General features: G+C 55.4%; 82 protein-coding genes (1 of these 82 cut by a window edge). 45 read left to right on the top strand and 37 right to left on the bottom strand.

Translation table 11 applies throughout. The features are described from left to right. A protein-coding gene (locus tag KF752_18560) for a hypothetical protein (protein MBX3423563.1) crosses the window boundary here: on the bottom strand, nt 1–192 show its 5' portion. The gene continues 1,731 nt to the left of window position 1, outside the view; the window shows 192 of its 1,923 coding nt (coding positions 1–192); its start codon is at nt 190–192; its stop codon lies off the left edge, out of view. A 152-nt stretch (nt 193–344) separates the two neighbouring features. Here KF752_18560 and mnmG point away from each other — a divergent pair, with 152 nt between their 5' ends. After that, nucleotides 345–2,189, top strand: coding sequence for a tRNA uridine-5-carboxymethylaminomethyl(34) synthesis enzyme MnmG (gene mnmG / locus KF752_18555; GenBank protein MBX3423562.1), 1,845 nt, complete (start codon nt 345–347; stop codon nt 2,187–2,189). Nucleotides 2,190–2,323: 134 nt separating this feature from the next. On the opposite strand, the gene KF752_18550 is transcribed toward mnmG, so the two are convergent. Beyond that, nucleotides 2,324–2,476 (bottom strand): hypothetical protein, encoded by a 153-nt coding sequence (locus tag KF752_18550; protein ID MBX3423561.1) that lies wholly within the window; start codon nt 2,474–2,476, stop codon nt 2,324–2,326. A gap of 184 nt (nt 2,477–2,660) precedes the next feature. Here KF752_18550 and KF752_18545 point away from each other — a divergent pair, with 184 nt between their 5' ends. Beyond that, entirely contained in the window at nt 2,661–4,217 is a 1,557-nt protein-coding gene (locus KF752_18545; protein ID MBX3423560.1) for a YdiU family protein, read from the top strand. A gap of 57 nt (nt 4,218–4,274) precedes the next feature. Here the strand turns inward: KF752_18545 and KF752_18540 are convergent, their stop codons facing one another. Further along, the gene (locus KF752_18540; GenBank protein MBX3423559.1) at nt 4,275–5,360 is read right to left on the bottom strand and encodes an FAD:protein FMN transferase; all 1,086 of its coding nucleotides are present in this window, start codon (nt 5,358–5,360) and stop codon (nt 4,275–4,277) included. 287 nt (nt 5,361–5,647) lie between these two features. Here KF752_18540 and KF752_18535 point away from each other — a divergent pair, with 287 nt between their 5' ends. The 7 genes from KF752_18535 (at nt 5,648) to KF752_18505 (ending at nt 12,907) form a co-directional block, all read left to right on the top strand. Beyond that, a complete protein-coding gene (locus tag KF752_18535; GenBank protein MBX3423558.1) occupies nt 5,648–6,751 on the top strand; it encodes a formylglycine-generating enzyme family protein in 1,104 nt (367 codons plus the stop codon). A gap of 185 nt (nt 6,752–6,936) precedes the next feature. Then, entirely contained in the window at nt 6,937–8,340 is a 1,404-nt protein-coding gene (locus KF752_18530) for a Gfo/Idh/MocA family oxidoreductase (protein ID MBX3423557.1), read from the top strand. Between the two features lie 300 nt (nt 8,341–8,640). Then, the gene (locus tag KF752_18525) at nt 8,641–10,209 is read left to right on the top strand and encodes a carboxypeptidase M32 (GenBank protein ID MBX3423556.1); all 1,569 of its coding nucleotides are present in this window, start codon (nt 8,641–8,643) and stop codon (nt 10,207–10,209) included. Between the two features lie 20 nt (nt 10,210–10,229). Continuing rightward, nucleotides 10,230–10,652 carry a DUF423 domain-containing protein gene (locus KF752_18520; protein ID MBX3423555.1) on the top strand — a complete coding sequence of 141 codons (423 nt, stop codon included), beginning with the start codon at nt 10,230–10,232 and terminating at the stop codon, nt 10,650–10,652. Between the two features lie 56 nt (nt 10,653–10,708). After that, the gene (locus tag KF752_18515) at nt 10,709–11,386 is read left to right on the top strand and encodes a molybdenum cofactor guanylyltransferase (GenBank protein MBX3423554.1); all 678 of its coding nucleotides are present in this window, start codon (nt 10,709–10,711) and stop codon (nt 11,384–11,386) included. 328 nt (nt 11,387–11,714) lie between these two features. Further along, nucleotides 11,715–12,035, top strand: a complete 321-nt coding sequence (locus tag KF752_18510; GenBank protein MBX3423553.1) for a hypothetical protein — start codon at nt 11,715–11,717, stop codon at nt 12,033–12,035. Nucleotides 12,036–12,331: 296 nt separating this feature from the next. Beyond that, a complete protein-coding gene (locus KF752_18505) occupies nt 12,332–12,907 on the top strand; it encodes a sigma-70 family RNA polymerase sigma factor (GenBank protein ID MBX3423552.1) in 576 nt (191 codons plus the stop codon). A gap of 434 nt (nt 12,908–13,341) precedes the next feature. On the opposite strand, the gene KF752_18500 is transcribed toward KF752_18505, so the two are convergent. The 4 genes from KF752_18500 to KF752_18485 all read right to left on the bottom strand — a co-directional run bounded on the left by KF752_18500 (nt 13,342) and on the right by KF752_18485 (nt 18,678). Next, entirely contained in the window at nt 13,342–13,857 is a 516-nt protein-coding gene (locus KF752_18500) for a hypothetical protein (GenBank protein ID MBX3423551.1), read from the bottom strand. Nucleotides 13,858–14,165: 308 nt separating this feature from the next. Then, nucleotides 14,166–15,806 carry an ABC transporter permease subunit gene (locus KF752_18495; GenBank protein ID MBX3423550.1) on the bottom strand — a complete coding sequence of 547 codons (1,641 nt, stop codon included), beginning with the start codon at nt 15,804–15,806 and terminating at the stop codon, nt 14,166–14,168. A gap of 10 nt (nt 15,807–15,816) precedes the next feature. Next, nucleotides 15,817–17,649 carry an adenylate/guanylate cyclase domain-containing protein gene (locus KF752_18490; protein MBX3423549.1) on the bottom strand — a complete coding sequence of 611 codons (1,833 nt, stop codon included), beginning with the start codon at nt 17,647–17,649 and terminating at the stop codon, nt 15,817–15,819. A gap of 24 nt (nt 17,650–17,673) precedes the next feature. Next, the gene (locus tag KF752_18485) at nt 17,674–18,678 is read right to left on the bottom strand and encodes an oxidoreductase (GenBank protein ID MBX3423548.1); all 1,005 of its coding nucleotides are present in this window, start codon (nt 18,676–18,678) and stop codon (nt 17,674–17,676) included. Nucleotides 18,679–19,067: 389 nt separating this feature from the next. Here KF752_18485 and KF752_18480 point away from each other — a divergent pair, with 389 nt between their 5' ends. From KF752_18480 to KF752_18465, 4 genes are all read left to right on the top strand, one after another. After that, nucleotides 19,068–20,096 (top strand): aspartate-semialdehyde dehydrogenase, encoded by a 1,029-nt coding sequence (locus KF752_18480; GenBank protein ID MBX3423547.1) that lies wholly within the window; start codon nt 19,068–19,070, stop codon nt 20,094–20,096. A gap of 57 nt (nt 20,097–20,153) precedes the next feature. Next, on the top strand, nt 20,154–20,987 hold the full coding sequence (truA, locus tag KF752_18475; GenBank protein ID MBX3423546.1) for a tRNA pseudouridine(38-40) synthase TruA: 834 nt from the start codon (nt 20,154–20,156) through the stop codon (nt 20,985–20,987). 67 nt (nt 20,988–21,054) lie between these two features. Further along, nucleotides 21,055–22,035 carry a serine/threonine protein kinase gene (locus KF752_18470; GenBank protein MBX3423545.1) on the top strand — a complete coding sequence of 327 codons (981 nt, stop codon included), beginning with the start codon at nt 21,055–21,057 and terminating at the stop codon, nt 22,033–22,035. Beyond that, nucleotides 22,032–23,003, top strand: a complete 972-nt coding sequence (locus KF752_18465) for an acetyl-CoA carboxylase carboxyltransferase subunit alpha (GenBank protein ID MBX3423544.1) — start codon at nt 22,032–22,034, stop codon at nt 23,001–23,003. Before KF752_18470 ends, KF752_18465 begins: the two co-directional genes overlap by 4 nt. Before the next feature lie 107 nt (nt 23,004–23,110). Here the strand turns inward: KF752_18465 and KF752_18460 are convergent, their stop codons facing one another. Further along, entirely contained in the window at nt 23,111–23,806 is a 696-nt protein-coding gene (locus KF752_18460) for a CvpA family protein (protein ID MBX3423543.1), read from the bottom strand. Nucleotides 23,807–24,240: 434 nt separating this feature from the next. Between KF752_18460 and KF752_18455 the strand changes: the two genes are divergently transcribed. From KF752_18455 to KF752_18435, 5 genes are all read left to right on the top strand, one after another. Next, entirely contained in the window at nt 24,241–25,122 is an 882-nt protein-coding gene (locus KF752_18455) for a metal-dependent hydrolase (protein ID MBX3423542.1), read from the top strand. Between the two features lie 87 nt (nt 25,123–25,209). Then, nucleotides 25,210–26,250, top strand: coding sequence for a substrate-binding domain-containing protein (locus KF752_18450; protein ID MBX3423541.1), 1,041 nt, complete (start codon nt 25,210–25,212; stop codon nt 26,248–26,250). Beyond that, nucleotides 26,247–27,782, top strand: coding sequence for a sugar ABC transporter ATP-binding protein (locus KF752_18445; protein ID MBX3423540.1), 1,536 nt, complete (start codon nt 26,247–26,249; stop codon nt 27,780–27,782). The genes KF752_18450 and KF752_18445 overlap by 4 nt, the downstream gene beginning before the upstream one ends. 12 nt (nt 27,783–27,794) lie before the next feature. Next, nucleotides 27,795–28,787, top strand: a complete 993-nt coding sequence (locus tag KF752_18440) for an ABC transporter permease (GenBank protein ID MBX3423539.1) — start codon at nt 27,795–27,797, stop codon at nt 28,785–28,787. Between the two features lie 146 nt (nt 28,788–28,933). Then, nucleotides 28,934–30,583: a hypothetical protein gene (locus KF752_18435; GenBank protein MBX3423538.1), complete on the top strand. Its 1,650-nt coding sequence runs from the start codon at nt 28,934–28,936 to the stop codon at nt 30,581–30,583. Nucleotides 30,584–30,635: 52 nt separating this feature from the next. Here the strand turns inward: KF752_18435 and KF752_18430 are convergent, their stop codons facing one another. Genes KF752_18430 through dtd form a run of 3 tightly spaced genes read right to left on the bottom strand, consistent with a single transcriptional unit; the run spans nt 30,636 to nt 33,077 of the window. Then, on the bottom strand, nt 30,636–32,474 hold the full coding sequence (locus KF752_18430) for a PQQ-dependent sugar dehydrogenase (GenBank protein ID MBX3423537.1): 1,839 nt from the start codon (nt 32,472–32,474) through the stop codon (nt 30,636–30,638). A gap of 16 nt (nt 32,475–32,490) precedes the next feature. Continuing rightward, nucleotides 32,491–32,631, bottom strand: coding sequence for a hypothetical protein (locus KF752_18425; GenBank protein MBX3423536.1), 141 nt, complete (start codon nt 32,629–32,631; stop codon nt 32,491–32,493). After that, on the bottom strand, nt 32,628–33,077 hold the full coding sequence (dtd, locus tag KF752_18420; GenBank protein MBX3423535.1) for a D-tyrosyl-tRNA(Tyr) deacylase: 450 nt from the start codon (nt 33,075–33,077) through the stop codon (nt 32,628–32,630). The genes KF752_18425 and dtd overlap by 4 nt, the downstream gene beginning before the upstream one ends. Before the next feature lie 241 nt (nt 33,078–33,318). On the opposite strand from dtd, the gene KF752_18415 reads away from it, so the two are divergent. Then, the gene (locus KF752_18415; GenBank protein MBX3423534.1) at nt 33,319–34,107 is read left to right on the top strand and encodes a DUF1559 domain-containing protein; all 789 of its coding nucleotides are present in this window, start codon (nt 33,319–33,321) and stop codon (nt 34,105–34,107) included. A gap of 207 nt (nt 34,108–34,314) precedes the next feature. Here KF752_18415 and KF752_18410 read toward each other — a convergent pair whose 3' ends face one another. The 6 genes from KF752_18410 to KF752_18385 form a co-directional block, all read right to left on the bottom strand. Continuing rightward, nucleotides 34,315–34,914 (bottom strand): DUF3299 domain-containing protein, encoded by a 600-nt coding sequence (locus tag KF752_18410; protein ID MBX3423533.1) that lies wholly within the window; start codon nt 34,912–34,914, stop codon nt 34,315–34,317. 143 nt (nt 34,915–35,057) lie between these two features. After that, nucleotides 35,058–35,369, bottom strand: a complete 312-nt coding sequence (locus KF752_18405) for an RNA-binding protein (protein MBX3423532.1) — start codon at nt 35,367–35,369, stop codon at nt 35,058–35,060. A gap of 273 nt (nt 35,370–35,642) precedes the next feature. Then, on the bottom strand, nt 35,643–36,047 hold the full coding sequence (locus tag KF752_18400) for a BON domain-containing protein (GenBank protein MBX3423531.1): 405 nt from the start codon (nt 36,045–36,047) through the stop codon (nt 35,643–35,645). Nucleotides 36,048–36,058: 11 nt separating this feature from the next. Beyond that, nucleotides 36,059–37,366, bottom strand: a complete 1,308-nt coding sequence (locus KF752_18395; GenBank protein ID MBX3423530.1) for a M48 family metalloprotease — start codon at nt 37,364–37,366, stop codon at nt 36,059–36,061. A gap of 265 nt (nt 37,367–37,631) precedes the next feature. Then, a complete protein-coding gene (locus KF752_18390) occupies nt 37,632–38,975 on the bottom strand; it encodes a TCR/Tet family MFS transporter (protein ID MBX3423529.1) in 1,344 nt (447 codons plus the stop codon). Between the two features lie 4 nt (nt 38,976–38,979). After that, a complete protein-coding gene (locus KF752_18385) occupies nt 38,980–39,939 on the bottom strand; it encodes a phosphoribosylaminoimidazolesuccinocarboxamide synthase (protein ID MBX3423528.1) in 960 nt (319 codons plus the stop codon). Nucleotides 39,940–40,039: 100 nt separating this feature from the next. On the opposite strand from KF752_18385, the gene KF752_18380 reads away from it, so the two are divergent. Then, nucleotides 40,040–41,530 (top strand): hypothetical protein, encoded by a 1,491-nt coding sequence (locus KF752_18380; GenBank protein MBX3423527.1) that lies wholly within the window; start codon nt 40,040–40,042, stop codon nt 41,528–41,530. A gap of 55 nt (nt 41,531–41,585) precedes the next feature. On the opposite strand, the gene KF752_18375 is transcribed toward KF752_18380, so the two are convergent. Next, complete coding sequence (locus KF752_18375) at nt 41,586–42,269, bottom strand: DUF3299 domain-containing protein (GenBank protein ID MBX3423526.1); 684 nt, start codon at nt 42,267–42,269, stop codon at nt 41,586–41,588. 28 nt (nt 42,270–42,297) lie between these two features. Continuing rightward, a complete protein-coding gene (locus tag KF752_18370; protein ID MBX3423525.1) occupies nt 42,298–43,734 on the bottom strand; it encodes a hypothetical protein in 1,437 nt (478 codons plus the stop codon). A 509-nt stretch (nt 43,735–44,243) separates the two neighbouring features. On the opposite strand from KF752_18370, the gene rpmF reads away from it, so the two are divergent. From rpmF to acpP, 4 genes are all read left to right on the top strand, one after another. Next, a complete protein-coding gene (gene rpmF / locus KF752_18365) occupies nt 44,244–44,429 on the top strand; it encodes a 50S ribosomal protein L32 (protein ID MBX3423524.1) in 186 nt (61 codons plus the stop codon). Between the two features lie 209 nt (nt 44,430–44,638). After that, complete coding sequence (locus KF752_18360) at nt 44,639–45,508, top strand: acyltransferase domain-containing protein (GenBank protein MBX3423523.1); 870 nt, start codon at nt 44,639–44,641, stop codon at nt 45,506–45,508. A gap of 83 nt (nt 45,509–45,591) precedes the next feature. Continuing rightward, nucleotides 45,592–46,362 carry a 3-oxoacyl-[acyl-carrier-protein] reductase gene (fabG, locus tag KF752_18355; protein MBX3423522.1) on the top strand — a complete coding sequence of 257 codons (771 nt, stop codon included), beginning with the start codon at nt 45,592–45,594 and terminating at the stop codon, nt 46,360–46,362. A gap of 237 nt (nt 46,363–46,599) precedes the next feature. Further along, nucleotides 46,600–46,839, top strand: a complete 240-nt coding sequence (acpP, locus tag KF752_18350) for an acyl carrier protein (protein ID MBX3423521.1) — start codon at nt 46,600–46,602, stop codon at nt 46,837–46,839. 190 nt (nt 46,840–47,029) lie between these two features. Here the strand turns inward: acpP and KF752_18345 are convergent, their stop codons facing one another. From KF752_18345 to KF752_18325, 5 genes are all read right to left on the bottom strand, one after another. Beyond that, nucleotides 47,030–47,845 carry a prolyl oligopeptidase family serine peptidase gene (locus KF752_18345; GenBank protein ID MBX3423520.1) on the bottom strand — a complete coding sequence of 272 codons (816 nt, stop codon included), beginning with the start codon at nt 47,843–47,845 and terminating at the stop codon, nt 47,030–47,032. A gap of 172 nt (nt 47,846–48,017) precedes the next feature. Beyond that, the gene (gene lipA / locus KF752_18340) at nt 48,018–48,935 is read right to left on the bottom strand and encodes a lipoyl synthase (protein MBX3423519.1); all 918 of its coding nucleotides are present in this window, start codon (nt 48,933–48,935) and stop codon (nt 48,018–48,020) included. A gap of 43 nt (nt 48,936–48,978) precedes the next feature. After that, nucleotides 48,979–49,974: a DUF1573 domain-containing protein gene (locus KF752_18335; protein ID MBX3423518.1), complete on the bottom strand. Its 996-nt coding sequence runs from the start codon at nt 49,972–49,974 to the stop codon at nt 48,979–48,981. Nucleotides 49,975–50,239: 265 nt separating this feature from the next. Then, a complete protein-coding gene (locus tag KF752_18330) occupies nt 50,240–51,238 on the bottom strand; it encodes a bile acid:sodium symporter (protein MBX3423517.1) in 999 nt (332 codons plus the stop codon). 166 nt (nt 51,239–51,404) lie between these two features. Continuing rightward, nucleotides 51,405–52,400, bottom strand: coding sequence for an adenosine kinase (locus KF752_18325; GenBank protein MBX3423516.1), 996 nt, complete (start codon nt 52,398–52,400; stop codon nt 51,405–51,407). A 288-nt stretch (nt 52,401–52,688) separates the two neighbouring features. Here KF752_18325 and KF752_18320 point away from each other — a divergent pair, with 288 nt between their 5' ends. Together KF752_18320 and KF752_18315 are read left to right on the top strand one after the other, a co-directional pair. Further along, complete coding sequence (locus KF752_18320) at nt 52,689–53,744, top strand: alpha/beta fold hydrolase (GenBank protein ID MBX3423515.1); 1,056 nt, start codon at nt 52,689–52,691, stop codon at nt 53,742–53,744. A 12-nt stretch (nt 53,745–53,756) separates the two neighbouring features. Continuing rightward, nucleotides 53,757–54,407, top strand: a complete 651-nt coding sequence (locus KF752_18315; protein ID MBX3423514.1) for a DNA-3-methyladenine glycosylase 2 family protein — start codon at nt 53,757–53,759, stop codon at nt 54,405–54,407. Nucleotides 54,408–54,470: 63 nt separating this feature from the next. On the opposite strand, the gene KF752_18310 is transcribed toward KF752_18315, so the two are convergent. The 4 genes from KF752_18310 to KF752_18295 form a co-directional block, all read right to left on the bottom strand. Next, the gene (locus KF752_18310; GenBank protein ID MBX3423513.1) at nt 54,471–56,831 is read right to left on the bottom strand and encodes an alpha/beta fold hydrolase; all 2,361 of its coding nucleotides are present in this window, start codon (nt 56,829–56,831) and stop codon (nt 54,471–54,473) included. 133 nt (nt 56,832–56,964) lie between these two features. Next, a complete protein-coding gene (locus tag KF752_18305) occupies nt 56,965–58,419 on the bottom strand; it encodes a DUF1501 domain-containing protein (GenBank protein ID MBX3423512.1) in 1,455 nt (484 codons plus the stop codon). Between the two features lie 190 nt (nt 58,420–58,609). Then, nucleotides 58,610–62,173, bottom strand: coding sequence for a DUF1553 domain-containing protein (locus KF752_18300; protein MBX3423511.1), 3,564 nt, complete (start codon nt 62,171–62,173; stop codon nt 58,610–58,612). 24 nt (nt 62,174–62,197) lie between these two features. Continuing rightward, nucleotides 62,198–63,385, bottom strand: coding sequence for a class I SAM-dependent rRNA methyltransferase (locus KF752_18295; protein MBX3423510.1), 1,188 nt, complete (start codon nt 63,383–63,385; stop codon nt 62,198–62,200). A gap of 360 nt (nt 63,386–63,745) precedes the next feature. Between KF752_18295 and KF752_18290 the strand changes: the two genes are divergently transcribed. Beyond that, nucleotides 63,746–64,255, top strand: coding sequence for a 6-pyruvoyl tetrahydropterin synthase family protein (locus KF752_18290; protein MBX3423509.1), 510 nt, complete (start codon nt 63,746–63,748; stop codon nt 64,253–64,255). Nucleotides 64,256–64,441: 186 nt separating this feature from the next. Beyond that, on the top strand, nt 64,442–65,464 hold the full coding sequence (fliG, locus tag KF752_18285) for a flagellar motor switch protein FliG (GenBank protein MBX3423508.1): 1,023 nt from the start codon (nt 64,442–64,444) through the stop codon (nt 65,462–65,464). A gap of 67 nt (nt 65,465–65,531) precedes the next feature. Here the strand turns inward: fliG and KF752_18280 are convergent, their stop codons facing one another. Both KF752_18280 and KF752_18275 read right to left on the bottom strand, forming a co-directional pair. Beyond that, complete coding sequence (locus tag KF752_18280; GenBank protein MBX3423507.1) at nt 65,532–65,987, bottom strand: hypothetical protein; 456 nt, start codon at nt 65,985–65,987, stop codon at nt 65,532–65,534. A gap of 337 nt (nt 65,988–66,324) precedes the next feature. Next, the gene (locus KF752_18275; GenBank protein MBX3423506.1) at nt 66,325–67,473 is read right to left on the bottom strand and encodes an ATP-binding cassette domain-containing protein; all 1,149 of its coding nucleotides are present in this window, start codon (nt 67,471–67,473) and stop codon (nt 66,325–66,327) included. Nucleotides 67,474–67,821: 348 nt separating this feature from the next. Here KF752_18275 and KF752_18270 point away from each other — a divergent pair, with 348 nt between their 5' ends. The 3 genes from KF752_18270 (at nt 67,822) to KF752_18260 (ending at nt 71,607) form a co-directional block, all read left to right on the top strand. Next, complete coding sequence (locus tag KF752_18270; GenBank protein MBX3423505.1) at nt 67,822–68,973, top strand: HlyD family efflux transporter periplasmic adaptor subunit; 1,152 nt, start codon at nt 67,822–67,824, stop codon at nt 68,971–68,973. Between the two features lie 18 nt (nt 68,974–68,991). Beyond that, the gene (locus KF752_18265) at nt 68,992–70,206 is read left to right on the top strand and encodes an FtsX-like permease family protein (protein MBX3423504.1); all 1,215 of its coding nucleotides are present in this window, start codon (nt 68,992–68,994) and stop codon (nt 70,204–70,206) included. Between the two features lie 219 nt (nt 70,207–70,425). Continuing rightward, nucleotides 70,426–71,607 carry an FtsX-like permease family protein gene (locus KF752_18260; GenBank protein ID MBX3423503.1) on the top strand — a complete coding sequence of 394 codons (1,182 nt, stop codon included), beginning with the start codon at nt 70,426–70,428 and terminating at the stop codon, nt 71,605–71,607. A 71-nt stretch (nt 71,608–71,678) separates the two neighbouring features. On the opposite strand, the gene KF752_18255 is transcribed toward KF752_18260, so the two are convergent. After that, nucleotides 71,679–72,947 carry a hypothetical protein gene (locus tag KF752_18255; protein ID MBX3423502.1) on the bottom strand — a complete coding sequence of 423 codons (1,269 nt, stop codon included), beginning with the start codon at nt 72,945–72,947 and terminating at the stop codon, nt 71,679–71,681. Between the two features lie 881 nt (nt 72,948–73,828). Here KF752_18255 and KF752_18250 point away from each other — a divergent pair. The 3 genes from KF752_18250 (at nt 73,829) to KF752_18240 (ending at nt 80,343) form a co-directional block, all read left to right on the top strand. Next, the gene (locus KF752_18250; protein MBX3423501.1) at nt 73,829–75,343 is read left to right on the top strand and encodes a hypothetical protein; all 1,515 of its coding nucleotides are present in this window, start codon (nt 73,829–73,831) and stop codon (nt 75,341–75,343) included. A 235-nt stretch (nt 75,344–75,578) separates the two neighbouring features. Beyond that, the gene (locus KF752_18245) at nt 75,579–78,794 is read left to right on the top strand and encodes a c-type cytochrome (protein MBX3423500.1); all 3,216 of its coding nucleotides are present in this window, start codon (nt 75,579–75,581) and stop codon (nt 78,792–78,794) included. 223 nt (nt 78,795–79,017) lie between these two features. Next, nucleotides 79,018–80,343 (top strand): phosphatidylserine/phosphatidylglycerophosphate/cardiolipin synthase family protein, encoded by a 1,326-nt coding sequence (locus KF752_18240; protein MBX3423499.1) that lies wholly within the window; start codon nt 79,018–79,020, stop codon nt 80,341–80,343. A gap of 84 nt (nt 80,344–80,427) precedes the next feature. Here the strand turns inward: KF752_18240 and KF752_18235 are convergent, their stop codons facing one another. Continuing rightward, on the bottom strand, nt 80,428–80,916 hold the full coding sequence (locus tag KF752_18235) for a DUF1569 domain-containing protein (protein MBX3423498.1): 489 nt from the start codon (nt 80,914–80,916) through the stop codon (nt 80,428–80,430). 28 nt (nt 80,917–80,944) lie between these two features. Between KF752_18235 and KF752_18230 the strand changes: the two genes are divergently transcribed. Both KF752_18230 and KF752_18225 read left to right on the top strand, forming a co-directional pair. Next, nucleotides 80,945–81,151, top strand: a complete 207-nt coding sequence (locus KF752_18230) for a hypothetical protein (protein MBX3423497.1) — start codon at nt 80,945–80,947, stop codon at nt 81,149–81,151. A 12-nt stretch (nt 81,152–81,163) separates the two neighbouring features. Beyond that, a complete protein-coding gene (locus KF752_18225) occupies nt 81,164–84,433 on the top strand; it encodes a protein kinase (GenBank protein MBX3423496.1) in 3,270 nt (1,089 codons plus the stop codon). Between the two features lie 75 nt (nt 84,434–84,508). Here KF752_18225 and KF752_18220 read toward each other — a convergent pair whose 3' ends face one another. Together KF752_18220 and KF752_18215 are read right to left on the bottom strand one after the other, a co-directional pair. Then, nucleotides 84,509–85,288 carry a hypothetical protein gene (locus KF752_18220; protein MBX3423495.1) on the bottom strand — a complete coding sequence of 260 codons (780 nt, stop codon included), beginning with the start codon at nt 85,286–85,288 and terminating at the stop codon, nt 84,509–84,511. A gap of 239 nt (nt 85,289–85,527) precedes the next feature. Beyond that, nucleotides 85,528–86,259, bottom strand: coding sequence for an HTH domain-containing protein (locus tag KF752_18215; protein MBX3423494.1), 732 nt, complete (start codon nt 86,257–86,259; stop codon nt 85,528–85,530). Between the two features lie 694 nt (nt 86,260–86,953). Between KF752_18215 and KF752_18210 the strand changes: the two genes are divergently transcribed. From KF752_18210 to mscL, 6 genes are all read left to right on the top strand, one after another. Beyond that, on the top strand, nt 86,954–87,589 hold the full coding sequence (locus KF752_18210; GenBank protein ID MBX3423493.1) for a helix-turn-helix transcriptional regulator: 636 nt from the start codon (nt 86,954–86,956) through the stop codon (nt 87,587–87,589). 298 nt (nt 87,590–87,887) lie between these two features. Next, on the top strand, nt 87,888–103,883 hold the full coding sequence (locus KF752_18205; GenBank protein MBX3423492.1) for a VCBS domain-containing protein: 15,996 nt from the start codon (nt 87,888–87,890) through the stop codon (nt 103,881–103,883). A 121-nt stretch (nt 103,884–104,004) separates the two neighbouring features. After that, nucleotides 104,005–104,676, top strand: a complete 672-nt coding sequence (locus KF752_18200) for a PEP-CTERM sorting domain-containing protein (GenBank protein MBX3423491.1) — start codon at nt 104,005–104,007, stop codon at nt 104,674–104,676. A gap of 131 nt (nt 104,677–104,807) precedes the next feature. Then, the gene (locus KF752_18195; GenBank protein MBX3423490.1) at nt 104,808–106,613 is read left to right on the top strand and encodes an exosortase/archaeosortase family protein; all 1,806 of its coding nucleotides are present in this window, start codon (nt 104,808–104,810) and stop codon (nt 106,611–106,613) included. Nucleotides 106,614–106,642: 29 nt separating this feature from the next. Further along, nucleotides 106,643–108,286 carry a hypothetical protein gene (locus KF752_18190; GenBank protein ID MBX3423489.1) on the top strand — a complete coding sequence of 548 codons (1,644 nt, stop codon included), beginning with the start codon at nt 106,643–106,645 and terminating at the stop codon, nt 108,284–108,286. Nucleotides 108,287–108,397: 111 nt separating this feature from the next. Next, entirely contained in the window at nt 108,398–108,862 is a 465-nt protein-coding gene (gene mscL, locus KF752_18185; protein MBX3423488.1) for a large-conductance mechanosensitive channel protein MscL, read from the top strand. 170 nt (nt 108,863–109,032) lie between these two features. Here mscL and KF752_18180 read toward each other — a convergent pair whose 3' ends face one another. The 3 genes from KF752_18180 to KF752_18170 form a co-directional block, all read right to left on the bottom strand. Further along, on the bottom strand, nt 109,033–109,725 hold the full coding sequence (locus KF752_18180; protein MBX3423487.1) for an AAA family ATPase: 693 nt from the start codon (nt 109,723–109,725) through the stop codon (nt 109,033–109,035). A gap of 230 nt (nt 109,726–109,955) precedes the next feature. After that, a complete protein-coding gene (locus tag KF752_18175) occupies nt 109,956–111,482 on the bottom strand; it encodes a BBP7 family outer membrane beta-barrel protein (protein ID MBX3423486.1) in 1,527 nt (508 codons plus the stop codon). Between the two features lie 246 nt (nt 111,483–111,728). Beyond that, nucleotides 111,729–112,388, bottom strand: a complete 660-nt coding sequence (locus KF752_18170) for a serine/threonine protein phosphatase (protein MBX3423485.1) — start codon at nt 112,386–112,388, stop codon at nt 111,729–111,731. A 154-nt stretch (nt 112,389–112,542) separates the two neighbouring features. Here KF752_18170 and KF752_18165 point away from each other — a divergent pair, with 154 nt between their 5' ends. The 3 genes from KF752_18165 (at nt 112,543) to KF752_18155 (ending at nt 115,309) form a co-directional block, all read left to right on the top strand. Further along, nucleotides 112,543–114,036: a serine/threonine protein kinase gene (locus tag KF752_18165; protein MBX3423484.1), complete on the top strand. Its 1,494-nt coding sequence runs from the start codon at nt 112,543–112,545 to the stop codon at nt 114,034–114,036. Further along, complete coding sequence (locus tag KF752_18160; GenBank protein ID MBX3423483.1) at nt 114,033–114,497, top strand: hypothetical protein; 465 nt, start codon at nt 114,033–114,035, stop codon at nt 114,495–114,497. Before KF752_18165 ends, KF752_18160 begins: the two co-directional genes overlap by 4 nt. A 62-nt stretch (nt 114,498–114,559) precedes the next feature. Further along, nucleotides 114,560–115,309: a class I SAM-dependent methyltransferase gene (locus KF752_18155; GenBank protein ID MBX3423482.1), complete on the top strand. Its 750-nt coding sequence runs from the start codon at nt 114,560–114,562 to the stop codon at nt 115,307–115,309. The last annotated feature ends 34 nt before the right edge of the window (nt 115,310–115,343 follow it).

Genomic DNA, 115,343 nt, shown 5'->3' with positions numbered 1-115,343 from the left:
CTGGGCAAACGAAAGATAAACTGGACCAGCACCTTCCGATTTAGGTCCGGATGTTTCACTGCGGTTGGCAGGGGCTTGCGCAACCGATGGCGACTGGCCACACATGGCGACTAGCCCGCAGGACAGGACCGCTGACAGCGTCCAGCGACGCAGCTTGTGGCGGTTCCGTGGATTGGTGACCAGTCGGTTCATGCGCAATGTATCTATGGGCGGCGCTACAGCAGAATTGCTTATCTGCTTTATGTCGGTCGCGGAAAGCTGCCTTCATAATTAAAATGCACCGCTTCTATCGGATCGAACACTGACGCCCAATGCTAGCTCCCGGCCCCGCCTGCTGGAAAACCATGCCATCAAATCCATCTCCATCAATCACTTATGACTACGACATCGTCGTGGTCGGAGCCGGCCACGCCGGAACCGAAGCGGCGACTGCCGCCGCCCGCTTGGGTGCCAAGGTGGCGTTGCTCTCGGGCAGCTTGGATACCGTTGGACAGATGAGCTGTAATCCGGCTGTCGGGGGAGTTGCCAAAGGACAAATTGTGCGCGAGATCGACGCGTTGGGCGGACTGATGGGTCAAGCCATCGACGCCACTGGCATTCAATTCCGTTTGCTTAATCGCCGCAAGGGACCGGCCATGCACAGCCCTCGCGCACAGGCTGACAAGCGGGCTTACCAACAGTGGATCAAGGAAGCGGTGGAAGCTTACCCCAACATCTCGCTGATCCAAGAGACCGTCGAGGACTTGATCATCCAGTGCGCTGAGGGTCAGCTACCGATAATCTGTGGAGTTCGCGTGCGCGGCGATGCAGCCTACCGCGCTTCGGCAGTTGTTTTGACCACCGGCACATTCTTGCAAGCGGTGATGCATACGGGCGAAGCCAAAACTGAAGGCGGAAGGGCAGGGGAGGGCACCACGCGCGGCATCAGCGGTGCGCTGAGGCGCCTGGGCATTCGCCTGGATCGCTTCAAAACCGGCACGCCACCGAGATTGGATGCCAAGACTATCGACTTCTCGCAAACTGAATTGCAACCTGGTGACGACCACCCTCAAGCTTTTTCATTTTTAACCGCTGCATTGCCCACACCGCAGTTGCCCTGCTACATCACTTATACAAATTCTGCGGTACACGATCTGATCCGTGCAAACTTGCATCGCGCTCCCATGTACAGCGGTCAGATTCAGTCCACAGGTCCGCGCTACTGCCCATCGATCGAGGATAAGATAGTTCGTTTTGCCGATAAGGATCGCCATCAACTATTTTTGGAGCCAGAAGGCCGGCGTACTACCGAAATCTACGTCAATGGAATCTCGACCAGCTTGCCCCGCGACGTGCAGCATGGCGTCCTAAGACTGATTCCCGGACTGCAGCGGGCTCAGATCATGCGCTATGGTTATGCCGTTGAGTACGATTACTGCCCACCTGAACAATTGTGGCCCAGCTTGGAATCAAAACTGGTTTCGGGACTGTTTTTCGCCGGACAGATCAACGGCACGACTGGCTACGAAGAAGCGGGGGGACAGGGACTGTTGGCGGGTGCCAACGCCGCGCTTAAATTGAAAGGACGCCCACCGTTGATACTATCCCGCGATCAAGCTTACTTGGGTGTCTTGATCGACGACCTGGTAACGCGCGGTGTTGATGAACCTTATCGCATGTTCACAAGTCGCGCCGAATATCGACTGCTGCTGCGACACGATAATGCAGATCGACGGCTGACCCGGCTGGGATATGAATTGGGCATGGTCTCTCAAGCTCGCTGGCAACGGCTAAGCAGTAAAGAGGACGATATTGCTCGAGCGCTGCATCTACTGGCAGAACTGCGAGTCGATTCAATAGATGGTTTGAAGTACCTGCGGCGCAACGAAGTCACTTGGGACGAAATGTGCCAACGTCAACCGCAACTGGTAGCGTTCGATGAGCAAGTGGTCGATCAAGTGATATGGGACGTACGCTATGCCGGGTATATCGACCGACAGCAACAGCAAATTGATCGCCAACAGCGGATGGCGGCCAAGCGTATTCCACTAGAATTCGACTATCAGTCGATTCGCGGACTGCGCACTGAAGCACGTCAAAAACTCCAAAAAATTCGCCCGATCAATTTTGATCAGGCTGGGCGAATCAGTGGCATCACGCCTGCCGACTTGGCGCTGTTGTTAGCGCATGTCGAAAATAAGAAATCGTGAAACATTTCAGCCGCGAAGTGCGACTTGAAGGCTGGGACCAGTGGAACCGATGAAAACCCAATCTGTAATACCTAAGCACACCTATGCACAAATAATGTGGTACAACTGAAGAACCAACCACAGGTCTACAGGACTTACAGGATGATCGACGATCCGACTTGCAGGTTAGAGAAATCACTGAGAAAATCAGCGGTTGTCCGTTCGAAGTTATCAATGAGTTGGCAGCCAGCAATCCGAAACTCGAATACAAACGATTCACACAACACAGGTGATTCTATCAGCGACATGCAATCCTCCTGTCCATCAATATTCATTCATATTGTTTGACAACTTGTGGATGGGTGCATAGAACTCTACAAGAGCGACAATGGTCGTTCAGAAACAATCGGTTCAGCCCTGCGCCGGCCCACCACCTTCACTACGCGACCGCAAACACAAATTGCCTTAGGCGATGCAGGGAAGTGAATTGCCATGAACGAATGCGACCTAGGCGGACAGTCTGACAACCAACGGAATGACAACGCTCAAGCTGCAACCAGCCACGTTGTACCGACCGGCCCGCTGGCCAATGAAGATTCTACAGTTGGTTGGAATCTACAAAACAGTTACGCGCGCCTGCCTCCAGACTTTTTTCAGTTGGTTCAGCCCACGCCTGTCAGCAATCCGACTCTGGTCCTATTGAACGTGACAGTCGCCAGGACGCTGGGGCTGGACCCCGCGCGACTGACCGATACCTCGGCAGTTGACGTTTTTGCGGGCAATCGGTTGCCTCCTAACAGTATGCCTTTGGCACAAGCCTATGCGGGGCATCAGTTTGGCGGCTTTACCATGCTGGGCGACGGTCGCGCGATTCTGCTTGGCGAACAGCTAACGCCCACTGGTCGCCTGCTGGACATACAGCTTAAGGGCGGTGGATTGACCGCCTATTCACGGCAAGGCGACGGCCGGGCAGCACTCGGCCCAATGCTTCGTGAATACATCATCAGCCACGCCATGCAAGCCTTGGGCATCCCGACTACGCTCAGCTTGGCGGTAGTGCAAACCGGCCAAGCAGTCTACCGCCAACAAGTAGAACCGGGAGCCGTGCTGACTCGAGTTGCCGCCAGCCATCTACGCGTCGGGACCTTTCAGTATGCCGCAGCATTGCAACAGCCGCGCCTATTGCAGAACTTGGCTGACTACGCCATTGATCGCCACTATCCGGAATTGACCGGTTCCAAGGAAATTTATCGGCGGTTCTTGCGCAGTGTCGTCGCCAGCCAAGCCGCACTTATTGCGCGCTGGATGCAGGTCGGTTTTATTCACGGCGTGATGAATACCGACAACATGTCGATTGCCGGTGAAACGATCGACTATGGGCCGTGCGCGTTCATGAATGCTTATAGTCCACACACCGTGTTCAGTTCCATTGATCACCAAGGGCGTTACGCTTACGGCAATCAACCTCGGATAGCGCAGTGGAATCTGGCTCGGTTTGCAGAGTCGCTGCTCCCGCTACTGGACCAAGACCCAAACACCGCCATCGACAAGGCGACCGAGGAGCTTGAGCAATTTGCGATGATCTATCGGCAACATTGGCTGGAAGGGTTTGGCAATAAGCTCGGGCTCCCCAGTGCGGGTGAGGACGATGTGCAGCTCATAGAATCGCTACTGCAATGGATGGCAAGTCAACAGGTGGATTTTACTGTTACCTTCCGCGACTTGGCCGAGCTGCGTTGCCAAGGAGGTCCCTATGACTCACCTGAGTTCCAGCAGTGGCTGAGCCATTGGCGACAGCGAGTTGTGGTGACTGGTCAATCCTGGGCGAAAGTCCAAGAACGAATGCAGCAGCACAATCCCGTCGTCATTCCGCGCAACCATTGCGTGGAAGAAGCTCTCAGCGCCGCTGTACTGCGGCAAGACAAGGGACCGCTTGAGAATCTATTGGCCGCTCTCGCGCGGCCCTATGACAAACTTGACTCCAATGTTGCCTACCGTAGCCCGCCTCCCGGGGGCGACGCGGGGTACTGTACGTTTTGCGGGACATAACATTGAACCACCTGCCCTGCGGGCCGTACCAGCCGTTGCCCGCGCGGTGACAAGTGGTTACTGCGATCGCGGAAATGACTCAGTAGCGATGACTTCGAGTTCTGCATACTGGCTGGCGCGAAGAGCTGCGGTGCCTTCGTATTTTGAAAGCAACCGCTTAAAGTCTTGCCAGTCAGCAATACATCCGATCGTGGCCAGCGCGTCGGCTGCCAGTGCAGAGGGAGCTAACACCGTCACTGCCAGCGGTCCTGGCACGCCATAGCCCGTGCGCGGATCGAGAATGTGACTGCGGCGCTGGCCATCGACGGTGACGAACTGCCACAAGTCGCCACTGGTCGCGATGGCGATGTCGCGCACTTCAATACGCCGCAGAGGCTGGCCTTCTGGCGACAAGCCTGAGACGGCAATCCTCCAGCCGGCTCGACCCGACGGCGGCTCTCCACAACGCATGTTGCCGCTGATGTTAACCAGGCAACACGACAACTCGTGATGTTGTAGAAGGTCAAAGACTCGATCGACAATATAGCCCTTGCCAATGGCGCCAAAATCTAGTCGCATATCGGAGAATGCGATCGTGGCGGTACGTCTGTCCGCGTCTAAATCAATATATTTCCAGCCGCAGCGCTCAAGCGCTTGCTGGACTTCGTGCTCGGTCGGAACGCGGCCGGCGCGGCGATATCTGCGCCATAGTTGCGTTAGCCGGCCTAAACTACAGTCCAACGCCCCTTTGGAATTGCGATTCCATGAGTCAGCCGCTGCCAACATCTCCCACAAGGTGTCGGAGACATGGGCAGGCTGCCCGACAGCTAGCTCTGTCAGGCGGCGTGCCTCGCTGTTGGCATCGTAGTCGGTCAGCACAGCCGCCAGCTCCACAACCAACGTTTGTGCTTCGCGAAAAGCCGCCTCGACTCGTAGTCTGTCGCCATGATAGACCGTCAATTCGACGAGCGTTCCCATGGCTGGAAAGGTTGCTGTGTGGCCGTCACCAACATCGGACTTAGGAGCCGTAATGGTTAGTGAACTCTCAGGACCTACGGTGGGTGGGGCAGCTTGACCTGCTGGCTGAGCCGGCAAAAAATCTTGCGGGATCAGGCAATACAGGAGCAGCAGGAGGATGCGTTTCAAGTAGAATGTGAGGTTCATGAGTCCCGCCCGACTAGAGTGCTCGCGACCCAAGAATTCTCCAACCGCGACCAGCCAGTATTCTAGTCGAAATCGGATTTTCAGTCCTGCCCGCCCCCCGCCACACACTGTGTTGCACCTTGAGCAACATCCAATTACCCGCTACTTGTCCCAGTCCATCCCACCTCGATGTAATCTGCCGGACAATGACTTTGTTTTTGACTACTGGAATGAGAAACATTTACTGGCTCCCGACCGATCAACTGCACCTGTTGGCAACCAAGTTGGCGCTATGGTTGATGGTTCTGATGACCTGCCTAATGGGCCAACCGGCACTTTCCCAAGATTCCGCATCGTCGGACAGCGCAGCCAGCGATGCCCGGCAGCCAATTCCTCCGATCGCCGTTCCCGATGCCGACGCGACCAGTGAATCAGAGATGAAGCCTTACGACGAATTCTTGGAACATGCAGACGTCAAATTTCGCTTCGTGCCCATTCCCAGTGGCACATTTCTGATGGGCAGCCCTGATGACGAACCGGGACGGCGCGACGACGAAGGACCACAGCGAGAAGTGACCGTCTCGGCCTTTTGGATGTCCGCCATGGAAATCTCTTGGGACGTGTACGACGTCTGGGCGGCGGACACGGATATCTTTCGCATGAAAGCTCTGAACCTCAAGCCGACGCCGCGCGACGCATTGGCCGAAAAATACCAACTCTCACAACCCACCAAGCCCTACACCGATATGTCGTTCGGTATGGGAACGCGTGGCTATCCGGCCATCTGTATGACGCAACATTCCTGCCGCGTCTTCTGCAAGTGGCTGACTGAAAAGACCGGTCGCTACTACCGTCTGCCAACCGAAGCCGAATGGGAATACGCGTGCCGCGCCGGTACGACGACTGCCTATTCCTTTGGCGACGATCCAGATGACTTGGATGATTATGCTTGGACGTTTAATAACACTGAAGAAGGCTACGAGAAGGTCGGCAGGAAGAAGCCTAACGCGTGGGGCTTGCATGACATGCACGGCAACGTGGCTGAATGGGTCTTGGACCAGTATGATGAAGCCGGTTACACGTTGGTCACCGATCAACCCCTTGATCCACTGGCAGTTCCCAAGACCCTGGACCCACGTGTGGTGCGTGGTGGCGGGTGGAATCAGTTTGCCGAGGACTGCCGTAGTGCCGCCCGCCAGGGTTCAACCGAAGATTGGAAACGTCAAGACCCACAAATTCCCAAGAGCATTTGGTATCTGACCGATGCTCTGCATGTGGGCTTTCGAGTCGTCCGACCACTAGTCGAGCCCAGCCAACAAGAGAAAGATGACAAATGGGAAAAATCCGAACCGGTCCAGGTCGAGCGTACCGGCCCCAAAGCAAACATCGACACCAAGGACTTGAGTAAGTGATTCACGGGGGCGCTTGCAGACATGTAGGGTAGGACCAGCAGGCCGACGCAAGTGTGATAGTAGGCCCATTGCTTATGAAAAGCAGCAAAGAACGTTGAAAGTGATTGGTCGGCTTGCGACGGCCCACCCATTGCAATGACTCGCCAGACAATCCATTAACAATTCGATTCACAGGAGCATTCGACATGACTACGCATATTCAATCTGAACAAGCATCCTCAATTCAAGAGCCATCCAATCGACGCGGATTCCTGCGAGATTCGGCCACCGCCACTGCCGCCACGGCGCTAGTAGCAGGAGCCATGCGAACCGTTCACGCTGCCGACGATGAAACGATCCAAGTGGCGCTCGTCGGTTGCGGTGGTCGCGGATCGGGAGCTGCGACCAACGCTCTATCGGTGCCCAACGAACCGATGAAGCTGGTTGCCATGGCTGATGTATTCGACAATCGGCTGCAATCCAGTTTCCAAGGCTTGTCAGGCCAGCTTGGTGACAAAGTTGATGTGCCGGAAGATCGCCGATTTATTGGTTTCGACGCGTACAAGCTGGCTATGGATTGTTTGCGTCCAGGCGACGTGGTGATTCTGACAACGCCGCCGGCCTTTCGCTGGGTTCAATTCCGCTATGCCATCGAGCGTGGACTCAATGTGTTTATGGAAAAGCCAGTTACGGTCGATGCGCCTACCAGTAAACGCATGTTGGAGTTGTCGAAACTGGCTGACGCCAAAAACATCAAAGCCGCTGTGGGTTTGATGTGCCGCCACTGTGAAGCGCGCCACGAACTGGTCAAGCGCATTCGCGATGGCGAAATCGGCGATGTGTTGATGCTGCGCGCCTATCGCATGGCAGGCCCAACCGGCTCAGCTGCTACCGGCCCGAAGCCAGAAGGCATCAGTGAACTGGATTACCAGATCCAGCGTTTCCATTCCTTCCTGTGGCTCAGCGGTGGAGCGTTCAGCGACTTTCTGATCCATAATATCGACGAGTGTTGCTGGATCAAAGATGCCTGGCCGGTAGAAGCCATCGGTTCTGGAGGCCGACATTATCGCGGCGAAGACATTGACCAAAATTTTGATACTTACTCGGTTGAGTATACCTTTGAAGATGGTACCAAGCTGTTTCTAAACGGTCGTACCATTCCGGGCTGCCACAATGAGTTTGCCAGCTTTGTGCATGGATCAAAACGCTGTGCCACGATTTCTGCTCGCGGGCATTCACCGGCTCATTGCCGAATTTACAACGGCCAGCGCTTCAACCGCTCTGAAATCGCCTGGCGGTTCGATCGTGGCGAGCCCAACCCGTATCAACTGGAGTGGAACAACTTGATCGCGGCTATTCGCAATAACACTCCCTACAACGAAGTACCGCGCGGCGTAATGGCCAGTCTGGTGACCAGCATGGGGCGCATGGCTTGCCATACCGGCCAACGGATTACCCTCGAAGAGTTCATGGAGCATGACCACGAATTCGCTCCGGGGATCGACCAGCTGACTCCGACCAGCCCTTCGCCGCTGCCCGCCAGTGCCGATGGCAAGTACCCCGTCCCCATGCCCGGCATCGTCACGAACCGCGAGTATGCCAGCGCCTAACCGCGTGACAACGCCTCGCGATTGCTAGGACATTCGCGCGGACAATGGCAATTCGCAGTTCGCGCGGCCCGGTGCGCACGCCGGTTATACGAGAATGACCATGAAGCAATTCGTAGAGTGAGACCTGCCGGGCCAGCGCAAGCTGCTCGATAATTGCTCCTACGTAGTAAACGCGAGAAAGGTCATTCAACTCCGGTAGCATTGGCCTCGCACCGGTCCACCATCTGCGAGTAAAGCATTCGGCTTAAACGGTCAGTAACAATTCTAGCTGCAGTTCAACACAGGAAGGATCACTAGCCAATGGATGCGCTGACGGAACTGGAGGCACTTTTTCAGGATGCTCGCCAAACAGCAATGCTGGAGGCGACGCAAGCACTGCTGGAATGGGATGACCGAACAGGCTTACCCACTCAGGCCGGAGCGTACCGCGCCGAGCAGATCACGCAGCTCAGCGGTATGATCCATCAGCGCCAGGTGGCTCCTGAGTACGCCGAGCGTCTGCAAAAATTGAACGCGAAGGCTGATTCGCTTGACTTAACTCTTCAGCAAGCAAGTTCTCTGCGGCTCCTGTATCGCGAATATCACAAGAATGCTCGCTTGCCAACCGACTTGGTTCAGGCACTGGCTCGCGCTACCGTGCTGGGACAACAAGCTTGGGAAACGGCGCGTCATCAAGATGACTGGTCGCTGTTTCGTCCTCACCTGCAGCAGATCGTGCAGCTCAAGCGACAGCAGGCCCAACTGCTGCACGACGGCGGCTCGCTGTACGACTCGCTGCTAGATCAATACGAAATGGGGGCTCGCACGGGCGAAGTCAGTGAGCCTACGGTAGACGGTGCGCCATCCAATTTGGAAGAATCTGTCACTAACTTGCAGGCCGTTTTCGCAGCCCTGCGGGATGCACTGGCAGAACTTGTGCAGGTGCTGGGCGGTGCCCCTCGACGCCCTGCTGGACGAACATGGCAGCGTCCGATTGACGTCGCATGTCAACGAAAAACTAGTCGTTGGATATCCGAGCAGATTGGCTACAGCTTTCAGCGCGGTAGATTGGATGAGACCAGCCATCCGTTTTGCACCACGCTGGGACCTCACGATTGCAGAATACTGACGCGGTACCAGCCAGAGTATTTCCCCTGCGGATTCTACGGCACACTGCACGAGGCCGGCCACGGTCTGTATGAACAGGGACTGCTTACCGATTGGTACGGCCTGCCAGCCGGCAAGTATGTCAGCTTGGGCGTGCATGAATCGCAGTCGCGCTTGTGGGAGAATTTCGTTGGGCGCAGTCAGGCGTTTTGGCGATGGGCCTTTCCGCCGCTTTCAAAAATGGTCGGTGGAGCCTGGGATGGCCTGAGCGCTGATGACATTTATGGCGATGTGAATCTGGTCTGGCCGTCGTTGATTCGTGTCGAAGCGGATGAAGTCACCTACAACCTGCACATCCTGATTCGCTTCGAGCTGGAACAACAGCTTATTGGTGGTCAACTGACCGTCGACGATGCTCCAGAGGCTTGGAATCAGCGCTACCAGCACTACCTGGGCATCAATCCACCTTCGCCGCGTGATGGCATCTTGCAGGATGTACACTGGAGCGCCGGCCTGATCGGATATTTCCCTACCTACACACTGGGCAATCTGTATGCAGCTCAATTGATGCAGGCCGCCCAACGCGATGTGGGAGACCTGGAGCAACGGATAGGGCAGGGCGATTTTGAACCTCTGCTGGAGTGGCTTAGATCAAAGATTCATGCTCTGGGCGCTTGTTACGTACCCGCCGAATTGATTCACATGACGACGGGCCAACCACTCAGTCATCAGCCTCTGATTGACTATCTGCGATCTAAATTGTTTCCTCTGTACGGCCTGTGATCGATTTCGGCGAGCAACTTATGTCCAGAGTTATCATCATTGCGGCGGGAATCGTCGGTGGATTGTCGGTCATGCTCGGAGCCTACGCAGCCCACGGTTTGCCTGAGAACCTTCAGCGACAGGCGCTCGAGCCGGATGCAATCGTCAAGCGAGTGCAGCAATGCGAGGTAGGCGTACGGTATCAAATGGTGCATAGCGTCGCGTTGTTGGCGCTGGGACTATCGGCAGTCAGTCGCCGTCGGCCTGCGCAACTGGCAGCGGTCTTGTGGATGTTGGGAATTGCGCTGTTCTGTGGTGGACTGTACAGCATCTCTTTGCTGGGTGTGCTTGGCCATTGGGCCATCGTACCGAGCGGTGGATTGTGCTTGATGATCGGCTGGCTGTGCATCGTATGGTTGGGAATTGGTCGAAGCCATGGAAATCCTGCCGACGATCGGAAATAATTTCTCGCTCCACCGTCTAGCGACGGTGGCTACAGTTCTATAAGTAGCGCCCCACGATGGTCCCCTCAGTTGAAAAGTCGTCAGGCGACCTACCACCTGCGTATATTTTGGCCGGAGGCCGCAGTCGCAGATTCCCCGATGACAAGGCCCGAGCCATCGTTGCTGGACAGCCGCAGTTGCTGCGATTGCGCGATCAATTACGCAGCCAGGGCCACGACTGTTGGATCATTGCCGATAGGAGCGACCGCTATCACGATTTAGGCATCCAGTCGCTGGTAGACCTCGACCCCGGTACTGGCCCGCTGGGAGGGCTCGTCACCGCGCTGGACCATCGCCTTCAGCGATATGGACCAGGATGGATTCTACTGCTGGCCTGTGATCAATTCTTATGGCGCGCCGCGTGGCTACTGCCCATTCAAGACCTCTGGAATCCCTCGCATACCTCTGAGGAACCTACTGTTCCCTATCAGATCGTCATTTGGCAATTAGACGGCCCACGGTCGAGCGATCCCATCACCATGATTCCTGGACTGTATCACACGCGGTTGTTGTCGCAACTTCGACAGCGTTGGCAAGCCGGCGACCGCGCATTGAAATCGCTCGCTGCCGATGCTAGTGTTTCAATTCATTCACGATCCACCGCCACCCCTCCAAGCCATTTTGCGTTCAACACCCCGCAGCAACTTGAGCAGTTGCTGGATACCCATACGCCAGAGGGATCTCCAACCGAATAGGGCAGGATTTTGGGAGATTTCCGAAAAATCTCCAGAATTCATGTGAACCTGGCTGCTTGAGTGCCGTCTTACCTACTAGAACTTGGGCGGGTGGTAGCGCCGCCGGTGTTGTCCCGTGGGGATGAAATTGGCGGATTTTTCACTCCTAGCCGTTTTCCGTTTGTGAAAACGGTGGTCCTGAGTTAAGCTCTTTACTGCCTTCCCTGCGGGGAGGGCAACCCAAGGGCGGGGGCTTTACGGCCTGTTACCGATGCCATGTGTGTATCGGCCCGTGTTTAATTTTGTCTCTCTCAGTTCACGTCCCAGGATGGCGTGGCGGAGGAATATCATGCGTAGCACAAATATTAACAGCTCAATCACATCCACATTCAGTCGCATTGCCGGCTGCCTGGTGAATGCTACGAGCGTGCTGCGTCATATCCTCCAGCTCACCGCGATGCGTGAACTTGCTGGGTTTCGGCGATCAACGCGCCGGCCAGCCTATAAATGCTCGACAGCCTATGGGCGCAGTCAGCATTTTGGGCATCAATCGGGCTTTCATGCCGGATTGATATGGCCAACAAGCGCTGTGGTGGCCGTGTCTGTATGCCCGGTGGCCGTGGCGGTTCAGGCCGCCAGATTGGATGAGGTCAGACGACGTTTGGGATAAACTCCCGACAGGTCTGACAAGGAAAATGCGGCTTGGACCAAGAACTTCAAGCTTGCAGACAGGTGTGAGAAGCTCGTTAAAGATTGCCCGCTGAGGTTCGCTCGACGCGTCCCCAGGGCAACAATTGCCAAGCCTCTCATCCACGCAAACCCTAATCAGCGCTCCGCTACCTCAGTTTGTAGCTGACGATCGCTGAATCGGGATGCGACCAACCATCAAAGCCAGTCTACACCGGCCTCGTGTGATTCGGTCACCCACACCGACACTGGCCGGAAAATGAGAGAGAGTCAGTGATCATGATCGTAGAAGCAGAAGAGTCTATTACTTGCCAGTCGCTGGTGGACTTAGTCCTGGATGCCAAGCGGGGCGATCGTCAGGCCCAGTGCCAGTTGTACGAGCGATACTACCAGTCGACGCTGGCGTTGGCCTTTCGCAAGCTGGGGAATTGGGACGAGGCCGAAGAGTTGGTCCAGGATGTCTTCATCCAGGCGTTCCAGCGAATCGAGCAGTTGCGGATGCCTGAAGCCTTCGGCGGCTGGCTGCGTCAAATCGTGCGGCGCATGGCCATCAATCGGCTGACTCGCCGCAGCGCGGTTGGATGTGCAGATGTTGATGCGATGGAACACGAAGACTTGGGGGCGCGCAATCCTCTGGATATTCTGCTGCGTAACGAACGCTGTCAGCAGGTACACAGCAGCCTGGAACGGCTAGGGGAGACCGACCGTCAGACATTAGAAGCATTTTACATGGGCGGCCAGTCGTTGATTGAAATGGCGGCCTATTTTGAAGCTCCAATCGGAACGATCAAGCGGCGATTGCACATCGCGCGCAAGCGTTTGGCCGCAGAGATCGAGAGCGTTCAGGCCATCTAGCTTTTTTCGCGGAGTTGACGGTCAACTCACTAGTATGGCAACTGAGCACCGCAGGCCAGGTAACTGGCCTGTGGTGTTTTGGTTAAAGATGGGGAAGGGCAGGGTGTTTCTGCAGGCCGCTGCGTGAGCGAGGAACAAGTTGCGAAGAATAGCAGGCGATTAAAAGTATGCCATACCTCGCGCTGACGCTTTTGAGGTTGCGCAGTTCATGTTTAATCGCCCGGAAACGCCCCATGAACTGGTGGTTCGTACTCGTACTCAGCCCCTGGCGGTACTCGTATTTCTACTCGAACAGTGCATTTCGAGTACGATCATGAGTACCATTTCATTGAGTCAAGTACGATTCCCAGGCAAAAAATCGCACCTTCAAAACAGCCGCTGCGGGTAACGATTGAAAACCTGGGCGCTCGGAACGCTCTAATGTCAATTGGCAATTACTGTACGCCAAGCTGCCTATCCAGGAATCTTTCCAGCGTGCTACTGCCGCCGCCCACCACGATGATGTGGTCGCGAGCATGCAGGGCGTAGTTGGTTACTGGACTGGACGACTGACCTTTAGAGCTCAGCTGCAAATCAAGCCGCACTGGTGGCTGAGCGCCATTGGGGCGCATGATGTACACGTTGCAAGCGCCCAATTGATCGGACCACCTCATTCGCTGGGCGAGGTCTTCTACAGTCACCGCACGATCCGACGGTAGTGTAATGGCCGTCAGGTGCGGTTCTGGATTGCGGACTTCAACTACGATACTGTTGGCATCTACCGTCAGTGAATCGGGCAGCGGGCTGGGCATGCCGCCGGGAGGCACTGAAAAGCCTTGCGCTTTCAGCAGGCTGGTATCGTACAAAGATTCCTTCTTGGCCCCCAACAGTCCGGTTAGCGTTAGGCAGCCGCTTTGGGTCACCAACAATAGGGATCCCAGCGCGAGTGTTGATCGAAGTGCATAGCTCATCGGCATCCTTTCCGTTCATCGGCGGCAATCCGCCCTTGCTTTAATATCGGCAAAAGAACTTGAACAGATTGAATCTGCGCCGCAAAGTCCGCCAATCTGTTGTAGTCTTTGCTAGCAAGAGGGAAGGATTGAGAAGGGATAAATGAAAACTGATAATGGGGAAGGAGTGATGTGGAACTCGAGAGTCTGATTGGGGCCAACAGACTACTCTGTACTCAGTACTCGAAAACCCTGCGGCGTGGTCGGTACCCAGCAGCCGATTATCAATATGTCCATGATCAGTATTCCATTTTGAATCAATCAGCCCCCTATCGCCCTGTCATTCCCCAGCGGTTGCCCAGGACGGCGATCAGAATACCCCAGGCGGTGGCAATCAAGGTTCCAGTGACTGCCAAGTACGACAAGACCACCAGCCAATCACCGCCGTTGCCTGATGCACCTTCGGCACCAGGTATAACGTTAGAATCCAGGGGGACCCAGAAACAGGTCATCAACGGACTAGCGACTCCGATCCGGTTCAGGCCAGTCAACCCCTGCCACTGGCCGACCGTCTCGCTCAAATACCAAACAGCCACTGGCAAGAAATAGACCGCCAACAGTACGGAGTAGCTCGTCAGCATCGCCACCGATGTCTTTCGGCTGAGGGCAGAACACACTAGGGCGCTGACTGAATTGAATGCGGCCGCTAAGGTTACGATGGCAAACAAGGCTAGAATTGACAGCCAGTTGCTGCCGAAGACGGCCATGTTCAGCACCAAAGCCAGTACGATGGGCCACAGCAAAAACAGAGTCAGCACATAGGACACGCGAAAGCCTGCCAACAGCTTACCCCAGATAATCTGCCCCGGTCGAAGTTGAGTGGTCAGCAACAGTTCCAGCGTTTGCCGCTCGCGCTCGCTAGTCAAGCTGCCTGCGGAGAAAACTGGAGCAACCAGAATATTAAACACGATGACGTAACAGAAATACCAGGCGCAGTAGCGCGGAGCAATAAACAGCAGATAGCCCATCAACGGTATGGCCAGCAACATGCTGATTTGAATCACCAAGCGCAACATTAGCGTGCCTTGACTGAACAGCTCTGCGTGAATCTCCTTGTCGTACACCGGATTGGCGTCATCGCGCATCAGCGCCAGGCGGCGTGGCGGAGCAAACAAGCGATCGGGAAATTGGTCGCGCTGAATAATCATGCCCACTGCATGCTTGGTCTCTTCCTCCAGATCGACCACTTCCTTACCTTCGCTGCCGACATCGGGCGGATACAGAAGACGTCGGGCCGTCCAGTGGCATAAGACTCCGCTGACTCCCAAGTAGATGGGCGGCAAAACGAACACCGTTAGAAACAGTCGTACATCGCCGTTACTGGCCAGACCGCGCCAAAACAGAGCACCAGCGATTGCCAACGGAAAAATCAGCAAGTACGTCACGACCAGCGAAGCTGCCGTGCGACGAAATACGCAACTACATGCCAGACCAATCGAACCGAATAACACCACCGAGATCATCAACCACAAGTAAGCCGCCAGCAACTCCCAAATACTGACGCCGCCCAGCGGCAAAGCCAACATGATGATCGGCAGTGACGCGATGATTAGCACGACCAAGTGAGTTAACGATGCCACCAGTTTGCCGATTACAATCGCCCACGGCCTGAGCGGACTGGCCAACAGCATTTCGTAGGTCTTGCGTTCCTTCTCGCCGCTGATTGCACCAGCTGCAAATGTGGGAGCCATCAGTGATGCCAAGATGTACTGTCCCAAGAAGAATAGATCAACCAGTTGCAAAGCTATAGACGAATCGGTCGACAGATCGACTCGCTGTCCCGATGGGTAGACCATCAACAGCACGCTGGCCAGAGCCAACTGATAGACCAACATCAACACAAACCCCCGCGCCGCTCGCAGATTCGTCAACAACTCGCGTTGCAAAACAGGGTTTTCAATGACATACATTCAGCACGCCTTATTTACTGGGCAATCGAATGATCCCGTCCCAATTGACTGGTGCCGTACGATGGTGCTGCGCGATTTGGAAGGTAATAAAATCCTTGACTTGATCTTCTGCCGGCACCTCGTGCAGCAAGCGAAAAGCATCTTGCCACTGGCCTCTCAAAAAACAATCCAGCGCGCGTTCGTACCTGAGAAGGTGCTCGTCCGTCAGAATACAATCTGGCCCTGCGGGTGGCAATAATTCACTGACTACCAGGGGAGTCGTCATACCGTACGGCAAAATACGAGCGACGCGGCGTACCCGCAGTTCGGTGGACGATGCGTGACTTCGTACCCACTGAGCAGTAGCTTCGTCAATCAAGATGGAAGCACGCAGTTGCCGAGTCATACTCTCCAACCGCGATGCCAGATTGACGACTGGTCCAAACACCGTGACCTTCACTTGATCCGCCGTACCGATCCTGCCGGCGACCGCTGGTCCGGTGGCAATTCCTAGACCTGCCAAAAAATTAGCCAGCGGATGATCTGGTTCGGCGGCTGAGCGCAAGAATTCGCGTCGAATCTCGACGGCTGCTTGACATGTTTTTTGGATGTAAGACGAATCAGCCAGGGGCCAACCCCAAAAGCCCATGGCAGCATCGCCATGAAAATCGCCCACCACGCCCCCACCGGCCAGAATATGGTGCGTCATGACTCCCAACGCACCGCTAACGCGTTGCAGCAGTTCAAGTAACTCGTCGGCTGCCTCGCTGTGTTTGGAAAAGCCTTGCAGATCACAAAACAGTACGGAGACGTTGGTTTGGCGCGGAGCCAACACTTGGTCTGGGTCACGGCCCGACAGCGCACTCAAAACGACGGGGGCAAAGAAGTTGCTCAGACTATCTTGACGTCGCTGCAACATCCTTACTTGGCGCAAGGCACCCAGGGTGGTCGCGGCTAGCTCGGTAAACTTCAAGTCGTCTTGCAATTGATCGGCGGCCGGCATCTCGATGCTCAAAAGCCCGGCGGAGGGGAAGTCTCCGGCCACGTAGATCGCCCAACCGGGGCAAGAGTCCGACAATACGGGCGTACAAAATGCCCAATCTACGTTCTCACTTTGTGTAAAATCATTTGCATCGCTAATCGAGCGATTCCAAACATGCAGCACGCTTTGACCCGAGCGTTCAGCGGCTTTAACCAAGCTGACGCTGGGCGAAAACTCTCGACCGGCCAGCGATCGACAATCCCAGTGCAAAACCTCCAAGGCAAGGCGAGTATCCAACTGCTTAGATACTTTGCCGCTGTTGGTCTGTTGATCATCACTGGCTGCGCCTGCTGTTATCAGCCGCACGATGGCCACGAAGCTAGCTTGGGGTACGCCTTCCAGCAGCAGGTTAACAACTCGGCTGCACAATTCTGAGTCGTCTGAGGCACCGGCGATGATTTCGGGCAGTTTGCCGAGGGCTTCGATGCGCCGGCCAGCATCCTTGTATTTATTCTGACGCAGTGCCTGCGCAGAAAAAGTTTGCTCGGCCACAGCAGGCGAAAGCACCTGCGAGAAATTGACTTGTTGATCGATCAATGTGAAGGTTGTCTGGCCGATGACAAAGTGTTCTCCAATGTCCACTTCAAACTGGTCGCATTGACGTCCCTGAAAGAAGATGGCGTTGCGAGAGTCGGGCAGCCGAGTGACTTGCAGGCGAGTGCCGTTCCATACAAGCGTGGCGTGTTGCCGAGAGATACGATCATCCCAGCGCACCGCCCAGGGTTGACTGGTGCGTCCCAGGATGGATTCCACCGGCTGATCCGGCAACGCGCGCCGCCAGCGATCTTGAGGGCGGCGTCCTTGGGCAATCAGGTCCGGCATGGACGCAATCCAAACTGCTGCTAACTACTTTTGGCAATTGACTACGATACGTCCCGCAACTTGTCCGTTGGCCATCCGCGGAACATAGTCCAATAGTTCCTCCAGACCCACTTCGCGTACCAACACATCCAGCTTTCCGGGCTTCCAGTCGCTGGCCAGTCTTTTCCAGAGATCAACGCGAATGTCCGATGGACAATCCGCCGAAGCGGCACCACACAAATTGACACCACGCAGCAAGAAGGGATAGACCGACATCTCTAACTGCACACCGGCCACCAAGCCACACGCTGCCACGCAACCGCCGTAGCGGGTGGACTTGACGAGGCTACTCAAGATGGTTCCTCCAACGGTGTCGATCGCGCCTGCCCACTTGGCCGATTGCAGAGGTCGCGACGCGTCGCCAGCGGTCACCTCCTCGCGCGAAATTACCTGACTTGCTCCAATGGCTCGCAGTGCATCGGCCTGCTCCGGCTTGCCAGTAACCGCCACCGTTTGGTACCCGTTCTGGGCTAATAACCGTACCGCCAAACTTCCAACCGCACCTGTAGCGCCAGTGACGACCACCGGTCCGCTGCTCGGAACAGTGCCGTTGCGCTGCAGAGCCTGAAGACATTGTGCGGCGGTAAAGCCTGCTGTACCAATGAACATCGACTCGAATAGGCTGAGCGAATCCGGCAGCTTGATGACCCAACTGGCTGGTACCTGAGCGAACTCGGCCCAGCCCCCCCAATGACTTTGCCCCAGTTCATAACCGGTAACCAGCACCTGATCACCCTCTGCATATTCGGGGTCAGAGCTGGCGACGACAGTACCGGCCAAGTCGATTCCGGGCACATGCGGCAGGCTGCGGATAACGCCGCGATGTCCCTGGCAGGCGAGAACGTCTTTGTAATTCAGCGACGAATAGGCGATGCGGATCGTCACCTCGCCTTGGGGAAACCGCGAGGCAGCTATATTCTGCACCGACGGCTGCGGGACGTCATTAACCTTGTCCACAAAGATACAACGGATGCTGTCTGGAACCGCCATGCGACCTTCCTAATTGAGTTAGCTGTCAGAGCCGTAAATTCAGATTCTTGCACCCACGGTCGCCAGAAAGAAGCCCATTTCTGGTAGCAACGGTCGCCAGACCGTGGTTTTCGTGCCAGCATTGACTCTCTGGCCAGAGTAGCTGCGCCGAACCCATAATATAGTATCTTTGTCTCGAGAGCAGGAGGTAGATGTCGTAGCGTTGGGGGTGAATTGATGCAGTCTTCAAGGCTGCACCCAGGGGCTGGGCGGGGCAGGGGGGTCGACCCGTCCGTTGATTCAATAGACACTTTTCTTCACCCAGCCTGTCGGCCCTTTGCGACCGGCGGATCGTCAACTAAACTCTCAGTCCGCAGGCTGTAGATGCATCGAAAACGAGGAAACTGAACGTGATTAAGACTTTGGCAGTTGTGGGCGCAACCGGCGCCGTAGGACAGATCGTTTTACAGGAGATTCAAGAGCAGGGGCTCCAATACGGGCAGCTCAAGCTGTTGGCCTCAGCGCGTTCTGCCGGCAAGACAGTGAACGTTGGTGGCCAGACCATCGAGGTCGAATTGTTGCAACCCAGCGCTTTTGACGGTGTCGACGTGGTCATCGCCAGCACTCCGGATGAAGTGGCCGCCGAATTCGTACCCTGGGCGGTCGAGCGTGGGGCGATCGTGGTCGACGAAAGTGCGTACTATCGCATGGACCCCAAAGTGCCATTGGTTGTCCCCGAAGTCAACCCTGAAGCCATCCAGCAGCATCAAGGCATCATCGCCAGCCCAAATTGCAGCACGACGCAGATGGTCGTGGCCCTCAAGCCGCTGATGGATGCCGCCGGCCTGCGACGCGTGATTGTCAGTACCTATCAAGCTGTCAGCGGCGCTGGCTTGGCGGCTCAACAAGAACTGCTGCACAACACCAAGGCTCATCTCAACGGTCAGCCGGCGGCCATCCAGAATTTTCAGTATGACATCGCGCTCAATCTAATTCCCCAAATCGGCTCGCACAAGCAAGACGGATTCACGTCCGAAGAAATGAAAATGGTCTTCGAGACGCACAAGATTTTGGGCAACGATCAAATCAAGATCAACGCCACCTGCGTGCGTGTGCCGGTGCTGATTGGACACAGCGAGTCGATCTACTGCGAAACGCAGCAACCCCTGACGCTTGGACAAATCACGGAACTATTTCGTCAAGCTCCGGGGATCACGCTAATTGATGATCTGCCCGGCAAGAAGTATCCAATGCCGCGCGACTGCGCTCACAAGCCAGATGTCTTCATCGGCCGCGTTCGCAAGGATCGCGACGAGCCGTGTGGAATTAGCTTCTGGTGCGTAAGCGATAACCTGCGCAAAGGCGCGGCCACCAACGCAGTGCAAATCGGCAAGCTGCTGAGCCAGCCAGCCGCTGCCGTCGTTGGGGCAGGGCGATAAGCAGATGCCAAGAGCCGCGCAGCCTATCCTGGAGCGCTTCGCGCATTGGCGATGAGCATGACAGATGAACCTCAAGTGGAAAGCGGAGCAGGGGGGCGCAACTGGCCACAGCGGGCGTTCTTGCTAACGGTGGCCTACGACGGAGCACCCTACTGCGGTTGGCAATATCAGCCGGGACTGCCCTCTGTTCAGAAAACTTTGGAGACGGCCTTGGAAGCTGTGCTGGGACAGCCGGTGCGCGCCCTGGCCAGCAGTCGAACCGATACCGGCGTTCATGCGGTCGGGCAAGCGGTTATCGTGCGCACGACTGGCTGGCGGGCGGCCGCTGACCGACTACCTTTTGCCTTGAACATCCATTTGCCCGGCAGCATCGTGGTCCGCGCGGCTCGCGAAGTCTCTCTGAAGTTGCATCCGCTACGGGGCAACTCCGGCAAGCGTTACCGATACCAGGTGTACAATTCACGCTTTGGCGATCCCTTGGGCTCCAAATCACACTGGTGGGTTCGCCAGCGAGTCTCACTGGAGGCCATGCAGGAGGCGACCAAATTGCTCGTAGGCACCCACGATTTCTATAGCTTTCAATCATCCGGTAGCCCACGCTCCAGTACCGTGCGTACCATTCAGCACTTGACGATCGACGGTCAGGCTCACCTGGACGGGCGATTGCTGACGTTCCACGTTCAGGCCAACGGATTCCTGTACAATATGGTGCGAAATATTGTCGGAACCTTGATCCAAGTTGGCGTTGGTCACCAGTCACCACAATGGGTTGCCGAGGTATTGACTGCCAAGAACCGACAAGCGGCTGGGGCGGCAGCGCCGCCGCAAGGATTGACGTTGATGGAAGTCTACTTCGATTCCGATCTCGCGTCCTTGGACCGAACCGTTTAAGCTCGTCACTCTTCGCAGGTGCCACGCCACGCCGTTTCACACTAATCCAACGCCAGAAAGCTGACCGATGACCAAAGTTCGCGACTTTCTAGGACCATATCGGCTGACTCGCTTGATTCGGATGGGCAGTTCCTGTCAGGTCTGGGAAGCCATTGAAGCCAATACCAACCAGCGATTCGCACTGAAAGTCTTGCGAGAGGACTTTCGCAATAGCAAGGAAGAGGTTGGGTTCCTAAAAAACGAGTTCGAAATTGCCAGTACACTGACGCACCCCTGTATTATCAAGATTCACGATCTGGTGCTGGACAAGAATTTGCCGCCGTTCTTGGTGCTGGAATTGTTCAGTGAACTGAATATCAAACAAGCCATGCGCCGCGGACCCGAGTCGATCGCCTACATGTTGAACCGAATTATCGAACAGTCGATTGAAGGACTGTATTATATGCACAGTCAGGGGTGGGTGCATTGCGACATCAAACCCGACAACTTCTTGGTGTCTCGCGATGGCGACGTCAAACTGATCGACTTCACGATTTCGCAGAAAATTAAAACTGGCTTTGCCAAGTGGTTTAGCAGCAAGCCCAAGAACATTTCTGGCACACGCAGCTACATGTCACCCGAGCAGATTCGTGGCCAAGCGTTGGACCCACGCTCGGACATCTACAGTTTTGGCTGCGTGCTGTACGAGCTAGTGACTGGTAAGCCACCGTTTACCGGTTCGAGCCCCAGTGAATTATTAAACAAACATCTGTCAGCCCCGATACCGTCGCCGCTAGTGTTGAACGACAACGTCACCTCTGAGTATGCGGCTGTCATTCGAGCGACGATGGCCAAGAAGCCCGAAGACCGCCCCGCGTCGATGTGGGAGTTGCTCAAGACACTCAGAGCGACCAAGGTCTTCAAGAAGCCGCCTCGCATTCCTGAGATCAACGTGTTCGACGACATCCCTACGGCAGGTCGTGTGCACAACCAGGAGCAGGTATCGCAAATGGCAGCACGACCAGACGACCATGGAACATCGCCCCCCTCAGGAGCCAAGCCATCATGAGTTTAGCAGCCAACGACGATTTTGAAGCGCCATTACTGGAACTGGAATCGCGAATTCAGAAACTCTTGCAACATCCTCCGGGCAACGAAGAGGTGGAACAGCAAATCATTGCGCTGCGACGCGAGTGGAATCAACTGACTCAGCAGGTCTACGCGCAATTGACTCCCTGGCAGATTGTTCAAGTATCGCGACACAAGGATCGTCCGTACACCCGCGACTATTTGAATTTGGCCTTCGAAGAGTTTGTTGAACTACACGGCGATCGCAATTTCGGCGACGATCGAGCCATACTGACTGGCTTCGCCAAGATCGATCAGTTCAAAGTGATGATCGTTGGCCATCAAAAGGGGCGCACCTACAAAGATCGCGCCGCCTGCAACTTTGGCTGCGCGCACCCTGAAGGCTACCGTAAGGCCATGGCCAAAATGCGGTTGGCTGAGAAATTTCACATGCCGATCATCACCTTTATTGACACTCCAGGGGCTTATCCGGGCGTGGGTGCCGAAGAACGTGGACAGGCGCAGGTAATCGCTGAAAACATGTTTCAGATGAGCCAACTCAAGACGCCCATCATTTGTGTTGTGATTGGCGAAGGTGGTTCAGGCGGTGCCTTGGGAATAGGCGTTGGAGACCGCATAGCCGTGTTGCAATTCGCTTACTATTCGGTTATCAGCCCCGAAGGCTGTGCCGGCATTTTGTGGAAGAGCCACCAGCACGCGCCGCGAGCCGCTCAGGCGCTCCGCTGTACCTCCGGTCATTTGCTGGAGCTGGGCGTGATCGACGACGTGATCGAAGAACCGCTGGGCGGCGCGCATCGCGACCATCACAAGATGGCGGCGAGGCTGAAGAGCTATCTCGTTTCAGCGCTGCGCCAACTGACGACCGAGCGCCCCGAGGATTTGATCCAACAGCGCTACGAAAAGTTTCGGCGGATGGGTGTGTATCTGGAAGACACAGCATCAATCTGATCTGCCGAATACCAAACTCCGCTCGAATTACAGCGGGTTTATCGCCCCAACACCAACGTCCGATAATGTTTCTTATGTTCGGTTGGAACCCTGGATTTCCTTGGGTTTTAGCGCGGAAAGACACCCGCCGGTTGTTGCGCTTGTTGCTGCCCGCTCCAGGACCCGCCCAAGCCAGGACCGGGAAATCCATAGTCGTTGCCGCCACCAAGTCCACCAACATTGGCTGGCCGCAGACCGCCTGGCAATGTCCAATCCTCCGCAGTACTCGCCGGTTGACTAGGTGTACCACCTTGCTTGAGCTGATCGTCCAGTTTCGATAGATATGGCCCGACCACATCGCGGATCTCGCGCGGCAATACGCCCGCGCCTTTATCCAACGCCGTCGCAATGTAGTAGCCCGATCGCGATTGGCAAATCGCCGCTTGCTGCGTCTGACCCAAGAGCGACATGGCAAACATGGTAATCAGCAGGCAAAAAATCAGTCCCTTGCCAAAGCCGAACGCAGCCCCCAAATGACGGTCGAATTCTTTGAGGCGAATCTTGTCAATCACGCCGCTCATCAACCGAAATCCGACCCAGATTACGAATCCGGTCCCCACGTACAGAATCAGCATCGCCAGAAACATATTCCAGGGCGGTTGCGCGTCGATCATTTCGGCGACCTGTAGTCGATACCGATAAGCCACGACGTAGCTGACAATGATCGATGCCAACGAAGCAACTTGCCAAGCCAACCCCTTGATCGCACCAAAGATGGTCGACATTCCCAGAACTATCAACATGATCAGGTCGTAAGCCTGCATTGGGTTTTCCTCTCAACAGATGCGAAGGCGAGCTGCAGTTGAAAATTCACCATAGCCAGACGGTAGCTACATTTCTGCCGCTCTCCCAAAATCACTCCATAGCTCGGCGGACTGTAGCACATGTGGGCTTAGTGACGAATAGCGTTTGGATACGAAATTTGGGCGGCACCGACCTACTGCACGAGTGCAGCGACAAGAGTAGGGGTGCTAGCAAAACATTTTCTGCGAGTGCTCTCAACGTGGAGCTGTGATTTGTCTACATTCGCAACCCGCTGTGTTAATTTTAAGTTCCGCCCGTGGATCTGGTATCGTGCTCGTGCTCAATGACATGGTGCTGGCGCACGCAATCGAAGACCCCAGATCGAGCGCGAGCACGAGTACCGCCAAGGGCCGAGTACGAGCACGAACAATACGTTCATAAGAGTAGGTGACAAATGGCGGATTTTAAAACGCACATGCTCGTTAGCACCACGACCGGTGCGGTACTAGCAGGGGTTGGAATCCAAGCTGGCATTTCGCTGGACACTTGTCTGGTGGCCGGTGCGCTGTGCAGCGTCAGCGGCATGCTGCCGGACTTGGATAGTGACTCGGGGCGCCCACTGCGCGAGGCTACTGCGCTGAGCGCCGCAGTCGTACCGATGATGATGGTCGATCGTCTTCAACGTTTGCAGTTGGGGCACGACACGATGGTGCTGATCTCCATCGGTTCGTACATCTTGATTCGCTTTCTGATGGCCGAGATTTTTCGTCGCTACACGGTGCATCGCGGCATGTGGCACAGCCTACCAGCAGCCGCAATTTGTGGAATGATCGCCTTTTTACTGATCGCCAATGAAGATATTGGCATGCGTATCTACAAAACCGTGGCGGTCGTTTTGGGATTCCTCAGCCACCTGATTTTGGACGAAATTTGGTCGGTGGATTATCGCAGCGGTGGCTACAAATTTAAGCAGTCGTTCGGCACCGCACTCAAGCTTTGGGGCAACCGCCGCTCGGCGAATTTAGTGTCTTACGGCTTGCTCATGCTGTCAGGAATTGCGGTCTACTCGGATCAAGGTTTCATGGCGCGATATCATATCAATCCCAACGTGCCGCACACTGTCGGCGAGCTGTATGCGTCGGTAAAGCAGCGAATTGACAAACTCAAGGAACACCACGACGGCGATGCGTCAGCCGCGCAAGCCGCTTTAGCCGGGCCGAACCATCTTTCGCCCGACAGAAATACCGTTCCAACTCAAAACCAGGCCACCTCCGCCCCCGGCTTCCAGGGCTTGCCTGCCGGAAATTGGCCTGCACCGCCTAACGGCTGGAAGTAAGACGAGCGGCCACTAGAATGATGGTTCACGATCTGGCCCCCTGCCCCGCGTGCCAGCTCTTTCTCCGGCTTTTGTGGTTGAGCTCCCATGATGACGTATACCGAAAAAAGACGATTGCCCATTGTGTACTCAGTCGGCCTGCTGGTGTTGTCTGCCTGCACCGCCCTGCCCGGCTGCCGCCAGGACGAAGGTGTGGCCTCTACGGCTGTGGTCGGAAATGACAAATACACCATTCTCGACACGCGCACCGATGGATTTGATTTCAACAAAGCCAAATCACTGGCCCAGGACGCTATTACGGCCTATCCCCAAATGAGCTGCATGGTGGGATTATTTGCTTACAATCCGCCATTGATTTTGGAGGCTGTGCGCGATGCGAAACTAACAGGCAAGAAGAAAATCGTTGCCTTCGACGAAGATGCCGTCACGCTGCAGGGCATCATTGACGGCGAAATTTACGGCACCGTTGTGCAAAACCCGTACATGTATGGCTACGAGTCGGTGCGGGTCTTGGCAGGTCTTATTCGGGGCGACAATTCGGTAATGCCCGAAGGTGGATTTAAAGACATTGCCGCCCGTCAGATTCGGCAGGATCATGCTCAGGCGTTTCGCGACGAACTGCAACAGTTGCTGGCAGCTTCGCCGGTCAAACCCAGCGCCAACGCTCAGCGTCCCACTGTAGCGTTCGTGACCAACGGAATTGCATCGTTCTGGGACGTTGCTGAGAAGGGTGCCTTGGCCGCCGGACGCGATTTTGATGTGAACGTCGAAATTCGCATGCCCCCCAACGGCGTCGATGACCAGAATCGGATGGTGCAGACACTGTTGGCCAACAAGGTCGACGGCATCGCGATCAGCCCGATCGACCCCGACAATCAAACCGAACTACTCGAAGAAGCTTGCCGACGCACGCGACTGATAACACATGATTCCGACGCGCCCAACAGCCAGCGGCTGTGTTACATCGGCATGGACAACTATAAAGCCGGCCGAATGTGCGGACAGCTTATTAAAGAAGCCCTGCCAGAGGGCGGATCGATCATGCTGTTCGTCGGTCGTTTGGGTCAAGCCAACGCTCAGTTGCGCCGCCAAGGCATCATTGACGAATTGCTGGACAAGAGTCCATGAACTGGCTGCTGGAAGTCAAGCAGGTCAGCCAGCGCTATCCTGGCGTGCTGGCGTTGGACGCGATCGACCTTCAGCTTGCCACCGGCGAAGTCTTGGCCGTTGCCGGTGAGAACGGTGCCGGCAAAAGTTCGCTGATGAAAATCTTGGCTGGCGTCGAGCGGCCCAGTTCGGGTGAAATTCGCATCGCAGGCCAACCTGTAATCATTGACAGCGTTCACTCGGCGCTCAGGCACGGCATTGCCCTGATTCACCAAGAGCTAAGTCTGCTGGAGAATTTAGACGTCGGTGCCAATATCTACCTCGGCCGCGAACCACGCCGATTCGGATTGATTAACAAACGTCAGATTGCGATCCAGTCGCGGCAGTTGTTGGAGCGAGTCGGTCTGAATGTCGCCCCCCACACACTGGTCGGTGATTTGACAATCGGCCGGCAGCAGCTGGTTGAAATCGCCCGAGCGTTATCGGTCGGAGCGCGGATCATTATCATGGACGAACCCACGTCCAGCCTGTCTCCGCGCGAGGCAGATCGCCTGTTGCAAGTGGTGCGCGAACTGCGCAGCTCTGGCGTGAGCATCATTTATATTTCTCATCGTCTGGCTGAGATTGAACAACTGGCTGACCGCGCGATCGTCCTTCGTGACGGTCAGCTGGTCGGACAGTTGTCTCGCGGCCAAATCAAACATGATCGCTTGGTGCACATGATGGTCGGCCGTGATCTGGCGCGATTTTATTCGCGACACAAACACAAGCTGGGGTCAATCGCACTGGAAGCGGCCGGCATACGGACGCCGACTTGGCCGCAGCAATCGGTATCGTTTGCGATTCGCGCCGGCGAAATCGTTGGCATGGCTGGTTTGGTGGGCGCCGGTCGCAGTGAAATCTTACGCGCCCTGTTCGGCATCGATCGCAGTCTGGCCGGCAGCATTAGTATCGCTGGCCAACGCCGACACATACATTCACCTTCAGCGGCGATTGCGGCAGGAATGGCGCTTGTTCCGGAAGACCGTAAAGGTCAAGGCGTCGTGTTGCAAGCTTCAGTCGCTGAGAACATTGGCTTGGCAGGATTAAGCCGCTTTCGATGGGCAGGCGGACTGGTCAATCGTCGTACCATGGCCGAGCATTCGCGACAGATGATCGAAGAACTGAAAATCAAGACTCCGTCGCCACGACAAATTGTTCAGTATCTTTCTGGCGGGAATCAGCAAAAAGTAGTGCTTGGCAAATGGCTGTGCCTGCAACCCGCCATTGTGTTGATGGACGAGCCGACGCGCGGCATTGATATCGGTGCCAAGCACGAGATTTATGCCTTGATGGAGCGTCTAGCGAGCCAAGGAGTGGCAATCCTGTTTGTCAGCAGCGATATGGAAGAAATCCTGGGCATGTCCGACCGCGTGCTGGTGATGTGCGAAGGTGCGCTAACCGGCGAATTGACTGGGGCCGAGATTTCTGAGCAAGCCATCATGCGTTTGGCAACCGCTCGTCCCGGCGTGCACCAAGCGTCAGATTCAAATACTACCGTTCCGTCCGCTTGAGTAGCTCATCCCATGACCACAAAAAACCTAGGAATCTGCTTGCTGTTGGTTGTCGTATTCGTGTTGACCGCTGGGCTTAGCGACAATTTTCTAGATGCTTACAACCTGCGGAATCTCATCCAGCGCGCCAGCCTATATGGGTTGATTGGTGTCGGCGTTAGCTTTGTGATCATTACCGGCGGGATTGACTTGTCGATCGGCTCGGTAATCGGACTGGTGGCTAGCATCATGCCGCTGATGATGGTGACCCACCAAGTGCCTGCAGCGGTTGCGCTGTTGGTCGTACTGTTGCTATCGCTGGCGATCGGTGTCATTCATGCGTTTTTGATCGCCATCGTGCGCTTACAGCCGTTCGTGGTGACCTTGTGCGGACTGATGATCTATCGTGGCCTGGCGCGTTGGCTGACTGGAGACAATTCGCCGGGCATGGGACAGTTCAAAGCGTTACGTCAATTGTCCGTGTATCGCTTTCCCGTCGGGCAGATGACTGGACTGGGTGATTTTGAATTGCCTGTTACGCTATTGATACTGGTGGTCGTAGCGGGCTTGGCAGCTGGCTTTTTGAATCTTACTGTCTATGGTCGTTACCTGCTGGCGGTCGGTCGCAACGAGCAAGCGGCGCGCTTCACGGGCATCAATACGAAAGCGATGATTTTCGTGGCCTACATTGCTTGTTCGTTGATTACAGGGCTAGCCGGCGTATTGTTTGTGCTGGACACTCCCGCCGTTCAGCCGGACAGCTACGGGAATTTCTACGAACTGTATGCCATCGCGGCAGCTGTCCTGGGCGGCTGCAGTTTGCGCGGCGGCGAGGGTTCCATTCTCGGTGTATTGATCGGTGCGGCCATTTTGCAGCTTTTGTTCAACGCCATCGGCATACTAGGCATTCCGTCCACCATGGAATTCGCCATCGCCGGTATCGTCATTCTGGCGGGTGCCCTAGCCGACGAAGTGATGCGCAGCTGGCTAGCACGACGCCGTTTGGCCAAAGTGAAAAACTCATAGCGCTGGATGGCCCTTGACGGCCCTCTACGGACCACTTAACTACAAACAGGCATATTTTTATGGTACATCGAGCAATGAATTCACGCTGGATTGTTATTCTTGCTGTCTCCGGGGCTCTATATCTGGAATTTTGGAATTCCGTTTGTTTGAGCCAACAAAACATCGCTGAGAAGCCAGGCCAAACGGCGAATGCACCTGTACGGAATTCGGCAGCCGAACCACGCATCTACGCTGGTTTCCAAGGCTATTCTCGCCAGGTCACCACTGATTCGCCCGATGCCCAACGGTGGTTCAACCAAGGCATCCAGTTGCTGTATGGTTACAATCACGACGAAGCGATTCGCTCGTTCGAACGCGCTGCCGAGATCGACCCAAGTTGCGCGATGGCCTGGTGGGGCAGCGCTTACGCCCGTGGGTTACACATCAACAAACCAGAAATGTCTGAAGAGCAGAGTCTGTTGGCGCGGCAAGCTGCAGACAAAGCGTTAGCAGCTCTCGACAATGAATCACCCGTTGAGCGAGGCTTGGTTCACGCCGTGAGTACACGTTATGAATGGCCAGCACCCGCAGATCGAGTTCACTTGGATCAAGGTTATGCGGCCGCGATGGAACAGACCTGGCACCAGTTTCCCGATGATGCGGATGTGGCAGCTTTGTTCGCCGAGTCATTAATGAACCTCCAGCCATGGGACTTGTGGACGGGCGAGGGGAAACCTAAGGGCCGTACTCTGGAAATCGCGGCCGTCTTGGAGCGCACCATGGCGTTGCATCCCAACCACCCTGGAGCCAATCATTTTTACATTCACGCCATCGAGGCTTCTCCTTGGCCTGAATTGGGAATTCCAGCCGCCGAGCGACTGCAAGACTTAGTGCCCGGTTCCGGTCATTTGGTTCACATGCCATCCCACATCTTTATTCGCGTCGGTCGCTACGCCGATGCGGCGATGGCCAATGAACGTGCAATTCAAGCCGACGAGGCCTACCTTGCCGTCGCACCACCGCCCGATTTTTACAGTCTGTATTTCATTCACAATATCCACTTTTTGGCTTATGCCGCCATGATGGAGGGGCGGTTTGCAACGGCATTGGCGGCTGCCAGAAAAATTGAAAGCGATATTCCGCCTGAATTTCTAAAAAATTCCCTGGTCCTGGCTGACGGATTCATGACCACGCCTCTGCATGTTCTCATTCGATTTGGCAAGTGGAAAGATATCTTGAACGAGCCCGAACCAGTCGATTGGCGTTTGCTAAGTCGTGTTCAGCGGCATTACGCTCGCTGTATCGCCTTGGCCAACTTAGGACGTACCGCAGAAGCTCAAGTCGAGTTCGATTTGATGAATCAAGTTGCCGCCCAGATCGACGAAACCTGGTTTGTCGGTAACAACCAAGCGCTGGATGTTATAGCCATTGGCCGCGCGATGGCCAGCGGAGAAATGGCGTTTCACAACGGCCAGCAAGAGGCCGCATACATGTTCCTTCGCGAGGGTGTTGCATTGGAAGACCAACTGGCATACGACGAACCGCCTGGTTGGATGCAACCGGTACGTCATGCGTGGGGTGCTTTGCTGTTGGCTGGAGGTCACCCCGCAAATGCCGAGAGTGTCTATCGCGATGATCTTGAGCGACATCCCCAAAACGCGTGGGCGTTGCTCGGCTTGCAGCAGGCACTGGAGCAGCAGAACAAGACCGTCCAAGCGGCTGAGTTGTCAGACACGATTCGTCAAGCTTGGAGCCGGGCGGATGTATCACCCGTGGCAAGTTGCTATTGTCATCCTGCTGCATCAAAATCTCGATGAACTCAGCTGGTGGACTGTTACAACCAACATTTTAGCGTGGCGGATGTGCTTTTCAGGGCACAACTAGGTTCGTCAACTGCTGACCGACTGCTGAACGCATGGCCAATATATCAGCAAACGAGACGATGCCATTCTTGTCGATATCCAAGGCGCTTCCTGCGTCCACTTCGTTCCCTACCGAACCACGAATTTCGCTGATGTCTGCGAACGAAACGGTATACACGCCGTCCACGTGACCGGTAACCTCTCCACGTAGATGCCCAACGTAGAGCATTCGCGAGAAATTACCGAGTGTCAATTTCACGCTCAGCCAACGGTCGAGTATCGACTGCTCGGGCCACTGGATCAATATCCGATGCGAGCCGCCGACACCGGCACCAGCAAAGTGATTGATGGATGTGGGCGTGGGGGCGGTGGGCCAACTAGAAATGGGATTAGCTCCCAAATCATACGCACCCTGAGGACTCATCTTGAATTCCCACACTACATCATCGGGATCATTCAAGTTGGCAATATCCAAAGCGATTCCGTCGAGGCCATGCTGTGAGTTGCTCAGATTGTCCAGCCCCAGCGTCAGCGGCGTACTAATGAACTGCACCAAAGTCTTGGTGGAATCCAAGCCTGCCCAAGGCAGCTCCCCTGCCCCGCTCCACTGGCCATGGTAAATGTAACTGGCTTGAATGGATGGCGGAATAATGAACCCCGAGGTAAATCGATAAACGTTGCCTCCCAGACTAATCAGGTACAGATGGCCAGCAGCATCCTCAGCGAACGACGAGATATTTCCCATACTGCCAACATTTAATTGGACGCTGCTGTTCCAGTCGATCAGCGTGTTGTAATTTGTCCCATTAAACTCGGTTGGAAGTGATCCGTTGAATCGCAATGAAAACAGTCGCTGCGAAACATAGTCACCGAAGAAATAGTGCCCGTGCAATCCAACGATCGGTCCGCGATAGACGTAGCCCCCCGTGACACTAGCACCTTGAAACAGTCCCGTACCACGCGAATAGTTGTAGATGGGATCGACGTTGCCCGGCGGCCGAGCGCCCCCGACCAAACCAGGAGTTTGAATCGTACCTTCGCGCAAGCGCCAACCGTAGTTTTCTCCTCCCAGACTGTTGGAGTATTGGAAATTGAGTTCCTCGCGAGCCCCCTGGCCTACATCGGCGATATACAAATCACCTGTCGAGCGATCAAAGCTATTGCGCCATGGATTGCGAAGTCCGTAGGCCCAAATCTCTCCGCGTGTGTTGGCTTGGCCCACCAATGGATTGGTAACAGGAATGGTATACCCGCCGGAACTGGTAGTTCCAGGTGCGATACGCAGCATTTTCCCTAACAACGTGTTCTTGTTTTGGCCAGCGTTCTGCGGATCATTGCTGCCACCACCATCACCCGTAGCGACATACATGAAACCGTCCGGACCGAAGCAGATCCAACCACCGTTATGATTGGAGGCCGGCTGACTGATCTGTAATATCTCAGCGCGCGACGTAGAATCCGTGATCAACGGATTACCGCTGGAACGCTGGTAGCTGCGAATTCTAGTGTGCCCGCCGCTATCGGTGTAATTAACATAGTAACGGCCGTTGTTGACGTAGTCTGGATGAAAGGCCATTCCCAACAATCCGCGTTCATTACCCGACGTCAAACCATTTCCTTCGGACAATTGAGCTGCTGTCAAGAATGGTGTTGCTAGCACAACTGGAGGTTGCGACGACACATCCAAAATGCGAATGTTGCCACCGCGTTCGACAATGTAAAGATACTCCGATTGACCGGGGGCGCTGGTGCCATACAGCGGACTGGATAATCCAGTGGCAACGCGCGTGAGCGTCAGCGATTGAGCTGGCAATGGACGACTGGCATGGTTGCTTACAGTCAGCACCACAGCCAACATGCATCTACGGACAGTGCCCCAGCTGCATCGAACGATTTCTCGCTTCGGCCACCACGTTGATGCCCAGCAGTGCATCGGCTTGAACCATAACATCTTGGTGGCCTCCCAAATAGTAAGCTTGAATTTCGGAGATGGCAGAACTCAAAAAAGTTTCTTGCTGTCCAGCAGAATAGTAACTGGACCATTGTTAATCAGTTCAACCTGCATGTCGGCTTGGAACACTCCCTGCTGAACATTCAGATTTCGCTGTCGAACACAATCACAAAAATGCTGATACAGACGATTGGCGGATTGTGGTTCCATGGCACCGGTAAAGCTGGGCCTCTTGCCACGACGAACATCTCCCAGCAACGTGAACTGACTAACGGCTAAAACCGAGCCACCCACATCCTCCACACTGAGGTTCATCCTACCCTGTTGGTCATCAAAGATTCTAAGCCCAGCGACCTTTTCGGCCAAATATTTGGCATCGCCTGGCTGATCTGCCTGCTCGACTCCCAACAGGACTGCCAATCCAACCTCAATCTGACCGACGACTTGGTCGCCAACCGTTACTCTAGCTCGTGAAACTCTTTGAACGACGGCGCGCAACTCCTCGCCCTCCATTGATGCTGCTAAGATAGGAATTATGAGCTTTCAATTTACCTGCCCGTACTGCTTTAAGAAGACCCTAGTCGATGACCGGTATTGCGGACAGACCGGCCCATGCGCCGGATGTGGCAAGGTAGTTAAGCTGCCAGAGGTCATGCCAGCGTCGCTGCCCGGTGAAGATGGTCGTGAGCCACCCACAAGTGCATCCCCCCCCCTACCCCGCCCTACAAACAGACACTTGATGCCAAGCGTGCTCGGCAAGCTTGCACGCCGCAGGTGGCCAATCTACGCGCTGTCAGCCATGGGGCTTGTTCTTCTGGGCCTAGCGGCCTGGAGCAATCTTCAGTCCGTTGGCATGCTCCAGTGGATCGACGCAATCCAGCAACGTCGCGAGCGGACGCTGTGCATGAATAACCTCATGCGAATCGCCCAAGCACTAGACGTCTACGCGCAGCGGCACGGCCATTACCCGCCTGCCGTGACTTACAATGAGAATGGCAAGCCACTTCACAGTTGGCGCGTACTGATTCTGCCCGAGTTGGGTGAACAGGCGTTATACAATCGCTACAATCTCAACGAGCCTTGGGATTCTGAGCACAACGCAGAGCTGATTTCGGCTGGATGTCCAAAAGTTTTTCTCAGTCCAGCCCGATCCGACTATCCCAATTCTTCGCAGTGCAGCTACTTTCTGATTGTCGGTAGCGGAACGCTGTTTCCAGCAAACTCAGTACCGCTATCGCCTCGCGATATTGGCGATGGGGCGATGGATACACTGTTGTTAGTCGAGTCCAATAGCGTCGGTAATGAATGGACCCAACCCATCGATATACCCGTTGAAGCGCTGACCGGCGCATCAGGCAAACAGAAATTAGGGGGAACTCATTTAGGCGGAGCAACAGCAGTGTTTGCAGACGGCACTCCAGCATGGTTGCCAAATAGTACTCCGCCTGAGGTATTGCGTAGCCTGGTGACTCCCAACGCTGGTGAAAACATCGATAGTGCCGGGTTTACTCAGCCAGCATCCCAGTGACCATGTGCTTATTGAAGCGGCTTGCTCCGTGTCAGCCACGGCGGCGTTCGGATTGTATGAATGCAGGTGATTCACGCCCTGCTGCTTTGGCCACGCACATGACTACCCAATACGTCAAACGCTTCATTGGCCCAGCGTTCAACTGTCGGACATTCATCGAACACGGATTGCGACATTCCGTAGTCCATTGCTACTCGAGGGGAAAGCTTACTTTACTTCCGTAGCCACCAGATAATAGATAGCGTAGTGCGTTTCGCTTTCTGGGTATTTGAACTCCTTGATTTCGAATCGTCCGCGTACGCTGGCCGGCCGGGTCGAAAAATCTGCCGTCTTGCCTTTGGCCATGTGGACGATGATACAATCGTAAAGAGCGGCTCCCGGTCCGAAGCAACATTCCATGTTATCGCGAACCAGCACGAACTCCGTGATGCCGGTGAGCTTGAACACGCTGGCCGGCAATATGTAGCCGCGAATGCGAATGTCTTTTTTATGCAGCTTCTCGATCTCTTCAGTCAGCATGCTGCGCTGGAACTCGCCTCCCTTCTCCATCTCAAATTTCAAGTCGTCAAATGTTAGATCCCCTTTAGCGCGCGCCGTCGCGCGACTGCTGCGATCTTCTGCTTGAGAGCGACTGGATACTGGAGCATCGGCAGATTGAGTATCACGACTTCCCTCAGCGGGCGGCGATATGGCTTGAGCCGCCGGTGGCACATCTGCAGATAGTGTCTGGTCAATCCACCCGTGCGCTGCGAAACAGGCAAGCAGAACTATGGTCTGCCTGATCAGTAGTCGTGTATGCTCAGACATGACAGATCATTCGATGGTCGAATGCTTGCGAATGCTACTTGAATGATTCAGATTGAACGTGCTCATTACATAAAACAAAAACGGGAGCGACTTGCCGACGCAATCCGCTCCCGAATGTAAAGCCAATAAGAACTGGTTGGCCGTTAGTAGTCGTCGCGCGAGAAGCTGCGGCGTCCACGGTCGTCTCCCGATCGACCGCGTGGTCGGTCAGTTCGCGGCCGCGCTTCGTTCACAGTAACGCTTCGACCAGCGATCTCTTTTCCATTGACGCTTTCGACGGCTTGCTTGGCCTCTTCCGCGTTCTGCATTTCAACAAATGCAAATCCACGAGACCGCCCCGTATCGCGATCCATGATGATGTTCACCGACGTCACCGATCCATAGGCGCTAAACGCCGATCGGATATCGTCTTCGGTTGCGCGAAACGACAAATTGCCAACGTAAATATTCGTCACCTTCTCTACCCTCAAAACAAACAGTGGGACCTAAAACAGCGTCTTCCGTCACGATCGACCAAACGCTACCTGGCAAAGCTCGATATTCTCGGACTTTTGACAGGCTCTAAGAGTCGGATTATGGGACTCTACGACCGCAAAGTCAACGGAATTCTGGCACATCAGCCAGTTTTTCAATCAGCTCATCCGATAGGGGGGATTCAGCGTTAGTGCCCCCGGAGCCGAATCGACGGGCTCGATACGGGCGAACAGCCCGTATTCGCCACTCTCAGATTAGCAAGGTACGGTCGATTGCCAATCGACTTGCAGTTGATTGATCACCTTTTCGACACCCTCTAATTTCTTGAGCGATTCTTGGGCCATCTGCTTTTGAAAGAAGGTAGAAACACGCCCATGCAACACGACGACTCCTGATTCTTCTTGGCAAAAAACCTGGTGACCGTTTAGATGCGGGTTGCGTTTGATAGCTGAATCAACTCGCAACAATAGCTCCACGGTAGGACTCGCCAGATCAGCCGATGTGCATGGAATGGTAGCCACAGATATTAGACCCTCAGGTAGCAAATGGATGAAGCGGCGGTTGGAGCGGACGCGACCTACTGAAGAATCGACCACGTTTATGCTCGCATTGAGCGAGATTACCGCATTTTCTGCAAATTCTTGCCGGTGTGGCCCCATCTATACCGACTTTATGGGCTGCATCGCCATACCGATAGATTGGCTAGTCTGGCATTTAGGCTGGGATGCAACCAAGTCGATACTTGGCTGGCTGACTCGCCAAGCAATTGTCCGAGCGCCGACCCCAAAACTTCGGCTGGGGATTGTGAAGCGCTCCAGTCCACCGATTTACGAGCTAAATCGCAGGCCACGCGATCTGCATCCAGCTCGCAACGGCGGGCCATACTGCTGAGCCCAATTAACAGAATCAGGCTAGCAGACAGTCCGCAAGCAAGTTTCAGGCTCCAGTGCTGTACTAAATCCAGTTGATAACCAGCCAGCCAGATGATGGCCCCTGTTCCCATCGCCCAGATAACGGGTAGAGCGCGCCAAATGAAGTGCAGGCGACGAATATGAGCCAGTTCGTGCAGCACGACCATGTCCAATTGTCGAGAAGTCAATTGCTCCATCAGCGCATCGCCAATCCATAGCCGACGAAATCCAGGAAACCAACCGACGATTGCCGCACCAGCCCAGCGTCCCTGACTGGGGATCAGCACCGCTTGGAAACCGGATGTGCCTGTGCGTTTGGCTATACTTTCAATGCGCTGTTGCACCTGTTCAGGTAGCGGCTGACCGCCTGACCATGTGGTCAGTAAAGAAGGAAAAACCAAAAACAAGGTACATAGCAACAGTCCGCCTCCTAATGCTCTGGCCAAGCTCGAACTAATCCCCAGCGACCAGGCGACCAGATCGCTGAGCTCGGACATGCTGGACAACATCAGAACCGGCAGCAAACACGTTAGCAATCCGGCAATCTCTCCCAGTCGAATCCTGAGCCTCCAGTGTTTGATCCAGGGCTGGCCACCGTTGGGCTGACACATTTCGTCAACCTGTGCGTGAATTTGCTCGACGAATAACCACAACAAAAGTGTTGGTAGGTAGCAGGTCAGCAAACATAGAGACTGGGGAGATCCAAGCCGCTCAAACGACTTAGCCCATGCGCACCAGCTCGTGCCAACTAAAGTCAGTGGCAGAGCCGCACACCACCAGCGCTCGATACGCAGGCGTTGTTGGGAAAAAGCATAGCTCAACAGGGCTAGAGATTGTCCGCCCGAAGTTGGCTGGACACCGGTTATTTCCTTGTCAGCGTCGCCCCAACTCTGTTGCCTACCAACGAACGTGCGAAACGCGATCGTCTTGGTCATCACGGCAAACCCCAGAACCATCGCCATCACGGCCAGCACCGTTTGTCCCAAGTCTAATACCGGCGTCTCAAACGACAGCTCATAGCAACTCAACGTCAACAGTATCAGTACAAAATTGCGAAGTGAAACCATGGGTATGTGCCGAGTTACCTAAAGGTCAAGCTGCAGGACGAGACACTCGTCACCGAAAGCTTCTAGGCTAATTGGCCTATCCCCATTTCCATCCTGGCCAGCGGTCAGAAAGCGATCCTCAGAATTCTGCATTCACAGATATTCTGCATGTAGGGACTCTACCGGAAAATCGCTCAACGGTCGTAGCGATTGACGTGGGCATGCCGAGAACCGACTTGGCATGAGATGCTGCCATTCCTGGGAATCTGCAGGCCGGCGAACGAGATCACCCGGCCCGATGCCGTAGCCGCAGTACCAGCGCAATGGCAAAGAGGTGCAGTGCGGCAGCTACCAGAAAGGGTGTACCTGGAATTTGTAACCCAGACTGCTGAAGCCAGTATTGGACCTGCCGCACGGCAGCTTCCAGAATGGGTGCCCCGGGCATTTTGACTGGCACCGCAGGGTCAATTACTGCTGCAAAGATCGTGGAGAAAATGAATGGGCCAAAAATACCCGCAATGCCCATCAGCGAACTGTTGGCTCCCTGAAGCTGCCCTTGGCTGTGGGGGGGTACGCGGCGCGTCATCAGCCCTTGCAAGCCGGGCGAAAAGTAGCCGACCAATGAGAAGATGGGAATACCCGCCCAAAACAGCCACTGCGTACCAGCCAGGCCATAAATCGTGTAACCAGCGGCACCGGCCAGCAGCGCGATAGAGACCATTCGCCAATCACCCAGTCGGCTAGCTGTCTTACGCACCACATACGCCTGCATGACAACCGCCAACACTCCCACGGCTGTAAGCGTCAGCCCGACCACCTTGGAACTCCACTGGTAGCGATGTGTTGCATACAACACAAACACATTCTGGTAGACCTGATGCGCCAACTGGTACAACAGAAAGACCATGGCCAACCCAAATAGGCCCGGAATGGAACGCAGCAGTCGCAATGACCCCAGTGGATTGGCTTTGGACAATCGAAATTTACTGCGATGCTCCAGCGGCAACGATTCTGGCAAGACGAAGTAGCCGTACAGTGCATTGAGCAGAGTCAACCCTGCGGCGCACCACAGCGGCCAGCGCAGACCAAAATCACCAAGCACTCCGCCCACAGCCGGCCCGAGAACGAATCCGATGCCCCAGGCGCTGCCAACGTACAGCCCGTAACTTGCGGCGCGTTTTTCGGGCGGCGTGACATCTGCTACATAGGCGGCAGCGGTTGAAAAACTGGCCGCTGTAATCCCGGAAAGAATACGCCCAACCAGCAACCACCATAGGCTGGGCGCAAGTGCCATTAAAATGTAGTCCAGCCCCAGCCCAAAACAGGAAATCAGGATCACGCGGCGTCGACCAAACCGATCCGACAGCGCGCCCATGACCGGCGAAAACAAGAATTGCATCAGCGCCCACGTCGTACCAAACAGTCCGGTGTACTGAGCCGCGCGGACTGTATCGCCGCCTAAGAACTCCTGTTCGATCAAGGTCGGTAGGACCGGAATCAACAGCCCCAGTGACAGCACGTCCAACAAGACGGTAATGAAAATGAATCTGAGAGCTGCAGGCCGAGTTCCCGGCGATGCACCTCCTGCAGCGGATTGCTTGACTGAATGCGATTCTGTTGGCGAGTCCACCACGCTAGCTCCTGCAGGAAGGAAGTTGCTGGCCACTATCAGCCAACACGGGATTGGTGGCGGCATCCGACCATCCGGGCAACGTCTGTCCCGTCAACATTTGGTAGGCATGGACATACTTTTCTTGAGTCCGCTGGATGACTTCGGTAGGCAGCGTTGGTGGTGGACTGTTGCGGTCCCAGCCGGACTGGATCAACCATTGCCGCACAAACTGTTTGTCAAACGACGGCTGACTGCTGCCGGGTTGATACTGATCTGCGGGCCAAAATCGCGAACTGTCCGGAGTCAAGACCTCGTCGATCAAGATGACTTGTCCGTCGTACCAGCCGAACTCAAACTTGGTGTCGGCGATGATGATTCCTTGCTGCCGCGCCCATTGGCTGCCCTGCCGATAGACATCCAGACTCAAATGTCGCAGTCGCTCGGCCAGTTCGCTACCCAAATCGTTTTCCATACGCTGGAAACTGACGTTTTCGTCGTGTCCCTGAGCCGCTTTGGTGGCCGGCGTAAAAATGGGCTCTGGCAGTGGATCGCACTGTTGGAGTCCTGAGGGCAACTCGACCCCACAGACGCTGCCCTGTGCCTGGTATTCTTGCCATCCGGAACCCTCCAGGTAGCCACGTACCACACACTCAAAGGGAATTACCTGAGCCTTCTTGGTCACCATCGTCCGTCCGGCCAACATGCGTCGTGGAGCATCGCCCACCGGCAAAGACTGGGGGAGGTCGGTGCTGACCATGTGATGAGGCACTTGCAGGCGGTCGAACCAAAATCGGCTCAACTGATTCAACACGATGCCCTTACCCGGAATTCCTGCGGGTAATACCCAATCAAAAGCGCTGATGCGATCGGTGCTGACGATAATCAAATTCTGGCCTGCATCGTAAACGTCTCGAACTTTGCCACGATGGCACGGCAAAGGCAGCTCGGTTTCAATTACTGATTTTTTGAAGTCGAAACTCATCGAGTTGCACGGTCCTAAGATTGAAGGGTCGGGCCACTTGGGTTAGATTCGCTGCCAGCGTGAAGGGCAGCCAACATCGTCGTCGGAAGTTTTTTGGGTTATGGGCAATCTGCGGTTCGAAGTATCCAATCCCCAACGTCTGGATGGGCGGATTTGGCAGACGGCCTACATCACGGGCATGGAAGGCATCGCCTGGCAGTGTTACCACCAAACTCAGGGCGACCAGTTTATCATCGGCAGGCAGCTTGACGAGTCAGGCAAGCTGAATATCGTCTGGCCCACCCGCCCTCATGGCAATCTGTGCCTGTCAACGGGCAGCCTAAAAGTATCGGAAGTCCCCTACCCTTTAACCGTCGAAATTGCCCGTGGCACGGTTGGCCGACTGAAGAATCAAACTGCCGAATGGCAGCGTATGGGCTTGCGATTGCCCGATGGCTATTTTTCCTTGGCCGAGTCCGGACAACGCAACTTTCTGCGCAGTGTAACCACGATCGGCGACCCGGATAAACGCGACTCATTGGCCCAGTCGGCCATCGACTTCAGTATCCAAGCCAGCAGTATTCTGGCAAATTCATTTTCCGAACAGGCACTGCTTTCGCGCCACCAAACTGAAGGTACACTGACAACGCTGCTGGGAGCCACCCTGCCCAGATCAGCGGGCGTCGGTGCTCTGCCTGCTCAATTGCCACAATTCATCAATGCGGTCAACATTCGCGCCGATCTGGGAAGCGTGGAACAACATTCAGGTCAAATGAATTTTGAACCGCTGGATGTGCAGCTCAAGTGGGCTGTCGAGCAGCAGTTGGAACTTTGCGTTGGCCCACTGATCGACTTTCGTACAGATCGACTGCCGCCGTGGATGATTCTGCTGGACGAAGATTATTTTGGTATCATGCGTGCGGCTTGCCAACACGCCCAAAAGACGGTCGAGCGCTATCGTGGACAAGTACATATCTGGAATTGCGCTGCCGGCCTGAATAGCCCCAACCGCCTACGCTGGGGCGACGAACAGGCGCTGCGGATGGCCGTGGCCATCATCGAAACCGTGCGTAATGCTGACAAGCACACTCCGGTGTTGCTGACGATTGAACAGCCTTGGGGGGAATATCTGCGCGATCATGCCGACGGTATTTCCCCGTTTCACTTTGCGGACGCGTTGATTCGCGCCGACCTGGGCCTGAGCGGCCTGGCTTTGGAGCTGAATTTGGATCACTGGCCCGGAGGCTCGCTGCCGCGTGATCTGATCGACATCAACCGGCTGGTCGATCGTTGGTCGATGCTCGGGTTGCCGCTACTGATCTATCTGACTTCACCAACTCAGGCCGCCATCGGTAAGGACCATCGCGTCGCGGATTGGGCTACCGGCACCAGTGCAAGTTGGAGCGATTCCCCAGCCAACCTGGGTTTCGTGCTTCCTGAGAACATCGTGCAACTGCTGGTTTCCAAACCGTCCATCCATGCTATCGTGTGGGATCAACTGGTGGATCAACCCGACGGTGCCTTAGATTGCAAAGGGATGTTTTTCAACTCCGGCGCACCGAAGCCTCTAGCCAGCCACATGAGCAACCTGCGCAAACGATTCTTACGCTGAACAGCGCCGACATCTCCCCGAAGCTACCAATCGCCACTGGGAAGACTCCAGCATCCTAACGCAATACATCGGCCTGCAACTGATAATAGACCCCCGTCAGACCTTCAATGGGCTTAAGATACGGAGTAACCGAAAATGTCCCGGCTAGCCCCTTCTTGCGGAAATTACGGTGTGCGTACTGATCGCCGGTCAGGTTGACCTCTATCATGTGCGTCAGCGGTGGCTGGCCACCGAAGCAACACGTTCCCAAGTCGGGGACGAGGATGAACTTCTTAGCTGACGCGCTGGCCATCGAACTGGGATGCACATAGCCTTTTACAAACACACGCTGGCCGTTCCATTTGAGTGCCTCAGCAGTCGGCACATCGGGTTGTCCTTTCGTGGAAGCCAACTCGCCAAACTGAATCCGCGTATAACCTTCGGGGACTTCGGTAGCATAAACATAGGCATGGTAGCTGATGGCTCCGACCAATGTTGTCAGGGACAATCCGATTCCCAGTAGCGCAGCCGGACGGCCGGTTAGCTCCTCGGGGTAGCGCCGAATCGCCTTTAGCCCCAGAAGGCCACAAATTAGCCCCAGAATCGGTAGCAGCAACATCTGAACTGCGACAAATGCGGCTAGACCCAGCACGGCTAATGCAGCCGATGCCACAGCGGCGCGTGATAGACTGCGGTAAACTTCTGCTCCCGAACCTGAAAACGAACCGGAGCCAGCGGCTATGGACTGAGAAACATTCATCGCGCGGTGCGTTAACAGAAAAGACAATTCAATCGCGACGGACCAATACAGCTTCCAACCAGCCAGGATAATGACCTGCGCCGCTGATCGCCAACCACATTGCTAACCATACGGTACTACACAGCATGATCAATACGCTGGCAGAGACCAGCAAGTTCGTAGAATTGTCAGGCTGAAAATCCGAGAATTCCAGCAGCGGCCGCGGGGCGGACGGCAATCTAGCACCGCCGGTCAACACCAGTCCAGACTCAAGAGAATTTAAGCTCTCTGAATTTAAGCTCTCTGCCGACTCAGGCCGATCGCTGGCTAGGCCGTTCCAAGGTTGATGCAGGGGCAACGCCGAGCTTTCGGACTCGGCCGGCTGAGGAACTGGAAAGAATTGAGTTGCGCGCTTGAATGCTACCGGATCAAGCTCCTTCAACTCATCCAACAGCTTCTGGGCTTCGGGTAGCGGACAGGCACGCAAATAGTTGATGACTGGCACGCGGACCCAGCTGGATTTTTCATCAGCTTCCTTGAACAACTGGACCATTTTGTCCATCACCGCCCAATCCTCCCAACGCGCCAGGTCAGGAATCACCAAGTCGGCCAACTCAGGTCGATCCAAAATCAAACGCAGCGATTCAATCACCGGCTGGCGATCAATGACTTTACCGTCGGTTCCGTGAAACCTGAGCGCCATGATCGCTGAATACGTGTCCGCATAGGTGCATTGCTTATTGCTGAGAAACAATTCGCAGACCAACGGCAGTCCCTCGACGCCGCGCAAGCTGATGTAACAGGCGATCAGCGCGTCCAAGCCCAACCGTTGATCAGGGTCTTCGCTGCGCAACATCTTCTCCAAGACGTCCGCGTCTGCTCTTTGGCCACAGATGCCCAACATGACCAAATACAATCGCCGACGGTCTGGCGACACTTGTGTGTCCGCTATGCGCTCTAAGAGCTGCCGGCGATCATAGGAATCCTTCAACTCCAGCATGTCCGCAAAGGAAGCCGATGCAAATTCGTCATAGACATCGCGAGCCAGCACGGGATCGACATCGTCCAAATACTGGAGATAGAATTTCAATCGCGCATGAGGGTCATCTTCCGGAAGGGCCAGGACCTGCTGGATGTAATCGCTGGCCTTTTCTGAAATCGCCAGCGGGCTGGACCACAACAGCTCGGGCGGGTCAATTCCCATCACCAAGAATTTCTGGGCTGGATCGGCCTTGCCAAAGTAATTGATGCTCACTTGCTGGTTCGGCTGAATCAACTGATCACCTTTCAGGATCGTCAAGATCTCAAACGTGGCGATCGAATCGGACTGGCTGCCGGTACATCGAGCGATCCCAACCGCATCGGTCTGTTTCATCTCCTGCCGCAAAGTCTGCGAGACTGCGCTGCAGAACGGGCAAGCCATCAGCACCTGCACAGATGTGGTTAGCCCAAGCTGAACTGCCAACAGGCACCTAAGGAATAACATGAATTCTCTCATGACAGGCGATCGCTCGTAGAAAAATCCCGCCCGCTTTAGCCAGTGGGCAAGCTCCAACTATGTCTGCAGATAGTTTAGGAGAGAAGTTGCCTTGGAGACTACCGGTGTTCCCTAAATTGTCGGTGGTTTGGTGAGAAATTAGTGTAGCCGAGCATTGCCGGGGGCCACTGATGTACACCTGTAGTGGTTGGCCAGCCTATGCCGATAACCTGCGTTCCTAACCAGCGACTGCCGAATCCGGCACTTGACAGCCTGTTGGGCAGTGGTTGGCGTTTTTCGCCCTTATCAACCCACCACCTTTGGAGGGGTGTCGCTTCGTAGTGGCGCATTGCCATTACGCCATCAATGGCTACATTGAATAATCGCGCAAGCCTTGTGCGGTACCCATTTTGGGTTGACAGGTCGAGGGGCTAAGTTTATTTTGCTGTGCCTGTTTGACGGCCCGAGTGCCCCTCAGGTTATTGTCCTAAGCCCTTGAGAATTGTTGAGTTCGGAAGATGGCTGTACCAAAGAGAAAACATTCTAATTCGCGTTCTGGCAAGCGACGTTCGCACCACAACCTCACGCCAAAGCAAACCGCATATTGCTCCAACTGCAATACCAACATTCCATCGCATGTCGTGTGCCCGAAGTGCGGGCATTACATGGGACGGGCAGTTGTGGAGATGAGCGACGAGGCTTAGCGCGGCGGCAACTGCATTCGTCGTATCACGCGACCTGTTAATACAGCTTGGGACGATGCCGATTGGCACCGTCCCATTTTTTTGCCTGGCGAATCAGAACCAATTCATTGATCCACCGGATTCCCGTTGTGGAAATCCGAGTTTGCAGGGAGTGAACTAGTTTGGCTACTGCTATCTTGTTTCCAGGCCAAGGTGCTCAAGCGGTCGGCATGGGAGTCGAGCTGACCAAGCACAGCTCAAGTGCCCGCCAGCTATTTGATCAAGCCGCTGAAACTCTAGGAATGGATCTGCTTCGGCTATGCCAGGCCGGCCCTGCTGAAGAACTCAATCGTACCGAGTTCTGCCAGCCAGCACTTTACGTTCACAGCCTGGCCGCGCTTGCAGAATTGCAATCCCAGCGCGAGGGACTGTGGGATGATGTTGTTGCGGTTGCCGGATTGAGCCTAGGCGAGTACACCGCGATCGCTGCCGCTGGCGGAATGTCGTTTACAGATGGATTGAAGTTGGTACGAGCTCGCGGCCAGGCCATGCAGGCCGCTGCTGACGCAACCAGCAGTGGCATGAGCAGCATTCTGGGTCTGGATCTGGAAATTCTGCGAGAGGTCTGTCAACAAGCTTCCAGGAACGACCTGAGCTTTGTACAGCCTGCCAACCTTCTATGTCCGGGCAACATCGCCATTTCGGGACATTTAGACGCCATGCAGCGGGCGGAACAGTTGGCCGTCGAGCGCGGCGCGATGAAGGCCGTTCGCTTGCCTGTCGCCGGCGCATTTCACACCACGATTATGCAGCCTGCCGCCGAGCGACTCAGGGAAGCGCTCGGACAGGTTACGTTCAGTCCCACGCGTGTTCCCGTGTACTCGAACGTTGACTGTCAGCCGCATTTGCGACCGGAAGAATTCAGTAGCTTGTTACCTCAACAACTTGTTGCTCCAGTACGATGGGAGCAGTCGCTCGTCGAATTGATCGCTGCCGGCGTCGATAGCTTCATCGAAGTCGGAGCCGGTCGCGTACTGGCAGGCACTGTCAAGCGCGTTAACCGCAAGATTGCATGCGAATGCTTTGGCGAAAACTTGTAAGTTCGACAGGCCCATCACCACGCTGGCTGAATCGCCCCCCAAATTGGACTTACTGTTACGCAGAAATTTAGAAGGAGTCATTGATGAGCGACACAACACAAACTGGCCTGACGGCCGATCTGACTGGACAAGTCGCCTTGGTAACCGGGGCTTCGCAGGGCCTGGGCAAGTCTTGTGCAGTTCGTTTAGGTCAATGCGGCGCCACGGTGATCTGCGTCGCTCGCAGCCTGGATAAACTGGCGGAAACCGCTGCAGAAATCCAAGCTTTGGGTGGCAAGGCAGAAGTGCGATCATGCGATGTGACATCGCGCGAAAGCGTTGAAGCTTTATTCGCCGAAATCGAAAATCAGTACGGCAAGCTGGATATCCTGGTCAATAACGCGGGTATCACGCGCGATACCCTGCTTCCGCGAATGACCGACGACGCTTGGGACGACGTGATCCAAACCAATCTAACCAGTTGCTTCCTGTTCTGCCGCGCGGCCTCGCGAATGATGATGTCGGCGCGCTACGGTCGAATCATCAACATGTCCAGCGTTTCAGGGCTGATCGGTAATCCGGGACAAACGAACTACTCGGCGTCCAAAGCCGGCATGATTGGACTAACGCGCAGCTTAGCCCGCGAACTGGGCAAGCGAAAGGTCACGGTCAACGCGGTCGCTCCAGGCTTTATCGAAAGCGACATGACCCGCGCACTGGGTGACGAAACGTTGAAAGAGGTGAAAAAGCGGATTCCAGCCAATCGCTTGGGGACCGGGGATGACGTGGCCAGTACCGTGCTGTTCCTGGCCAGTCCGGCCGCTAGCTACATTACCGGGCAAGTAATCACTGTGGACGGTGGGATGACCTGCTGATAGTTACTCGGCTGCCGTGTAGCCGCCGACTTGCTGGCCACAGTCTCCGACCCAGTTGTGGTCTGGAAACTCCAGTTTCCTGATACCCTGAACTCCAAAAAACTATTCAGTTACGGCCCTGCCGAGCACCTAGCTCACTTGACTGAATCTGTTAAAATCCGGTAACTTCCGCAACCTACCACAATTTTCTGCAACGCAGATTTTACCATCCACATTTGAATTGGGAGCGATTCACAGATGGCATCCATAGAGCAGCGCGTGATCGACATCGTGGCCGATCAGTTGGGCGTCGAAAAAGACAAAATCACCCGCGAGACCCACTTTGTGAACGATCTGGGAGCTGATTCACTTGATACCGTTGAATTGGTGATGGAGCTTGAAGAGGAGTTCAACATCAGCATTCCCGAAGAATCTGCCGAAAAAATCCAGCGCGTTGGGGAAGCCATCGACTTCATCGAAAAGGCTCAAGAAGCTTAATTCGAACTCGCTCCACGCACTGCGGCGTAGACATCAGAGTTTGATCGCTGCCATAGTACAATCCAGCTAGCTTAGTCGGTCCGTGGCGGCGATTGGCGGAACTGCGGCCAAGCAAGGCACAACCATGCCTCATTGGGCAGCGAAACCTCATTGGGTACCAAAACTAATTGCGCAGTGAGGCTGCCTTCACCTAATTGCTGGCTGGTACGCCGCGCGGACGTCGCTGGCTGAATAACCACTTCCAGTTGTCGTCGTTGCTGTAGGCCTGCTCCCAACTATTGTGGGCCACCCCGGGATATTCGACATACGTCGGCTGGGCACCTAGCTTTCGCAACGCTTCGATGATTCGTTGCGACTTTTCGGGCGTCACGATGCGGTCATCGGCACCGTGAAAACAAGCGACGGGAATATGCTGGATGGCGGCCGCTGTGGCTGGATCTCCACCGCCACAAATCGGCATGGCGGCCGCAAAAAAATTGGGGCGCCGCACTAAGGCATCCCACGTTCCAAACCCGCCCATCGACAGTCCCGTAATATAAATGCGATCCGCGTCGATAGCCGCCTCCCGCAATAACTTGTCCACTACCTCCAAGGTCAACTCCAAGCTACGGCTGATGCGCTCTGGCAGCTTTACATCACCTTGTAGAAAATTAACGTCAGCCCATTTTTGGTTGCGCGGACATTGTGGAGCCAAAACGTAACACGGCCAGGCGGCTCGCCGCTCAGCCTTGCACAATTCAGGCATTCCATGCTTCAACTGAGCCTGATTGTCGTCACCACGCTCCCCAGCCCCGTGCAGAAAAATGACGAGGGGATACTTCTGATTCCCTTCGACCTGTTGCGGCCGCATTAACCGATAGTTCAACGCCTGCCCATCCGAGCTGGTATGCTGATGCGATTCAAACATTTTCTGGGTATCCGGACTATGCTTAGCGTCCGTCTCGCCATGCGCCCATGAGAAACAATGACCGAAGATCACACAACATGCCAAAGCAATGCGGTTCATGGTGGACTATACTCGCCAAAAAGAAATTTACAATTCTGTGCAAGCCACGAGACTGCGGCGGGCAAATTCTACCAGAAAATAATCCCTGTTCGCCCTGCGAACAGGATGCAGAGTCACCGTTGGCAAGGAAATTCTGCAAACCCGAGCTTATCTCTGCCAGCGGCAAGCCAATTCAATTCGCCATATCGCGGGCATGATAGCTGGAGCGTACAAACGGCCCACTTGCGACTTTGGAAAAACCCATTTTGCGAGCAATCTCGCCTAGATATTCAAATTCATCTGGCGGCACGAACCGCTGGACCGGCAGATACTTTGGCCCTGGTTGCAGATATTGCCCCATCGTCAAAAAATCGCACCGCTGGCGACGCAAATCGGCCAAGCATTCCAGTAGTTCGTCGTGTGTCTCACCCAACCCCAACATTAGGCCGCTCTTGGTCTTGATCGCAGCATTGAGCTGCTTGACGCGACGTAGCAGTTCCAGAGTCCAGGCGTAATCACTGCGCGGGCCGCGCACCTGGCGATACAATCTGGGAACCGTTTCCATATTGTGATTAAACACCTCTGGAACCGACTCGATAACACGATCCAGCCCCGAGCGTTGACGTACAAAGTCTGGCGTCAAAACCTCAATGGTTGCTCCGGTCCGCTGGCGCACCGCCAGTACCGCTTGATAGAAGTGCTCGCCACCGCCATCGGCCAGATCATCGCGTGTCACCGAAGTAATGACCACATGCTTGAGTCCCAATCGAGCAGCGGCTTCTGCCACGCGCTGCGGCTCATCGGCGGCTAATTGCTCGGGCTTGCCGCGAGAAACTGCACAAAATCCACAAGGCCGCGTGCAGACATTGCCCATGATCATAAATGTGGCCGTCTTGTGCGAAAAACACTCCATCCGATTGGGACACTTGGCATTTTCACACACCGTCTCCAACTGCAATTCACGTAGCAGCTGATTGGTAAAGTGATTCGCATCACCGCGCGGCAACTCGCGACGCAGCCACGGTGGCAGACGCTTGGCAGACGGCCGCAATGCTCCAACCTGCGCATCAGCATTCGGCGGCGCGCCAACTACGGGTAATTCAATGGCCATCCGGATTTTCTCGTCTCTCAGTGGAGCCAACGAAGGGCAGTTGCTATCCCTTTTCCGCTACGTTTACCAAAATAACGGTAGTACCTTCGCCATCTTCGCTTAAATCTGTCTGAAGCTTGATTGTTTGCCGCACCGCGCCGACCTGATCTCCGCTGTTAAATTCAAACGGAATTACATGCTTATCTTTCTTACCCTCAGGCAACTTGAATACGAAACGTTCATCTTTGCATTCGATGCTTCGCACTTCAAACGGTGTCTTGCTGCGAGCCACAATGAACGATTTGCCCTGTTCGCCCGCCTTGATGGTTCCGAGGTCCACGCGCATGGGCAAGACGAGCGGCGGCAGAATCGCTCCACGCACCGGAATGGTCACCAAATTGTACTTGGGCTCATTAGTCACCAGAATAATGTTATCGAGGAACTCGCCGGCTGGGGCGGTATCCTTGAGCCGCACATTCATGATGTAGGAAATCTTTCCAGGTTGGCTGGTGCGTTCGATGGCCACACCCAAGTTCTGGTTGGCCGAACGGACATCCATGATTTCCCACAAGTTCCTGCCCGCATAGCTGATTTTGACCTGCGTGGTCCGTGATGTCCCGCGGTCCACTTCACCAAAGTCAATCATGCCCGGGTCGGTATCGATATCGGAGCGGATATTGCCTTTGATATTGAGCTGCATCTCGCCGTAGTACGGCTTAGAAAACACCACGGTCACCACGGCTGCCTTGGGACCGATGAATGACTTGGTATTGTACTCGCAGACGATCGCGCTTTCCTCGTAGGTCTTGACGTCCGCCTTCTTGATTCTCGGGATCGTGCAACCGCAACTGCTGCGGACAGCTGCAACGTGCACATCTTCTTCGTACTTGTTAGTAAACTTGAATTCGAAAACTGCGTCCGCGCCACGGGGCACGATGCCAAAGTCATGCGAAGTGTCCTGGAACATGCTCCTGACCCACTCCTGGCCTGACAGCCCGTCGCTGGTAAGCACAGTCAGTCCGATCAATCCTAATACGACCAACATCCGACGTACCATCATGAAATCGCAATCCTGAAAGTTGCACTCAATCATTAGCTAAACTGCGTAATTTCGCCTGAGACAATTTAGCGATCAGGGCCGCTAAGCGGAAGGTGATTGGCCCCTACTACAGTTGAATTTGGGGCACCCGAACGGGCGGCGGTTGTATCATAAGCTATTTGAAATACAGCAGTTACGCGATCCGTTTATCCAAACTCGAACCACACCCCAAACATCCCGGCTGAGCTTTGTGCCTTGGAGAGTTTGAGTTCGCCAGGCTGGCGCATCAATGAACTTTGGACAGTGCAGAATTCTTGTGCTGGTCGCGGCGGCCCCAGCGCTGGGCGATGACGGCATCGAACAGGAGCTGGAAAACGTGATAGGTGATCATGGGTAGAATGTTGACACCACATTGAATTGCCAAGTTTAATCCAACCATCAAGGTCTTCTGACTGCCGGAAAAACTGACCGCTTTGCACTGTGGATCGTCGATCCCAGTCAGTCGAGATGTGTACCACCCGACTACCAGCGCTGTCAGGTGAATGAGTAGTCCTAACAGTACCACGGCCGCTATCGTCCATACGTTGGCCACGCTGGATAGATCGCCACCAAGTTGCTGAGCTTGATCTTGCCAGCGCGAGCCCATTTGGACCGATCCCAGCAGGACCATACTCAAGATGCCAATCTGACAGGCAAACGATAATCGCATCGCCGAGCGACTGGCCCAGTCACTGAACGCGGCCGATTGCCAACGCGTGATTTGCACTACCGCAATTGGCAAGAGCACGACTAAACACAGGTTTTGCACCATATCTGCCAAATTCAGTTGCACGTTGACTCCCAACAGACCAACCAGCCACAACGGCGTGACTACCACGCAGCACACGTTGGTCAGCAGCGTGACAAAGATACATACTGTATCGTCGCCCCCGGCCTGGCGAGTCATCACTGCCGCCGAAGATAAGGTCGATGGCACACAGGCCGCCACGATCAGGCCGCCGGCCAAGTCGCTCGGCAACCACCAGGCGGCGCACCATCCCAGAATTGGAAGGATGCCCAAATTGATCAGCGATGCCAATACCGCCGGCCAGGGGCGCGCCAGAGTTTGACGCACCAGCTCCATCGGGACGGGGGCTGTCATCATGGCCATCACGACCATGACAATGCCGGTCGTCAGCCACGAGAGCTTGGCAACGGGTAACAACCACTCGTGGCCCAGCAGCCCAATCAACACAGCCGCTGCCAGCGCGACCAGGAACCAGTAGCGACGTAAAAGGTGTAACATCCGTTACTGAGTTCCCATTCTGTATTAAGGTTCGGATCAACCTTGTTGTCGCCAACAATTTGCAGAGGTTGATCAGCGCTTACATCGAACGTCGCGCAAGGCGCATCGATGCAGATTGTCTTTCAACGCTTCTTCACGCATTGGCGAGCGTAGTTGCATTTAGGAATTATTGCTCCAAAGCCTGTTGCCAAGCATGGCGAACGCCGTCATGCAATCGAGCACCAACCTGCATGATCACTCGCCGCGCCATACCATTGGCTGCTTTGGCTGCTTCCAGCGGTTGATAGCCGTGGGTGATGCCATATAAAAACGAGCCGGCAAACATGTCTCCTGCACCGGTTAGGTCGCGGGGATCACAGGCTTGGGTCGGCGCGTGCCCGGTCTGACCTGACATACGCACGTACGCACCGTCGGGACCGTTGGTTACCACACACCCCGGCACCATGTCGCCCAGCCGCGCAAAGGCTTGCTGCACGTCACTGGCTCCCGTAACCGACAAGGCCTCTCCGGCGTTGCAAAACAGCAGATCAGAATGCTCGAGCGCCGCTCGAAATGCATCGCCGAACACTTCAGGAATAAAACCGTCCGAGCAAGTCAGCGCCACCTTGGTGCCTGATGCCTTGGCGATTTGGATGGCCTTGCGAATCGCGTGTTGGCCCGTGTCCGGATTAGCAAACACGTAGCCTTCGATAAACAGCCACTGTGAAGCCGCAATGCGTTGCTCATCAACGTGCTTGTCGGACAAATGACTGGCGATTCCCAAAAAGGTTCGCATCGTGCGCTCACCTTCAGGAGTTACGATGGCCAAGCAGGTTCCAGTCGACTCGCCAACCAACACCGGGTTGCCCATGTCGATTTGCAATTGCTGGAATTCCTCGACGTAGTGCAAACCATAGCGGTCATCGCCCACGCAGCCGATGAATGCGGACTTACCGCCCAGTTGCGAAACGGCGATGACTGAATTGGCCACCGATCCACCGCTGACCAGTACCAGATCGTGCCGGCCGTCGTGGAAACGCGACAGCAATTGATCTTGGTCCTGCTTGTCGACCAACCGCATCGTTCCGCGTTCAAACCCCAACGACTGGAATTCTGCTTCACCCAAGTCCAAGAAAATATCGACAATCGCATTGCCCAAACCACATACACAAAACTGCTTCATCGTCATCTCGTTACCTCTATGGACCGCCCGTGTTAGACTGGATAATCTTAAGTGTCAGAAATGGTCGTCAGCGTTAACGCCGAATTTCACCCCAGTAGTAGCTGGGCCAGCGCAAGCCAAGATCATTAGCGACTGAATGATGTATCGGCTTCTCGCTCAATTTGGCTTTTGCCACTAAAATTGCCTTGGCTTGCTTGGCCCTTCCTGCGTATCGATATGCCCGTGAACGAGTCACGAGTAATCTGAGGTTGGCGATTATGGCTCAATTGCCCGTGATTGGCTAGGATCATGTCCCACCGAGAGACCCAGAAAAAACAGAGCAGCGGTCATGCCCCCTGCCTGCCCTATCGCCCCTATTTCCATTTACGAAGCGGCCACCTGCAAACTGTGTTGGCTGGCCTTAGCCAAGGTACTCTTCCGCCTCGCAACGCGCACACCCTGACCGTGTCGCTGCCGGATGGTGATCAATTGGTGGTCCACGAAGAATTGGGCGCGGCATTGCCGGACGCCGCACCTCTGGCCATTCTGGTGCACGGCTTGGGTGGCGATCATTCCAGTCCTTATCTCCAACGAGTCGCCCATGACCTGCGTCAGCGCGCGATGCGTGTCTGGCGAGTCGACCAGCGCGGTTGTGGGCAGGGCTTCGAATTGGCGTGGCGGCCGGCCAATGCGGGTGCCAGTCACGATCTGGCAGCGGTCGTCGCGACGGCTCGACAGCGTTATCCTCAATCACCAATCTCAATTGTCGGTTTTTCGCTGAGCGGTAATATCGTGCTCAAGCTACTGGGCGAACTGGCCGCAGGGCGACACGAACTGTCGCTGGCCGAAGCTCGCATTCAGCGGGCGCTGGCAGTTGCTCCTCCGATCAACCTGCACCATTGTTCCGACAACATGCTGCGCTGGAGCCGTTGGCTGTACACACGCTACTACCTGCGACACCTGGAAGCACAAGCGCACCAGAAGCGACAGCGCTGGCCGCAGTGGTCAACTCTACCGCTCGAGCCAGCCACCAAGTCCATTCTCGATTTTGATGCACGCTATACGGCTCCACTGAGCGGCTTTCGCGATGTCAATGACTATTACGAACAATCCAGTAGCGTTCAGTGGTTGCCGCAGATTCAGACACCCACTGAAATTATTCTGGACCGCGATGACCCGATCGTGACGTGGAAGAGCCACTTGGACGCGCGCTTTGATCCACAGTATGTTTGCTGGACCCACACGCGGTACGGCGGGCACATGGGCTACTTTGGAGTGGACGACCGTGGTCGACTACTTCGCTGGATCGAGTATTATGTGGTACACCGCCTGAGCAGTGACTGGTCGCCCTCCTTCGCATCGTAAGTTTTTCCGAACATGCCGTTTGTAGCTCAACAGATTCGTGCAGCGCGACTCCACTTGCAAAAATCTGATCCGGTCATGAAGCGGTTGCTGAAAGTGCATGGTCCGTTCGCCGCCCGCGCCCGCAGTGATCGTTTCGCGTCTCTGGTCGATTCGATCGTATCGCAGCAGATATCAACATCGGCGGCGCGCACCATCCGCAGTCGCCTGTCGGACGCTGTCAGTCAGCGCGCACAACAAGCCAAGTTGACCTCGCCTGGCATGTCTGCGGCTGCCCTGTTGCTGCTGAATGTCGACCAGTTGCGACAAGTGGGAGTGTCACGACAGAAGGCCAATTACCTGCTGGATTTGGCCGACAAAGTTCATTCTGGAGCTGTAGACCTTCAGCGGATTAGTCGCTTGGAAGACGATCAAGTTATCGAACAATTGATTCAGGTCAAAGGCATCGGACGCTGGACCGCTCAAATGTTTCTGATCTTTTCATTGGGACGAATCGACATCCTGCCGGTAGACGACCTGGGCGTTCGCTCTGCTGTTAAAAATCAATACGAATTGAACGAGCTACCCACAGCCAATGAACTTGAAAAAATCGCTCGCCCCTGGCGACCCTACGCAACGGTGGCTTGTTGGTATTTGTGGCGCAGTTTGGATGCTGACGTGAAATGAATTCCAGACTTCAGTGTCATGGCGCAAGCCGTACGGTTCTTGTAAAACCGGAAGGCTCGCGCCCTACCGCTTCTTCAGCAATTGATCTAACCACTCGTACGCTCTAGTCCTCTGTAGCTCAGGGAAATCGTGCGCGGCATCGGGATAATCAAATACCAGCCTGCCGTGCGTTCCCAGCATCTGATATAGCGGCTGAGCCGCGGTCTGACATTTCCGTACCCCCACCACGGCAAAATTGGAATCGTGCAATGGCGCGTTCACAAAAACCGGGCGCGGAGCGATCGCGGCAAGCACATCGGGAAAATCGAATGGCATCTGCGCTGGCGAACTTCCGAAGCGCGCCGCGATGCGCGGCATGTATCGCGGGCTAGTCCAGCCGGTTAAATCGCCTTGATAGTAATCTTCGAATGCATTGAACCCGCAACTGGTAACGGCACAACGCAATCGCTGGTCAAAAGCCGCCACGAACAGCGCGTTGTGGCCTCCCAGTGAATGTCCGATCACTCCTATGGCGTCGCGATCGACGCACGGCAGCGACTGCAACAGGTCCACGGCGCGCATATGATTCCAGATTCCTTTCATCGTACCGCTAACGTACACATCCGCGTGGTGTCCGAAGGAGTATTGGTACTCGCCAAACCCCGGGTAATCTGGGGCTAGACACACGTAGCCGCGCTGGGCCAGTTCGTGAGCCACATGTAGATTCGGATTGCCGCCCAGTCCACATGGCTCTCCTTTGCCCAGTTCAAAATGGGTTTGATGTAGACAGAGCATGGCTGGAGCTTGCCCGGTCAATTCGACTGGCACCAACAGCCACGCGGTCACACGGTCGGTCGCCTCTTGCCACCGATCAGCGGCGTAGGTCAGATGTATTCTCCAGTACTTGCCAACTTGCTGGGCGCTCTGTACCTGTGGCTCCAACGACGTGCGCAGTACAGGATCGGGCAGCGCACCCATGACTTGCTCCATCTGCCACAGCGCTTGGTGCCGCCGAATACCATGATCCAGAGGCTTGGTCAGCGCCCGGCGCTGTCCCTGCTGATCCAAGTAGTAGCTAAAATCCCGAGGCTGGCCAGCATACCCGGCCGCCGCTGTCAGCAGGGAATCCTCAGCTGGCGCGCTATCGCTGCGCACGTTTTCCAGCCAGTGCAAACCGCATCGCGATGGCGCTACGATATCTATGTCTCCATCGCCATCCAAGTCGGCGCACACCGAATCCAAGTCAATACCACACGAACCGCCGTAGCTTATCAAATGCCGCTGCCAAGTCCGCGTTGCGGGTAGAAAACGATACCAAAAAATTGCCAGCGGATCGTTCTCGCCGACATCGCGTCCATCGTGCCCTTGAAATCGTTTGCCAGCCACCAAGTCCAGTCGCCCGTCACCATCAATGTCAGCTTGCAGTAGCGTATGAGCGCTACTCCAGCTCGTGTCGATCGCATGAGTTACCCAGGTTGCACCGGTGGCTCCCGGCGGCAGCGCCAGCCGGGCTCGCACCGGATGGTCCTGGGCCACAGACGTTTCAAAGTGGACTGCTGGCTGATCGGACGTTCGCTGCTCGGTCCAATACAGCCCCAGGTCATGACCTCTGCCCCACACCAAATCGTTATCACCGTCGCCATCCACGTCCCAGCACAAAATAGGTAAACCACAATCGTGCGCGAGCTGAAAATCGGGATGCCATTGCCACTTTCCCGACCGAACGTCTGCCGGTGCTTGAGCCCATCCGCGCGGACAAACTAGATCGGTCCGACCGTCCCCGTCGATATCGCCGGCTCCGATACCGTGACCGATGAGCTGCTCGGGTAAATCGTGTCGCAACCAGCGCACTCCGTCGATCAAACGTTGAAATTCGTACCACGCGGCAAAGTCCGTTCCGGCCGGCAATACATCCCATTGCCCATCGCCGTCAATATCTACTAGTCTGCCGGTTTCGCTACGACCAGGCTCGTCGATTTTCATTTGCTCCCACAGTAGCCGCCCTGCCCCAGCCTGCGCTTGGCTTTCGGACGGGGACTGCCCAACCTGTGTCACGATATTTTCCAGATATTGCTGCCCTGGATGGCGACACCAATACAGGCTTTGACTGCGATAGTTCACACTGACCAGATCGCACCAGCCGTCGCCGTCGACATCGACTGTCAAATTCGAGTAATCGTCATACCGCCCACGTATCTGTGGCACATGGCGGAGCAGGTGCTTGGTCCATGTAGGCGACTCGTACCACCAAGCTCCACACACAATGTCTAAGCGACCGTCGAGATTGACGTCCATCACGCCGGCTGCGCTAAACTCGCTGTCAGCATTTAACACATGCCTGCGAAACGTGACATTGCCCGCAGGTTCGTCCGAATGACCCAACGCTGAAGCCCAAAGCCACAGCCAAACGCAGAACAACGTAGTGGGTCGAAATGATAAGAACATTTGACAGAATCCGTGTCGTGTATTTTGAACCATGCTGCGTTACGCGGCGGGACCAATGCTATGGCAGACAATGACGTTGTGCAATCCGCAACGGAGAATTGACGACCACTGTCGCAGACCGCTCCACGGCACTCTACGCAAGCAATTCCTGGATGACGCGGCCGTGGACGTCGGTCAGTCGATAGTCCCGGCCTTGAAATCGAAATGTCAATCGCGTGTGGTCGAAGCCCAACAAGTGCAAGATGGTGGCTTGCAAGTCATGAATGTGCACCGGATTCTCCTTGATGGAAAAGCCAAGTTCATCTGTCGTGCCATAATCGAATCCTGCCTTGGTACCTCCTCCGGCCATCCACATCGTAAAACAATCGGGAAAGTGATCGCGGCCTAGAATCTTACTCTTGGCGGTGCGCCCTTCGCGAAACGGCGTTCTACCAAACTCACCGCCCCAGACGATCAGCGTGTCCTCCAGCAAGCCGCGACTGTGCAAGTCGCGAATTAGTGCCGAGACAGGTCGGTCCATGGTCGCACACTTGCGAGTCAATCCATCGTCGATACCTTCCAATGCCCCAGTGCCGTGAAAGTCCCAGCCCCAATCGAACAACTGAACGTAGCGCACTCCGGACTCCACCAGCCGCCGCGCTAGGAGGCAGTTGTTCGCTAAACTTGCCTCTCCAGGCTTAGCGCCGTAGTCATCCAAGATGTATTGAGGTTCCTTCGAAATATCCATGACTTCCGGCACGCTGGTCTGCATTCGGAATGCCAGTTCGTATTGCGAAATGCGCGTCTGCGTTTCGGGGTGTCCCATGGACTGCACCTGCAGATGATTCAGACGGCCAAGCGCATCGAGCGTCTGGCGGCGCAGCACGCGATCCATGCCTGGAGGATCGGAGGCAAACAGCACGGGATCGCCCTGCGAGCGGCATTGCACGCCCTGGTACACACTGGGCAAAAACCCGCTGCCGAAAGAACTTTTGCCACCGTTGGGTTGCACTCCGCTGGATATCAGTACCACGAATGCCGGCAGGTCGTCGTTCTCGGTACCCAACCCGTAAGTCAGCCACGAGCCCAGCGACGGACGCCCGGCGCGCGGCGATCCGGTGTAGATCAGCAGCTCGGCGGGCGCATGATTGAACTGCTCGGAGTGCATCGAATGCACGAGGCAGAGGTGATCGGCCACATCGTGCAGTTTGGGAATGGCGCTGGACATCCACGTGCCGCATTGACCAGCTTGAATGAATTTCTGCGGAGTCCCCAGCAAGGTTGGTGTACCTGTTGTGAAGGCAAACTCTTTGCCTTGCAGGAACTGTTGCGGACAATCCTCGCCAGTGCGCCGCACCAGTTCGGGTTTGTAATCAAACATGTCTAAATTGGGTGGCGATCCGGTCATGTGCAAATAAATCACACGTTTGGCTGTGGGTTGCCTATGCGGTTGCCGTTTGTCGTTTGAAAACTCAGCCGCCGAGGCGTGGTCGCCAGCCAGCGGTACCCCCAACAATTGGGCCATTGCCAGGGAACCCAGTCCGAGCGCACCATCGCGCAGAAAATATCGGCGCGTGCGCAATTGCAAATGTTCGAATAGGGGATTCATGTTTTTGCTTCTTGCCTCTAGCTGTTCAGGTCATTCTCGATTCAAACTCGTGGTGGGCCGGCGCAAGCGAACTTGCCTGTAATTAAAGCCAAGCCTGCGGTGGCACCTGCATTGTTGGATGCCATTGAACTTATCTCGTCTGGCTTGTCTCACCCTACAAAAACACAAAACTGCTGCTCAACTTTACAAATCAGCGCTTCATTAAGACTTCGTCTAAATTCATCAGTACGTTGCACACGGATGTCCAGGCTGCAAGCTCAACAGGGCTAGCCTGTTCAGGCAGCGGTCCCAGTGGATCGGTCGCCAGGGCCAGGGCCTGTGTGTCGTTGCTCAGCAGATGTTGTCGAGCCTCATGCAGCAGCTCGAGCAAGACTTGCAATTCTGCGTCGCTTGGCTGTCGAGCCGTACAGTATTCAAACGCAGCCATCAACCGCTGAGCATCCAGCGTCTGCGTACCCGCCTGCGTCTGACTGTGTGGAACCTCCTCCAGTACCACGCGCCGGGCGAGTGCTTGAGCTGCTTCGACAAAGGCGGGGTCGTTCAATGTGACCAGAGCTTGCAGAGGCGTATTGGTATTGTCGCGACGGAGCACGCAGACTTCGCGACTAGGCGCGTCGAACGTGGCCATCGACGGATAGGGGCTGGAGCGTCGCCACTTGGTGTACAGACCTCGCCGGTAACGATCTTCACCAGTACTGGCGCTCCAGTCCGTAGCACTGCCGAACGCAGCGCGCAATCCCATGTCGGGTTGCGGCGGCTGCACGGGTGGTCCGTACATCCGCTGCGATAGCAAGCCGGACGATAGCAGCACTGAATCGCGAATCATTTCAGCCGACAACCGCACGCGCGGGCCTCGGGCCAACCACACATTGTCTCGGTCTCGCTCAAGCAACTCCGTCGAGACCATCGACGTTTGGCAATATGTCTGGCTGGTTACCATCATGCGGAGCATCGCCTTGAAATCCCAGTTCAGCGCCATCAGCTCGCAGGCCAACCAATCCAACAGCTCCGGATGGGATGGCAAGTCGCCCTGCGCGCCGAATTCTTCGCTGGTGCGGACCAGCCCCAGCCCAAACAGCGATTCCCACATGCGATTGGTCCACACGCGGGCGGTCAGTGGATTGCGGCGATCCATCAACCAGTTAGCCAGGTCTAATCGCGTCACCTGGTTAGACTCCCCCGCAGCTGGCAGCGGATGAAAGACTGCTGGAGTTCCGGGCTGAACTTCACCGGCCAGCGCACGATAGTCGCCGCGCAACTGAACAAACGTGCGACGGCGAACGCCGCTATCCAGCTCGCGCATGACCGGCACGCTGGTAGCGGGCTTGATCGCAGACAAGTCGCTGTGCAGCTTAGCGCGCTCGTCGCGCAGGGCTCGTGTAGCTTCAGCAAAATTCTGAGCAAAGAATGATCGCAGTTTCTGTTGTTGCTCGCCAGAACGCTGCTCAGGAGGCGTGGCATGAATTTGCCCGATCGTCTCGCCCAGCGCCGCCCAATCGCGTGCCGCTTGCGAATGGCTGGCCAGTATTGCGTAACTACCCAGGATGTGATCTTGATAGCCGGACTGATGTTCTAGTGTCAAACGCAACACCGAGGGACGTTGAATTTTCAAAGGTCGATCGGGGATCAGCGCCAGCAGATGCTGTCGGTCGACTTGCCCGGGAACCGACCAACCCGACTTAGAATCGTTATCGAGAACCGCTGCGGCGGGAAACCCTGGCGGTGCATAGGCAGCATAGGCGGCGGTAAATGTAATGGGTACAGAGTACCCTACTGCGATGGCCACCTGCTGTTGAGGTGCCTCTTGGAGGGCATGTCGAAAGACTTCTTGCCGCTGATCGTCCAAGCACAAAACTTGAGCGGCCTGTAGACGGCTCTGCAGGCCACTGTCTGTGCGATTCCACACCACAATCTTGTCTACGGCGGCAGGCTGTGCTAACTGGACTTCCCACCACGGGGCGTCTTCGGTGTTCGTATGTGTTGTGGACAGGGCAGCGAAGTATTCGCCTGTGGTATTTCCATCGATAGCTCGTCCCGCAGCGCCGTCATAACTTGTGCTGCTTTGACTTGCGCTGCCACCCAGTGCAACATTGTCTTCGCCCACGAGCACTTGCACTTCAGCCAGCGACAAAATCCGCTGCTCGCCGGGCAGTTGAATGCGAACGAATCGCACCAACGGCAGTGCACCCTCGGCCGGCACAATCTCGGCCTTCACTCCACTGAGCACGAAATTACCTTCCCCCAGCCCAGCGCCAGCTTGGGGAAGTGCGGGGTCGGGCAGCGTCTGCACGGCGATGGCACAAATTGGGTCGGCAGTTTGCGACAACTGAAGTTCGACCTGCTGAGTCTCTTCACGGACAAAACCGGCCAACGGTTGAACACGAATCGTACCGCTATCAGAAAACACGGCGTCGTTCTGCCGACTAGATTGATACTTAATAGGTTTTAGCGTCTGCCACTCAGGTTGCCTGAGTGTGGCTTCCCAGCGCTGCAGTTGTTCATCCAAACCCTCAGCGTTTTCAATGTGTTGTTCGATTTGTGCTATGCGGGCCTGCCAGGCAGAAATCTGCTGGAGTTGTTCGTCGGAATACAATTCAAGGATGGGACTTTCGTCGCTGCGGTCAGCGTCCTGAGTTTGATTGAAGATGGCCAGTAACTTGAAGTACTCTTCTTGCGAAAACGGATCGTACTTGTGGGAATGGCACTGCGCGCAACTGATGGTCACGCCCATCCACACCGCCATGGTCGTGTTGACTCGATCGACAATCGCCACATTGCGAAACTCTTCGTCGTTGGTGCCACCTTCGTTGTTCGTCAGCGTATTGCGATGAAAGGCTGTGGCCAACAGTTGGTCTTGGCCGGATTCGGCCAGCAGATCGCCGGCCAACTGAAGCCTGGTAAACTCGTCGATTGTCAAGTTGGCGTTGATCGCTTTGACCACCCAGTCGCGATAGGCCCAGATGGTTCGCGGCGGGTCATCTGCATAGCCCGCCGAGTCAGCATAGCGGGCCAGGTCCAACCACTTGCGCGCCCAATGCTCACCAAATGCCGGTGAGGCCAGCAGCCGATCGACTTGCCGCTGGTAGGCCTGCGCTGAAGTATCTTTGACAAACTCAGCCACTTCCGCCGGCGTGGGGGGGAGTCCCACAAGGTCTAAGCTTACACGCCGCAAAAGTTCAGGACGCGTGGCTTGCGGCGATGGCTGCAGGCCGCGAGCCAACTGCTGAGCTAGGATGAATCGATCGATGGGATGATTCCAAGATTCATCGACCATCTGTGGCTGAGGATGACTCGGCACAGCCGGACGCTGCGGTGGGACGAACGACCAGTGCTGGGCCAAGGGGGCACCTTGGCCTATCCAAGCGGCAACTATTTCTTGTTCGGTCTGGCTTAATGCGGCCCCATGTTCGGGCGGCGGCATGCGCTGGTCAGAATCTTGGCTGGTGATTCGTTGCCATAGTGGACTTGCCGCCGCCTCTCCTGGAACCACCGGTGGCTGTCCAGAGTCTGCTGGAGATAGATAGGACTGGCGATCATCCAGTCTAAAACCCGCTTGGCGCTGTCCAGCATCCGGGCCATGGCAGGCGTAACAGCGATTGGACAACAGCGATCTGGCTGCGCGATTAATCTCCTGACTGGAGTCAGCCATCAGCCACGGTGCTGAAGAGCACACAATCAAGCAGCCTAGAGTCAAGCGGTTCAGTCGAAACATGCGCCGGCGATACTTCCAAGGGGGCATAGTGCGGGGAGACATCTAGTTTAGCCTATCCGTGCCCAGTTACGACAACCGCAGGAGCTGAAACTTGAGATACCTCAGTTCAGGCATTGCCAGCGGCGTGGGATGATCTGCAGGCAAGCCGAGTTGGCTGAGTAACGTGCCAACTCGACGCGCACGGCCCAGACCTTCCTGGCAAGCCTGGGTGAAAGCGGCTTGATCCACATGGCTGGAGCAGGACGCCAACGCCAACAAGCCTTCGGGCCGCACGACGCTGGCCGCCATCTGAGCCAGTCGAGCGTAGGCAGCCAAGGCCGACTGTCGAGTTTGCTGACTGGGAGCGAACGATGGCGGATCGCAGATCACCAAGTCCCAGGCCCTGCCCTGCCCCGCAGCTTGTTCGAGATACTCGAAGCAGTCGGCCACCACGCCTTGATGAGCCTGCGGAGCAAGTCCGTTGAGCTGCCACAGCGCCTGCGATGACTGGATCGCCGGTGCCGCAATATCCACCGAAGTCACGTCAGCAGCACCCCCGACACCAGCGGCAATGGAAAAGCCGCCATTGAAGCTGAACAAGTTCAAGACCTCGCGGCCAAGCGACCAGGCGCGCACCACAGCTCGATTGTCGCGCTGGTCCAAGAAAAAACCGGTCTTCTGACCACGAATGACATCTGCGGAATAGGAGAGCCCGTTTTCGAGGAATTCAATCGGCGCAGCTGGCATGGGACCACTCAAGCTAATGCCGTTGGTGCCTCGACCACGCGGTCGCCATAAAACAGCCTGAAGCTCTAATCGCTGCCTCAGCCAATCCGCAATGGGCTGCGGTTGGTAAAACACTTCGGGTGCGCCCCCATCCAATTTAATCACCGCCGTGCGATCATAGATATCAATGATCAGGCCTGGAAGCAAGTCGCCCTCGCCGGCAACCAAACGGTAGCCGGTTGTGCTGGAATTAAGCAACTGTTGCCGCAGCGCAATGGCACTCTCCATTCGCGATACCAACCAGGCGTCGTCAACACGATAGGGTGGCTCGAGCGTACAAATGCGCAGCGCGATCGGATGCTGACTGCAATACATCCCACCGGCGATCGTTCGCCCACGTCGGTCTAACACATGCGCCACGCGGCCGCACTCTGCCTGAGGCAATTCGATGGCGTCGCTGAACAGCCAGGCGTGGCCTTGATACACGCTGCGCTCCAGTGGCTTGCGCAGCGCGATCTGTACTACCCGACCCGATCGAACCATTCCCATTTGTAGATACCGGCAACGCTGTTGGCTGTGAACGAATAATTGCTGTCGATGTCAATGAAGCCCAGGTCGCTTGGGCTGGAACTGGAGTCGGGAACTTCGCAGATACTTGCCTTGCGTTTTAGCACAAGTACATGATGCGTTTGGGCTGCCAGCACAGTCGCCTGCGCTTAACATTTACACTTTTCCGAATGCAGCTTATCAATTTCGCCACTGTTCGACGCCTCTATCCAAACTCAGAAGCAGGCGACTGTCAAGTCTTGGGCCAGCGTACGGCCAGGAACCGGCTACAATGGACCTCCGGGAGATACGGTAATCCACGTACTCAACCACCCCCTCAGCATTCATCGGGAGTCTTCTGTTATGTCGTCCAGCCCGTCCAGTCCAGCTGGTGGCCAGTATCGCGTGCTTTTACACAAACAGCAACTGGTTTTTAGCGCAGCGCATTTCATCACCTTTGCGGGTGATGTCTGTGAGTGCCTGCATGGCCACAATTACGGCGTGAAAGCCGAAGTAGCTGGACCATTGGATGAGAATCAGTACGTCATCGACTTCATCGCCTTTCGCGACAACTTGGCCCAGATTGTTAAGCAGTTGGACCACCGAGTCATTCTGGCAACCCAGCATCCGCTGATTGTCGTCCATGAAGGGCCGACGGAGGTGGAAGTTCGCTTTCGCGAAAAGCGATGGATTTTTCCGCGCGAGGACTGCATGTTGCTCCCGGTCGCTAACACCACGGCGGAATTGATCGCTTGGTGGATTGCCGGTCAAGTTCGCCAGCGATTGCAAGCCGCCGTTGCGACTCTCGATTGGCTGGAAGTGTCGGTGGACGAGAATCACGGCCAGTGGGCTGCCTGCCGCATTGCTTGGTAACCCATGAACGCTACAACTGCTACAGCCGTTACTGTGGTAATTCCTTGCTTACCACAGTTGTTAGCTCTCGGAAAATGCTAGCTTGAGCGTCATATCCCAGCGGCTGTCTATCCGATTCTCATACGGTGGTTTGCGCCCGTTTCTCGCGACCGGTCGGGGTGTGCAGCTGAGCATATTGACACAGTGATGGAGATCGACATGTCGGCCATTCAGCAATCTGAAGGCGTTCGCAAAGCCGCGATCCTGCTCATGAGTCTGGAGGAGGATAGCGCCGCGCAGATTCTGGCGATGTTGCCACGCCGGTTCGCAGAGAAGGTCTCGATCGCCATCGCGCAACTTGACCTGGTCTCCACGGCTGAGCAAGAGAATGTCATCAATGAGTTCCTCAACACGCGCCCCAGCGCACTGAATCCAAGTTCGGGAGGTATCAACAAGGCCAAGACGCTAGTCAAAAAGGCGTTGGGAAAAGACGCCGGGGACATGTTGAACCTGCTGCAGCAGACCCTGGAGTCCATGCCCTTTGGATTCTTGCACAAGGCCGACGCACAGAACATCCTCACTTTTTTAATCGACGAGCATCCACAAACAATCGCCTTGGTACTCAGTCACTTGCCGCCGCCGTTGGCAGCCACCGTCTTGTGCGGATTTCCGACACAGCGACAATTGGCGATTGTCGAGCGTGTTGCCGAAATGGGGCAGACCAGTCCCGAAGCGATCGAAGAAGTCGAAAAGGGGCTGTCGGCCCGCATGGCTCTGTTTATGACTCAGGCCTACCAAAAGGCGGGCGGCATCCCGGCAGTGGCCGAAATCTTGAATGTTAGCGATCGCGCCACCGAACGCAACATCTTCGACGGCTTGGCCAAGAACAAGTCTGAGCTAGTAGAAGAAATTCGACGCTTGATGTTCGTCTTCGAAGACTTGATCAAGATTTCCGACAAAGATATTCAAACCGTGCTCAAGAGCATCGATAGCAGCCAATGGGCTTTGGCTCTCAAGGGGGCCAGCCAGCCGTTGCAGGATAAGATTCTCGGTAATATGTCGCAGCGAGCAGCCGAGATGCTCCGTGAAGAGATGAGCTTCGTCGGCAAAGTTCGCTTGGCCGAAGTGGAATCCATGCAGCAGAAGATCGTAGACGTTGTGCGCAGCTTGGAAGACTCTGGGCAATTGCAACGCCCCAGCGGCGATGGCGAAGAAGAATTCGTAACGTAGCTACGCTCGCCAGCACATGAAGCAACGCTCATGAACTCTCAATTACCCAGCAGCGCCGCTCCAGGCACTAGCCTTGCATCAGCGTTTGAGCGAGCAACAGCAACCAGATCGACGACAGGATGATCACCGAGGCCAACGTAAGTCTCACCCAGACCTTGGTCGAGGGACTAGCCCAAACCTGTTGCTGAACCGGATTGGCAATGGACTGCAACATTCGCTGGCGATGACGGGAATCGTCGGACAGCATAGCCCGTGCCGGCTCCATCAGGCCATATTGAATGGAGAAGTCCAGTGCTCCATACAGCCGGTGTTTGCGTCCCACCGGATCAATTCCGAACGCCTCAAAGAACCAGACTTGGCGACCGAAGTCCGATTCGCACTCTTCGTCCAAATAGACGCAGCGCAGTGATTCAATACGCGAATCCTCCGCGCTGAAATCTTTGCGGACCAATGCGTATCGCGCTTGATTGGTGACTGCCTGCCAAACTTCTCGGGAAAACTGGTAAAAAGTAGTCTCAGACATCCTTGCGATTCCTAGCCAATGAAGTCGATTTCAAAGTTCATCGAACGGATTCCCCATTTCGTGATTCGTAGGCCCGCTGCCGCATGCAGCACTCGCCGACCTATTCGACTTTACCTATTTCAGTGATCGAATCGACCGCTGGTTCAATTTCACTGATTTCACGCAGAAAAACAATATGAGTTGCCCGAAAAATTACCGAAACTGCTTGGGCGCCCCAATTGCCCCATTTCCAAGGTGCCGAAAACCGTCAAAACAGGCTGCATCCGACTAGCGCGCCGGGGATGGCGGGTGTGTGCTGGTCATGGACCCCAGCGCGGCTTTTCCAATTGTTTAATGGCTATTGCCGGTCAAAGAGACTTCTGCGGATTTCAGCTTCAAAGCTGGCCTGTTGGGACATGGCCAGACGGAAGTGATCTTGATGTAACGTGTACAAGACGCAAGGCTCACGCGTCACAACGGTCGCATTGCGTGGCTGGTTGTACAACAAGGCAACTTCGCCAAAAAAATCGCCCTCCGACAGAACCGCGACTTCCGTTCCGCTACGGCGGACGCTGACAGAGCCTTCTCGAATCAGGAAGAATCTGTCGCCGATGTCACCTTCACGAATCACGACTTGATCGGCCGCCAGCGGCTGTGGTTTCAAGTGATCGGCCATTTCGGCAAGACTCCGTGGGGTCAGATGCTGAAAGATTTCGCACTTGGCCAGCATCTGGCTGACGATGGCGGCCTCCTGAACCAGCACGTCGCTACGAATGTTGCCATCTACCAGATTGATAATGCGATCGGCCACATCCAATATGCGATTGTCGTGAGTAACAATGATGATGGTCGCTTGATCTTCGCGAGCGCGCTGCTTGAGCAGTTCTACAACTCGGCGACCACTCTGTTCATCCAAAGCGGCTGTCGGTTCATCGGCCAGGATCAATTTGGGGTGATGCACCAAGCCGCGAGCAATGGCCACGCGTTGCTTTTGTCCACCTGAAAGTTGTTTGGGCTTGTGATCAATGCGCTCGCCTAATCCGACAGCTTCTAACATTTCTCGGCAACGCTGAGACTGCTGGCTGCGTGAGCCGCGCGATTGAACCAGCTCCAAAGCCATCCGCACGTTCTGAGTAGCTGTTAGCGAGTCGAATAAATTGTGCGCTTGAAAGATAAAGCCAATCTCTTGACGCAATTCCAGTAGCTCGCGATGGTTCGTGCGATGCAGCGGACGGTTCAGGACGGTCAACTGGCCTTCCTGAACTTGCCTGAGTGTTCCAATCAGTGTCAGCAAGGTTGTTTTACCCGAACCGCTGGGGCCGGTCATGATGATGATTTCGCCGGCGTAAATATCCAGCGTATTGTTAAACAACACCTGCTTCCGCAGCTCGCCCGCACCAAAATAGTGCTGCAGCTCCTTAGCCACGATGGTCGGCCTGACATCACCGGCCAACCGCTCGCGCCACCGCGGATCAAACCGCACGGATCTGGGGCTGGTTTCTACCACCGCTGACCCTCCACATAACCGTTACAGGGCTTACGGTTACACCCCGTACCGGAAGATGCCGTCGCCGCTACGCAATCTGACTGATGAACGACGCCGAACCGGACCGCTAAAGATTGATTGACGCACATTCCCACCCCAGCAGACTCGGTGGTCCAGCGGATGCCAGGGACTGCACGCTGTTGGCTGCTGATTGCCATTTCGATCCACTCGCTTGCAAAAATTTAGAGAAAGGTGTCCACGCGGACGGCCCTCTAAATAGACTATAGCCAAATCGACTTCGGTATCGCCTGTCACCAATCAATAATGTTCCGATTTGTGAATAGTTCTCCCCATTTCTGCCGAATCCCATTGAGTAATCGCAGCGCCGCGACCGCTTGGGCCGCGCTAGCGGTGTGCGTGTTCGTTGGCTTGGCCGGCTGTCCAGCTCGCCAGCCGCCCACTTCCAGCCAGTCCAATTCCAATGAAGCTTCAACAGTCGTTCAGCGGGTCGTAGCACAGGGCCAGATCATGCCCGCCGGTGGCATTGTTAAAATCTTCTCGGCACCCGGTGATACGGTCGTAGACCTTCCAGTCCCTGTGGGAGCACAAGTTCAGCCAGGGCAAACTTTGGCGGTATTGCGATCCCAAGCCACGCTCGCTGCGCAGCGAGCCACATTGCAAGAACAGCGGCGTAACGCCATCCGCGAACAGGAAAATGCGGTGCGGCAAGCCAAGTTGCAAGTTACCGCCGCTCAGCTAAAAGTAAAACAAATCGACGCGCGACGCGAAGCACTGCAGCAACAGGCTCATTTGCTCACACTGGGTGCTCAACAAGTACAAGCCTCCGCCAAGATTCTGGAATCGCTCAAACGAATCGCCGAAGACAGTTTGACGCGCGAGTTCGTGGGGCGCATCGATGTCGACCGCCAGAGCCTGTCGGTCAACGATGCCGGCCTAGAGCTACAACGACAGCAACTTTCTCACCAGCAGGCCAGCCAGGAAATCGAATTGGCTGCTGCCGCGGCCCACCAAGAGTTGCAGGCTGCTGAAGCACTACTGGCTATGGCTGAGCAACCCGACCCAGGCAAAGTTTTCGATCTGCAATTGTCGGCACTGGACGCTGAATCCGGCCGCTCGACCATTACCGCGCCCGGCCCAGGAGTCGTCTTGGCGATCGGGGCCGCCGTGGGTGGCGCGGCCGTCCAGGCACCGCTGATCGAGCTGGCCGATTTGTCACGACTGGTCTGTGAGGCGGAAGTCAATGTAGCGGATGTCGGTGCAGTTCGCCTGGGACAGCCCGTGACTATTCGCAGCCGAGCCTTTAAGGAACCATTGACCGGAGTCGTCGCTGACAAGAATCGTTTGGTCGGGCGACCGCGTTTGCGTTCGCTGGATCCGCTGGCTGCCGTCGATTATCGGACGATGGTCGTGATCATCGACCTGAACGATCCTCCACAGGCTCAAGATTGGTTACAGCTTCAAGTTGAAGTCGAAATCAACGTTGGGAATGTGGATCGCTGAGAGCGAGTTGGGCAAAGCATGAGAACCCCACTGGCCCTGTTGAACCTCCGGCACCAGCTCACGCGCACACTGGTTTCGACCAGTGGAGTTGCCTTTGCGCTGTTGCTGGTGTTCGCTCAACTGGGATTCATGGGAGCCGTCTCCTATACGGCCACCAGCACGCTGCTGAATATGCAATTCGACCTGCTGATTCGCTCGCCGAACTACGCACATTTCTTTGAGCCCAATCAAGTCGATCGACAGGCATTGATTGATGCCGCCAATGTGCCGGGCGTAAAGTCTGTGTCGCCATTCTGGGTTACGGTACTCAATTGGCAGCGCATTGTTCCTGGGCGTAGCCCGGGCGAAGCTGCGGACCTTCAACCCATTGCCGTCATGGCCGTCGATCCCAACCTGCCTGTGTTTTCACCGCCGGACATCGCACAGCTGATCGCAGCCGGAAAACTCGACAGCCAACACGATTTGATTATCGACGACATGACGCAGGCGGTCTTCGAGCCGATCGATGCACGAAAATTTGGTCAACTGGATATCGATACCGAGGCTGAGATTGGTGGTCAACGATTTCGCATCGCGGGCATCTATCGCATGGGAACTGGCTTGGCAGCCAACGGATCTATGATCACGAACGATCGAGCTTTTGCGCGCGTGTTGCCCGTCAATCCACAACGCTCCGTCTCCATGGGGCTGGTGCAGACTCAAGATGCGCACCCGCCTGCAGCCGTCAAGCAACTGTTACAACAACGATTTCAATTGGCGGGCGATAACGCGGCTGGACCATCAGCCCCGGCAGTCGCGGTGTTGACGCGTCAAGAGGCTTTGCAAGCCGAACGTGAGCGCTGGTTGTGGCATACGCCGATCGGCTTGATCTTTCAGATGGGAGTGGCCATTGCGCTGGTCGTTGGCGCGGCCATCGTCTATATGGTGTTGGCTACCGACGTGACCGAACGGCTGCCCGAATATGCGACACTGTTGGCGTTAGGCTACTCGCGCTTCTTCCTGGCACGCATCGTGATGACACAGGCTACGCTTCTGGCCGGGCTGGGTTTTGTGTTGGCTTGGATATTAGCCGAACTATTGTATCGTTTGGCAACCAGCTTTTCTGGGATCCCCATGGCCATGGATGCACAACGTGTGGTGATGGTATTATTGCTCGGGCTGGCAATGTGTTGTACCAGCGGTTTGCTGGCCCTGCGAAAACTATGGCAAGCGGAACCGGCCAGTCTGTTTTGACCTGGCCCCGCGCGTGATTGGTAAACAGGGACCGGTGGGACCGCTGTAGACTGCTGGTAAATACCTAAAACCGATGAAGAGTGATAACCTGCGTTCACACGCAGTCGTTTTGGACCCGCAGTGGTCCACCACCTCGATGAAGAGTATTGGCGGTGAACGTGTACGTAAGTGATCCTTCAGCCAGCATGTGAGCTACTAAGAATTGGAACTTGCCTGACGATGCGAACTCAGTTGGCTTGGAAAAATCTGACCTCCAGTTGGAGCAAATGCCTGTTAGCATCCGCCGGGGTCGGATTCGCTGTGGTATTGATGTTCATGCAGATCGGCTTTCGCAACGCGCTGATCGATAGCAACACGCAAGTCTTCTCGCTGTTCGATTTGAATACTGCCAATCTAGCTGTGGCCAATCGGGCACGTTACAACGTTTCTGCCGAACTTCGCTTTCCACGTTTGATATTGGATGCAATTGCTGCGCAGCCCGAAGTCAGTCGAGTTGGCATGCTCAGTTTAGAGCGCGGTACTGCCGGCCTGCAAATCGTGGGAAGACCGGCTCGGCCCGTTCGCGTCATTGCGGTGGATGACGTAGCCGCCGATTTCTTTGTGGATACACAACTCAAACAAAAGTTTTCTGACGCTGTGGCTCGCGATGCGTGCTTGGTCGATACCGAGAGCAAGCCATGGTACGGTTTGGCAAGGACCCAGCCCGAATTGCAACAGCAGCACATTGAACTCAACGGACGTCGCCTGACTGCCGTGGACTTTTTTCGCTTGGGTACTGACTTTGGAAACGATGGCACGTTGCTGATGAGCCAAGCGCAGCACGCGCGCTACTTTCCCTGGAGATCGCCGACGCGTTTGCCCAGCGACATGGTGGATATGGCTCTGTTACAGGTTCAGCCCGCAGCCGGTCGCCAGTTGGCAGATGTTGCGGCACAGATTCGACAATTGGCTCCCGATCTGCTGGACGTTCGTCCTTCTGTCGATTTTGTTCAGCGTGAAAAGCAGTTTTGGTCGCAGGCCACGCCCATCGGCAAAATCTTCTTTCTCGGTACCGTGATGGGGCTGATCGTGGGAGCAATCATCTGCTACCAAATCCAATTCACCGACATCAATGACCACATGTCCGAATTCGCAACACTCAGGGCGATGGGTTACGGACCGGGTTATTTCTGGCGTTTGGTGCTCAGTCAATCCATGTATCTGGCCGTGCTGGGCTTCTTGCCAGGCTGCATCTTGTCGGTCGTGCTTTACCAAGTGCTGGCCAAGTACAGTGGACTGGTGATGCTGTTGACTTGGGAGCGCGGTCTGTTGGTCTTCGTGTTGACGATGTTGATGTGTACAGTCAGCGGCGGCTTGGCGATTCGCAAGCTGTTCCGCAGCGACCCGGCCAGCCTGTTCTAGTTAGCAACGCTCGCCCGAGCTTTGGTCGCTGCGTTCGCCAGAAGGTGGGCTCGCTCCTAAAATCTGCTAGCTCAGTTGCCCGTCACCAGCCACGCCTCGCCGCGACAGCAGCGTTCAGCCAAGCCACCAACCGCTTCGGCCAAACTGACTTCGGCTAACTTGGCTTCCAGACGCCGAGTCACCTCGGTGGTACGAGCTTCCAATAACCCGGCCTCGGCGGCGATCCTTTGATCCGGCTTGGCTTGTCCCAACTCCTCCAGCCTTTGAAGCTGAGCCAGTCGATGCTGCCAACTTTCGATACGCTGACCGGCCAACTCCCAACGCCGGTATGCCAATTGTAAGTCTTCGCATTTCTCCATCACGGTCTGTCGAATCCATTGCTCCTGTACCTTTATCATGGCTGCCAGTTCCTGGCGCAGACTACATGCAAATGTCATTTCGTCGACCGGATTGCACAACAGCAGCCGTAGCCCATACACCGCCGGCAACGGAATGCTGAAACCGCCGATGGAAGCCGCTAGCGTACCGGCAATCAACGGCGCGGAATCTTCGTCCACCTGACAATACAGAGTTCGCCAAGCTTGCATGTCACAGCGCTCTCGTACCGCCAGCAGCGCAAGGCACTGGCAATCCAGTTGCTGCGGCTGCACGCTCAGCGGTTCGACAATGCATTGCCCCTGCGCGTAGTCCAACCCCGACAGACTGTGCACAATCTCGCGCAACTGGCGATCGCGAGCTTCGGCCTGCAATCGTTGCTCTTCCAGGTCTAAGCGTTGACGGTCCAACGCGGTCAAATCCGCGCCCGCAGCCAATCCGTTGTCCATCAGCTTGTGTTGCTTGGCCATTTGTAGATCGGTGGCCTGGACAGCCTGGTCAATACATTGCAATTGAAGCTGCAAGGCGATGCGGCTGTAGTAGGGACGCATGGCCGAGGCCGCGCCGATGTCTTCCTGATAGGCCGCGTGCAATTGCAGAAAACGGGCCAACATCGAAGCTGCTTGACGTTTGGCTGCACGATCGTCACTGTACAGACGTATCACAGTCTGCGCCCGCTGCCGCAACAGCAGGGCTGGCTTCCAACACCCAGCCGACGCACAACCGACCTCGCGAGCCCCCAGCGGCAATTGCCCTGAATACTCGTTAGCCGCCGGTTCCAGTGCACCTTGGTGGTCCGTGGCCCACCGTCGCGAGCTAAGCTGATCTGTCAGCTCGCCCTCGCCAGCCAGCATCGACGGCCCAAACCAGCCCGAAGCCATCACTATCACCAGCCAATACACAGCCAGTAACCCAGGCTGGTAGCGTTGCAAGCGAGCTTGATCCAGTACAATCCAGTGCGGCATGCGCGTTCAACTCAATTCAGATCGCTGGCGGCGATTTACATGACGACAGAACCGGTTCTAACGATTCAATCGAAATTAACCAATTCGCCACTTCAACAATCGCTGGAAATCGGCATTGCGTCGTCCAGGGAACCCTCGCCGCCTGGGGAAGATGCGGGGTCTGCAAAGAACTTACGGGCGCCGACACCTGCTTGGGCTAGCCGAATTGGCAAGACCGTCCGTATGAAGCTCGACGTATCAGTAGTTACCGTAGCCAGGCGGTGGAGAAGTCGAGTGACTAATGGTCGCGCGGTAAAAAGAAAAAGCTCCCGGATTGGTGAACGAGTCCCAGGGGGGCAGAGGACTGCGAGCTATTAATCCGGGAGCGTGTGCGATTCCGCTCGAACGATAAATTGTATAGGCCGCCCACAGGCTGCGGCAACCGACTGGCGCTGCATTTTGGGCAGCATTCATGAACCAACGAATTGCTAAATGGTGAGCTTCAGGCTTTCCGTTTCCCAAAGATCACCCTCAACAACTTGTTTCCGGTTCGAGGTGTAACAGACCTGTGCTTCCATGCACAAGACCAGTTTCCCTGTGACGAGTCATTTTCTAAAAGATTTAGTCAACGACTCATCAGAACCCCAAACAAGGCTCATTGAGTGTGTGCAAACATTACCGACTACGTGCCCAACCGGTCAAGGCCAATTCCATACAACTAACCACTGGGCCACTTGATGAATTGATATCGTTCTAGCCAGAATTGCTCTCAAACATTCGCGGCCCTCTTGAAGCAATGTTCGCCAGAATGTGAGGCAACGTGTTCTTCGGCCACACTCTGGTTAGCGCGACTTCGCCAAGTCGAAATTCAATTGCACTCAAGCATGAAAAGAACTGCAACTATGAATGAACAGCAACGTGCAGTGCTCGAAAAAATCCCATCGCTGGCTGGCGTGTGCAGTTTGCAGCAGGCGATGCAGACCAACCAATGGAGCGTGGAGCGAAGCGTTCGAGCATGGAAGCGTGTACACTATTGCGTACGGCAACTGAGTCTGTCGATGGTTGCCAGAATTACTAGCCAGCCGATCTACGAGCTGAAGCTGTTGCTGAGTCATCACGCTTATCTGCTGTCCGAGCAAGCGCAGTTAGCTCGCCAGCGAGTCAGCGAAATGCGTGAGCCACCGCTGGGGCTTGAAAAGATCCCGCATGCCGCTCTGCACCGCTTGCTGGACGATCTCCACCGCATGGATAACATGGCCAGCTTCCTGGCCGGTTGTTACCAGGTCATTCTGCCCGCGATCCATCAGGCCTGTAACACGCTGCGTGATTCGGCACATCCGTTGGCAGACGCACCGACGGTTCGCGCCGCGAAACTGATCTCCGTCGAGTTGTCCGAAGTCATCGCCGTTGGCCAGCAGGCCAGTCTCGCCATGGATGAATTTGAGGCCTGCGCCGACCCGGTTGGCGACGGCCAATGTCTGGCGAATGTTACGGACGACGTAGCCCAGCGGCCAACAATTCGCTCCGATTGGCTGGCGCACTTGAATCGCTGCATCCATGCCGCAGATGGCATCCTGGGGCTGGATGAATGCGATCCATCGGCTCCCGCCGACCCACCCCCTGAACCCTATCCGTTCAGCCAACCATTCGCATACAGCCACGTTCCGCGCCGCGACAGCCGTTTTCAAGACAGTTACAACGCCGGTGTCAATGCCGAGGCCTTCCTGTACGACCAGCGCTTCAGCCCGCAAGACAAGACATTGATGATGTTCTACAAACGCATCCGCGAGCTGGATGTGCCAGAAATGATGGCCAGTATTCTGGTTGAGCTGTCCGGCAAAAAGCCATGGGGCTTCTATCGCGAGATGCTGCGCCAACTGTGGGACGAGGCACGCCACGCCATGATGGGCCAAGTGGGTCTGACCGGCCTGGGGATCGACTGGACTCAAATTCCGATCAACTTCACGTGGTCACTGAATCTCAATACACAGTTGGATCCACAGCAGCGCCAAGGTGTCTTGTACTTCATCGAGCAAGGCTTAATGTCTCGCACTGGCAAACGCTACGAATGGGAGATTGCTACGCAGAGTGGCGATCCATTGTCAGCCTTGTTTCAGGATTTCGATTGGGCCGATGAAGTTCTGCATGCGCAGATTGGTCGCCGCTGGTATGTGTCTCAGTTTGAATCGCGCCAGCAGGCACTAGACTTTGGCGATCGCGCCTGGAGTCAAGTTATGAGCCACTGGCAGCGATACCAAGACGAAGGTCTGACCGAGCATCGCAATTGGTGGCCCGAAATCTATCAATTGGCCTGCCAGCACTGGGACAAGCCCACCGATCCAGTCGCATTAGGCTTCGATATCAATTACTCTAACAGTCGCGCCGATTTGAGGTCGATCCGCCCTCCCGCCGAATGAATACCCGGCCCTGAATCCTTTGCCTTATAATGCGATTGGCTGTGTCAGAACTGGCAATTCGGGTGGCTACGCTCGCCGGAAACGAAGAGACCTGCCAAACCTAGCGCTGTGGTTCACCTCACGACGGAAACAATACTGCGTTCATTTCTGGTCAAAACAGTAGCTTAAGTTTCATCTACCAAGAGATTGACCCGTGCAAAATCCGCGAGCCAAGCCGAATCGTTCATGGCGATTGATGTCCATCGGCCAGCTAGGCTGGGCGACCTTGTTGATTGCCAGTTTTACGTATAGCGCAATCGCTCAAGATGCTACAACCGATAAAAAGCCGGCGGTTGAACAAGTCGTTGCCGCTGTGGCGGGGAACGAGCAAGTTGCCGAAATACTTCGCACGCGGCCGGGACGTGGCGTGATGGCCGATGACTCGCAACCAACCCCACCCGAGCAATCACTGAAAACCTTTAAGCTGAAATCGGGATTGACCATTGAATTGGTCGCCTCGGAGCCGGCTATTTCGCAGCCGCTGTTTTTAAGTTGGGATTCAGCGGGGCGCATGTGGGTCGTGCAATATCGACAGTATCAATACCCGGCTGGTCTAAAAGTTGTGCGATTCGATCAGCACCTGCGAGCTGTTTTCGATCGCGTACCGGAGCCACCGCCCAATCATGTACTTGGCGCCGACGTGATTTCCGTTCTGGAAGATACCGACGGAGATCAACGCTACGATCGACAGCGTGATGTGATTACGGGACTGAATATCTGCACATCAGTGGCCATCGGCTACGGTGGAATTTGGGTACTCAATCCGCCTTACCTGTTGTTCTATCCCGATCGCGATAACGATGCAGTGCCCGACGCTGACCCCGAAGTGCACCTGTCGGGTTTTGGATTGCAAGATACGCATTCGGTCGCCAACAGCCTGTTGATCGGGCCCGACGGCTGGCTGTATGGAGCCAATGGGAGCACGACTGCCGGAAGCATCGTTTCGGCAGCTACCAAAGCCACAACTTTTGAAGGTCAGTGTCTATGGCGTTACCACCCGACTTCGCGAGTGTTCGAAATCTATGCCGAAGGCGGTGGCAACACGTTCAGCCTGGACATCGACGCTCAGGGGCATGTTTTTTCGGGAACCAACGGCGGGGAAACTCGCGGTTGGCACTATCCGCAAGGCAGCTACGGGCAAAAGAATTGGGGCAAACATGGTCCACTGACCAATCCGTTTGCCTTTGGTTACTTTTCGCCGATGAAATCGGAAGGCGACAAGCGGCGTTTTCCTCAAGCATTTTTGATCTATGACGGCGGTTGGCTGGGTGAAGATTTTAACGGCAGCGTGATTGCGCCCAATTCGATGCACAATCTCGTGTGGCACAGTCGCCGCTACGCCGACGGATCGACCTTCCGCACCGTGGACGAGCCGAATATGCTGGAGTGTTCCGATCGCTGGTTTCGACCCGTGTATGCAGGAGTTGGGCCAGATGGAGCGGTTTATCTGGCCGACTGGTACGATACACGACTCAGTCACGTCAGCCCCATCGACGACTGGCATAAAACCAGCGGTCGCATCTATCGCATTCGGCCGGACAGCTCTGCCGTCCAGGATGCCTTAGCCACGGCCGGTACAACAGCCGACAAAATCGGCACGGCTGAGGCAGCTGATCAGCACGCCGTACGCCGGTTGGCGCCGGGCCAGTTGGTCAGTCTGCAAGGCATGTCTGCCGAACAGTTGGTCACCATGCTGCGACATCCCAACAAATGGGTGCGGCAGCGCGCTGCCCTTGAACTCGGCTGGCAACAGCAGTCACAGATTGCTGCTCAACTCATTCGACTAGTCGAAGATGAATCGAGCCTGGATGCTGTGTGGGCTTTGAACAATCTTGGTGAATTGACCTTGCAGCGCGCCACTGCGTGGCTGCAGCACTCGGACCCGCATATACGGCGCTGGGTCGTGCGGTTGTTGGGAGATCGCCACGAAGGCCCTATTCAGATGGCCGAGTTGGCAGCGCGCGAAACCGATGTACAGGTCCGCAGTCAGTTGGCTGCGTCGGCGCGACGAATTCCGGCGAATGTCGCATTGCCAGTAATCCACAACCTATTAGCTCACCACCAAGACATCTCCGATCCGCACATGCCACTGATGATCTGGTGGGCCATCCAGCAGCACGCCGAGGAATATGATGCGATCCTGCGCTTGCTGGGTGATAGGAAGGTCTGGACCAGCCCCATCATGCGGCAGATTGTTGCCGAGCGACTGATGCAGCGTTACGCAACCAGCGATGGGCCAGCCGGACTGCAGCGCTGTGCACAGCTGTTACAAATCGCTCCGGACCAATCGGCTCGCGATGCCCTGGTCAACGGCTTGAATAATGCGTTTCAAGGACGTCGCTTGCCACCGGAGTTGCCCCCGGTGATTCAAGACGCGCTGAACGACTATCGACAGGCTCGCGGCGTCGATGGCATCGTCTTGGCCGCCCAGCAGGGGGACGCCGCTGCGCTGCACCAGGCCCATGGATGGCTGCAAGACAACCAGGCTGATATCGGACTACGCATCGAAGCCGCACGATTGTTTGGCTCGCAGAACTATCCACCGGCGGTGGAAGACCTGTTGAACTTGGCCGCTGGGCGTACGACTCAGCAGCCGGCATTGCAACGCGCCGCTCTGCAAGCGCTGGCCCAGTACGACCAGCCGCGCATTGGTCCGGTGATTCTAGCCGCGTTCGATTCGACGCTGCCGGCCGAACATGGCCTGCGCGAAACCGCTTGCCGCACTCTGGCCTCGCGCCCAGCCTGGGCATTAGCCCTGCTGAACGAGATTAACCAGTGGCGCATTCGCAAGCAGGACATTCCATCGGACGTCATCAGCCAATTGCGCAATCACTCCGACCGGAAAATTGTGGCTGCGGTGGATGAGGCATTTGGCGCCGCGCCTCAAGCCAACTCTCCCGAGCGTGTTGAGCGCATCAGGCTGCTCTCGCAGCTCTTGCAACCACTGTTGCATTCTGTAGGCGCAGATGCCGCAGTACCTGCCTCGGCAAGCCTTGAACAATTATACGAAGGCAAGCGGTTGTTCATGGATCGTTGCGGAAAATGTCACCAATTGTTTGGCCAGGGCGAGAAGATCGGTCCTGCGCTAGATACCTACGATCGCAGTAATTTGAACTTTTGGTCGACAGCCATCGTCGCACCCAGCGTCGAGATTCGTGAAGGGTATCAAACCTACGCGTTGCTGACCAGCGACGGTCGGGTAGTCACCGGATTGTTGGTAGCCAGCGATCTACAGTCCACCACGCTGCGCACCGCCGAGCAGCATCTGGTAACGGTCGCCAAAGCGGAGGTCGAACAATTGCAAGCCATCCCACAGTCCTTGATGCCTGACGATCTGCTGAACGACCTGACCGACCCGCAATTGCTGGCGTTATTCCGCTACCTCATCCACGGTTACGCATTCAGCGACTAACCCGTAGCTACGAAGCACTGTGCGTAGTAGCCTGCCGGATCGAAGCCCATGGTTCATTGCTAGCCTTGTGGCATGGCAATGAAAATAGGTCGAGTCTGCCGGCTGCCACGCATCGGTTGTGGCAGCCGCCCGACCATGGACGATCAGCTACTGAGTTCACAGCCAACTCCGCAGCGGAACCGATCCCTTGTCACATCGCCAATTCCTAATATCTTGCCTGGTAGTGCTAGTACTTTGGCTGGCCGATTCTCTTTCGGGACAAGCCGATCAGTGGGCCATTTTGGACGACGACGCTGCCAGCCTGGAGATGCGGCTGGCGATGATCGACGCTGCGCAGCACGAAATCGGCATGGCCTACTGGACAATGAACGATGGTCAGGCAGCTCGGGCGGTGGTTGATCGCTTGTGCCAACGGGCCGCCTGCGGCGTTAAGGTGCTGATCATTCTAGACGGGTTGGCAACTCGCATTCCACCGGACATGGCCCGGCGGTTTTCCGCCGCTGGCGTTCAGGTGCGCATTTTTCACCCACTGTTAGCCGGACGACCAATGTGGCTCAATCGCCGCTTGCATTCCAAGCTGCTGATAGTCGACAGTCAGTATTTAATCGTTGGCAGCCGCAATCTTTCCGATATGCATTTCGGCATGAAGCACACCAACTTTGTCGATTGCGACGTGGCAATTATCGGCGAAGTTAGTCAAGCGGCGGCTGAATACTTCCAGATGCTGTGGGACAGCATGGAGGTTGTACCGCTGGAGCAATGTTGGGGTCCAATTTCAAATCAACTTGCCACCGGACTGTCCTGGACCAGCGTCAGCTCGCTGGCCCCCAAGAATGTCGGTCCTCCAGAACCTCAGCCCTCTGGCGAACCAGAGCCGGTCCGCCAAGCTCCACAAATCACACTGGTGTCGGCTGGCAGCTCCAGGCCGCCTGATATCGGCAATGTCCATTGGCTGGACATACCTGCACACCAACTTCGCCTGTTGCATGACCAAGACAGCGGCAAGCGCACGACCGTGATGGCTGATCAAGTCATCCAGTTCATCGACTCAGCAACGCAGATGGTCCTTGTAGAGACCCCCTACCCCGCTTTTTCCGATCGCTTTCGTCAATCGCTGCAGCGCGCCAGCCGCCGCGGAGTCACCGTGACGATCTTAACCAACTCACTATTGAGTACCAATCAGCCGCTGGTTTATGCGGCGCATCAAAATCAGAAGGCTGAACTGCTGCGCGCCGGCATCGAGCTGTATGAATTCGACGGGCCCCAGCATCTTCACGCCAAAAGTCTGGTAGTTGATTCGACATTCGCGATGGTCGGCAGCTACAACTTCGATCATCGCTCCGAGGGCAGCGACTTGGAGCTGTGTGTAGTCAGCGATGCACCACTGGCCGCACAGCAACTCGAACAATCGATTCAGGCACGTCGCGGCCGTTCACAACTTGTCACCTCACCACTGACCATTGCTCCCGTGGCTAGCGGGCAACCGCTGCGCCGCGCGCAAACCCGCGCCGCGCAGCTCTTGGCACCCTGGATCAAACCATTGTTGTGACCATGGATGATTGGCGATTGATCATGGATTTCAATTAACTTTGCGGGCAACGCCCTGATGAATGACCGTATTCTGGAAAAGCAGTCACTCGCGCGCATTGGGTACTAGAAAACTCAGATGATGTTGCAGGTGAATAATCTGCAGCTCGCGCATCTCGTCGCGACTCAATGATCCAAACAGCGGCGACGTATGATAGGGTCCATCAAATCGCTTGAAACGCTCCACCAACCGACCAAAACTGTCAACCGCTGCGGCATCGTCTGATTCGTTGACACCCTTGACAGTTGCGCGCATGGTTGGACCTCCCGACTTCATCGTCCGCGATTTTAATGTCTTGGCCAGTATAGGCTTGCCAATTGTGACCCGCATCAACCACACCAGTGGTCTGAGAGGCAATGGAGTCGGCGGATAGCCATCCATTGAAAACCTCAGCCAGTCGCTACAGTGCCCAAGCACTTGCGACAAATTCCAATTTCCCGCCTGGCTGTAACCCTCCGCCAGCAACCGGCAGGAATCGGCGACTGCGTCGTCCAAGCTATGAAACTCTAGATTTCGTCGAACGACACTGGGCATGGACCGGCTCCTGTTTGAATGGATATTGATGATAATAGGATACCACCAGCAATTCGAGAGCACGCGCGCCGGCATGCTCGTCGAGTATTTTCTTCGGCTGCTGCCTGAAAACGGCACCTTCCTCCGTGGCCCCTTCACCCACCGGCTGGCGACGGTAGCCACTGGAAAACTTGTGTTGACCGCTGGCTTTGGTGTACAATCGCTGTTTGGAGTAAAATCCAGAAACCGTCGGTGAGCACAGGTCAATATGAACCCACTTTCAGACTCGACGAAGTACGGACCACAGCCGAACGAACTGCCCCTGACGCAACCAGCTGGGGTGTCTACGGCAGGTCTCTCCAGCTCGCCGCAGGACATCCAGTGGGACAAGCTGGCCACCAACAGGTTTCAACCACAGGCGCTGCTGGGTCGCGGTGGCTTTGCCATGGTTTATCGCGCGTATGATCAGAAACTGCGTCGCGATGTCGCGCTGAAGATTCCCCACGTATCCTGGGCCAATGATCGATCGGCGCGAAAATGGATGCAACGTGAGGGGCTGGCGACTGCCGCGCTACAGCATGATCATATCGTCCGGCTGCATGATTTCGAGGTCACCGATGAGGCTTGCTATCTAGTCTCTGACTTGGTCGACGGATTTCCGCTGTCGCAATGGATCGAACGACATGCCGACGGTTGTGAGCCTCGTCAGGCTGCGGAAATCACTCTGTACATTGCACAGGCTCTGGCCCATGCGCATTCGAAACGTGTCCTGCATCGGGATATCAAGCCCGCCAACATCTTGCTGGATGTAAAAAATAACGTCGGCCAGTTGCCATTTTCGCCTCGGCTGGCAGATTTCGGTTTGGCCACTGCGCCTTCGCAAGAGTCGCTATCCCATTCAGCGCAGGGACTGATAGGGTCGGTGCATTACATGCCTCCCGAAGTTGTAAAGGGCACCTCAGAGGGCTACACCGTTCAAGGCGATATCTATGCGCTGGGGATCGTTCTGCGTGAGATGCTGACCGGTCAGCGTGCAGCCTGTGGCGCAAGCTATAGCGAAATTCTATATCAGATAGTACACGGCGACCTTGCCGATCTTGGCCGCTGCACAAAAGTACCGCGTGATCTGGTGGCCATCTGCATGCGGGCGACAGACATTAACCCCCATCGGCGTTATGCCTCCGCCGATTTGTTTGCACAAGACTTGGAGAATTTTCTGGAAGGACGCAACGTTCGTGCCAGAACACCGAACGTCGTCGAGCGGGGTTGGCGCTGGAGCCGACGTCATCCTGCGATCGCTACGACAAGTATATTGATAATGATTGCGGTCATTGTTTTCATATCTTTGTTGGTCATCCACGAACAACGCATGAGCAGGCTGAACGCCTTGCTGGACAAACAGAATGCGAATTTGGCAGCCGCCCTACAGAATTCTCAGGCTGCCCGCTGGCACAATGAACAAATTATCTATGCTCAGGACATGGCTCGAGCCTCCGAAGAATTTAAACGTGGTGACCTGCGCAGCGTACGAGCCATTTTGGAACATTATCAATCGGATCAGCCATTGCACGTGCATCGCGATATTGATTGGCACATGCTCACCAAGGATATTCAGAAATACAGGCCTCAACGGCTCTGGCAGGCACCTCACGCACTGTACGCAGGTTGTTTCAGTGCAGATGGACGTACCCTGTTTTCAGCTGGAGCATCTTCACAAATCACGGCTCTGGATGTGGCCACGGGGTTAGTCCAGTCACAATGGGATAGCCAACAGCGTGAAATCAACTGCTTACTGCTCAATTCGGACCAGTGCGTACTGTGGTCGACCGGTGATGACGGGACGGTCTGCGCCTGGGATTGCAATAGCCATCAACTTATTTGGAAAACACTCGCTTTCGCGCCGGGTAACGAAGCACATGAGCTGATCTATCTGGAGGAATTAGACCGATTAGTGGTTCACGGCCGCAGCGATGATCTGAGCTTTTTGGCGGCGCAAGATGGGCGCCTACTGACCGAATTGCCGCCTGTTTCAGGAAAGGTCGCGACCATCGCTAGCCTACCCGACGGGCGTCATTTTCTGGCAGGCAATCGACACGAACAACTGTTCCGCATCGACGGTACCGACATGAGGGTAGTCCAGGAGTTGCCACTCGGCACCAAGTCCCTCCCCAGAACGCCTGAAGTCTCCACACGTGTCATCAAGGTCAGCCCAGACGGGCGGTGGGCCTTGGTAGTTTCCAATCGGAATGTGGTGTTTTTGGTGGACCTTAAAGATTTCAGCCTAACGGATGCCGCTGGGTATCCAGAATCCATACGAAACGTTTGTTTTGTCGGTATGGCCAAGCATACCCAGACTGCCGAAAATCGTCATTTCTGGGTCATCTCCAGATCGGGAGTTTTTTGGGAATACAAGATCACTGAGCGGAGCAGGCTGTCTGTGCAAGGCAATTGGAGCGTTACCGATGAACGCATTTTTTCTGCAATCACTCAACCAACCGTTCAGGATCAACAGGTGTTCACCCTGGGTGCTGACGGTAACGTATTTCAATGGTCCAATTCGGGACCAGTTTGGCAGTTTGTATCCCCACTTATCCACGGGCAAAGACACTGCCATTTGCTGCTTGCCGGTCAGCCATTAGACAACCAGCCGACAAATTGCCTGTTCTTTCAAAGCAACCATGACTCCCTAGACATCTTCAGTCAGTCTCACCCAGGCATCAATCTGTACGTCAGAACTCGCAATGCTGCTCTGTGCATAGTACCAGGCGCGGGACTGTACGCGATCGAACAGCCAAACCTCGCTCGTTTCGTTTCTTGGTCAGCTTTGGACCAAGCCCTGAAGACCGCCCGGCCCAGCATCGAGCCCCAGCCAACTGAACTGGACTGGCAAGATTGGTCGTTGCCGTATCGCGCGGATGAATTTTCAGAATCTGAAAACCATCTCCGCCTAGTAGGATCGGACGAGGGACAGTGGCTAGCTGGCTGGGATGCCCAGGCGTCTGTCGTGTGGTGCACGCCACCTGGTCGGTCTGATCTAGCCATCACCACTAGTGCCGACGAAGTCGGCTTGATTTGGTTCGAACCGAACAGTCAGTGCTGTTGGTATGTCGCCAAACATCGCGAAATCTATCGCTGGAAATTTGCCGATGGCAGCCCACCAGAACATATTACCACGCTTCGCAATTTGCCGGCCAAAGATCTTGCAATTTCGCCTGACAAGAATCTGCTGGCCATCATGTGTGATGATGAGTGCTGTTTTCTATATAATCTCAACGAGAAAAAAATCGTAAAGCAATTCATTCATACGGAACGACTCAGAGATGTTACCTTCTCTGCCACTGGAAAAACTCTTATTGCGCTAAGTGAGTATGGCCGCGTTGTCTGCTGGAATCTTGCCAGCGGCCGTCAGACCTACGAGCAGCATTATCAAAACCATCAGGATCAACCAGTCCTTGGCGGATTCTCACGGTACCGTCTGTATTTGGTTCGCAGCTGGGACGACGGCAACGGCTGGAGGATAGAGCAATTGACAGAATGATGGACTGAAATGGCTCAGACCGGGTCTGTCCGTGACCAACTTGAATTGTCTGTGATCAATTTCCAACCCGTGTGTCTATTGCTGAAAAAACTGCAGTTTCCGGCCTGCGATTTCGACGGTTACTGGCAGATAATACGACTGATGTGAACCCGGTGGATATTCACCGCCGTTAACCTTCATTCTGCCGCAGGGACTGGTATTAACTACCTGACATTGATTGAGCGACTGGCGAATGATCAGAGCATGCTGTCGCGAGACTCCGTGCTGATCATTGTCCACCATGATCAATCGCCTCCGCCCTGGCAATACGAAGGTATCTCGCGGCTCTTCAAACGCGCGGCGACCAATCGATAGCGGAGTCTTCACCGCGACCATCGACTTCGATTGGCTGGTGGCGGTTAGCGAATCGCCATTTTCGACCAGTCGCACATATAGCAGCGACAATTCGTCTAAGCTATTTCGCAGGCGCTTTTCCAGGTCTTCGATTTCCGGAAACCGCTCAACAAATGTGGAAATCAACGGCGGATTGCCCCAGCGGCTGCGCGACATGAACTCTGATTCAATCAATTGCCAGCGCGCGGCCAACGAATCACCCAGCTCTGGATTCTCCTGCAAATAGGTCTCTACCGCTCGTGGTCGTCGATCGCGCCAGTCAATTCCGGCCTCGGCAGTCATCTCACTGGGACCGGCCAAACGCCAACGCCACTCTGAATCCGCAGCCAGCAACTCGGCCAGCTCTTCGGCTTCGCACAGCTGCTGACATTCCTGAAGTAACCGCTGCGAAACCATAGGTGCACGCTGCTTCCAAGCCGAATCAATTTCGCTGAGCCTGGCCATTTGAGTACTGAAGGACATTTTGTCACCAACCCTGTCTTTACATAAATCTTCCCAAGCCACACCGGTAGCTACGTTGGCCAGAACGTGAAGGTTGCTACCCCCGCCAGAATTTGGCCCCCAAAAACCCGACAATTAAACTTCCTAACCCGCTGCAGCCGTCAGGGACGACCAGTGTCCACTCGACTTCGACCCTGGACTCTCAACTTGTTTGTCGTCTGCACTTGATCACCTAATTTCACCACTTCAATTCTTATGACTCAATTCTTTTGACCTTGTTGGCACTGGAGCCTACCCCACATCTGCTCAATCTCGCGAATCTGTCGCTGGATTGTGCGAATACTGACTTTCAGCAAATCTGCAATCTCGCCAGTGCTGCGGTTCTCCAAGCGCAACAGCACAATCCGCTGGGCTGTCTCGTCGGGCAAAGCCTGCAGCAGCGCCTCTAGCATCTCGCTAAATAGCAGATCGTCGATCGGGTCGGTACCCTTGTTGTCGACAATCTGCTGAGTCAAATTGACCGTGCCCAGCTGACCATCAGAACTACTTTCCCAGCCGCTGTCAGTGGCCACATCGTAACTGACGGTAGTAACCTGTCCGCCACGCTTCTGCGCAAATCGGTGCTTGGCCACATCGTTGATGTGTCGTAGAGTCACTACTTTGATTAGATTCCACACCTTATTCACATCGCTCAGTTCCAACAGAGGCGAACGAATCTTGTGGCAGATGAAATCCTGCAAGGCTTCAGACGTTAGATCGCTATCCTCGTCGACCAATCGCGGAATCGAAGCGATGCGACTGCCAACGACCAACTTCAGCCGCGGATAGTAATACCTCCACAACTCGCCGATAGCCTCATCCCGTGTCGAATCATCGCTCCTAGCTGCCAGATGAAGCAGCTCTCGCAAGCGTGTTTCGGAAATGTGATTGGCATCTAACATATTCAACTCTTGCAATTTTTTAGGCTGGGACCAGCGGGCCTTTGCAAACATGCGCTCAATATCCGCAGCATTTTCCAAAGGCAACCAGATCGCTCATATGCAGCCAGTCTAGCCCCGAGCCGGCCTACCAACTACGCCAGTAGGTTTTGACGCGACGCGAACCAACACACCATACGCTTTCACTGGACTCTGGCAGCTCTGCCACCTGCGCGCGACAGCCATCGCATTGACTCCTACCATTCCATGGAAATTTCAATCGAACAGACGACACGCCGCAGCCAGCTACGACAGCCGCTTATCAGCCAGCACCTTGAACCTGCATTCGGATGTACACCTCCGAATTAACGGTAGCCTGGCGAGTCATCTGGATATGCCTGTCGCCCTCCACCGTCCGTTTAAGAACACCGGTCGCGCTCAGCAGAATCGTTAACTTTAGAGAATCTGTCGCAGGTCGCACAGAAAACTCCATTGTTACTGGTAGCGTCCTTTGGTGACTTGCGTTGTTGGAGCACTCCCGCAGCGTAACCACTGGCTCACCGCCACGAGTTCCGTGTCAGTTGGACGGTTTGCGCTGTCCGTACCGTACTCAGAGGTCAGTGGAGTCACGCGCTGGACCTACCAGCGCCGGTACAGGGCATTGACCTTGTACCGGCGACTGGATTGCTCTTCCGTCGACTGCGTGTAGCTACGCTCGCCAGAGCGTGGTGCGTAGATCCGGGATTGTTCTCATGGGGGCCAAAGGGGCATGTCAGGATTTCGCATTCAGGGCGACAGGCTGCGACGATATCGCATTCAGGCCATGTTGACCCAGGAACAACTTGCGCAGTTGGCCGACTGCTCCGACCGTGTGGTGCGCAAGGCCGAGGCGGGTGGCTCGCTACGTTTCGAGACGATCGAGCTACTGGCGGCGTCGCTGTCGGGTCGTGGTGTAGCTGTCACAGCCGATGATTTGATTGGCGACAATCTGATGCTCGCTAGGCAGTTCATTGGAGCCTTTGATCGCCATGGGACCTGTCTGTTGCAGCACTTTAACTGCTTGGCCAAGGGCTTTCAACTGATCGTCGCTGGCTCTCGCGATCGAATTCCCTTTGCCGGTGCCTGGCGCGGCGCCAAGGGGCTGCAGCAATACCTGGACCAATTCTATGCGGTTTGCAGCCGTCGAGCCGGCAGGATTCGCCCCTCCTTTTTAGAGGCAGATAACCAAGTTGTGTCTCATTTTGTGGACACCTGGCAACTAGGTAACGAAAGACTGGCCGAAATGTGGGTGATTGTGCATTTCACTTATCGTTCCGGTCAGATCGTTGGAATTCAACTGCGTTATGACACTGAGCCCGTCTGCCAAGCCTTAGCCAGGCAGCAGCTGCGCATGAAGGCGCTATAACCGTTATTCCTGTTTTGTTCCTGTTCAGCGTTACAGTCCGGTTTAGTATTCTCAAATTCGCGTAGGTCTGTTTGGGCGTAAGGGCAAGTCTTGACGGCGGTTATTGGCTTGTCACCTGCGTGAGCACTGTGGCGTTGGGCAGCCCGTTATCCTTGGGATTTCGGCAGCCTCAGGCCCGTTGGTGCGAAAGCGTGTTGCTGTGTGGTTGGGTGTTAGTGGCCTGGTCTACCAGTTCAATATGCCGCGTTTTTTCATAGATATATCTTGCTTTGTAATACTTACTTGAGGTGAATGACACATGATCCGCCAATCCCACCGAGATCACGCGAAGTCGCAGGCCCGTTTGGCACGAGTTAAGGACAAGCTGCAGCGACTGCGCCAGCGCGTTCAGCGTAGCCAAATACTATTTTGGCAGCGACGTCAGGCTCGGCTTGCTTGGTGGCAGCGCGCCTTCCGTACTCCGATGTCCGGTGGCCGCTGGTTATTTGCCCGCGCCAAATCGCTATGGTCGGCTGTGCTTACTCTGTTGGGATTGTCGCCAGCCGGCTGCGGTCGGGGGCGCAACGCACGTCGCGATAAACCTCGCTTCCGCCGAAGCTACTACCGTGGCTTGCTCGTGAGCGAGATGCTTGAGCAGCGGCAACTGCTGGCAGTCACTGATGTAGCAGCACTCCTGGGTGCTCATGGTTGGAAGTCGGATGATACCAGGGATATCGCTGGCTCTGATCTAGTTGGTTCTTTGCTGACAAACGCTGGTGATGTTGGTGTGACGCCATCGACTGCCCATGACCAAGCCATTCTTCAGCAGGTACGAATTGTCAATGCGCCGGCCGGTTCGGCGTTTCCAGGGGCCTTGCTAGTAGATGGGACGTCGAGCAACAGTGGTAAATCAACCGCAAGTGTTGTCGATACAGCAAGTGGTTTCGCTCCAGCATCGGATTTAGTCCAACCCGAGTTCGGTGCTACTTACAGTTGGTATGGACAGCCGGATCCCACCTCTCGTACGGTTGCATTTCGTATTGGGGTTCAAAGCGCAGCGTGGGCAATCTCTCAAGCTTCGTTTACGGCTACTCGATCTGGTGAATCCGCCTGGGACCTAGTGTTAGTTCATGTACCGGCAAGTTCAGATAACGCCTGGTCCACAGTATCCGTAGATCAGGACAGCGGAAATTGGTTCTTGTATGGTCAAGCGGGTAACCCTAATTGGACAGGGATCGCAGGTTCCACTCCGCCTGGCGGTTTAACTTCCAAGACGCTGGATGACTGGAATGCTGATGCCACCTGGGGTCCAATTCTCTTTGGTGCTGGATCAAAAGTCACTAGCGTTCAGTTCGGGCTTGGATCATCTCAACGGCAGTCGATTGGCTACGTCGACTATCTGCAGACCTCGATTCTGAATGGTGGTGATCGCATCGACTTCGGCGGCGGACCCAAGGTGGTGGTTCCCGGTCTGGCTGCACTTAGCATTACAGTCGATGGCGACAATTCCACATCAATCACCAGTGGTGATATCGTAGAAGGCGTTAGTCCTGTGCCGGGCACGTACCGCACCTACGGGGTGAACGTATTCTCGTCAATCCAGTCGGCCATCGATGCGGCCCAGCCCGGCGAGACAATTCAATTGATGCCGGGAACTTACAACGAGAATCTAACGGTCAACAAAGCACTAACGATTACCGGTCCCAATGCCGGGGTAGCCGGTTCAGGCAGCCGATCCGCTGAGGCTTCCATTACCGGTTGGGTGGATGTGACATCCAGCGCGGGAGTGGTCTTTGATGGTTTAGAGTTTCGCGCATTATCGACCCCCACCGGTAGTCCCGATGGCGTCAATTCAAAGCTCAGCTTGCGCGGCGGTAGCAATCATCAAGTAAAGAACTCGATTTTCTACAGCAACGTGGCTGGTGGCCCCAATGCCGTGAGCCTGCGGGCGCTGATGGTGACCACTGCGGTGACGGGGCCTGTGAGCGTAGAGAGCAATCTCTTTACCGGCTTGTCAAGCGGCAAATACGATACCGCCGCCTGGCATCGTAGCGTGTGGAGCGATGTGGGGAACATCACCATCGATGGCAACACCTTCAACAGTACCCGCACGGCCATTAACCTGGAGAACGGTGCGTCGAGTTCAATAGTCAATAATAATTTCGCGTTGGCAGGTTCAGGTATTTCACTCGCCGCTAACCCGAACTTCACTTTCACGGGCAATCATTTCAATGATGTTGATACAGACATCAATGGCCAGAATACCACTACCAGCATGACGCTGAGTTTTGTTGGAAATACGGTTGAGTCTGGACAGGTTGTTACCATTCTGGGTGGCTCTGCCAGTGACAATATCACCGGGCATCCCACCGCGCCCAACTTCATTCGCGGCGGCGGTGGCGATGATACAATTACCGGCGGGTCTGGACCTGACACGGCGATTTACACCGGCAGCGCTGCAGCCTATACCGCGTCCGCCTCGTCCGTGACTGGGCCAGAGGGTACGGATACGTTATCCGGGATCGACATTGTTCGTTTCACAGATGGTATTCTGCTGCCGGTAGCCGGTCAGGACAATACGTTCGATGTGACGGTTAGTCCGACGACGATTTCTGTGTCGGTAGACGCTGTGGCAGTGGCGACTTATTCTACCGGCATGGCTAGTCAATTGGTGCTCGATGGCGGAGGAGGTAGTGATACGTTCAACGTTGTGTTGCAAGCCGGTGCCGTTCTGCCGGTCGCCGGTATGCTGATCGCCGGTGGAGTTGCCGATAACGATACGCTGAACATTACCGGAGCACCTGCTGGTAATGCTGTTTTCAACTACACCAATGCCAACGATGGTAGCGTAGCCGTGCCAGGTGTGGGAACGATCCACTACACCGGTCTCGATCCGTTGTCCTATACCAGCCTGGGCGGCACGTTGACCTTCAACTTCACTGCGGGCAATGATGATATCGCAGTTTCAACCAGCGGTGCAGATTTGGTTCTCAGCGGTGCAACGATTGAGACCACCAATGTCAATTTGACCGGCATCACCGCCATTGTGTTCAATAACGGTGGCGGCACGGACAAAGTAACCATTAACAACAGCTTGTCACAGAATGTAACGTTCAACGTGGCTGAAGTCGAACTGAATGCTCCCATTACCGGAACGGTCACAGGAACAGCTTCACTGGTGACGGTCAACAATGGCGGCGTGATCCAAAACGGCGTGAATGCAGCTGCAGCCGGTGCTCAGATCAATGTTGGCAACGGGACGTTTGTCGAAGATGTTAACGTGAACAAGGTTGGCTTAACCATCTCCGGTGCTGGCTCCGGTTCAACGACCATTAGCGGCGCGATTGGCGGCGATGGCGCAACGGTTCGAATTAACGCTAATAACGTTACGATCGAAGATGTTCGTATCACAAGGGAAGGCAATAACGCGACCGATTGGAACAACGTTGGTCTCAACTTTGCCGGTGTGGCTGTCATCGGTCCATCGATAACGGGCATGACCATCCAACGTACATTGATCGACGGAAATCGAACCGGTATCGATATCAATAATTCATCGGGACATACGATCGTCAACAACACGATTACCAACAATCGTACCGGCATGCTGATGCGCAACCAGACTAACAATCTTGTAGTCGAAAATAATTTCATCACAAACAACTGGACAACGGGAGTCCTGTTTATCGATGGCAGCGGAGGAACCAACACTCCACCACAGCAGGCATCGAATTCTTCGTTCCGGTTTAATGACATCAGTGGTAACTGGTATGCGCAGGTGGAGGATCGTCAGTCAGGAGGCTCGCTGCCCTCTCCAGGCACGAATCTCAAGAATTTCTCCGCCAACTGGTTTGGAGCCGTCACGCCATCGGTCAGCACTGTTGAGGCCGGTGAGCCGGGTTACGCAGCCCAGATTCCGGTGGTTTTTGGTGGCACAGCGACTCCTCCTGCGCCCGGTCCAGGGCTGGAGCACATTCGCGGCAGCGCATCGGCCAACATCGACTATAGTCCCACGCTGGCTTCCGGTGCTGACACCAGTATTTCAGCTGGCTTCCAGCCTGACATGTCACATCTATTGACTCATGCAGCCAGCCCACAAGTCGGTTCAGCTGGTAAGATTCAAGAAGCCATCAACTTGCTGGCCAATGGTAGCTTGACCGGTGGTGCTCGCTTGGTTGAAGTTACCGCTGGCACCTATGACGAAGTGTTTGAAGTCAATAAGTCAGCGACAATTGACGGAACGGGTGCGGTAAACATCGTCCGTACGACGGGTGCTCAACAGATTATCGCCACCGTCAACGCCACCAACGTGACGATCCGCGATTTGAATATCCAAGTCAATCAGAGCAACAACGGCTCCGGTCAACCAATCGCCCCCGTGGGTATCGGTGCCACACCAGCTACGACGCTAAATTTTGATGGCTTGGTACTGCATAACAACACGATCTCCTCAATCGGAGATGCCCCAGCTAATTGGTCGGGCAGCCCCCCCGGTCTGTCCGTGCGCGGTGCGGGCATTGTGCTGTACGATAGCCCATCCGGTGGAATTCCATCTGTCACGCTTACCGACAACAACGTCAACATTTCGAGCGGTACCAGCTTCTTCCAGCGTGCTGTCTGGTTGGCTCAGCTCAATGCGACCGTCACCGGCAACATCTTTGCGGGTGCCGCCAACGACCTGATCTTCCAGTTCCCGTCAGGCGCATCATCGCTGATCGATGATAATGAATTTAATGGTGCTCACATCACCGGTGGTGGTGGACTATTGATTGGTGATCCCAACTCTGGAGCGCCAGTAACCGTCAGTAACAACGAATTCAATCCATCGCTGCTGGTGGCGTCCAGCATACCGCGTACCTCGCTACTGGTTAATCGCAATACGGCGGTGGGCTCGGCAATAGTGATCTCGGGCAATACGTTCAACGACAGCGTGACCGCCATTGATATTGGTGGTGCTCGAGATGTGTCGGTTACGGGCAACACATTTAATGCCAAGGCGAATTTGACGGCCGATAGTTTGGCGTTCACCCATGTTCGCGTCGATTCACAAACCGCTAGCTTGAATGGCTCGACGCTTACTCCCATCAACACCACGATAGACGGTAACATCTTTGAAGGTGCATCAGGATCGAGCGGAACCGCAATCGCCGTGTTTAATAATTTGGTCGGCAGCAATTTCACCGGTGTAACCATCGGTGGAACGACGGATAACACCTACAACAACACTGGAATTACCACCGGGGTGCAGGTCAGTGGCGGTGTGGTCAATGTCCAGGACAACGTTGCGAATACGACCACAGCTATTTCGGCAACTGCAGGCACCACGAATCTATCTGCCAGTAGCTTGTCGAATAACACGACCGGCATTTCCGCCAGCGGTACGGCTAACTTGAATATTGGGTCTGGCAATTCCATCGCCGGCGGCACTACCGGCCTGAGCCTCTCGGGGGCCTCCGTGGCGATAACAGGCAATACGCTGAGCGACCTGAGCTTCAGTGGTCAGTCTGGCAATTACATTACCCTAGCTAGCAGTGCTCTGGACAACCTGGAGATCAACGGCACCAGCGCCAGCTTTGATGGCCAGACGGGAGCCACCGCGACTCTGGCTGAGAATTTTGATATCGAAGACAAGATTACACACGGCACGGACGATCTGTCGCTTGGTTTTGTAAGAGTCAAGGCGGGGAATGTCTTCGTGACTATAGACAGTGGTAGTGTGCAGCGAGGCATCGATGTTGCTGTGGCAACTGACGAAGTTCATGTGAAAGCAGGAACGTATAACGAAAATGTTACTCTGAATAAGTCGCTGAGTTTGCTAGGAGCGAATGAGGCGATAGATGCAGTCACCGGAACTCGCGTCGGCGAGTCGATTGTTTCTCCGGGAGCTGGAGCAGCCTTAACATTTTCCAATCTATCTGCTTACGATGCGGTTGTGCGAGGCTTTGAGTTCAAAGCCTCCGTGGGCGGTAATTTTAACGCAGTGACCGGAGTTTGGAATATCGATTTCGTGAATAATCGGTCGATCGACAGTGCGGGGAACGCGCTAGCGATCGATCTGGGGCTGGCTGGCGTGACTGTCAATGTCACTGCTTCAGGCAACTTGATTTCCAACGCTGGCAGCAATGCGCTGCAGTTGAACGGCGCAGCGGGCGCTAGCCTCAATATTGATATTCAGAGCAACAAGATCGACACCACCGTCAATGCAGGGATCAACACCTCTAGCTTGGCTTCAGCGACGATTAGCGGGAATGAAATTGAAAACACCGGTCAGCAAGCTATTCAAGTGGCTGGTGCAAACACTGGCACTCTGACGATCAACGGTAATACAATCACCAATGCCAATACAAGCGCCGCGCTCAACCGTGGTGGCATTCGAATTAGTAGTGGAACGTTTACAGCCACTGCCCTCATTGTTACCAACAATGCGATCACTGGCTCACTTAACGGATTTATTACCACCGCGACAACTAATAGTTCTCCAATGATATTGACTGGCAATACTTTTACCAGCCAGTCGGGAGCCTATATTGCGTTTGCTACTGGCGCTGTTGGTTTTATTGATGCGACCGGTGGGAACACCTATGATGGAGTCTTAAGTGGCACCGCTAGTACAGCGCAGCTCTATGCAATCGAAGACAAGGTCAATCATTCGATAGACAATTCAACCCTGGGATTCGCTCGCGTGAAAGCCGGTAATGTTTACGTCACGCCAAATAGTTTCTTGTCACCGGCAACAACCACACCAAGTGTTCAGCGAGCTATCGATGCAGCTACTTCCGGAGACACGGTACACGTTCAAGCAGGCAGTACCTACACTGGTGGTGCAAGTGCAGATGCCAAGTCGATTACGTTATCCGTGGGCAGCAGCCCCGCTCAGGTTATCATCGACGGTGATTTGGTCCTGGACAGCAACGATACACTGCTCATCGAAGTGGATACACCATCGCTGCCATCCGGTTACGACAATTTGATTGTCAACGGAACGGTGGACATCACTGGCGCCACTTTGAGCTTGGTTGAAAACTATGTCCCGGTACATGGCGACAATTTGACAATTGTCGACAACGATTTGGCGGATGCAGTCACGGGCGAATTCGCAAATACTGAGGTCAATTTGGCGGCCCGTCCGGCGGCCAAGTCGATCACGGGCACCAAGTGGGATGTCAACTACGGTGGCGGCAGCGGTAATGATGTCGTACTGACCTACGACGACGATGCTGACGTCGGTAGCGATTTGAATCTAACAGTCCCAGCCATCAACAATGCCAACCAAACCGCAGTTCCGTTCACGCTAATTGGATTGGATAATGATGCCGAAGCGACGCTTTCATTTACTGACGGATTTACCACAGTAACTCTGTATAACGTGATTTCCAGCGGCACGGTCGATCTTTCTGCCTTCCCCGACGGCACGAATCACATCACGGTCACCATGTCAGTGGTTGATAACGTAGGTAATACGGCTGCGATTACTCCGTTCTCGATCAGCAAGGACATCATTGTTCCACTGGCTCCAGTAGTTGTTTCTATCACTACCGATACTGGTCTAAGCAGCACCGATGGCAAGACCAGCGACAATACGCTGTTTTTCAATGGCACGGCGGAGGCTGGTAGCACTGTTGCGGTCTATAGCGGTATGACTCTACTCGGTACAACGCTGACTAACGGCCTTGGCAATTGGTCATTCGACTACACCGGGACAGTGATCCTGGATGGTTCCTACGGCATAACGGCCACGGCTACCGATGATGCCAATAACACGAGTCCGTTCTCCGCGATGTTCCTGTTAACTGTCGAGACCATCGCGCCTGAGATCCTGACCTCTACTGGACCAGGTGCGATTGTCGAACCGCTTAGCCCAACTGGATCGAGTGTTCATAACGGTACGATCACGTACATGGACTATCAGTTGGTTCAGCCTTCGGTCACGCTGGGCGTTCAGACACAGACCTTCAGCCCGGCTTATGCCGGACCGCCGATCGGAATTTTAGGTAGTTTCGGCTTCAGCGACAGCTTTAACTCGCTAACTGGCGAAGGAACGGTGGACTGGACCTTCACCGTCTCGAATGCCTTGATTGATTTTTTGGCTGTAGGCCAAGTTATGACCCGCACGCGCGTCTTGACGCTGACCGATGGCAACAACCCGTTAAAAACCGATACCTACACGCTGACGGTGACCATCACCGGCACCAACGACGCGCCGGTAGTCAGTGTGATCTCTCCGACCAACCTCAACGAGCAGACCGATCTGCTGCCAATCAATGCATCGATCCCTGTTGCATTTACCGATGTCGACTTAATCGACATCGGCCACACGGCCAGCATTACTGGGGTGACACCAAGCGGTGTAACGGGCGGATTTACTCTAAATGATCCCGCGCTCATTGCGCTAGTCACCCCTGGTGTAGTCACCAAGGCCAGCGGCTCCACATCGGGTTCGGTCACTTTAGACTTCACCGCCCCCTACACCGCCTTTAACTATCTAGCCACTAGCGAAGTTCTAACACTCACCTACACGCTAGCGATTAACGACGGCGAAGCTCTTAACAACATCGGCACTCGAACATTTGTCGTTACTATTACCGGCAGCAACGATGAGCCGGTGATCAGTGTAGACATGGGTGACAGCGATGCCGAGACGCTGGCCGAGACCAACAGTGGTCTGACGGTCGGCGGGACGCTGAGCGTCGAAGACCTGGATGTCACCGACGAAGTCGATGTGACGGTGCTGTCGGTCGTCGAGTCGGGTGACGTCAGTGGTATTGCCAATGCGACCTTGTTGGCCATGTTGACCGCCGGAGTCAATCCGGTGATCGACAACGCCTCGACCACGGGAGCCATCTCCTGGACGTTCGACAGCGGTCTGGAGGCCTTCGACTACCTGGCGGTAGGCCAGAGCCTGATACTGACTTACACGCTGGAAGTAGAGGACAGCCAAGGGGCTACCGACCAGATCGAAGTCACCATTACCATCACGGGCAGCAACGATGAGCCGGTGATCAGTGTAGACATGGGTGACAGCGATGCCGAGACGCTGGCCGAGACCAACAGTGGTCTGACGGTCGGCGGGACGCTGAGCGTCGAAGACCTGGATGTCACCGACGAAGTCGATGTGACGGTGCTGTCGGTCGTCGAGTCGGGTGACGTCAGTGGTATTGCCAATGCGACCTTGTTGGCCATGTTGACCGCCGGAGTCAATCCGGTGATCGACAACGCCTCGACCACGGGAGCCATCTCCTGGACGTTCGACAGCGGTCTGGAGGCCTTCGACTACCTGGCGGTAGGCCAGAGCCTGATACTGACTTACACGCTGGAAGTAGAGGACAGCCAAGGGGCTACCGACCAGATCGAAGTCACCATTACCATCACGGGCAGCAACGATGAGCCGGTGATCAGTGTAGACATGGGTGACAGCGATGCCGAGACGCTGGCCGAGACCAACAGTGGTCTGACGGTCGGCGGGACGCTGAGCGTCGAAGACCTGGATGTCACCGACGAAGTCGATGTGACGGTGCTGTCGGTCGTCGAGTCGGGTGACGTCAGTGGTATTGCCAATGCGACCTTGTTGGCCATGTTGACCGCCGGAGTCAATCCGGTGATCGACAACGCCTCGACCACGGGAGCCATCTCCTGGACGTTCGACAGCGGTCTGGAGGCCTTCGACTACCTGGCGGTAGGCCAGAGCCTGATACTGACTTACACGCTGGAAGTAGAGGACAGCCAAGGGGCTACCGACCAGATCGAAGTCACCATTACCATCACGGGCAGCAACGATGAGCCGGTGATCAGTGTAGACATGGGTGACAGCGATGCCGAGACGCTGGCCGAGACCAACAGTGGTCTGACGGTCGGCGGGACGCTGAGCGTCGAAGACCTGGATGTCACCGACGAAGTCGATGTGACGGTGCTGTCGGTCGTCGAGTCGGGTGACGTCAGTGGTATTGCCAATGCGACCTTGTTGGCCATGTTGACCGCCGGAGTCAATCCGGTGATCGACAACGCCTCGACCACGGGAGCCATCTCCTGGACGTTCGACAGCGGTCTGGAGGCCTTCGACTACCTGGCGGTAGGCCAGAGCCTGATACTGACTTACACGCTGGAAGTAGAGGACAGCCAAGGGGCTACCGACCAGATCGAAGTCACCATTACCATCACGGGCAGCAACGATGAGCCGGTGATCAGTGTAGACATGGGTGACAGCGATGCCGAGACGCTGGCCGAGACCAACAGTGGTCTGACGGTCGGCGGGACGCTGAGCGTCGAAGACCTGGATGTCACCGACGAAGTCGATGTGACGGTGCTGTCGGTCGTCGAGTCGGGTGACGTCAGTGGTATTGCCAATGCGACCTTGTTGGCCATGTTGACCGCCGGAGTCAATCCGGTGATCGACAACGCCTCGACCACGGGAGCCATCTCCTGGACGTTCGACAGCGGTCTGGAGGCCTTCGACTACCTGGCGGTAGGCCAGAGCCTGATACTGACTTACACGCTGGAAGTAGAGGACAGCCAAGGGGCTACCGACCAGATCGAAGTCACCATTACCATCACGGGCAGCAACGATGAGCCGGTGATCAGTGTAGACATGGGTGACAGCGATGCCGAGACGCTGGCCGAGACCAACAGTGGTCTGACGGTCGGCGGGACGCTGAGCGTCGAAGACCTGGATGTCACCGACGAAGTCGATGTGACGGTGCTGTCGGTCGTCGAGTCGGGTGACGTCAGTGGTATTGCCAATGCGACCTTGTTGGCCATGTTGACCGCCGGAGTCAATCCGGTGATCGACAACGCCTCGACCACGGGAGCCATCTCCTGGACGTTCGACAGCGGTCTGGAGGCCTTCGACTACCTGGCGGTAGGCCAGAGCCTGATACTGACTTACACGCTGGAAGTAGAGGACAGCCAAGGGGCTACCGACCAGATCGAAGTCACCATTACCATCACGGGCAGCAACGATGAGCCGGTGATCAGTGTAGACATGGGTGACAGCGATGCCGAGACGCTGGCCGAGACCAACAGTGGTCTGACGGTCGGCGGGACGCTGAGCGTCGAAGACCTGGATGTCACCGACGAAGTCGATGTGACGGTGCTGTCGGTCGTCGAGTCGGGTGACGTCAGTGGTATTGCCAATGCGACCTTGTTGGCCATGTTGACCGCCGGAGTCAATCCGGTGATCGACAACGCCTCGACCACGGGAGCCATCTCCTGGACGTTCGACAGCGGTCTGGAGGCCTTCGACTACCTGGCGGTAGGCCAGAGCCTGATACTGACTTACACGCTGGAAGTAGAGGACAGCCAAGGGGCTACCGACCAGATCGAAGTCACCATTACCATCACGGGCAGCAACGATGAGCCGGTGATCAGTGTAGACATGGGTGACAGCGATGCCGAGACGCTGGCCGAGACCAACAGTGGTCTGACGGTCGGCGGGACGCTGAGCGTCGAAGACCTGGATGTCACCGACGAAGTCGATGTGACGGTGCTGTCGGTCGTCGAGTCGGGTGACGTCAGTGGTATTGCCAATGCGACCTTGTTGGCCATGTTGACCGCCGGAGTCAATCCGGTGATCGACAACGCCTCGACCACGGGAGCCATCTCCTGGACGTTCGACAGCGGTCTGGAGGCCTTCGACTACCTGGCGGTAGGCCAGAGCCTGATACTGACTTACACGCTGGAAGTAGAGGACAGCCAAGGGGCTACCGACCAGATCGAAGTCACCATTACCATCACGGGCAGCAACGATGAGCCGGTGATCAGTGTAGACATGGGTGACAGCGATGCCGAGACGCTGGCCGAGACCAACAGTGGTCTGACGGTCGGCGGGACGCTGAGCGTCGAAGACCTGGATGTCACCGACGAAGTCGATGTGACGGTGCTGTCGGTCGTCGAGTCGGGTGACGTCAGTGGTATTGCCAATGCGACCTTGTTGGCCATGTTGACCGCCGGAGTCAATCCGGTGATCGACAACGCCTCGACCACGGGAGCCATCTCCTGGACGTTCGACAGCGGTCTGGAGGCCTTCGACTACCTGGCGGTAGGCCAGAGCCTGATACTGACTTACACGCTGGAAGTAGAGGACAGCCAAGGGGCTACCGACCAGATCGAAGTCACCATTACCATCACGGGCAGCAACGATGAGCCGGTGATCAGTGTAGACATGGGTGACAGCGATGCCGAGACGCTGGCCGAGACCAACAGTGGTCTGACGGTCGGCGGGACGCTGAGCGTCGAAGACCTGGATGTCACCGACGAAGTCGATGTGACGGTGCTGTCGGTCGTCGAGTCGGGTGACGTCAGTGGTATTGCCAATGCGACCTTGTTGGCCATGTTGACCGCCGGAGTCAATCCGGTGATCGACAACGCCTCGACCACGGGAGCCATCTCCTGGACGTTCGACAGCGGTCTGGAGGCCTTCGACTACCTGGCGGTAGGCCAGAGCCTGATACTGACTTACACGCTGGAAGTAGAGGACAGCCAAGGGGCTACCGACCAGATCGAAGTCACCATTACCATCACGGGCAGCAACGATGAGCCGGTGATCAGTGTAGACATGGGTGACAGCGATGCCGAGACGCTGGCCGAGACCAACAGTGGTCTGACGGTCGGCGGGACGCTGAGCGTCGAAGACCTGGATGTCACCGACGAAGTCGATGTGACGGTGCTGTCGGTCGTCGAGTCGGGTGACGTCAGTGGTATTGCCAATGCGACCTTGTTGGCCATGTTGACCGCCGGAGTCAATCCGGTGATCGACAACGCCTCGACCACGGGAGCCATCTCCTGGACGTTCGACAGCGGTCTGGAGGCCTTCGACTACCTGGCGGTAGGCCAGAGCCTGATACTGACTTACACGCTGGAAGTAGAGGACAGCCAAGGGGCTACCGACCAGATCGAAGTCACCATTACCATCACGGGCAGCAACGATGAGCCGGTGATCAGTGTAGACATGGGTGACAGCGATGCCGAGACGCTGGCCGAGACCAACAGTGGTCTGACGGTCGGCGGGACGCTGAGCGTCGAAGACCTGGATGTCACCGACGAAGTCGATGTGACGGTGCTGTCGGTCGTCGAGTCGGGTGACGTCAGTGGTATTGCCAATGCGACCTTGTTGGCCATGTTGACCGCCGGAGTCAATCCGGTGATCGACAACGCCTCGACCACGGGAGCCATCTCCTGGACGTTCGACAGCGGTCTGGAGGCCTTCGACTACCTGGCGGTAGGCCAGAGCCTGATACTGACTTACACGCTGGAAGTAGAGGACAGCCAAGGGGCTACCGACCAGATCGAAGTCACCATTACCATCACGGGCAGCAACGATGAGCCGGTGATCAGTGTAGACATGGGTGACAGCGATGCCGAGACGCTGGCCGAGACCAACAGTGGTCTGACGGTCGGCGGGACGCTGAGCGTCGAAGACCTGGATGTCACCGACGAAGTCGATGTGACGGTGCTGTCGGTCGTCGAGTCGGGTGACGTCAGTGGTATTGCCAATGCGACCTTGTTGGCCATGTTGACCGCCGGAGTCAATCCGGTGATCGACAACGCCTCGACCACGGGAGCCATCTCCTGGACATTCGACAGCGGTCTGGAAGCCTTCGACTACCTAGCGGTAGGCCAGAGCCTGATACTAACTTACACGCTGCAGGTCAGCGACGGCAACGGCGGCTTTGACACGCAGACGGTCGTGATCACGATCAACGGCAGCAACGATGCACCGGTAGCTGTGGACGACGTGTACAGCACGGCGGTGAATTCATTACTGAATATTCCAGCCGTGCTGGGTGTGCTGTCCAACGATTCGGACGTCGATGGTCCGTCGGTCAGTGTGACTGAGGTAAATGGATCGCCAGCGGCGATTGGCGTACCTGTTCCACTGACCTACGGAACACTGGTCATGCAGGCTAACGGCTCCTTCCTCTATCTGCCGAATTTGAATGCGTATGGCCTTGAGACGTTTACGTATACGATTAGTGATGGAAGCCTGACCGATACGGGCACGGTGTTCCTGACTATCGTGGCCGCCAATCATCCGCCGATCGCGATCGGTGATTTGGTATCCACAACCAAGAACACCGCCAGCGCTACCTTTAATGTTCTGGCTAATGATTTTGATCCTAACCTAGATACTTTAACCATCGTTTCGGTCAATGGTGGAGCGTTAGTTGGTAGTCTGCCGCTTCCTAGCGGGGCAACGCTGGACTACAACTTCTTCACCGAGTTGTTCGTCTACACCCCAGCTTCTAATTTCGTCGGTTTGGACAGCTTCAGCTATGTGATCACCGACGGTAATGGTGGCTACTCAGGTGCGATGGTACTGGTTAACGTGTTAGCTCCAGCCAACACCGCACCGGTCTTCACCAGCCCGATAGCGTTCAATGTGGCGGAGAATACGACAGCGGTTGGTACGCTGACGGCCACAGATGCGGATCTGCCAGCCCAGATACTGACCTATGGCATCAGCGGCGGAGCGGATGCTGCCAAGTTCTCGATCAACCCGGTAACGGGAGCCTTGAGCTTCATCGCGGCACCTGACTTTGAGAATCCAGGTAGCGCCGCCTCTACCAACGTTTATTCGGTGACCGTACAGGTGACTGACGGCGTGACAATAACCACCCAGAACCTGCTGATTACGGTGACGGATGCCAACGACAATCCTGTAGCAGTCAATGACTTTGCGTCAGGAGTCAGCACCGGCGTACTGGCCTTTGGCGTACTGGGCAACGACACTGATCAAGATGTGCCTGCTCAGACGTTGACTATTACACACGTCAACGGAACTCCAGTCAGCAATGGCAGCTCTCTAGTATTGGCTCTCGGAACTTTGGATGTCACGTCGGTGACCAGTTTGGTATCGAACTTCAATTTCACGCCAACTGCTGGTGGCACGCAGACGTTTACCTACACCATTTCCGATGGCAATGGCGGAACCTCGATGGCCACGGTGACGCTGTCGATCGCGGTGGGCAATATTGCACCAACAGCGGTGGACGATGTCTATGGAGTAGCACCGCTGTTCTTTGAAGACACCGTACTGACAGGCAATGTCCTGGCTAACGACACCGATCCGGATGATCCAGTACTAACCTCAGTACTGCTGACAACTCCAGCCAATGGTTCGGTTGTATTGCTGGCCAATGGTGACTTTACCTACACGCCGAATGCAAATTTCGCGGGTGTAGATAGCTTCACCTACCGAGTACTGGATGGTCGGGGAGGCATAGATGTTGGCACGGTGACCATCACGGTGACCAATGTCAATGATGCTCCGAGCGGCAGCGACAATACGATCAATCTGACGGAAACACCGGATGTTCCATCAACCGGCTATGCGTTTACTGCAGCTGACTTTGGATTTACCGATCCTAATGACAGCCCAGCCAACGTCTTAGATGCGGTCAGGATTACCACTTTGGCTACGTCCGGCCAGATTCGATTGAGCGGTGTGCCAGTGACAGTGGGCCAAGTGATCTCAGTTGCAGATATCAATCTCGGCAACCTTGAGTTCTTCGCGGCGACGAATGTCTTTGGTGCGGCGGTCAGTAGCTTTACGTTCCAAGTGATTGACGATGGCGGAACAGCCAACGGTGGAGTCGATGAGGATCCGACGCCGAACACCATCACGTTGAATGTGGCGTCAACGGATACCACAGCTCCGCGTGTCTCGGCGATCTATGTCAATTCGACTTTGTGGACCAACACCTTCCGAGATTTTGTCGATAATCCAACGCCTGGCGTTCTGCCACTTGACGGACAGGGCGTAGGCTACAAAGTCTCCAAGGGAGCCACGCAGACCGCTATCCTGCCGTGGATCAATATCAACCAGATTTTGGTCAAGTTCGATTCCAATGTCGGAGCGAGCCTCGGCATCAGCGACTTTGTGATCACCGGCGTTCCCGGTACACGGGCTGACGGAGCGACCGGTTCGATCCCGATCGTCGAGTCTATCAGTTATGACTCGTTGACGAACATTGCGACGTTGACGTTGAACCAGTCGATGGATCCATCTGTGCTGACTTTAACGGTTTTGTCCAGTGGAGTGCACGACATATCCGGCAATGCGCTGGATGGCGAATGGGTCACGAACTCCAGCACCTTGTCCGGAGATGGAATCGCTGGTGGTGACCTAGCCTTCGTCATGCATGTGTTGCCAGGCGATGTCAATCGTGACGGCACAGTGGCCACGGCTGATTCGGATGCGATACCTGGCACGCGGTTCTATACCAGTGGACTGTACACAATTTATGGCGACTTGGATGGCAGCAATGTTATCAATGCGGTGGATCGAGACGCCGTTACAAAGCGATTGACCGCCAAATTGTAGGCAAGGTGATAGCAGTTAAGTAAAAACTATGTACAATTAGGACGTGGCGGCTTGGCCTGGCCAAGCTGCCTGTCCGGAACAAATATTATGTATTTACTTCATCTTTGAAGAGAGAATGGACATGAATATTTCGAGACTGGCTTCAATGTGTTTAGCGTTGGGGTTATGTTCCTTGGGAGCGTTCCAGGCAAAGGCTGATTTCTATGTCGTAGTCGGAGATGGGACGGAGTATGTTTTCAGTCCTGGAGACACCGCCGTCGAAATTCCCATCTACGGCTATAACACGGCCACAATTACGCCCATTACGTTTACCGCATTTGATTTGGCGTTTGACGTATCTAGCGTTGCGGATGGATACAATGGTGCGGGAATTCCCGGCAATTACTTTACAAACTTCGGTGGTATTCCGGTGGCTGGAACTGTCTATGTGGATGACGCTCCTGATCCGGTTGGCGCACCGGGGCACGACGTGATTTACAGCGCGACGATTGGTAGTGGATTATTACTCCCGCCGGCCGGTACATTGGCCACTGCAGTTAAGCTGGGAACGTTTACATTCGACATCTCAGGGGCGACTCCCTCGGGCATCTATGGATTCAAGTTTGTTCCCAACGCAACCTATGATGGCAGCACGCTTGTGAATTCCGCATCCACGAACCCTGTGTTCCAGGTTGTCTCGGGCGAAACCTATCGCAATCAATTTCGAGTTATTCCTGAGCCGTCATCGTTTGCACTTTTGGCGCTGGGCACACTTGGTGTCTGTAGCCGACGTCGGCGATTGAGTTCCGTCTGATTCCGCTTTTTATAGCCATCCCAGCATGGAGAATTGGGCCGACCGCCATCAGTCCTCATGTGGAGGATTATTGTGTGAGTTCGATGGTGGGTTAGCTGTTGGTTTGTTGGCGGCGGTCTAGGAGAGCAGCCGTGGGCGATGAACTTCCTCCGGTTGTAACCGCCGTTCCGGAGGCGGAGCCGCAGTTGCGTGGGATGGCTCTTTCTGGCCCAATCGTATGGAATCTGGTTGCCGGTCTGTTGCCAGCCCTGGCTATCGGGCCGCTGCTATTTGGGCAAGCCATGCATCTGTGGGCTGACCCCAAAACGCAATTGGGCGTGTTGGTTTGGCTGTTTGTGGCCGTCGTTGTCTCAGCCACCTGTCGAAGTTGGCAGCTAACACAGAATCACTGGCGTATCGCAATAGCGATTGCCGCTAATCTTGTAGCCTCGGTGTGTTTCGCCGTGGGCGTCATGCAATGGCAGTTTGAGTTCGTTCAAGCTGCTGCTGCCATTTTCTTGGTCGCCTGGGGGTTAGTGCGCTGCGGTCAGCAGGCGTGGTATGAAGTGTTTGGCTGGGGATGCCTGTTAGCGATTACCATTCCGGTACCGGGCCTGTATACCGATTTAGATCGCTGGTTGACCGAGACCGCTGGACAAATGTCTTCGCAAGCGCTGGACAGCCGTCAAATACCTAACCTGCTGGAAGATTCCGTGCTGTATGTCAAGCAGGGTCAGGTCGCGATCTCGTCGGTGCTCAGTCACAGAGTCAGCTTGTACGCTGTCATCTGCTGCACCGCCATTGGGTGTTGGTTTCGTTCAGCCAGTATGTTGCATTGCCTGCTGCTGTTCATGGTATTGCCATTATGGGTCATGGCTGGGCGTTTTGGGGCCATGCTGGCTACAACGTATGGCTTGACGCACTATCAGGATAATTGGGCAATGGGTCAGGCGCACTACTGGATTGCAGGGGGAGCAATTTTGGGCATCATGCTGCTGCTGATCTGCTCGGATCGAGTGGTGGCTGCCATGCTTCGTCCAGTGCCGATGACCGATCCCGAGACGCTACCGATATTTGCGGCTGCCAACGAGCTGATGATTTGGCCGAAAGAGGAAACGTTCGTCTTGGAACTACCTCAGGACCCTGACGAACAGGCCGAATTACAGTCGCTTCAGGTCCAATCAGGATCGAAAGTGGTCAACGAGTTAGACCTTCGATGGGGCACTCGGTGGCACGCGACGGCTGCATTGACCATTAGCGGATTGTTGCTGGTCAGCGGCTTGGTAGCCAGCTTGGTGGCGATTAGTGTCAGCGGATTGGTGCCTCCCAAGACCGTTCACCCGAATTTGGACTTACAGCCCTTCGCAGCGGTCGTCGATGATCGCCTATTTCCACAACGGCTCGATTCGTTCGAGTTACTCCATGTTGCCTGGCCAGAACGCGATGTGGCAATGTCGGACTCAGAGTCAACCAAGGGACGGCTGGCAGTTCAAGTTGACTATCGCTGGTCGGGTCTGATGGTTCAAGTTCATCTAAAAGCACCGCAACTGGAGTGGCAACCGCCGGAAATCAAGTCCCGAATAGCTAAGGCTCCGATAATTCAACTGCACCGCGACGCTGATGCCCAATCCGCCTGGCCCTGGTACTGGTGTCAGTACGTGAACGATCTGGGTGGTCACAACTATCTTTGGCAATGTGGTCTGCAGGATGACTTGAAACCTTGTCCTGTTCGGCAGACTGACGACAGCGCTGGGTTGCCGCTAATCTCGCGACTGACAGCCGATAACCAGCTAGGCAATTCTGGTCGTTTAATCTACGAAATTTTTGTATTTTGCGAGTCGGGCGAACGGTTGACGGCGCAGCAGATCGACGATCTACAAATCTTTTTTGCAACGATTAGAAAATCCATACAGTCCAGGTTGGTTTCTGGAATGCTGCAGAATGCTGCTGTCAATTGACTGCAAGGCATATAAAACGCAATTAAAAAATGGTTACCACCTTTCAAATATTTGTAGATTTGCTGCGGCTATTGCTTAGTCCCGGTACGTTTGTGTTTGGTTTGTACGAACTATGGATCTCTTGGCTGCGCACCCGCAGTTGGTGGAATGCCATGTTTGCGATTCCATTGATCGCGGTACTGGCTTTTATGCTGATCCACTCATCGCTTATTCCTTGGGTTGGTTCGGATAATCAATTGGAAACCTATTGGAACCTGGTGGAATCCGAAATGGCTGCAAACCAGCTAGCACCCGAGACATCCAGTCCAGCAGTGGCCGAAGTTCGAAGTGGACCTGGCGGCAAGAGTTTCACGCTAGTGCATGACGAGCATGTAACTCCGTTTGCGATGCTCTTGCTCCGAAGAATATTTCAGATTTCCAACTCGAACGATCGCGCGATTTATTTGGTGGCCACGGCACTTGGTCAACAGGGGCGCGCCGGGCAAGCCCGCCAATTGATGCGCCGCATTGCGCCGCTAGGAGCGCGCGGATTCGCCGGCGCACATGCGTGGTTAGCTGCCGACCAAATTCAGACCAAGGCCGTTTCCAACAATAAGGAGCGCAATGAGTTGCTGCATGACTTAGAGGCGGCGCGCGCGTGGCCAAATGTTACTCCAGCTCTCATGAACGTGTATGCAGACCTGCTTGAGCGCGACGGTCGTGTGACTGAAGCGTTAGCCATTCTGGGCGACCTTTCCTCCAGTGATCCCATGGCCAAGGTACGCATCGCCCAGATCGCCAAGCGCAACGGTCGGGAAGAAGAATACTTGACTGTCAGACAACAGCTACTGGATGACAATCGCCAAAAATTCCAGCAAGGTACCGCTACGGATCAAGACTATGTGCAGTTAGTTTCACTGTTGCTTGTGGGCGAGGACGACGAGCGAGCCATTCGGCTGGCGACTGAGGGATTGAGCGAATACAAAGAAGATCCGCAGTTGAAGCGTTTGTTATCCGACGCGTATTTGTTGCGATTCGAGAAGACAAAAAAGGTAACCGAAGAGCGCTATGAGGTTGATTTGACGTTACTGGATATGGCCCTGACCGCAGATTCGACCAACCCTGTGTTGCAGGAAAAAATCGCCGAGTTGGTGGCACTGCGCCGGATAACCAACGACAAGTTAGTGGGGCATCTACGCGAACAGATCGCCGCAGGCCGCGCCACAGCGATTTCACACTTGCTAATGGGGATCAGTAACATCCGTCAGAGCCAATTCCAGCAGGCAATCGTGCATCTGGAAGTTGCCGTTAGCTTGTCTCCGAACAATCCGTACATCCTCAACAATCTGGCCCTGTGCCTGGCTCGTCACCAGCCCGGTCAGTTGGCTCGTGCCAAGCAGTTAATTGAAACGGCGATTCAGGTTGGCGGCCCCGATGCGGAACGGTTAGACACCTATGGTGAAATACTGGCAAGCAGTGGTGATTCTGTAGCGGCGATTCGCGCCTTGGAATCCTCCATTGCAATGCAACCCAACAGACCTCAAACTCGCAAGAAACTGGCGACCGAGTATCTGAAACTGCACATGCCAGACATGGCAGCAGCCGTGCTCGCATGGAAACCCAGTCCGCCAATGGCACAGCCAAATTCGTCAGCTGCAACTCCTACTGTGAGCGAAGCTACTGAGCCCAAGTAGACCGTAACGCTGGTCGTGGCGCTGGGCAGGCTGCCATCGTGTAGAATACTGGGCGACGTGTCATGGCTGTTGTTCGTTCCGTTTTAGAGTCCCAAGTAGGAGGCGCCCAAAATGAGCTGGATCAAAGAGTTTCGTGAATTTGCCATGAAAGGCAGCGTAGTCGACTTGGCCGTAGGCGTAGTGATCGGCAGCGCGTTCGGCAAAATCGTCAGCTCGTTGGTGGCCAATATCGTCATGCCCCCCCTGAATCTGCTCACCGCCAAATATGGAGTGAACTTTACCGAACTGGCCTTGAAGGTAACTACCGAATCACCGAAGTTGAATCCTGATGGCTCGGTGGTCAAGAACGAAGACGGTTCGATCGCCATGGCGATGCAGGATTATCCCATTCTCAACTACGGTCCATTCTTACAGACTGTAGTTGATTTTCTGCTGATCGCGATGGCGATCTTTGTGGTTGTCAAAATGTTGAACAATGCCAAGAGGCGATTCGAGAAGCAGGAGGTAACTGCCCCCGCCGAGCCATCGGAGGATATCAAGCTATTGCGGGAAATTCGAGATTCGTTGCGGCGGTAGTTCAGCCATGGTGCGATGCGCCATGGTGCGATGCGCCATGGTTCGATGTGCCATGGTGCGTTGCGCGATACGACCAAGGCATTACGACCTAGATGTGGGGAGGCGTTGCTGTTGCTGCAGTGACTTCGCGGTTATTGCCATGTTGGGTAGTGCGGAACGCTGCACGCATCCTACAGTGGGCTGGACTGGTTGAACTGGCTTACCATTTTGTCCAGTTCGGCAAGTGCCTGCGTAATCTTTTTAATAAACGAGGCGTTGTGGCGTACCAACACGAAATGCGGATGGTGCATCCACAGCTCGCGCAAGCGCGAATCCAAATTGGCGGCTTGCTGAACCGATTCGGTGCGAATGGGATTGCCGCCTTCGATTCTTAGGCCGCCAATAGCGGCGCTTTCGAAGAAAATCACGCCGTCGTACCGAGCCAGTTCGGCCTGGAGCGTGGTCCCCAGTTCGCCGAAGAATTCAGCGGGCGAATTGGGCGAATAGGCCGCTCCGTCAACCGTACCTCGATCGCATAACAAGATGCGATCGGGAAACAAGAACGCCTGGACATCCTCCAGATGCCGCTGAACGTGATAGATGGCTTTTTGGCCAGCAGCGGCCGCCTGTGGTTCTGAACTGCGCGGAAATCCGCCTGAAAACAGCATGGTAGCCGACTCGGGAACGATGACTACCCGCTGACCAATCTCGCGACGAAATAGGTCTGCTGCCGTGGTCTTGCCGCCTCCGGGACCACCGGTCAATACGATGCGGCAGCGATGATTGCGCCGTTGCTGGAGGTGATCGTGCAGCCACTGCCTGCTGGAGTGGCTGAGTAAACTGTTATCGTCGGATGGTACCCCGTCAGGTGTCAATGGGCTCATGCGTTCACTTCGAGGCGATTCGTAGAGGGTCCTGAGATTCGTAGGGTGTCGTGAGCGGTCGCTCCGGTTTCACACAACGGTGTGAATGCGAATCAAGTACAGCCAAACCAACTCTATTCAGGTGGTGCGTTGCGCGATCCAACCAACTTTTGAATAGACGATGACCTGTGTAAATCGACAGCCGTATAGTTGCAATTGTTGGTATCAGGATCACTGCACACAGCCTACGGTTAGTACCGAAGCTGCAGGCCTAACCCCAACGAGCGAACCCAATAACGCGTGGGCGAAAGTCGGAGCGATGGATCGAGCGATCCGGTTAGCGGATCAGATAGATTCACGGTCAAGTCACGGTCTATCAACCCGCTGGCCTGATAGACTTTGGGGACCATCAAATAGTTGTAGCCGACCGTAAAATCGACCATCGGGCTGAGCGCCCAGGCAAGGTTCACACCAACCTCTGGCGAAATCACAAAGGTGTTGTCGATTATCGTGCGGCGGTTCGTTTCGCGGGCCAACAGGCCCTGTTGTTCGGTATTGGTCGTATTGCCAGAGGTTGTGGTTGTACTGCCGCGCACACTTAACTCGCGATTCAGATTGCCCATGCCCAGGCGAAACATGCTCTCTAGCTGAAAGCAGGCGATGCGCCGCGTGCACATAAACCCGGATGTCGTGCCATGCAGTCGATTCTGCGTTTGAAAGTGATCCATGACACCGATAGTAGTGCCTGTTTGTAGTGGAGGTATGTCGCGAATGAGCGTTGTCTGCGAGTCGATGCGCAGTCGTTCGCCGAGCGTGAAGTATTGGTAGCCGTACGTCCAATCCAGTCGCGTAAACCGATCGGCATACAACAGGCGCTTCAGGTTGACATCCAGCCCATAAAGCTCGGACCAGCCGCGCACCGCGATCGAGCCGGTGCTGTCGCCGGTAGCAGCGATCACTTGTGTATCATTGGCTGGTGATCCACTGACCGACGTATTGCGAAAGGGGCGGGCGAGGATGGGGGTACTGTCGGAATCAAAGAGATGGTTATCGTTGCGAGTGCCGGCGTTCCAGAAGCGAAACTGAATGCCATGGTTTTGGCATGGGTCGAGCCATGTGGATAGCGTTATGCGGAAGCCTGCGTTCGCATCTTGACCGAAATCGCCTTGCTGCAAAATATTCGTATCGGCTGCTGCCGCAGACGGACCTGTGGATACCAGTGGAGGCGTATCGTGCCCTTTGCGCCAAAACAGTGGCACTTCGGCTCGAACGCTCAGGCGACACAACAGCCGCGCAAGGGGACCGGGAGGCCAACCATCGCCACATATTCGTGGCCCCACCGAACAGCATTCGTCATCGCCACGGCAAGCTGCTCTACCTCCACAATCACAGCCTCCGTCAGTACAGCAACCGTTACGGCAGCCAGTTTGACGACAATCTGAACAACCGGACACGCAGCCGCAGTTGCAAGCATCCTCCATCACTTCTTGTGAACGACTAGAAGTCTCATCCAGCGCGATCGGCGTGTTGGAGAAATGCTCTGCGGGCACTGGAACGGGCGCTGCTGAGCGGTGACCGCCCGCCGACTGATCCTGGTTGCAATTGGGGCAAGTTGCCAGTCGTGCTGAAACCTTGGACGCTGACGCCTGTTTGACCGCCCCAGACTGCGCCCACAAGCTGGTGCCGGTGGCCATCCACATCAAAATTGCCCACATGCACCACTGCCGCAGGCGTCGGCCACTTGCGCAACACATTGTCCATTGGCAGTTCTGGCCCATGATAGTCCCCCTCTTTATTGCTAGCTTGTGCTTCTAGGGGAAATGCCTTTCCCCTGAAAGGGATTTTCGGAAAGGCGCTGGAACTGAAATAAGCAAACCTGGAAAGATTTTCCGATTACGACCGCAGTGCCGATTAAGTCGAGTTTCACGAACGGTTGCGGGTAGCCACCGTCGCCAGAGGGCGGACGCAGAGCAGACCAAGGTGACGTGCAGAGCCAGGCTGGTGGCCAGCTTCGCCCGAAAGCTTTAGGCCTTGAGGCGGCCTTGTCGGTCGGCCTGCCAGACTTTCCCAGAATGCACATCCAGGGCGGTCAGCCAGCCGCCGCCATAGCAGTAGGTGTCAATGCAGATCAGATGACCAACGTCAAAAATCTGCCCGGCGCGATCGTGTGTATGCCCTACCACGACGCGTTTGCCGCTGATGTGGGGAGGCGGCAGTACTTCAGACAGCTTGGCCCAGCGGAGCATTTCGAGATTTTGCTCTGCCAACGGCAATTCGGGGTCGTAATTGGCGTGGACGAACATGAAGTCTTCGGTCTCGAAGTAATCCACCATGGAATTAAAAAAAACATGGTGTTCAGGCGGAATAACCTTCAAATCTCCACTGAACTTGTAAGAATCCAAAGTGTCAACGCCACCATATTGCAACCAACGATAGGGCGGCTGGCCTTCGCGGACCACATCCAGCATCATTTCTTCATGATTGCCTTGTATGGCAACCAGCTGGCATTGACCTGAGTATTCGATCAGACGATCGATGACGCCTTTGGTATCGGGACCACGATCCACATAGTCCCCCAGAGTTACCACACAATCGGTGGGCTGAGGATCGATGGCCTTCCACAGCGTCTCCAAGGCGGCGCGGCAGCCGTGGATATCACCAATCGCGATTAGTCGACCGCTCATCTTGGATATACTAGTTGGGCAGCAGGTGCTGAAAACCGCCCAATTGTCTTCGTAATCACAAAAACGGCAACCAGTCGAACGATCGGTTTTGCACAGTTGCAGCCGGAATCGTCGGCTGTGTTCGAATCATCGCTAGACGGAACAGGACCAACTGATGTCCACGGAAACCACGGGTACATTGCTGCAAGCCTCGGGGCTGGCCAGCGGCTTGGTTTCACGCCAGCAATTGGACTATTGCTTGCGGGTCGCCCGTCATCGCCTGACGCAACAGGGAGTCTCCCAAGCCGAACTAATTTCCGACCGATTGTTGGCGGACATATTGGTCGAGCAAGAGATCGTGACCGCCTACCAAGCCGATCAATTGCTCACGGGGCGCACTCGGTTTAGCCTTGGCTCATACGTCATCACCGATTGGATTGGGCAAGGTGGCATGGGTCAGGTGTTCAAAGCGGTGCATCATGTGATGGGGCGTATCTGTGCTGTGAAAGTGCTGCCGCAATCGCGAGCCACTTCTGAATCGCGGCGAAATTTTGTGCATGAAATTCGCATGCAGGCAGCACTGGACTGTCCCTACTTGGTGCGTGCCTATGATGCAGGGCAAGACGGCAATGTGCATTATTTAGTGACGGAATTTGTACCAGGCATGGATTTGCGGCGACTGGTCAAAAGTCACGGGCCGTTGGCAGTTTCTCAAGCCGCCAAGATCATCATGCATGCCGCCTTAGGACTAGACTATGCGCATCGCACCGGTTTGGTGCATCGCGACGTCAAGCCGGGCAACATCCTGGTCACGCCCGACGGCGATGCCAAAGTCTCCGATGTTGGGCTGGCCGGATTTGCCAAAGACCTGGTCAGCGATCCTCGCGCCGGCAAGATAGTCGGTACTGCCGACTACTTATCGCCGGAACAGATTCGCACACCGCTGCAAGTCCAGTCGGTATCGGACATTTATTCGCTGGGCTGCACGTTGTACTATGCGGTCAGCGGAAAGGTTCCCTTCCCGGGCGGAGACACCAAGTCGAAATTGCGGCGGCACTTAGAAGATAGCCCCATGCACCCTCGACGATTTGTGCCCGACATTGCCGAAGATTTCGTAGACATCATCGCCGACATGATGGAGAAGGACGCTAGCAAGCGGATTGCAAGTGCAGCTCAGGTAGCCGCACGGTTGGAGCCCTGGATCAGCGATGAACACAGCTTGGGCACGATTGGCATGACACGCTCGCCGTGGATGGCCCCACCTCCTCCATCACACGAAGAGATTAGTGAAACCTCGCTGGTTGATGATGGGCGATCACAGGCTTCGATTGGGCAGAGTCTGCAGGGCACCGAGCGATCATTAGGGTCGGTTGGCACCGACGGCGCACTGGGTTCAGATGCGGCGGAATCCACGAATATCCCCCGACCTGACAGGAATCCATCCGCCTGTGACTCATTAGCACCAGACCTCGGATTGCTGATGCCCAGTGGAGGCGCGCCAGCGGCCATAGCTGCGGGTACGCCAAGCTTGCCGGAATCAATGCTCACGCCGCCTTCAATTCAGCCGACCACCAGTGCAGCGATGATCGTTGCCGTAACCGTTGCCATCGTGGTCCCGCTGGCGCTGCTGTTGGGAGCGATTCTGGGTTATATCGTTGCCTCCCGATGAAACTACCTGCACTGAATCTACACCTGTTTCGTACACCGAGTAGCGATCTGCGGGCCGGTACCGAGTTTGATTACTATGGCATTCGGTTGCGCAGTGTGCTTGTGCCACACAGCCAGCCGAGCGGCTCGATTGTGCAGCGGCAGATGGAACATAGTTTCGAGCGTGCTTGTGAAATGCTGGAACAATTGCCGCGCATGCACATTGAGCCTGACGGGTCATTTGTCTGGACGGCGGATGGGCCATGGGGAGACCGTGCCGCACGGGAAGCCTGGCAGGTCGATGGCATGCTGTATGATTTTGGCGGACGCCTGGCCCGTGTCGAGCTGAAAGGAAGTTGCCCGCGCCAGGCTTGGCTGGCACTGGTTGAATGCTTTCAGCCGGACGGTGATTTGTTGGTTTTTCTGATAAATGCAAAGTACTACATTAGGCAGCACGAATTGTTAAGAATATGGGACGAATGATCGACAGGCTTGTACCGCAACCAGCCGACGTGTTGAGGCACAATAAGCAGGCGTGGGACGATATGTCAGCGGCCAATCATGTGCTGACGTTACCGGCCAGTGACGACGAGCTGCGACGTCCACTGGAGATTGTGGACGGCATTGGCTGGCTAAACGGCGGAATTCAGGGGTGGCGAGTGCTGTGTTTGGCTGCCGGCGGGGGACGTCACGGACCGTTATATGCAGCGGCGGGAGCGCAGGTGACTGTCGTGGATTTGAGCCCTGAGATGCTGGCCAAAGATCGCGAAATGTCGCGGCGAAAAAAACTGGATATACGCACGATCGAAACGTCGATGGACAATTTGTCGGCGTTGGCCGACGAGCAGTTTGATCTGGTGATTCATCCGGTCAGTACCTGCTATCTGCCGTCGGTGGATCGAGTCTTCGCCGAGATTGCTCGAGTGACTCGACCCGATGGCCTGTACATTAGCCAGCACAAACAGCCGCTCAATCTTCAAGCATCCCTGGAGACATTCACCGGGCGCTATGTGATCCAGCACGCTTATTACGATCCTCAAGCAGTCCCACCAGCCGGCCAGCCCAGCCGCTTGCGCGAGCCCGGCACACGCGAGTTCGCGCACAGTTGGCAGGCCATACTGGGCGGCATCTGCCGTAGCGGCTTTGTCATTGAAGACTTGATTGAACCCAACCACGCCGACCCCACTGCCCTGCCCGGCTCGTTTGGCCATCGTTGCCATTTCATTGCGCCGTACCTGCGCGTGAAGGCCAGACGGCGCGGTCGAGCGACCGCTGGTACAATCGTTTTGGAGTAGGCAGGTACCCTCGCCCAATGGTGGTCTTATTTGA

It is taken from the genome of Pirellulaceae bacterium (assembly GCA_019636385.1).
GTDB lineage: Bacteria > Planctomycetota > Planctomycetia > Pirellulales > Pirellulaceae > Aureliella.
This window is presented reverse-complemented; position numbering and strand designations above follow the sequence as displayed.

What these genes read in the sequence shown, in the direction of transcription:
- mnmG (MBX3423562.1), top strand. Translation starts at nt 345, where the DNA reads ATGCCATCAAATCCATCTCCATCAATCACTTATGACTACGACATCGTC.
- KF752_18550 (MBX3423561.1), bottom strand. Translation starts at nt 2,476, where the DNA reads ATGTCGCTGATAGAATCACCTGTGTTGTGTGAATCGTTTGTATTCGAG.
- KF752_18545 (MBX3423560.1), top strand. Translation starts at nt 2,661, where the DNA reads ATGAACGAATGCGACCTAGGCGGACAGTCTGACAACCAACGGAATGAC.
- KF752_18540 (MBX3423559.1), bottom strand. Translation starts at nt 5,360, where the DNA reads ATGAACCTCACATTCTACTTGAAACGCATCCTCCTGCTGCTCCTGTAT.
- KF752_18535 (MBX3423558.1), top strand. Translation starts at nt 5,648, where the DNA reads ATGACCTGCCTAATGGGCCAACCGGCACTTTCCCAAGATTCCGCATCG.
- KF752_18530 (MBX3423557.1), top strand. Translation starts at nt 6,937, where the DNA reads ATGACTACGCATATTCAATCTGAACAAGCATCCTCAATTCAAGAGCCA.
- KF752_18525 (MBX3423556.1), top strand. Translation starts at nt 8,641, where the DNA reads ATGGATGCGCTGACGGAACTGGAGGCACTTTTTCAGGATGCTCGCCAA.
- KF752_18520 (MBX3423555.1), top strand. Translation starts at nt 10,230, where the DNA reads ATGTCCAGAGTTATCATCATTGCGGCGGGAATCGTCGGTGGATTGTCG.
- KF752_18515 (MBX3423554.1), top strand. Translation starts at nt 10,709, where the DNA reads ATGGTCCCCTCAGTTGAAAAGTCGTCAGGCGACCTACCACCTGCGTAT.
- KF752_18510 (MBX3423553.1), top strand. Translation starts at nt 11,715, where the DNA reads ATGCGTAGCACAAATATTAACAGCTCAATCACATCCACATTCAGTCGC.
- KF752_18505 (MBX3423552.1), top strand. Translation starts at nt 12,332, where the DNA reads ATGATCGTAGAAGCAGAAGAGTCTATTACTTGCCAGTCGCTGGTGGAC.
- KF752_18500 (MBX3423551.1), bottom strand. Translation starts at nt 13,857, where the DNA reads ATGAGCTATGCACTTCGATCAACACTCGCGCTGGGATCCCTATTGTTG.
- KF752_18495 (MBX3423550.1), bottom strand. Translation starts at nt 15,806, where the DNA reads ATGTATGTCATTGAAAACCCTGTTTTGCAACGCGAGTTGTTGACGAAT.
- KF752_18490 (MBX3423549.1), bottom strand. Translation starts at nt 17,649, where the DNA reads ATGCCGGACCTGATTGCCCAAGGACGCCGCCCTCAAGATCGCTGGCGG.
- KF752_18485 (MBX3423548.1), bottom strand. Translation starts at nt 18,678, where the DNA reads ATGGCGGTTCCAGACAGCATCCGTTGTATCTTTGTGGACAAGGTTAAT.
- truA (MBX3423546.1), top strand. Translation starts at nt 20,154, where the DNA reads ATGACAGATGAACCTCAAGTGGAAAGCGGAGCAGGGGGGCGCAACTGG.
- KF752_18470 (MBX3423545.1), top strand. Translation starts at nt 21,055, where the DNA reads ATGACCAAAGTTCGCGACTTTCTAGGACCATATCGGCTGACTCGCTTG.
- KF752_18465 (MBX3423544.1), top strand. Translation starts at nt 22,032, where the DNA reads ATGAGTTTAGCAGCCAACGACGATTTTGAAGCGCCATTACTGGAACTG.
- KF752_18460 (MBX3423543.1), bottom strand. Translation starts at nt 23,806, where the DNA reads ATGCAGGCTTACGACCTGATCATGTTGATAGTTCTGGGAATGTCGACC.
- KF752_18455 (MBX3423542.1), top strand. Translation starts at nt 24,241, where the DNA reads ATGGCGGATTTTAAAACGCACATGCTCGTTAGCACCACGACCGGTGCG.
- KF752_18450 (MBX3423541.1), top strand. Translation starts at nt 25,210, where the DNA reads ATGATGACGTATACCGAAAAAAGACGATTGCCCATTGTGTACTCAGTC.
- KF752_18445 (MBX3423540.1), top strand. Translation starts at nt 26,247, where the DNA reads ATGAACTGGCTGCTGGAAGTCAAGCAGGTCAGCCAGCGCTATCCTGGC.
- KF752_18440 (MBX3423539.1), top strand. Translation starts at nt 27,795, where the DNA reads ATGACCACAAAAAACCTAGGAATCTGCTTGCTGTTGGTTGTCGTATTC.
- KF752_18415 (MBX3423534.1), top strand. Translation starts at nt 33,319, where the DNA reads ATGCCAAGCGTGCTCGGCAAGCTTGCACGCCGCAGGTGGCCAATCTAC.
- KF752_18410 (MBX3423533.1), bottom strand. Translation starts at nt 34,914, where the DNA reads ATGTCTGAGCATACACGACTACTGATCAGGCAGACCATAGTTCTGCTT.
- KF752_18400 (MBX3423531.1), bottom strand. Translation starts at nt 36,047, where the DNA reads ATGGGGCCACACCGGCAAGAATTTGCAGAAAATGCGGTAATCTCGCTC.
- KF752_18395 (MBX3423530.1), bottom strand. Translation starts at nt 37,366, where the DNA reads ATGGTTTCACTTCGCAATTTTGTACTGATACTGTTGACGTTGAGTTGC.
- KF752_18385 (MBX3423528.1), bottom strand. Translation starts at nt 39,939, where the DNA reads ATGAGTTTCGACTTCAAAAAATCAGTAATTGAAACCGAGCTGCCTTTG.
- KF752_18380 (MBX3423527.1), top strand. Translation starts at nt 40,040, where the DNA reads ATGGGCAATCTGCGGTTCGAAGTATCCAATCCCCAACGTCTGGATGGG.
- KF752_18375 (MBX3423526.1), bottom strand. Translation starts at nt 42,269, where the DNA reads ATGAATGTTTCTCAGTCCATAGCCGCTGGCTCCGGTTCGTTTTCAGGT.
- KF752_18370 (MBX3423525.1), bottom strand. Translation starts at nt 43,734, where the DNA reads ATGTTATTCCTTAGGTGCCTGTTGGCAGTTCAGCTTGGGCTAACCACA.
- rpmF (MBX3423524.1), top strand. Translation starts at nt 44,244, where the DNA reads ATGGCTGTACCAAAGAGAAAACATTCTAATTCGCGTTCTGGCAAGCGA.
- KF752_18360 (MBX3423523.1), top strand. Translation starts at nt 44,639, where the DNA reads ATGGGAGTCGAGCTGACCAAGCACAGCTCAAGTGCCCGCCAGCTATTT.
- fabG (MBX3423522.1), top strand. Translation starts at nt 45,592, where the DNA reads ATGAGCGACACAACACAAACTGGCCTGACGGCCGATCTGACTGGACAA.
- acpP (MBX3423521.1), top strand. Translation starts at nt 46,600, where the DNA reads ATGGCATCCATAGAGCAGCGCGTGATCGACATCGTGGCCGATCAGTTG.
- KF752_18345 (MBX3423520.1), bottom strand. Translation starts at nt 47,845, where the DNA reads ATGAACCGCATTGCTTTGGCATGTTGTGTGATCTTCGGTCATTGTTTC.
- lipA (MBX3423519.1), bottom strand. Translation starts at nt 48,935, where the DNA reads ATGGCCATTGAATTACCCGTAGTTGGCGCGCCGCCGAATGCTGATGCG.
- KF752_18335 (MBX3423518.1), bottom strand. Translation starts at nt 49,974, where the DNA reads ATGATGGTACGTCGGATGTTGGTCGTATTAGGATTGATCGGACTGACT.
- KF752_18330 (MBX3423517.1), bottom strand. Translation starts at nt 51,238, where the DNA reads ATGTTACACCTTTTACGTCGCTACTGGTTCCTGGTCGCGCTGGCAGCG.
- KF752_18325 (MBX3423516.1), bottom strand. Translation starts at nt 52,400, where the DNA reads ATGAAGCAGTTTTGTGTATGTGGTTTGGGCAATGCGATTGTCGATATT.
- KF752_18320 (MBX3423515.1), top strand. Translation starts at nt 52,689, where the DNA reads ATGTCCCACCGAGAGACCCAGAAAAAACAGAGCAGCGGTCATGCCCCC.
- KF752_18315 (MBX3423514.1), top strand. Translation starts at nt 53,757, where the DNA reads ATGCCGTTTGTAGCTCAACAGATTCGTGCAGCGCGACTCCACTTGCAA.
- KF752_18310 (MBX3423513.1), bottom strand. Translation starts at nt 56,831, where the DNA reads ATGTTCTTATCATTTCGACCCACTACGTTGTTCTGCGTTTGGCTGTGG.
- KF752_18305 (MBX3423512.1), bottom strand. Translation starts at nt 58,419, where the DNA reads ATGAATCCCCTATTCGAACATTTGCAATTGCGCACGCGCCGATATTTT.
- KF752_18300 (MBX3423511.1), bottom strand. Translation starts at nt 62,173, where the DNA reads ATGTCTCCCCGCACTATGCCCCCTTGGAAGTATCGCCGGCGCATGTTT.
- KF752_18295 (MBX3423510.1), bottom strand. Translation starts at nt 63,385, where the DNA reads ATGGGAATGGTTCGATCGGGTCGGGTAGTACAGATCGCGCTGCGCAAG.
- KF752_18290 (MBX3423509.1), top strand. Translation starts at nt 63,746, where the DNA reads ATGTCGTCCAGCCCGTCCAGTCCAGCTGGTGGCCAGTATCGCGTGCTT.
- fliG (MBX3423508.1), top strand. Translation starts at nt 64,442, where the DNA reads ATGGAGATCGACATGTCGGCCATTCAGCAATCTGAAGGCGTTCGCAAA.
- KF752_18280 (MBX3423507.1), bottom strand. Translation starts at nt 65,987, where the DNA reads ATGTCTGAGACTACTTTTTACCAGTTTTCCCGAGAAGTTTGGCAGGCA.
- KF752_18265 (MBX3423504.1), top strand. Translation starts at nt 68,992, where the DNA reads ATGAGAACCCCACTGGCCCTGTTGAACCTCCGGCACCAGCTCACGCGC.
- KF752_18260 (MBX3423503.1), top strand. Translation starts at nt 70,426, where the DNA reads ATGCGAACTCAGTTGGCTTGGAAAAATCTGACCTCCAGTTGGAGCAAA.
- KF752_18255 (MBX3423502.1), bottom strand. Translation starts at nt 72,947, where the DNA reads ATGCCGCACTGGATTGTACTGGATCAAGCTCGCTTGCAACGCTACCAG.
- KF752_18250 (MBX3423501.1), top strand. Translation starts at nt 73,829, where the DNA reads ATGAATGAACAGCAACGTGCAGTGCTCGAAAAAATCCCATCGCTGGCT.
- KF752_18245 (MBX3423500.1), top strand. Translation starts at nt 75,579, where the DNA reads ATGTCCATCGGCCAGCTAGGCTGGGCGACCTTGTTGATTGCCAGTTTT.
- KF752_18235 (MBX3423498.1), bottom strand. Translation starts at nt 80,916, where the DNA reads ATGCCCAGTGTCGTTCGACGAAATCTAGAGTTTCATAGCTTGGACGAC.
- KF752_18230 (MBX3423497.1), top strand. Translation starts at nt 80,945, where the DNA reads ATGATAATAGGATACCACCAGCAATTCGAGAGCACGCGCGCCGGCATG.
- KF752_18225 (MBX3423496.1), top strand. Translation starts at nt 81,164, where the DNA reads ATGAACCCACTTTCAGACTCGACGAAGTACGGACCACAGCCGAACGAA.
- KF752_18220 (MBX3423495.1), bottom strand. Translation starts at nt 85,288, where the DNA reads ATGTCCTTCAGTACTCAAATGGCCAGGCTCAGCGAAATTGATTCGGCT.
- KF752_18215 (MBX3423494.1), bottom strand. Translation starts at nt 86,259, where the DNA reads ATGTTTGCAAAGGCCCGCTGGTCCCAGCCTAAAAAATTGCAAGAGTTG.
- KF752_18210 (MBX3423493.1), top strand. Translation starts at nt 86,954, where the DNA reads ATGTCAGGATTTCGCATTCAGGGCGACAGGCTGCGACGATATCGCATT.
- KF752_18205 (MBX3423492.1), top strand. Translation starts at nt 87,888, where the DNA reads ATGATCCGCCAATCCCACCGAGATCACGCGAAGTCGCAGGCCCGTTTG.
- KF752_18200 (MBX3423491.1), top strand. Translation starts at nt 104,005, where the DNA reads ATGAATATTTCGAGACTGGCTTCAATGTGTTTAGCGTTGGGGTTATGT.
- KF752_18190 (MBX3423489.1), top strand. Translation starts at nt 106,643, where the DNA reads ATGGTTACCACCTTTCAAATATTTGTAGATTTGCTGCGGCTATTGCTT.
- mscL (MBX3423488.1), top strand. Translation starts at nt 108,398, where the DNA reads ATGAGCTGGATCAAAGAGTTTCGTGAATTTGCCATGAAAGGCAGCGTA.
- KF752_18180 (MBX3423487.1), bottom strand. Translation starts at nt 109,725, where the DNA reads ATGAGCCCATTGACACCTGACGGGGTACCATCCGACGATAACAGTTTA.
- KF752_18175 (MBX3423486.1), bottom strand. Translation starts at nt 111,482, where the DNA reads ATGGGCCAGAACTGCCAATGGACAATGTGTTGCGCAAGTGGCCGACGC.
- KF752_18170 (MBX3423485.1), bottom strand. Translation starts at nt 112,388, where the DNA reads ATGAGCGGTCGACTAATCGCGATTGGTGATATCCACGGCTGCCGCGCC.
- KF752_18165 (MBX3423484.1), top strand. Translation starts at nt 112,543, where the DNA reads ATGTCCACGGAAACCACGGGTACATTGCTGCAAGCCTCGGGGCTGGCC.
- KF752_18160 (MBX3423483.1), top strand. Translation starts at nt 114,033, where the DNA reads ATGAAACTACCTGCACTGAATCTACACCTGTTTCGTACACCGAGTAGC.
- KF752_18155 (MBX3423482.1), top strand. Translation starts at nt 114,560, where the DNA reads ATGTCAGCGGCCAATCATGTGCTGACGTTACCGGCCAGTGACGACGAG.